We start from the raw sequence: 114,255 nt of genomic DNA on the forward strand, positions 1-114,255 counted from the left end.
ATTTTACTTGAATTTCGTTAACTTCGTGGAAGTATTTTATTTTATGAATTGTGGTAATAAATAAGCCGAATAAGCTCAGAATGACGACCAGATAGAGTAACCAGTGCTTAACCACAACTCTCCTGCAGTCACTCTCACTCCCGTTGAGGTTGAGTTAGCCCGATCTTTTCCTGAAGGCCATCTTGAGTCCCTCTTCCATCACCGTGCGGGTGGCCTTGCCATAGGCGTGCCCGGTCTCGAAGCCGGCGGCGATCAGCGCTTCCCAGATGTCGGGCAGCTCGTGCAGCTGCGCGCCGAACAGGTCGATGCGCTGGCCGCCGGTGATCTTCGTGTAGAGGTTGTACTTCTTGGCGATGGACGCGATGGCCAGCAATCCGTCCGGCGTGACTTCGCCGCCCGGGATGCGCGGCACCACCGAGTACGTGCCGTTCTTTTGCATGTTGGCCATGAAGGTGTCGTTCGTATCCTGCAGCGGCACCAGGCCGGGATCCTGGATGGGCCGGTTCCAGCAGGAGGCGAGGATGGAGGCGACGGCAGGCTTGCAGATGTCGCAGCCTATTTTGCCGCGCCCGTGGCGTGCCAGCAGCGCCTCGAAGCTTTCGATACCTTCGACGCGGACCATGCCGTAGAGCTCCTGCCGCGTGTATGCGAAGTGCTCGCACAGGCTTTTGTCGACCGCCACGCCACGGCGCGACAGTTCATGTTCGAAGACCTGCTTGAGCAAAGCGGCGCATCCGCCGCAGCCGGTGGATGCCTTGGTGCACGACTTGATGGATGCGAGGTCGGTACAGCCATCGTCGATGGCGGCGCAGACGGCGCTCTTGCTGACGTTGTGGCAGGAGCAGATGGTGGCCGTGGCCGGCAGGGCGTCCGGTCCCAGCGCAGGCGCGCCTTCGCCGGCCGGCAGGATCAGGCTGGCGGGATCGGCGGGTGGCGCGATGCCGTTTTGCGCGTATTGCAGCAAGGTGTCGTAGTAGCTGTTGTCGCCCACCAGTACCGCGCCCAGCACGCGTTTGCCATCGCCGGAAACGACCAGGCGGCGGTAGCTGGCGCCGGCTTCGTCGATGTAGCGATAGCTGACCGCGCCGGCGGTTTTGCCATGGGCATCGCCGATGGAGCCGACATCCACGCCCAGCAGCTTGAGCTTGGTCGACATATCGGCCCCGTTGAAGGGTTGCGCGTCGCCGCCGCACACATGGGCCGCGGCCGTGCGCGCCATCTGGTAGCCCGGTGCCACCAGGCCGAACACCATGCCGTTCCACAGCGCGCATTCGCCCACGGCATAGATATGTTCGTCGCTGGTGCGGCAATGGTCGTCGATGACGACGCCGCCGCGTTCGCCCACCGCGAGGCCGGCGGTGCGTCCCAATCCGTCGCGCGGCCGTATCCCCGCCGAGAACACGACCAGATCGGTTTCCAGCGGCTCGCCTTCCGCGAACCGCATGCTGTGGCGATAGCGCAAGCCGGGCTTGATCGCCTGCGTGGAGCGCGACAGGTGCACGCTGGCGCCCAGCGCCTGGATGCGGGACTTCAAAGCCGCGCCGCCGAAATCGTCCAGCTGCACCGGCATCAGGCGTGGCGCGAACTCCACCACATGCACTTCCAGGCCCAGGGTCTTGAGCGAGTTGGCGGCTTCCAGGCCCAGCAGGCCGCCGCCCACGACCACGCCGCGGCGGGCGCCGGCGGCCGCCGCGCGGATCAGGTCCAGGTCGTCCAGGGTGCGATACACCAATCCGGCCGTGCCTTCGGCGCCGGCCACGGGCGGTACGAAGGGAAAGGAGCCCGTGGCCAGCACCAGCTTGTCGTAGGGCTGGCGGCCTTCCTCCGTGACGATCTCGCGATTGCGGCGGTCGATTTCCTGCACGCGCGTACCCAGGCGCAAGGTCACGCCGGGACGCTCGTAGAAGGCCGCATCGCTCATCGCCATGGATTCCGCGTCGCGCCCGGCAAGGTACTCCGACAGATGCACGCGATCGTAGGCGCGGCGGCTTTCCTCGCCATAGACAAGGATGCGATAGCGGTCGAGTGCGCCCTGCTCGATCAGTTGTTCGATGAGATGATGGCCGACCATGCCATTGCCGATCACGACCAGGGTTTGGGCGGGATGCGTGGGATGCGCTGCGTTCATGGGTATCACCGGGGCGTAGCCATTGCGTTTTGGAAAGACAAAAAGGCGCCGACGACCGCGAGGTCGAAGGCGCCTTTGCCTGTGATGCTCAAGTTGTGATGCCGGGTCCGTTCCCGGCCCTGCAACTGAAGCAATATGCATGCCATGTACGGTGCGCCGTGCGGCATGGGCATCGCGGCCGTCATGCGCCATCGTGGTGCCGAATGGCGTGCATGGCGCACGGGTTTGGGGCGGGAGGGATCCGTCTCCACCCGCTACGGGATATCCCCGTCCAGGATGAACGGAGAAACGTCCGGGTGCAGCGCGCGGATATAGCGGCGGCAGGTGCGCAGGTCGCCGCTGTAGTCGCTGCCCTGGACGATATCGTCTTGCCCGACGCGCAGCCTGACGGTGCAGTGGGCCTGGACGATGACGGGCGTCTTGACGTCGATCCGCGCGCCGTAGTCCCTGTGTTTGTGGCCGTTGTACAGGCCCCCGGAGGCGGCGGTGGATTGCGTGACGTAATCGGTGCGTGTTTCGTTGATGGACCAGACGACCACCCGCATTCCCGCCACATTCTCCTCGCCTACCGGTATCCCGAGCCGCTGCATGGCCATCTCCAGATGCTGGCCGTGGAGGGTTTGCAGTCCCTGCTGGAATCGTTGCTGGGACGTCGTGCAGCCCGCCAGCAGGCAACTGCCCAATACCAGAACCCGGATGCCGTACTTCAATTTTTGTCGCCGCATGGAAGTCTTCCTGATCGGGACAGGCGTGGCGACAGCTGGGGGAATGCGCGCGCGCCTGCCGCAAAACCGGGTAGGCTAAGCGCGGCAGGCGGCCGGGTAAGCCGGCGCGGGCGCGAGGCGCGCGCGGTGCGCGCCGATATCGTCGTAGGAAACGGCCGGTTCAGTCCGGCAGCCGCGCCATGATGACGATGTCTTCGTAGCGCCCGTCCAGGCAGCGGGCCTGGCGCTTGATGCCTTCTTCGACGAAGCCGCAGGACTGGTACAGCGCGCGGGCCACCGTGTTGCCCGCGTAGACCTCGAGCTCGACACGCGTGAGTTCCAGCGTGGTGGCGGCGGCCAGGGTAGCGGTAAGCAGGGCCTTGCCGATGCCTTTGCCACGCCACTCCGGGTGCACGCCCATGCCGAGCACGCCGGTATGGGTGAAGCCCTGTTGGCTAAGCGGAACGATGTCGCACCAGCCTACGACCTCGCGTCCGACCAGTGCCACGAAGTGCGGATGGCGTGACGCGATGTTGTTCATCACGAAAGCGCGTGTCTGTTCCGACGGCGGCGCCTCCAGGAAGCTTAAATGCCGGCGTTCGCGCGCCACGGTGTCCAGTGCGCGCCGATAGCCGTCGATATGGGCGGGCGCGATGGGCAGGATGCTGTAGCGGGGCGGCGTGCTGTCCATGGACGCGGACTGCGCGCCGGATCTGAGTGGCAGGTGTTTCATTGTCGCGTGAGCGTTTGAGGGCGGGACCGGGCGCAAGGCTATTGGCGGGATAGTACGCCGGCCGGGAGCGCGCAAACGCCTGTGCAGTGCAAGCGGATGAGGCTTTTTTCGGATCGATGCAGAGACCCGTCCGCCCTTGCCTTGACAAGCGTCGAGGCGGCCCACTATAGTCCACTCAACGATAAGTAAGTTCGTTCAGCGGAACATCTCTGTTGCATCCCACGCGGGCTGTACGGACGCGCATGGACGGAGCATGCGGGGGCACTTCTTCCCGCCGGCAGGGGCAATCGGAAAAGCGCGGCATGACACGCGCAGGACACGGCATCGACCAGGCGCGCGGATCGATGCATCGCACAGGAGACAGCGCAATGCACGCAACGCTTCCGGCATCGGCCGGATCGCCGCCGGACGCGGCCCCGCCACAGGGCGGCACCGCCACCGTCGCCGAACAATGGGCGACCTTTCTTCACGACACGCGTTTTGGCGATTTGCCCGCGGATACCGTGACGCGCGCCAAGTCGCGGCTGCTGGATGCCCTGGCCACCGCCATTGCCGCGCGGGACCTGCCCGTGCCGGCCGTGGCGCGCCGCTTCGTGCAGGCCAATCGCGGCCCGGCCACGGTTATCGGGTACGCCGGTCAACTGCCGGCCATCGACGCCGCATTCGTCAACGCGACGCTGGTCAACGGCTGCACCCACGACGACTTCCTGGCGAAGTCGCACCCGGGCGCCGTCGCCATCCCCGCCGCGATGGCGCTGGGTGAAGCGCATGCCATGAGCGGCGCCGATCTGTTGACCGCCATCGTGCTGGGCTACGACATCGTGGCGCGTGCCTACATGGGAGCGCCCGGCATGTTGCCGGCGTTCCGCGGTACGGGCGTGGCTGGCGCCATCGGCGCGGCGGCCGCCGCCGGCAAGATGCTGGCGCTGGATGCGCCGCGCATGGTCAACGCGCTGGGATGCGCGGCCATGTTCGCGTCCGGTTTCGGCGAGGGCTTTCGCGCCGGCACGATGGACGTCAAGCTGAACGTCGGATGGGCGGCCCGTACCGGCGTATCGGCGGCGGAACTGGCCGCGGCCGGCGCCACGGCATCGCCGCTGGCGTTCGAGGGTGAGTCGGGCTATTTCCGCGCCTTCGGCCGCACGGCCGATCATGCCGCGCAGGCCACGCGCGACCTCGGCCGCCGGTTTCTGATCGACGATGTGGTCTACAAGGAACGGCCGGTGTGCATCTTCGTGCAGACGCCCGTGCACCTTGCGCTGACCCTGCGGGCGCGCCACCGTTTCGACCCGGCGCATATCGAACGCGTGACCGTACGCGCGCCGTGGCTGACCTTGACCAATCCCGGCTACACCAACGTGGCTCCGTACCAGACGCCGCTGAAGGCGCGCATCAGCGCGCGCTTCACGGTGGCTGCCGCGCTGCTGGGGCGGCCGGTGGACGAATACGCCTACTACGAAAACACCGCCGATGCCGAGGTGCTGGCGTTGTCGGACCGGATCGAATTGCTCGATCCCGCGACCGGCCAGGATGGCCGGGTCGATCTGGAAGTCGTCTGCGCCGGCGCGACACACGCGATTTCCGGGCTGGAAATGGACAGCCTGACGCCGACCACCGACAAGATCGTCGCCAAGTTCCGCCGCCTGACCGCGCCCCACTTGCCGGTGCGGCAAGGCGACGCGCTGTTGCGCATGGTGCAGGCGCTGGAAGATGTGCCGGACATCGGGGCGCTGACCGCGCTGCTGCGTCCCGCCGAATGACCCAGGTTCCCCGGTCACCGGGGACCATCCATAACTATCAGGAGACAGATTCATGAAACTGGCCAGCCTCTTGGCGGCGGGCGCCGCCGCGCTTGCCGTCGGCACCGCGGCGCACGCCGCCTATCCGGACCACCCCATCCATGTCATCGTGCCATTCCCGCCGGGCGGCTCCACCGACGTCGTTACGCGTATCGTCGTGGCCAAGGCGCAGGAGCTGCTGGGACAGAACATCATCGTGGAGAATCGCGGCGGCGCGGGCAGCATCATCGGCTCCGACTATGTCGCCAAGGCAGCGCCTGATGGCTATACGCTGCTGGTGGGCCAGACCGCCTTCGCGGTCAACGCCTCGCTGCGCGAGAAGCTTCCCTACGATACCGTCAAGGATTTCACTCCCATCGCGCTGATGGCCGATCACCCGGGCGTATTCCTGGCGCAGTACACCAAGCCGTACGACACCTTCAAGGAATTCATCGCCTATACCAAGGCCCATCCCGGCAAGGTCGTGTATTCGTCTGCCGGCACCGGCAGCTGGCCGCATCTGGCCATGGCCATGCTGGCCAAGGACGCGGGCCTGCAAATGGTGCACGTGCCGTACCAGGGCACGGGACCGGCCAAGGCCGACCTGATCGCCGGCCGGGTGGACGTCAAGATCGAGGCCTATGCCACGTCGATGGGCATGGTCAAGGACGGCAAGCTGAAGGTCCTGGCCGTGACCAGCGCGCAGCGCGATCCCATGTTGCCCGACGTGCCCACCATCGCCGAACTGGGCTATCCCGGCTACGAGACGTCCTACTGGATCGGCCTGCTGGGCCCGGCCGGGATGCCGCCCGATGTCACGGCCAAACTGGAAAAGGTCTTTATACAGGCGGTGAACGACCCCGAGGTCAAGCAGAAGCTGGATGCGCAGACCATCCATCCGCACGCGCTGCCGGCCAAGGGCCTGGAGGCGCTGATCCACAAGGAAATCGACAAGTGGGCGGCGGTGATCAAGGACAGCAACATCGACAAGCAATAAGGAATCCCGATGACCCGCATGCAGCAGCAGCGCGACGAGTCCGCGGCGATCCCCGCCGCCATGGGCCGGTTCGCGGACTACGCCGCGGCCCGCCGCGTTGCAGAACGCCTGGCCGTGGCGCCCGGCATCGACATCGCCTATGTGGTGGACGACTATACCGACGGCTGGCGCCATGCACCGGTGGTGATGCTGCTGCATGGCGTGGCGGAATCCGCGGAGGCCTTCCTGGGCTGGGTGCCGCAGCTGGCGCGGCGTTGCCGCGTCATCCGCGTGGACCTGCGCGGCCATGGGCTGTCCTCGCGGGTGGACGAGCACGACGTGCTGTCGATCGCCGACATGGCTGACGATATCGACGCCGTGGCGCGGCGCGTCGGCGCGCCGGTGCACGTGGTCGGCGCCAAGCTGGGCGCGCAGATCGGGCTGGAGCTGGCGCAACGCGCGGTGCCCTGGATGGCCTCGCTGACCCTGGCCGGCGTGCTGATTTCGCCGGGCGGAGCGTTGGGCAAATGGGTGGATGAATGGCTGGGCCTGATCGACCGCTCGGGCGTGGAAGGGTGGGCGCGCGCGACGATGCCCGGCCGCATGGGCACCGCGCTGGCGCCGGATGCCATGCAATGGTGGATCCGCTACATGGCCCTGGCCCCCACCGCGACCGTGAAGGCCTGCATCCGCATGTTTCCCCGCTTGGCCGAGCCCGCGCGGCTGGAGTCCATCGCCTGTCCCACCCAGGTTGTCGTGGCGGTGCAGCCGGAAAAGCCGGGCGCCTACGACCAGCGCCAACCCGTCGCGGAAGTACGTCGCTGGCAGACCCGTATTCCGGGATCGGAACTGGTGGAGCTTCAGGCCGATTCCTATCACATCGCCGCCACGCATCCCGACGCGTGCGCGGCCATCGCTCTACGTTTCATAGAAAGGATTTCATCATGATGGGATGGCGCGGCCGCATCGGCTTTCTGGTTCCTCCGGGCAATCCGACCGTGGAGCCGGAGATGCAGCAACTGGTGCCCAAGGGCGTGTCCCTGCACTTCACGCGCATGGTGGCCCACGGGCTGACCGGCGCGCACGCGGGACAGGAAGACCGCAATCGCACGCAGATTGCACACATCCCGGAGAACGTCGAACTGCTGGCCATGGTCAAGCCCGGCGTGATCGTCATGGCCCATACCGCCACCAGCTATACGCTGGGCAGGCAGGGCGAGGCCGATCTGGTCGCGCGCATGGAGAAGCAGTATGGCATCCCGTTCATTACCGCCTTCGGCAGCGTGCTGGCGGCGTTCAAACACCTGGGAATCGAGCGCGTGGCCTATGCCACGCCCTATAACGCGGAAACGACGCTGCAGGGCAAGGCGCACCTGGAGTCCTGCGGCATGAACGTGGTGGCCCACGGCATCCTGCCGGATGTGGTGAACATCTACGACGAAACGCCCGAGCGCGCATACGCCCTGGGCAGGCAGGTGGACCATGCCGACGCGCAGGCGCTGTTCCTGAGCGGTGTGGGCATGCCCACGGTGGATGCCATCAACCTATTGGAACGCGACCTGGGCAAGCCGGTGATCTCCAGCGCGACGGCGATGATGTGGAATGCGCTACGCGTCATCGGCGTACGCGATACGGCGCCCGATGGCGGCGCGCTGCTGGGCGCGGCAAGCGTCGCGGCCAAACGATCTTGACGGGCCTTGACGGGCTTTGACAGGCCTCTGACAGCCCGGTCTTGACAGGCCCGTCCTTGTGGCCTTAACTCGACCGGCCCGCTTTTCCCTTTTCTTCCCTCCGGCGCGAGCCGCTGCAAACAGGATACCGGCATGGTGCTCTACTTGAACGAGTCCGACGTGCGTCAACTGCTGACAATGTCCAGGGCGGTCGACGAAGTCGAACGCGCGTTTTCCGCGCATGGCCGCGGCCAGGCTTTCGATGTGCCGCGCCGCCGCACGCGCCAGCCCGGCGGCCATCTGCACATCCTGCAGGCAGCCGCGCCGGAGATCGGCTACATCGGCTACAAGGCCTACTACAACCGGCCCGGCAAGCCGCTGAATACCCTGCTGCACATGATGAACTACGAGCAGGGCAATACCGAGGCCATCATCGAATCAGACTGGCTGGGACGCATACGTACCGGGGCGGCGACGGGCGTGGCGGCACGCTACCTGGCGCGCCAGGATGCGCGCATCCTGGGTCTGTTCGGCTACGGCCGCCACGCGCGCACGCAGCTGGAAGCCGTGTGCGCCGTGCGGGATATCGCCGAAGTCAAGGTATTCGGCCGCAACCAAGACGGGGTGCGCGCCTTCTGCGAAGAAATGTCCCAGCGTGTCCCGGCCCGCGTGCGTCCGGCGCAATCGCGCGAGGAAGCGGTGCGTGGCTCGGACATCATCGTCACCATGACGCGCGCGTCCGAACCTTTGTTCGACGGACGCTGGCTGGAGCCCGGGCAGTTCGTGGCGGCGACGGGATCCAACGCCCTGGACCGGCGCGAGATCGATACGGAAACCGTGCGGCGCGCCGACCTGATCGTCGTCGATTCGCGCGAGGTCGCGCAAGGCGAATGCGGCGACCTGCTGCCTGCCTACGAAAACGGCCTGATCTATTGGGAGAACCTGGCCGATATGGGCGGTGTCGTCGCCGGCCGCTGGCCCGGCCGTACCTCGGATGCGCAAATCACATTGTTCGAGTCGCACGGCATGGCGGTGCAGGACCTGTACGCGGGCGCCGCGATATTGGCCGACGCGCGCGAACGCGGCATGGGTACTTCCTTGCCCATGGGGCCGTCCGGACCCTGACGCGGCGCGGTCGGGGAATGATGCGTTCTGCGCATCAATCAACCGAATATTTGCGCTTTACCGGATAAGCGCGCTTGCGCATCATGCTCGCCGTGCCGCCTGTACGAGGCGGCGCTTTTGCTTTGATTGGGACGAGATGAGCCATGACCGTGCAAGCACAAGATAAAACCCTCTTCACCGAGGCGGAACTGACGGACCTGGGAACCCGCGCCTTCGTCGGCCTGGGGCTGCCCGAAGCGGATGCCGCCGAGGTGGCCCGCATCCTGGTGCTGGCGGACCTGTTCGGCCTGTCCACGCACGGCCTGAGCCGCATCGAATCGTACGGCGACCGTCTGCAAGTGCAGGGCATCAATGCACGCGCCCGCGTGACCACGCAGGCCGTCGCGCCGGCCCTGCGCCTGGTGGACGGCGACAATGGCGTGGGGCCGCTGGTGGGCATGCACGCGCTGCGCGCCGCGATGGAGGCGGCCGAATCCTGCGGGGTAGGGGTGGCGTTCGCGCGCGGCAGCAACCATTTCGGCCCGATCTCGCCATACGGCCTGATCGCCGCGCAGGCCGGCTACGCCAGCATCATCGGCAGCAATGCCACCACCACCATCGCGCCATGGGGTGGCAGCGATGCCCGCCTGGGCAACAGCCCCCTGGGCTTCGGCGTGCCGAATCCGGGCGGCGATCCTTTCCTGCTGGACATGGCGATGAGCGTCGTGGCGCGCGCCAAGATCCGCAACGCGCTCAAGCGTGGCGAGTCCATACCGGACACCTGGGCCACCGATGCGGGCGGCCGTCCCCCCACCGACCCCAAGGCGGCCCTGGATGGCTTTCTGCTGCCCATCGGCGGCCACAAGGGCTACGGGCTGGCCTTGCTGGTGGACATGTTCGCCGGCGTGCTGTCCAACGCGGCCTACCTGACGCACGTGAAGTCCTGGGTGGACGCACCGGACGAGCCGCAGAACCTGGGGCATTTCTTCATTCTGATCGATACCCGCCGCCTGGGGTCCACCCAGTGGCTGACCGACCGGATGAACGACTTCGCCGCCATCCTGCACGACAGCCCGCCCACCGACCCGGGTCAGCCCGTCATCGTTCCCGGCGAGATCGAGCTGCGCCGGATGGCGCGCCAGCGCCGGGAAGGTATCGCGCTGGACGCCGCCACGGTGGCGCTGCTGCGCCAGCACGCCGCCAAGGCGCCGGCCTGATGGCGCCACGTCGGTAACCGTCAATACGCCGGCCTGAGACCGGCCGCGGCCGGGCTATGGCGGATTCCTCGTCCGCCGGCCCGTACCGCCACGAAAAGGAGAAGACACATGCGTAAAACCCTGGGACGCCTGGCCTTGTTCGCGCTTGCGCTGGTCAGTGCCGGCGCGCGCGCCGATAGCTACCCGAGCAAGCCCATCCGCGTCATCGTGCCCTATGTGGCGGGCGGCGCGGCCGACATTACCGCGCGCGTCATGGCGCAGAAAATGTCCATGAGCATGGGCGTCGCGCTGGTGGTCGAGAACAAGCCGGGCGCCAACGGCATGATAGGCACCGACTTTGTCGCCAAGGCCGCGCCGGACGGCTATACGCTGCTGCTCGACGCCAGCGGGCCGCTGGTGGTGAATCCTTCCTTGTATGCGCGCAAGACGCCCTACGACCCGCTGAAGGACTTCGCGCCCATATCGCAGATCGCCAGTTACCAGTATGTGCTGGTCGTTCCGCAGAAATCCACCATCCGCAGCCTGGACGACCTGGTCGCGCAGGCGCGCGCGCATCCGGGACAACTGAGCTACGGTTCCGCCGGCGTGGGCGCGGGCGGCCATCTGGCCGGCGAGCTGCTGGCCTTGATGACGCATACGCAGATGGTGCATGTGCCGTACAAGGGCAACGCGCAGGCGCTGACCGACGTGTTGAGCGGGCAGTTGTCCTTCACCTTCGATACCGTGGTGACCTCGGTGCCGCAGATCCAGGCCGGCAGGCTGCGTCCGTTCGCGGTATCGGGACCGCATCGCGCCGCTGTCCTGGCCGATATCCCCACCATGGAAGAGTTGGGCTATAAAGGCTTTTCGATCACACAGTTCCAGGGACTGCTGGCGCCGGCGGGTACCGATCCGCGGATCGTCGCCCGCCTGCACGACGAAGTCGTCAAGGCGTCGCGCGATCCCGATGTGGTGCGCAAGCTGGTCACCGAGGGCGGCAACGATATGGTGGCCGGCACGCCGGAGGAATTCGCCGCGCAGATCCGATCCGACCTGGAGCTCTATCGCAAGCTGATCCAGGAAGCCAACATACCCAAGCAATGACACGCCGGCACGGAGCGCATGACATGTACCGACTCGATGTCCTGATCAACGGCTATCCCGGGCGCAGCCTGTTCCACGGCAGCCTGGGCTGGAGCACCACCACGCTTTTGCGCGGCGAAGGCCGCAATATCCTCGTGGACGTAGGGGCTTTCGGCGCGCGCCATCTGCTGAAAAAGCAATTGACCGAACTGCGCATGAACGCCGCCGATATCACCGACGTGGTGTTGACGCATGCCCATTACGATCACTCGGTCAATTTCACCCTGTTTCCCAATGCCACGGTGTGGATCGGCGACCGCGAGCTGGAATGGGCCGCGGCGCAGCCGCCCGGCTTCGATCCGCTGCCGGAGCTCTACGTGCGCGAGCTCACGGTGTCGCCGCGGGTGCGGCGCATCGCCGACGGCGAACGGTTCCTGCCGGGCTTCACCGCCATCGTCGCGCCGGGCCACACGCCGGGCCATCTGCTGTTCACCGTGTCCGGCGCGACGCAGCCGCTGCTGTTCACCGGGGATGCCGCGAAGAACCGTGCCGAGCTTCTCAGCATGACGGTCAACGATACCTACGACATGCCGACCAGCCGCGCGACGCTGGAGCTGATCTGGGCGACCTGGCGGCGGCAGCCGGATACCTTGCTGATTCCCGGACACGATCTGTGCATGCGGCTGGACGACAAGGGCGAGCCCGTCTATGTCGGCGAGCGGCGCGCTGCCATGAATGCCTGGTTCGGCGAAAGCCTGGAACCGACCGTTATCGATCTATGCTGCGGCGGCGAGACGGCCCGCTACAGCGCCTGATCCTGATGCCCGCGCCCCCGCGCCGGCTTCCTACACGAGAGACTCGACATGTCGCTTGATCCGCAAGTCCTTGCCAAATTCATTCCCACCGGCCGCCTGCGTGCGTCCATCAACGTCGGCAATCCCATCCTGGCGCGCCGCGACGACGGCCCGGGCGGCGCGGCCGGCGTGTCCGTCGACCTGGCGCGTGCCTTCGCCAAGCGCCTGGGCGTGGAGCTGGAACTGGTGGTATTCGACAGCGCCGGCAAATCCGTCGACGCGGTGACGGCCGAGCAGGCGGACATCGGCTTCTTCGCCATCGATCCGGTGCGCGGCGCCGGTATCAATTTCACCGATGCGTATGTGCTTATCGAAGGTGCCTACCTGGTGCGCGAGGACTCGCCGCTGCGCGAGCGCGCTGAGGTAGACCATCCCGGTATCCGCGTCACTGTGGGCAAGGGCAGTGCGTATGACCTGTACCTGACGCGCGAACTGAAGCAGGCTGAAATCGTGCGCGCGCCGACGTCGCCGGCAGTGGTCGATTTCTTCGTCGCCGAAAAGACCGAGGTCGCGGCCGGCGTGAAGCAGCAGCTGGAAGCCGATATGCAGCGCGTCCCGGGGCTGCGCCTGCTGCCGGGCAGTTTTATGGTGATCCGCCAGGCGATGGGCATGCCCAAGGGCCGTGGCGATGCCGCGGCCGATGAACTGCGCGCCTTCGTCGAGGAAATGAAAGCCAGCGGTTTCGTGGCCGAGGCGCTGAAGCGCCACCGCATCGAAGGCGCCGCCGTGGCGCCCGCCGCGGCCTGAAGATCGCCGCCCGCGATGAACGGCCGGCGTTACGCCTTGCGCCGCGGCGCGGGCGCTTGCACTACCCGCGCGATGAAGGCATCCAGCGCCGGATTGTCGTGCCGCTCGCGCCACGCGAGGTACATCTCGGCATAAAGCTTATTGCGCGCCAGCGGCAGGAACGATACGCCGTCCAGGCGCAGTTCGCGCGCCGAGCCGGGCACCAGCCCGACGCCCAGCCCCGCGCGCACCAATCCCAGCAAGGTATGCGTCTGGCCGGCGTGCTGGACATAGTCCGGCTCGACGCCGGCCGCGCCCAGCGCGGCGGCAATCCGCTCGTAGAAATACTTGCCCTCGCTGGGCGCATACGCGACGAAAGGCTGGCGATGCAGGCTGCGCAGCGGCACGGCCTCGTACGCCAGCAGCGGCGAGTGGCGCGGGACCGCCAGCACCATGGGTTCGCGCTCGATCAGTCGATGCGCCAGGCCGTCCTGCCGGGGCAGATGGCGCGCCAGCATGGCGTCCAGTTCGCCGGCCACCAGTAGCCGGCCCAGGTCCGTGGAGACGCGCTCGCGCAGTTCGATGTCGACGTCGGGCAGCAGTTTGCGCGCTTTCATGACCCAGTCCGGCATCAGCCGGTAGGCCGCCACCGCGGTGAATCCCAGCGTGATATGCCCGGCTTCGCCGCCGGAGGCGCGGCGCGCGCTGGATGCCGCGCGCGCCGAATACGCCAGCAGATGGCGCGCGTCGCGCAGGAAGCGTTGCCCGGCGGAGGTCAGATTGACCACGCGGCTGCTGCGTTCCAGCAGCATCACGCCCAGCGCCTGTTCCAGTAGCCGGATCTGCCGGCTGAGCGGCGGCTGGGTCATGCACAGGCGCGCGGCGGCACGGCCGAAATGCAGCTCTTCCGCGACGGCGACGAAACACTCGAGTTGGCGCAGATCCATCGATATAAAAATTGTATTGATCTTTGCTATTTATAGCTTGATCGCGCGGATAGCGGAAATCGTCCCTATACTCCAGGCCTCGACCACGCATCGGCCCGCGGCCCTTCATCCGGAAGGCAGGCCTGGCGGGACGCACCGGCGCAGACCGGATGCCAGCCAGGTACGGCACGCCATGGGCGCCAGCCCCGGCGCGTTGCCCGCGTCGCCGTGCGCATCGACGAGGAGACGACAATGAAGACCCATCCCATGGCGCGCCTGCGCGCGCGCTTGCTGGCGGCCGCCGTCGCGCTGGCCGCGATCCTGCCGGGCGCCGGCCGGGCCGCCGACGATTTTCCGTCCCGTCCCATCAGTCTGATCGTGCCGTTTTCACCGGGCGGGGGCACGGATATTTCGGCGCGCCTGCTGGCCTCGGCATTGGGCCAGCACATGAATGCTTCCGTGGTGGTGGACAACCGGCCGGGCGCGGGCGGGCAGATCGCCGCCGACCTGGTGGCGCGCGCGGCGCCGGACGGCTACACGCTGCTGTTCGCCAATTCCGGCATGCTGGCGATCAATCCCTGGCTGTACAAGCTGCACAGCGATCCGGCCAAGGCCTTCGTCCCCGTCTCGCTGTTCTCCGATCTGCCCTTCGTCCTGGTGGTGCCGACCGCGCTGCCGGCCAAGTCCGTCGGGGAACTCGTCGCGATGGCCCGGTCGCAGCCCGGCGTGCATACCTTTGCCAGTTCGGGCACCGGCGGCGCGCCTCACCTGGCGGGAGAAATTTTCCAGCAGGCCACCGGTGTGCAGCTGACCCACGTCCCCTACAAGGGCGGCGGACCGGCCATGACGGATCTGATGGCCGGCCGCGTCGACATGCTGTTCGCATCGGTACTGGAGACGGTCACGTATGTGAATGCCGGCAAACTGCGCGCGCTGGCGGTGACCGGCCCGGCGCGATCGCCGGTCATGCCGAACGTCCCCACACTGGACGAAGCGGGCGTGCACAATGCGCAGACGGGTTCATGGACTGCCGTGCTGGCGCCCACGGGGACGCCGCAGGCCATCGTGGATAAACTCTCGCTGGCCATACGCCAGGTGGCTGCCTTGCCGGACGTCAAGGAAAAGCTGGTCTCGCAAGGCGCGGTGCCGCACGGCTCCACGCCCCAGGAACTGGCCGAGCTTGCCGCCCGCGAGCGCGCGCGCTATGGCGATATCATCAAACAACGCAATCTGCACGTCGATTAGCACCCTGCGAGGCCGGAGCCGATCCGCGGCAATGCTACACGGCACCATCCCTATGATGCACACCGATACCCACGACACCGAACTCCTGATGGCCGGCCCCTTGCTGCCGCAGCTCATGGCCCGCATCGAGGCGAAGTACCGCGTGCACCGCTGGTGGGAAATCGCCGATCGGGACGCTTTCCTGGCCCGGCACGGACCCGCCATACGGGGCATCGCCACCAGCGGCCGCTACGGCGCGACCGGCGAAATGATCCGCTCCTTGCCGGCCCTGGAGGTAATCGTCAGCTTCGGCGTGGGCGTGGACCCCATCGATATGGAGGCGGCACGCGAACGCGATGTCGTCGTGGCCAACACGCCCGGCGTGCTGGACGACTGTGTCGCCGATACGGCGCTGGCGCTGATGCTGGCCGTGTCGCGGCGCATCTGCGAACTGGACCGCTTCGTGCGTGCCGGCCGCTGGAAGAACGAAACCCCGCCACTGGGGCGCAAGCTGGGCGGCCGCCGTTGCGGCATCCTGGGACTGGGCAACATCGGCCTGCAGATCGCGCGGCGCGCCGAAGCCTTCGGGATGGACATCGCCTATCACAACCGGTCGCCGCGCGCCGACGTGCCGGCACATTACCGCTATTGCGCGGACGTGCATGCGCTGGCGCGGGAAAGCGACATCCTGGTGTTGTCGCTGCCCGGGGGCGGCGCGACGCGCGGCCTGATCGACGACGGCGTCATCGATGCCTTGGGCGCGCAGGGCATCCTGGTCAACGTGTCGCGCGGCAGCGTGGTGGACCAGGATGCCCTGGTCCGCGCTTTGCGCGAAGGCCGGCTGGCCGGCGCGGGGCTGGATGTCTTCGAAAACGAACCGGACGTGCCGGCAGAGCTCTGCGGCATGGAGCAGGTCGTGCTGTCGCCGCATATCGGCAGCAGCACGGTCGAAACGCGGCAGGCCATGGCCGACCTGGTCTTCTCCAACCTGGAAGGATGGTTCGAACAGCGCCGGGTGCTGACGCCTGTGGCCTGAGTCAGGCCGACGCGTTGCTGCGGGCTTCTCCCAGCATGGCATCCGCGATACGCGCCGCCGTGCTGACGGAGTCCGTCAGGCCCAGGTGGCCATGTCCCGTGGCCAGCCATAAGCCGGCCTGCCCCTGGACTTCGCCGATCACCGGCACGGAATCGGGCATGCATGGCCGATGCCCCATCCACTGAGTGGGGGATGCCTGGCCGATGCCTTCGAAGGTCTCGCGCGCGATGTGCTCCAGCATTTGCGCGCGCCGCGGGTCCGGCGCGCGCGACAGCCCGGCGATTTCCACCGTCCCGCCCACACGCAGCCCTTCCTCCATCGGCGTCACGAACACTTTGCGGTCCGCCAGGACCACCGTGCGCGAGACCGTTGCCGACGCTCCCTGGAATTGCACGTGGTAGCCGCGCTGGCTTTCCAGCTGTAGCGGCACGCCCAGGGGCCGCAGCAGCCGGGGCGTCCAGGCGCCGGCGGCGACGACGACGTGCCGGAAATCGCGGCGCGCGCCATCGACCGTCACGGCCCAGCCCGCGCCGGAGCGTTCCGGCGTGGCCGCTAGGCCGCGCAGCAGCTCGCCGCCGCGCGCGACATAGGCGCGCGCGACCGCTTGCACGTAGCGGAAGGGATTCAGGATCGTGGCGTGGTCGGCCAGGAACATGCCGATGCGGTAGCGCGCGCCGACCGCGGGTTCGAGGCCCAGGATGCCCTGGCGGTCCAGCCGTTCGAACCGGTAGCCGTACTGTTCGCGCAGGCGCCAGCCGCCGGCATCCTTTGCCAGCGCGGCCTCGTCGGGATAAAGATGCAGGTGGCCGCGCTGCAGCACGAGCTCCGGCACGCCGATCTCGCGCGCCAGCGCCAGATGGCGCTGCACCGCGTCCGCGTGCAGGGCGGCCAGCCGCCGCGCCGCGTCGGCGACGGCCTCGGCCCGCGAGGCGGCGACGAATCGCAGCAGCCAGGGCAGGGCGCGCGGAAGATAGGCCAACGACAGGCGCAGCGGGCTTTTGGGATCCAACAGCATGCCGGGCACCGTTTTCAGGATACCGGGCATGGCCAGCGGCGCCACCGAACCCGGGCTGATCGCGCCGGAATTGCCATAGCTGCATCCGCTGCCCGGTTCGGCGGGGTCGATCAACGTCACCTGGGCGCCGCGCCGCTGCAGCGTATACGCCGTGACGGCGCCCACCACGCCGGCGCCGATGACGGCGACCCGCATGCCGGCGCGTGCACCCCCGGCGTCGTCATAGATTCCACTCGTGTCGCGCATCGTGCAGGCCCTAGGCCTCTTCGTTGTCGATGACATAGCGGATGAAGCCGCTATGCGGGGTGTATTTGTCGTAGAGGCCGCGCGCGCGGTAATTGTTTTCCCGGGTCTGCCAGTACAGACGCGACCATTTGCGCGCCTTCATTTCGTCGACCAGCCAGTCGATCAGCTGCCGGCCCACGCCGCTGGCGCGCGCCTCCGGATCGACGAACAGGTCTTGCAGATAGCACACCGGGGCCAGCGTCGACGTGTTTTCGTGCAGCAGGTAATTCGCGATCCCGATGACCGCTCCGGTATCGTCCTCGGCAACGATGGCATGCACCGGCGAGTGCGGATCGAGGATGCGCGACCATGTATGGCGGGTAATGGCGGGGTCGGGTTCGCGTTCATAGAAACGCGTGTAGCCGTCCCACAGGATGCGCCAGCGCGCTTCGTCCCGGGGCTCGATGGGTCGGATGTGTGTCTTGGGCATGGCCGGCAACGGGTGGGGGCGCGCGCGGCCGCCGTGGCCGCCCTAGCGCGGGAACAGCTGATCGTACACGTCGCCGGCCAGGGCCTGCAATTCCGGCGCGGGCAGGTCGCCATTCAGGGCATAGCCATAGCCGTTCTCTACCCAGTAGAAAGCCGTGCCGCTGGCCGACTGGACGGAGCGGAAAGCGGTTTCCCGCGGCGCCACGCCATCGGGAAAGACGGCGACATACAGCGTCATCCGGCGGCCGCGGCCGTCCTCGTACATGAACTGCGCGCGCGCCAGCGCATTCGCCGCCGTGCCGCCGGCGGGAGCGGTGCCCGGCATGACGGAAGATGCGGCCGCCCGTGTCGCGCTTTGCGCCGCGGGCTCTCCGGGCAGCAGCCGGCCGCCCAGCAACCGAAAACCGCGGTCCTGCAGCGCCGGCGCCGCCAGCGGCCGGCCCAGGCGGCGGCTCAGCCATTGCACCAGATGCGCTTCTTCCTGCGCGCCGACTTCGACCGGATGGCGCACCTCCGGGGAATAGACCGCGTAGGCGGCCGTGGCATCGCGCACGAACTGCGGCGGCGCGGACGCGACGGCGGCGCCCGGCGCGCCGGGCAGGCGCTGCCATGCCTGCATGCCGGTGGCGCCCGCCGCGACCAGCAGGACGGCGGCGACCGCCCGGGTCCAGGGGTTCCAGCGACGACGCCGGTGGCGCAGTACCGTATCGGCCAGGGCCGCGGGCGTGGGGCCGGGATCGATCTCGCGGCCCAGGCGCCGCAGCGCGAAACGCTGGGCATGCCAATGCGCAACCCGCACTGCCGCGTCGGGGTGGCGCTGGAGATGCCGCAGGACGGCCGGCATGCGCGCCGCATCCAGCTGGCCGTCGACGAAGGCGTGCAGCTCGTCGTCGGAAACAAGGGCGTCGCTTTCCATCATCGCTTCACCAGGTGCAGGGGAGTGGGCGTGGCCGCATCGTCCGGGCCGGCCATGGCCACGCGCACGGCTTCGCGCGCGCGATGCAGCCGGGACATGACGGTGCCCGTGGGAATCTGCAGGATTTCCGCCGCCTCGGCGTAGGTGTATTCCTCCACGGTCACCAGCAACAGCACCGTGCGCAGGGTAGGGGTCAGGCGCGCCAGCGCGCGCTCCAGGTCCAGCATGTCCGGCGCATGGGCCATGGGCTCGTGCGCCAGATCGGGATGGTCGTCCCAGTTGTCGTGATTGTCGTCATGGCGCCAGTCGCGGACCCGGTTCAGATACAGGTTGTGCATCAGGGTCATCAGCCACGCGCGCAGCGCGGTGCCGGGCTTCCATAGCGACCACTTGGCGCAGGCGCGTTCCAGCGTATCCTGGACCAGGTCGTCCGCGCTGGCCGCATCGCCCGCCAACAGGCGGGCATAGCGGCGCAGCGACGGAATATGGCCGAGGATCTGCTCCACGCCGGGCGCCTGCGCCATGGCGGGTCAGGGCTTGGCCGCGTGCCAGACGCCGCCGACACCGTCGCCGGTCTTGTCGCCGGCGGCCTTGTCCTTGACCCAGTAGTACACGGGCTGGCCCTTGTACGCCCATTGCCTGGAGCCGTCGTCGCGAGTGATTACCGTCCACGCGCCGTCGGCCTTGGCGTCCGCCTGGGCTGCCAGGGGCGGCCAGTTGGTGGCGCAACCGCCGTTGCAGACGCTCTTGCCGGAATTGGGCGTGTCCTTGTCGAACGTGTACAGCGTCATGCCTTTGTCGCCGACCAGCACGCCATTGCTGGTCTTCGCGGGAGCGGCGGCGATCGCGGTGCCGGCGATCAGAAGGGCGGCGGCGCCCAGGGCGGAAAGCGTGAATTTGCGAACCATAAGACCTCCGAGTGGTGGGTTTGCATGGGAGTGAACACCGCGGGCGCCCGATTTATTCCATCGGCGCGTGCGTCAATCCCGCCACCACCTCCACCACCTGCTCCAGCGCTACCCGGATATGCGCTTGCAAGACCTTGACGGCGCCGGCGGCGTCGCCCTTTTCCGCGCGCTCGATCAAGGCCAGGTGCTCCGCATAGGCCTGCTCGCGCAGCGGCACGTTGACCACCTGGAAGCGCAGATAGCGGTCGCCGCGATCATGCAGTTGCCGCAGGACGGTCATCGCCAGGTCGCGTCGCGCCGGCAGGTACAGGGTTTCGTGCAGGCGCCAGTTGATACGCCCCCATTCCGCCGTGTCGGCGTGCCGGGAGGCCTCCAGCGCGCCCCGCGCCGCGTCCAGCGGCCCGCCGCCGCCGGCGCGGATGGCTTCGCCGAACAGCCAGGGTTCGATCTGCAGGCGCAATTCGAAGGTTTCGACGACGTCGGCCGCCGAGATGGCGCAGACATAGGCGCCGCGATGGGCGTGCACGGAAACCAGTCCTTCGGCTTCCAGCCGGCGGATCGCTTCGCGCACCGGGATGCGGCTGACGCCGAGTTCTTCGGCCAGGGCTTCCTGCCGCAAGGGCGCGCCGGGCCGCAGTTGCCCCGACAGGATGCGCTGCCGCAAGGCTTCCAGCACCAGGTCGACCGTGGTGCGCCGCACGAGCTTGCCGTCCCTTTCCGTTTGGGCTGGATTGATCATGAAATCCTCGTAAACCCTAGCTTCGATCTTGTTGACCATGGGGTGTCGGCAGTCTAGCATGAGCTCGTATCCAGGATATTGGATCCAATCAATGCATGCGTCGTCCCACGCGCCAGCCGCTGTGGGACGGCCCGCCAGGCGTGCGGCTCGCGCCATTCGTGCCCTTGGAGAGATCGTCCCATGAATCGCCGTCATTTCGTCGCCGCAGCCCTGGTCGCCGCCGTGGCCAGCAGTTTCACCCTGCCCACCGTGGCGCAGGCGTCCGACTTCGTCGTCGGCGCGCTCAGCCCGCTCACGGGTTCGGGGGCGCCTTACGGGCCCGGCATGGTCAAGGCCATCCAGCTGGCCGCCAAGGAGATCAATGCCGCGGGCGGCGCGCAGGGTGCGCAATTCCGCGTCGTGGTGGAGGATACCCAGACCGCACCGCAGGCCGCCGTGACCGGTGCCAAGAAAATGATCGAGGTCGATAAGGTCCACGCGATCCTGGGGTGCTGGAGTTCCGGCGAGTCGCTGGCCGTCATCCCGCTGACGAACGAGGCCGACATTCCGCTGATGCACGCCTCGGGCGCCCCCGCGCTGAGCGCGGAAGCCAATCCCAAACGGCTGGGTTTCCGTTTCCAGGCGACCAACGGGCGCTTCGGCCAGGCATTCGCCAAGATCGCCGAACGCCAGGGCTTCAAGCACCCCGCGACCATGGCATTCAACAATGCATCGGGCATCGGCAATACCGAAGGCTTTACGCAGGCATGGAAGGCCGCCGGCGGCAAGGTCGTGGCCAGCGTGGTCTACGAACCGAACCGGCCTTCCTATCGCTCGGAATTGCAGTCGGTGCTGCGCGCCAAGCCGGATGTGATCGTGACCGGATCCTATCTGGCCGACACCACCATCCTGCTGCGCGAGTGGTACCAGACCGGTATCGATACGCACTGGATCATTCCCGGCTGGGCAGCCAACCCGGACCTGATCAAGGCGCTGGGACCGAAGGTGACCGAAGGCATCATTTCGGTGGAATCGGTCAGCAATGAAAACGCCCCCAACTATGCCCACGTGCGCGACGCGCTGGGCAAGGAGGGGGTGGATGTCTCGGCCAATGTCTATGCGCCGATGGCCTACGACCAGGCCGTCATCCTGGCGTTGGCGGTACAGGCGCTGGGGCCGAAGGCGACGGGCCCGGAACTGGCCAAAAAGATGCATGAAATGGGCACGCCCGGCGGCGAAAAGGTGTACACCTTCGCGGACGGCAAGAAGCTGCTGGAGGCCGGCAAGCGCATCACCTATGTCGGCGCTTCCAGTGCGCTGAATTTCGACCAGTACAACGATGTCACCCCGGACTTCGCCGCTTCCTTCGTGGAGAACGGCAAACTGGTGCGCAAGTACGTCGTCAAGCTGTAAGGCGGCCGCGTGTCCTACGCCGATTACATCAACCTGGTCATCAACGGCCTGGTGGAAGGGCTGATCATCGCCTTGCCGGCCCTGGCGCTGACGCTGGTCTACGGGCTGGCCCGCTTTCCGAACGCGGCGACCGGCGACATCGTCGCCGTGGGCGGTTATGCGGGCCTGGCCGCCCACCACCTGACCGGGTCGCTGGTGGTGGCCGGCCTGGCGGGCGCGGCCGGCGGCGCGGTCGCGTCGGTGCTGGCCTTCGTCCTGGCGTTCCGGCCCGTCATCCGCCGCTCGGTCATTACGCTGCTTTTGACCTCCATCGGCGTGGGCTTCGTCATCCGCGCCGCGCTGGGCGTGGCGTTCGGCCACGATCCGCGCGCCTTCGATATGCCGCTGGAGCGCGCCTGGCGCTTCGGCGACGTGTCGATCGCGCCGGCCGACCTCAGTCTGGCAGCGCTGACGCTGCTGACACTGGCCGTGGTATTCATCATGCTCTATGCCACGCCGCTGGGCCGTTCGCTGCGTGCCATCGCCGACGATCCGGACCTGGCGCGGGTCAGCGGCATCCGGCGCGAGCGCTGCATGCTGGCCATGTGGGCGATCGCCGGGATGGTGTGCGGCATCGCCGGTACGGTCACCGGCATGCGCACGGTGGTCTATCCCGACGCGGGCTGGAACCTGCTGTTGCCTGCTTTCGCCGCGGCGGTGGTGGGAGGCCTGGGCAACCCCGTGGGGGCCGTCATGGGCGCGCTGCTGCTGGGCGTGCTGCAGGAACTGTCCACGCCCGCCGTCGGCTTCGTCTACAAGATCGCGCTGGGCTACGTCTTCATGATGCTCGTGCTGCTGCTGCGTCCGCAGGGGCTGTTCAACCGGCCGGTGGGGGTGCGCTGATGATGAGCTACATGCTGTCCATCCTGGTGATCATGGGCATCTACATGCTGCTGGCGCTGGCACTGGACCTGCAATACGGTTTTACCGGCCTGATCAATTTCGGGCTGGCCGGCTTCTTCGGCATCGGCGCCTATGCGTCGGCGCTGCTGACGATGAAAGCGGGATGGAGCCCGCTGCTGTCCTTTCCGGCGGCGATGATCGCCGCCGCCCTGTTGGCCTGGCCCCTGGGACGCGTGGCCTTGCGGCTGCGCGACGACTACCTGGCCATCGTCACATTGGGATTTTCCGAAATCGTGCGCCTGGTGCTGGTGCAGGAACAATGGCTGACCAACGGCGTGCAGGGGATTCCGGGCGTGCCGCGGCTGGGAGCCGGCTGGGGCGACGCGCGCTTCAGCGACACCCTGCTGCTGGCCGTGCTGGCGCTGTCCATCGCTGCCGCCGTGGCGGTACTGCGCCGGGTCACGCATAGTCCGTACGGGCGGACGATACAGGCGGTGCGCGACGACGAAACGGCCGTGCGCGTGCTGGGCAAGGAGCCCGCGCGCTTCAAGACCCAGGTATTGATGCTGGGCGCCGCGCTATCGGGCCTGGCGGGCGCCTACTTCGCGCACTACATGACCTACATCGTGCCCGACCAGTTCGTGCCGCTGATCACCTTCTACGTGTGGATGGCCATCATCATGGGCGGCGTGGCGCGCCTGTCGGGCAGCGTGGCGGGCGCCGTGCTGCTGGTGCTGTTCCTGGAAGGCGTGAGATTCACGCGCGGCATTATTCCCGGCGTGTCGGACGCCGACATGGGCAGCGTGCAATTGGGCGTGGTGGGGCTGGTCCTGATTCTCTTCATGCGTTGGCGGCCACAGGGCTTGTTCGGCGCGAGGGGCGCGCGATGACGCGCCTGGCGACGAACGGCATTTCGCTGTCCTACGGCGATTTCCAGGTGCTGGACGGCGTGACGCTGTCCATGAGCCTGGACGGGCTGCATGGGATGATCGGCCCCAACGGGGCCGGCAAAAGCACCTTGTTCGCGGTACTCAGCGGTTTTCTGCGGCCATCCGCCGGCGAGGTCAGCTTCGACGGCACGGTGCTGCGCAAGGCCGATCCCGCCGCGCGTGCCCGCATGGGGCTGGGGCGCACGTTCCAGATCCCGCGCGAGTTCACGCACCTGACGGTGCGGCAGAACCTGATGGTGGGCCCACGCGACCAGCCGGGGGAATCGCTGCTGCCGCTGTTCTTCGCCCCTGGCCGCGTGCGCCGCGCCGAGGCCGAGATCGCCGCCCGCGCGCAGCATATCCTGGACTTCCTCAGGTTGAACGCGGTGGCGGACAAGCCGGCCGGCGGCCTGTCCGGCGGCCAGAAGAAGTTGCTGGAGCTCGGCCGCGCGCTGATGTCGGAGCCGAAGTTCATCCTGCTCGACGAACCCTATGCGGGCGTAAACCCCGTCCTGATCGAAGAGATCTCGCAGCGCATACGCGAAATCAATGCCGAACGCGGCATCGGCTTTCTTATCATCGAACACAACCTGATGGCGCTGAACCGCCTGGTCGGCGACCTGTACGTCCTGGACGGCGGACGCCTGCTGGCGCATGGCGAGCCGGACCAGGTGCTGTCGGAGCCGCACGTGCGCGCAGCCTATATGGGAGCGGCGATATGAAGCCCGTCCTGCGCTTGTCGGATCTGCGCGGCGGTTACGGCGACGCCGATGTCCTGAAGGGCATATCGCTGCACGTGCTGCCCGGCGAAATCGTGACCATCGCCGGCACCAACGGCGCCGGCAAGTCCACCATCATCAAGGCCGTGATGGGGCTGTTGCCGCGCACCGCCGGCCAGGTCGTGCTGCGCGAGCGCGACGTCGCGGGCCTGAGCGTCGAATCGCGGCTGGAATGCGGCATCGGCTACGTGCCGCAGGTCGCCAACGTATTCGCCTCGCTGACCGTGCAGGAAAACCTGCTGGTGGTGCAGGGGGTGAAACGCCCGCGCGAACGCGCCGACGCGATGTACCAGATGTTTCCCGCGCTGGTGCGCCATCGCCGCCGCGCGGCCGGCACCCTGTCCGGCGGCGAGCGCCAGCAGCTGGCTTTCGCCCGCGCGCTGATGCGCGAGCCGGATATCCTGCTGCTGGACGAGCCCACGGCCGCGCTATCGCCCGCGCGTGTAGAGGAAATCTTCGCCTACGTGCGCGGTCTGCCGGCCGCGGGCACCACCGTCCTGATGGTGGAACAGCGCGCGCGCCAATCGCTGGCGGTCAGCCAGCGCGGATACATCATCGACCAGGGTGTAGTCGCGATGGAAGGCGCGGCAACGGAACTCTTGCACGACACCCGGGCGGCGGATCTTTTCCTGGGCAAACACGATGCGTAGCACGGATATAGCATGACGGAGCTTGTGGTGGTCGGCGCCGGGGTGGTCGGCCTGGCCTGCGCGCGGCGCGCGCAGCGGCTGGGTTGGCGTGTCACCCTGCTGGACAGGGACTTCGAAGGCGACCGCGCCTCGCATGGCAACGCGGGCGGCATCGCGGTCAGCGAATCGACCCCCATCGCCGTGTCCGGCTTCAGCCTGAAGGCCGCGCGCTGGCTGCTGGACCCCTTGGGACCGCTGGCCATCCGTTTGCGCCATGCGCCGCGCCTTTTGCCCTGGCTGCGGGTCTTCAACCAGGTCGGGCGCCCCGATCATTTCCGCCGCATCTCGCGGGCGCTGGCGGCGCTGAACGAACGCGCGATGGGCGACCTGCTGCCCATGCTCGACGACGTGGGCCTGTCGGGCCAACTGCATCGGCGTGGCGCGCTGACCGTCTACGAATCCGATGCCGCCTTCGCCGCCGACGCGCATGAGTGGGCCTGGAAGCGCGAATTGGGCGTGCGCTGGTCTGCCGTGTCCATGGATGCGCTGCGCCAACTGGAACCCGCGCTGGCGCCGGTGTTTCGCCATGCCATCATGCTGGAGGACTGGGCCCACGTGGACGACCCGCTGAATATCGTTCGCGCGCTGCGCGAGCGCATCCGCGGCGACGGTGGCAGGCTGGTCGCCGCCGACGTTACGGCGCTATCCCTCGACGATCCGCTGCGCCCCGCGGCCGTGGACCGTGACGGCAGGCGCCACGCGGGCGATCGCCTGCTGGTGGCGGCGGGCGCGTGGTCCGGCGCGCTGGCGCGTTCGGCCGGCGACCGCGTCCTGCTCGAAAGCGAGCGCGGGTACAACACCACACTGCCCGCTGCGGCCGGGATGCTGGACCGGGAAGTCATCTTCGCGGAACGCAAGTTCGTGGCGACACCGCTGGCGATCGGCCTGCGCATCGGCGGCGCTGCCGAATTCGCGGGGCTGCAGGCGCCGCCCAATTACCGCCGCAGCGACGCGCTGCTGGCCCTGGCGCGCAGGTATCTGCCGGGAATGGACGAGCGCGATGCGCGACGCTGGATGGGGCATCGGCCCGCCACGCCGGACTCGCTGCCCGTCATCGGGCCCTCGCGCGTCTCGGAGCGCCTGCTGTATGCCTTCGGCCATGGGCATCTGGGATTGACGCAGGCAGCGACCACGGGCGCCATTGTCGGCGCCCTGCTGGCCGGCGAGGATACCGGCGTCGACCTGCGGCCTTACTCGATTACCCGTTTCCAAAAGGCGAACCCGCTATGCTGATTCTGAAGAACGCCCGCGTACTGGACGCGCATCACAAGGACGACGACGGTCGCTACGATGTCGTGGTGGAGGGGGATCGCATCCGCGAGGTCTCGCCCCGGCCGGTACAGGCCGGCAGCGACGACCAGGTCATCGATGTCGCCGGCCGTACCCTGATGCCGGGCATGATCGATTGCCACGTCCACGTGGTGGCGTCGATGGCCAACCTGGGCACCAATGCACGCATGCCGGCTGCTTTCGCCACGTTGCGCGCCGTGCCCATCCTGGCGGCCATGTTGCGGCGTGGCTTCACCACCGTCCGCGATGCGGGGGGCGCCGATTACGCCTTGCGTCGCGCGGTGGAGGATGGCCTGATCGACGGCCCGCGCCTGTTCATCGCCGGCAAGGCGCTCTCGCAGACGGGCGGCCATGGCGACTTCCGCGAACGCATCGACCTGAGCGATCCGGACCCCTGTCCCTGCCACCGCAACCTGGGTGCCATCGCGCGGGTGGTCGATGGCGTGGACGCCGTGCGCAAGGCGGTACGCGAGGAGATGCGGGCGGGCGCCACGCATATCAAGATCATGGCGTCCGGCGGCGTGGCTTCGCCCACCGATCCCATCGGCAACCTGCAGTACTCGCGCGACGAGGTCGCCGCCATCGTGGAAGAAGCCGCCTCGCACCAGACCTACGTCATGGCGCACGCGTACACGGGCAAGGCGATCGCGCGCGCCGTCCAACTGGGCGTGCGGACCATCGAGCACGGCAACCTGGTCGACGACGACGCCGCGGCCGCGATGGCCGAACACGGCGCGTATGCGGTACCCACTCTGGTCACCTACGAGGCTTTGCACAAGGTGGGCGCGCAATATGGCGTGCCGCCGGAAGCCGTGGCCAAGATCGACGACGTGCGCCTGCAAGGCCTGCAATCCCTGGAGATTTTCAAGCGCCATGGCGTGCGCATGGGCCTGGGCTCGGACCTGCTGGGCGAAATGCATACCTTCCAGAGCGACGAACTGCGTATCCGATCGCAGGTATTGGGAAATTTCGAGGTGATCTGCCAGGCGACCGAAGTCGGGGCCGACATCGTCGGACAGAAGAACAAGCTGGGCATCGTTGCGCCGGATGCGTTCGCCGACCTGCTGATCGTCGATGGCGACCCGGTTGCCGATATTTCCCTGTTGTGCGGCCAGGGCGAGCACCTGGCCATGGTGATGAAAGCGGGCAAACCCGTGCACCTGCGCTAAGGCTTGGGTCCCGGCGTCCTGCGCGGGCATGGGCCGCGCGCGCCGCCGGGGTATCTTCATTCTTTTATCCTGGACTGAAATCATGAAAGTAAATTGGGCTGGTGTCTTTCCCGCCGTGACCACGAAGATGAAGGCGGATCAATCCCTGGACCATGACGCGATCGCGGCGGGCCTGGAACGGTTGATCGCCAACGGCGTGGGCGGCGTGGTGATGATGGGCATGGTGGGCGAGAACGCATCGCTGGCGCCCGAGGAAAAACTGACGGTCCTGCGCATCGCCATGGAAACCGTCAAGGGGCGCGTGCCCATCGTGTCGGGACTGGCCGAAACCACGACCGCGGCCGCCGCGCGCTATGCCAAAGAGGCCGAACGCATCGGCGTGGATGGCCTGATGGTTTTTCCGGCGCTGACGTACAAGTCGGATGCGGCCGAAACCATGGCGTTCTACCGCGGCGTCGCGCGCGCCAGCGGCCTGCCCATCATGATCTACAACAATCCGCGCGGCTATGGCGTCGACATGACGCCGCAATTGCTGGCGCAACTGGCCGACGAGCCGACGCTGGCCTGCGTCAAGGAAGAGACCTACGACACGACGCGCGTGACCGACATCTACGCGCAGCTGGGCGACCGCTACACGGTGTTCTGCGGCGTGGACGACCTGGTGCTCGAAAGCGTTGCGCTGGGTGTGAAGGGCTGGGTATCGGGCATGGCCAACGCGCTGCCCAAGGAGTCCGTGCAACTCCTCGATCTGGCGGTCAAGGGCGATTACGAGAATGCGCGTTTGCTGTATCGCAAGCTGATCAAGCTGTTCCACCTGGATACGCACGTCAAGCTGGTGCAGTACATCAAGCTGGCGGAAAACATCACCGCCGGGTATGCCGAAACCGTGCGCGAACCGCGCCTGCCCCTGACGGGCGCCGAACGCGAGGCCACGTTGGCGATCATCCACGAAACACTGGCGGCGCTGAAAGGGGCCTGAGCGGGACAGCGCGAAGTCTGGGCAGCGCGAAGGTAGGGCAGGGCAGGGCGAAGGCAGGGCGCCACCGAAGCCGGCGGCATGAAGCCCGGGTTGCGAAGGCCGGGGGCGCGCAAGCAAGCCCGGCCTGAAGTCATGGCACGGGGATCGCCTTCATTGACCTGCGTGCGCCCTTGAAACCCTGCTCCCGCCATGGCGGCGCATGGTGCGGCGCGGTATATATATTAATATATATAACTTATATAAGACTTCAACGCCGTCCCCATTTTGCGGCCTTGCCTTTCGCCGCCATCCTCCGTCGCAGCATCATGTCTACGCCTCCCGGCACCCTCGCTTCCGCTTCACCTCCCGCCTCTTCTACCTCCGCCAGCTTGACCCACCGCGAGATCATGCGCGTGATCGGCGGCATTGTGCTGTGCATCCTGCTGGCCGCCCTGGACCAGACGGTGGTGATCCCCGCCGTGCCCGCCATCGCGGCGGACCTGAACGGCTTCGGGCACTTGTCGTGGATCGTCGCGGCCTATCTGATCGCGGCCACGGTCACCACGCCCATCTACGGCAAGCTGTCCGACATTTACGGACGCCGGCAACTGCTGACGATTTCCATCGGCCTTTTCGTCGTCACCTCGGTGATGTGCGCGCTGGCGCAGACGCTGAACCAGTTGATCCTGTTCCGCACGCTGCAGGGGCTGGGCGGCGGCGGCCTGATGTCCCTGGCGCAGGCCGCCATCGCCGACGTCGTGGCGCCGCGCCAACGCGGCCGCTACCAGGGCTACCTGGCGGCGGTCTGGGGCGTGGCCTCGATCGCGGGACCGCTGGTGGGCGGCTATGTGTCCGAGCATCTGTCGTGGCGCTGGCTGTTCTGGCTGAACGTGCCGCTGGGCCTGTTCGCCATGTATTCCTGCAATCGCGGGCTGCGCATGCTGAAGCCGCGCGGCGGCAAGGTCCGCCTGGATCTCGTCGGTTCGCTGCTGCTGGCAGCCACCATTGTGTCCTGCCTGCTGGCGCTCAGTTGGGGGGGCAGCAGCTACGGCTGGTTCTCGCCGGAGATCATGGGACTGCTGGCGCTGAGCGCCCTTACGCTGGCCGCGCTGGTGTGGCAGGAGCGGCGCGCGGCCGATCCGCTGCTGCCGCCGCGCATGTTCCGCAATCGCACTTTCGTCTGCGGCATCGCGGCGTCTTCGCTGGGGGCGCTGGGGATTTTCCTGTGCATTTTCGCGCTGCCGCTGTACTTCCAGCTGGTGCGCGGCACCAGCGCATCGGAATCCGGCCTGTTCGTCACGCCGTTCCTGCTGTCCAACGTGCTGGGCAACATCATCAGCAGCAATCTGGCGCGGCGTACGGGCCGCATGCGCGGCATCTTGTCGGCCGGCTTCATCGGCGGCGCCATCGGCCTGTGCCTGTTGGCCTTCATGGGCGCGGGCGTGTCGCTGGTCTTCGTCCTGGCCGCCACGCTGTTGACCGGCGTGGGGCTGGGTTCCTGCATGGTGGGCACCATCATGGTGGTGCAGAACGCGCTGGATCCGCGCGATATCGGCGCGGGCACCGGCTCGGTGCTGGTGCTGCGCTCCATGGGCAGCGCCTTCGGCAGCGCATTGGCCGGCACCTTGCTGGGCCTGGGTTTCGCCGCGTCGCTGACGGCGGCGGGCATCACGCAGCAGATCGACCTGGGCGCGCTGCGCCATGGCAGCGACGTACTGTCGCAACTGCCGGAGGCGGCCCGGCGCGTGCTGATGGACGGCGTGGCGTCGACCTTCCGCGATATCTTCGCCTTTGGCGCGGCGATCGCGCTGCTGTCGCTGCTGGTGGTGCGGCGCATGCCGGATCTGGAACTGCGCGGCGGCCTGGCCGCGCATACGCCCGTCGGCGAGTAAACGGGGCGCCGTGCGATTCCCGGCTGCGAGGGGATCGCCGCGGCCTGCCGGCCTGCTTCAGGGCACGAGCGACAAACCGATGCCGATCTGCGAGCTTTGCCGCTGGTTATAGCCCAGCAAGGTGTCGCCGTAGCCGTTGAAGTACTGCAGGTGCAGATAGCCGTTCATGTTCAGGAAGGTGCGCTTCAGCGGCCATGCCAGATCCAGCTGCGCCGTGCGCCGCGCGCTGTCGCCCTGCCGATACATCAGCGATGCGACCAGGCCGTTGTCCTGCGCCCAGCGCAAGTGGTAATCCACCCAGCCCGTGTAGTCCGTGTAGTCGCGGTTCTGGTCGCCCAGCGCGAAATAACCCTTGATGCGCGGGGCGAACGTCAAGGTGCTGCCGCCCTCGAAGCGATAGTTCAGGGCCGGCTGTACGAAGGCATCGTTCACCGAACGCGAATCATCGCCGGCCTTGCCGTTGGAGGCGTGCTCCACGCCGCTGGCCATGCCCAGGCTCCAGTCGTTGTGCTTCGACTGCCACATCTTGTCCGACTGCCAGAACAGGCTGGGATTGAAGGTGGTATCGATGAAGGGGCGGGAGTCGCCCTGCAAATCCCAGACTGAGGTCTGCGTGTAGGCCAGGTAGAGGTGGTCGAGGAAGCCGGGCTGCTCGCCGCGGTCGGGCGTGAACAGCTTGTACTTGAAGCTGAACTGGAATTTCGCCGTGGTGCGGTCGCGCGTGCGCAGGTCGAAATACGTGGGTTCATACTCCGACAGGCCCGCGCGCAGGCGATCGAAGGCGGGATTTCCGGTGGAGGCCGGGCTTGCTGCGACCGCCACATCGGTGGGCGCCGGTCCCGCCTGCGGCGACACGCCGGTGGCCTGGACTTCCGCCGCGGGCAGGGCCTTGCCGGTACGCGCATCCACGACGGGCACATCGGCCGGCCTGCTGGCGATGGCGCCGATGCCGCTGGCATCCAAAGCCATCATCGCCGGTTCGCCCTCGATGGAAACGGCCTGCAGGCCGGTGGCGGTGGCCGGTACGACCGCGGTCCATGACATGCGGGCAAAGTTGTTGACCGGCACGTTGATGTCCAGTTCGGCGCTGTCGGCGTTGGCCAGGCTGCGCACCACGGCACCCGAGGCCGAGCGCCATTGCAGTACCAGCTTGGCGGGTGGCTTCCAGCGCCCTCCGGCATCGCCGTCGTTGAAATAGACGGCCTGGACATGGACGGTGGTTCCCGGGGCGGCGCTGGCGCGATCCAGCTTGTAGCTGATGCCGGCATGCGCGGTGCAGGCCGCGGCGGCAGACAGCATGGCGGCAAGCCCTCCCAATGGCCGCCCAAGGCGCTTGTGTACGGTAGTAGTGCGAGGCATGGTCGTGTAGGGCCGGATGCAGGACGTCGCACTCTAGCATCGCGCCCGCACGACGTTGAAACAGCTTGTAATGGAGGCGCGGCGCCTGCGACCTCAGCATGCGGTGTGGTGGCTCGCCCGCGCTGCCTCCAGGGGGCAGCCGCGAAGTACGACTTGGTTACTGGCCTCAGGCAATGGATTACACATATGGCCTGAGTGCCGCGGCTATTCGCGCGCCCGGACAAACGCGCGCGCGGACAAGGTAAAATTCGCCGCGCCGCCATCCTGGCAGCCTGTTCAGGAACCTGCCGGCCTTGCCGCCCTTAGCTCAGTTGGATAGAGCACTCGCCTTCTAAGCGAGCGGTCACACGTTCGAATCGTGTAGGGCGGGCCATTCGTTCTGGCCCGGCGGGCAAGCCGCAAGGCGATGGTTGGCCGTGCTACCACTGTCCATCCAGATCGCGGCGGTGCGGTTCGAAAGCCTCCATCAGAAAATCGACGAGGGCGCGGGTCTTCGCGGAAAGATGGCTGCGCGTGGGAAAAACCGCATAGATATCCGCGGGCGGCGGATCCCATTTGGGCAGGATGCGCCGCAGCCTGCCGGATCGCAGCAAAGGGGCGATCTCCCATAGCGAGCGCATCAGGATGCCGTGTCCGTCCAGCGCCCAGCCCACGACGCATTCCCCATCGTTGCAGGCGAGTGGGCCACGGACCTTTACGGTTTCCGCATGCGCGCCCGACCGCAGGTGCCAGGTACCGAAGGTCTCGTCGCTTTCCTGTATGAACAGGCAGGCGTGCCGCGCCAGCTCGCGCGGGCTGGCAGGCTGGCCGTGCCTGGCCAGGTAGGTCCTGGCCGCGCCCAGCACGCGGCGGTTATGGGCCAGTAGCCTGGCCGTCAACGTCGAATCGGGCAGCTCGCCGACGCGAACCTGCAGGTCGTAACCCTGTTCGATCATGTTCACGGGCCGGTCCGTCAGCGTCAGCTGGACTTCGACTTCGGGATAGCGCCGCGCGAAGGCCGACAGGGCAGGCGCGACGTGCCGGCGGCCGAATCCCAAGGTGCTCACCACGCGCAGGATTCCGCGCGGCATCGCCCGCGCGCCGGCGACCTTGCGCTCCAGCGCTTCCAGGTCCTCCAGCACCCTGGCGCCTTCGACCAGATAGGTTTCTCCTTCCGGCGTCAGGCTGGCGCGCCGGGTCGTGCGTTGCAGAAGGCGCACCCCCAGCCGCCGCTCCAGCGCCGCCAGGCGCTTGCTGACGGCGGGGGGTGTGATTCCCAGGTGCTGCGCGACTTCCCGCAGGTTGCTGTGTTTGGCGACGAGGGAGAAAAACTCCAGGTCCGAAAGCGCGCTCATTGTTAACTCAGAAGAAATGAACAACTAATCTGGATGACACTATAAGAGATTAATTCACTATTAACATTCAAGCACACAAGAAACCACAACGGGAGACAAACCATGTTCAGCCGTCGCTTTCTCGCCCTGATTTCCTCATTGTTCATCTGCGCATCGGCCGCGGCGCAATATCCGGAACGTCCGGTCAAGCTGATCGTCCCCTACGCCCCGGGCGGAAGCGTCGACATCGTCGCGCGCATGATCAGCGACGAATGGGCCAGGGCACTGGGCCGTCCCATCGTGATCGAAAACCGGGGCGGCGCCGGCGGCAATGTCGGCGTGGATGCCGTGTCGAAAGCCGCGGCCGACGGCTACACCATCGGCGTGCAGTCGGTCTCGCTGGCGATCAATCCCGCGTTGTTCTCCAGCATGCCCTACGACACATTGAAGGACCTCGCGCCCATCGGCATGGTGGCGTCGTCGCAGCACGTGCTCGTCGTCAACGACCAGGTACCGGCCAAGAGCGTCAGGGAACTGGTCGATCTGGCGAAGCGCGAACCGGGCAAGCTCAGCTACGCCTCCGCCGGTCCCGGCAGCACCTTCCATATGGCGGCGGCGCTGTTCACCTCCGTGGCCGGCGTGGATATCGTCCACATTCCCTATCGTGGCGGCGGACCGGCCCTGATCGATACGATCGGCGGACAGGTCCAGCTGTGTTTCCCGGTCCTGTCCGCCGCGCGCGGGCAGGTCGAGGCCGGCAAGGTGCGCGCGCTGGGCGTCACCGGAAGCAAGCGTTCGCCCCTGATGCCGGACGTACCCACCATCGCCGAAGCCGGATTGCCGGGCTATGCCTTCGAGACCTGGTTCATGGTGTTCGCCCCGGCGAATACGCCCAAGCCGGTCATCGACAAGCTGAACGAAACGCTGGTCCACGTGCTGGCATCGCCCGCGATGGTGGACCGCATGACACGCGAAGGCTTCGAGGCCACGCCGTCGTCGCCCGCCCAGGCGCGCACGCGCCTGGAAACCGAAATGCCCCAGTGGGCAAAACTCATCAAGGAAAGCGGCATCACGATGCAGTGAGCCCGCTTGCCGTCCTTCGTGTCCTTCCTACCCCTGGCTCACATGTCCCCACGAACGCTTTACCAGAAACTGCTGGATACCCACACGGTGGCGACGCTGGACGAACAGAACGTCCTGCTCTTCTGCGACCTGCACCTGATGAACGAGTACACCAGTCCCCAGGCTTTCGCGGGACTGCGCGAGGCGGGGCGCACCGTGGCCATGCCGGGGCAGAATGTGGCCACGGTCAGCCACATCATTCCCACCCATCCGGGCAAGGTAAGGGTGATTGCCGACGCCGCCTCGGCGCTTCAGGCCAGTAACCTGAAGAGAAACTGCGATGCCTTCGATATTCCGCTGTTCGACACCAACGACGCCTTGCAGGGCATCGAGCACGTGGTGGCCCCGGAACACGGCATGATCAGGCCCGGCATGGTGGTCATCTGCGGCGACAGCCATACGACGACGTACGGCGCGCTGGGGGCGCTGGGCTTTGGCATCGGTACGACCGAAGTGGAACATGTCCTTGCCACGCAAACGCTGGTCTATCGTGTGGCGCAGACCATGCAGATCCGTATCGACGGTCAGCTGCCGTTCGGCGTGACGAGCAAGGACCTGGTGCTGACCATCGTCGGGCGGATCGGCGCCCAGGGCGCGCGCGGGTACGTGGTCGAATACAGCGGCAGCGCGGTGGAAGCGCTTTCCATCGAGGCGCGCTTCACGCTGTGCAACATGCTCGTGGAGGCCGGCGCGCGCGGCGCGCTGGTCGCGCCCGACCGAAAGGCCATCGATTACGTCATGGCGCGCGCCCCGGATCTGGCCGGACCGCACAGGCAGGCCGCGCTGGAAGCGTGGCGCGACCTGCGTACCGACGAAGGAGCGCATTTCGATGCGGTCCACAGCATCGATGCCGCTACGATCGCGCCACAGGTTACCTGGGGTACCAGCCCCGACCAGGTCATCGCCATCGACGGCCGCGTGCCGCATTTGGACCAGCTGCAGGACGCGGTGGCGCGCGGCAGCGCCGCGCGGGCCATGGAATACACCCGCCTGCCCGCCGGCGCCGCCATTGCCGGAACGCCGGTGCAGCACGTCTTCATCGGCTCTTGCACCAACGGCCGCATCGAGGATCTTCGTGCCGCCGCCGCCGTCGCTCGTGGCCGTCGCGTCGCCCCGGGCGTGCGGGCGATGGTGGTGCCCGGGTCGGGGGCGGTGAAGGCGGCCGCGGAAGCCGAAGGGCTGGACAAGGTCTTCATCGAGGCAGGTTTCGAATGGCGCAATGCCGGTTGTTCGATGTGCCTCGCCATGAACGACGACGTGCTGGACGAGGGCGTGCGCTGCGCTTCGACGACGAACCGCAATTTCGAGGGCCGCCAGGGCAGGGGCGCCATTACCCATCTGATGAGCCCGGCGATGGCGGCGGCGGCCGCGACCGCCGGCCGCATCATGGACGTACGCGAATTGAAGGAGCAGGCGCAATGACCCACACCGCTCGCATCGAAGGCCGCGCGGCGGCCCTGCGCATCGAAAACCTGGACACCGACCAGATCATGCCCAAGCAGTTTCTGCGGGGCATCGATAAGTCAGGCTTGCAGGACGGATTGCTCTACGATCTGCGCTACGACCCGCAGGGCCGGCCCTGTCCGGATTTTGTGCTGAACCGGGATGCCTATGCCGGGGTTTCGGTCCTGATCGGGGGATCGAACTTCGGCTGCGGATCCAGCCGCGAGCATGCGGTGTGGGGCCTTCAGCAGTTCGGCATCCGGGCGGTGGTCGCCCCCAGCTTCGCGGAGATTTTCCACTCCAATGCGATGAACAACCGGTTGCTGCTGGTCGCCTTGCCGGCGGACGATATTGCGAGGCTGATGTCCGACGCGGACGATCCCGCGCATAACGCCGTCATGATCGATATCGCCACGCAGACGCTGCAAAGCCGGTCCGTGCGGACGGACTTCGAGCTGGTGCCGCGGCATAAGCGCATGTTCCTCGAGGGCCTGGATAGCATCGGCCTGTCCCTGACCTACCGCGAGCAGATCGATCGCTACGCCGCGGACCATTGGAACAGGCAACCGTGGCTGAAGGACATTGCGGCGCACACGCGCGCGCGCCTGTCCCGCGAAGGGCCGCGATGATTTCCATCGCTACTCATCCATGACACGCCGGCGCGACGGATCGCTGGAAAGGCCGCGCGCCCCCTGTCCACTGCCGGGCACGGTCTTTGCTGAACTGTGATCGTTGCGCCAATTTCGGCGTGTTTTGACAGGAGTACAGCGATGAACAAAGACCAAGCGAAGGGCGTGGGCGAACAGGTTAAGGGCAAGGTCAACGAGACGGTCGGCAAGGTGACCGGCAACAAGAGCCAGGAACTGAAGGGCGACGTCCAGCAGGGTGTGGGCAAGGCTCAGAAGGCCGTCGGCGACGCGCGCGAAGACATCAAGAAGAACGACCAGCCCTGACCTTCTGCCGTATAAGCGGCAATCCGCGGGGCGCCGTGCGGCCGGTACGGCGCCTTGCGGATACAAGGGCGGCGCGAGCCGCCCTTGTGCTGCCGGCATTACTTCGCCGGCGCCTCATCGTCCGTCATGGCTTCTTCCAGGTTCTCCAGCACCCGTCCCGTCTGTCCCTTGGTTTGCAGGGTGAACAGCAGCAGCGAACGCCCGGTGACCTGGTAGATATCGCCCGATCCATAGCTGGGCAGCTCCGTGCGCACAGGCGTGTTCGTATCGATCATGCATGTCCACTGATCGCTGCCGGGGATTTCCGGTACCTTGAACTCGACGATGTCGTGGTAGGCATTGAAGACCAGCATCAAGGTCGCGTCGGACGCGGGCCGGCGTATGCCGGTGGCCCGCGCGCGGCCGTCGATGATCAGGCCGAAGCAGCGCATGCCCGGATCGGCCCACTGCTCATCGGCGATGTCGACGCCCGCCGGGCTGATCCAGCGCACATCCGCCACGTCCAGCAGGTCGTCGTATTCCCCGGTCAGGAAACGCCCCCGCCGCAGTACCGGCAGCGTATGGCGCAGCGTAGTCAGCTTGCGCGTGAATTCGATCAGCGCCTGTCCTTCCTCGCCGATGTTCCAGTCCACCCAGCTGATTTCGTTGTCCTGGCAATAGGCATTGTTGTTGCCCTGCTGGGTGCGCCCGAATTCATCGCCGGCCAGCAGCATGGGCGTGCCCTGCGAGAACAGCAGCGTGGCCAGCAGATTGCGTTTCTGGCGTTCGCGCAGCGCGCGGATATCGGCGTCGTCGGTCGGTCCTTCCGCGCCGCAGTTCCACGAACGATTGTCGGAATGACCGTCGCGGTTCTCCTCGCCATTGGCCTCGTTGTGCTTGTCGTTGTACGAGACCAAATCGTGCAGGGTGAAACCGTCGTGGGCGGTGATGAAGTTGACGCTGGCCCAGGGCCGGCGCCCGTTGTGGTTGAACTTGTCGCCTGAAGCGGTAATGCGCGCCGCCAGTTCGGCCACGACGCCTTCGTCCCCTTTCCAGTAGCCGCGCACGCAGTCGCGGAACCGGTCGTTCCATTCCGCCCATCCCGGCGGAAAATTGCCCACCTGGTAGCCGCCGGGTCCGCAGTCCCAGGGCTCGGCGATCAGCTTGACGCTGGACAGGATGGGATCCTGCCGGCAGGCCTTCAGGAAGCCGCTTTCATAGTCGAAGCCGCCGGGTTCGCGGCCCAGGATGGTGGCCAGGTCGAAACGGAAGCCGTCGACGTTCATCTCGGTGACCCAGTAGCGCAGGCTGTCCATGACCATCTGCAGCACGCGCGGATGGGACAGATTCAGCGTATTGCCCGTGCCCGTATCGTTGATGTAGTACCGCTGCTGGTCCGGCAGCAGGCGGTAGTACGAGGCGTTGTCGATACCGCGGAACGATAACGTCGGCCCCAGTTCGCTGCCCTCCGCCGTATGGTTGTAGACCACGTCCAGGACGACTTCCAAGTTCGCCTCGTGGAAGCAGTCGATCATTTGCTTCAGTTCGGCGATCTCGCCGGAGCCCTTGGCGAAATAGCGCGGGTCCGGAGCGAAGAAACCGATGGTGTTGTAACCCCAATAATTCGTCAGCCCTTTGTCCAGCAGATGGCTGTCGTTGACGAAGGCATGGATGGGCAGCAGCTCCACCGAGGTCACGCCCAGGGACTTGATGTGGTCGATCACCGTCTTATGTCCCAGGCCCGCGAAGGTGCCGCGCAAGGATTCCGGCACCGCGGGGTGACGTTTGGTGTAGCCGCGCACGTGGGTCTCGTAGAAGATGGTCTGTTCCCAGGGGACGCGCACGCGCGTCGGGTGTTCCCAGATGAAGCGCTGGTCGACGACCTGGCATTTGGGCACGAAAGGGGCGCTGTCGCGTTCGTCGAAGGTCAGGTCGCCATCCTCGGCGCCCAGGGTATAGCCGAACACCGCGGGGTCCCATTTGAGTTCGCCGACGTAGGCCTTGGCGTAGGGATCCAGAAGCAGCTTGTGCGGATTGAAGCGATGGCCGTTCTCGGGATCGTAGGGACCGTGCACGCGGTAGCCGTAAACGGTGCCCGGTTGCAGGCCGCGCACGTGGACGTGCCAGACCTCGTCGGTAAATTCGGGCAGTTCGATGCATTCGATTTGTTTCTGGCCGGCGGGGTCGAACAGGCAGACCTCCACTCGGGTGGCGTGGGCGGAGAACAGGGCGAAGTTCACGCCTTCGCCGTCCCAGGTTGCGCCCAGGGGAAATGGCGAACCTTCGGTGATGCGTGGCTGGTCGGTCATGGTAGTGCTCCGGGGGTGGGCGCCGCCGCTACGGATGAGCAGATGGCGGGGCTAATAAGCAATCGGCATGCCCGCCTCGGGAATGCCGATTGCGGTCCTCTCCCGGGCTATTGGAGATGCGCGATGAACACCTTGAAAGACACGATGCGCGGCCTGGCGATGGAGCTGGGCGTCGAAACCCCCATGGACGCAAAGCAGCTGCGGGACGGATCGCCCGCGGCGCACCAGTTCGCCTTATCGGCGGCGGCAGGCCGGCTTTACATCCAGAATGCCGCGGGGAAAGTCGTCGAGGTGGGCGACCTGCTCGAAGAAGGCGGGCGCTACGGTTACCGTTTGGACCAGGGGGCCATCCAGGGACAGGATCTGCCGGACCTGGGCGCCGCGCTGCGTCATCTGGCCGCCCAACTGACTTTCCTGTACGTGGACGGCCTGTTCCGCGAACTGCCCGACAGCGCCGCGGAAGCTTCGGTGCATTCGATGTCGGCGCCGCCGCTGTTCGTCACCCTGGCGGACGGCACGGACGAACTGCGCGGTCCGGCGGGGACGGAAACGCTGGACCGGTGATTCCACCGGCAAGGCAGGGCGGCCGAGGCAACCCCGCCTTCGTCACGCTGCCGCGATCCGCCGCCTGTACGCCCGCGGGCGCTTAGCGGCTGGATGTGGGGCGTGCGGTTTCGGCGCGCCGCCGTTTGGCCGGCGTGGCGGCGCCCGCGGCCTCGCGTTCGGCGCTGACCAGCCGCGGATACACGGTACGGGCCCCGGCGAGGAAATTCTCTACCGCGTAACGCACCTTGTCGTCGAAGGAGACTTCCATCGGCGATTGGTAGATGGTCTCGCGGATCGCGGTGTAGAACAGGCCGTCGTGCAGCGTCCAATAGAACTCGATTTCCTGTTCGGAAATCGGCGTGTCGTCCGGAAGGCCGCAGTAGTGCCGCAATTCCTCGCAGCAGGGCGCGAGCAGTTCTTTCTTGATCAATTGCAGATAGCGCCGGTTCAGGCCGCTGCTTTCCAGGCCCGCGAACATATAGATGCGTATCCATTCCGGCTGGTAGGTCGCGCGGGCGTATTCGACGTAGAACCGCGCCAGCCTTTCCTGCAACGGTACGGAGCGGTCGCGCAGCAGCGTCACCCACTGCGGCTGCCAGCGCCCCATGAAAACGTGCAGATAGACTTTGTCGATCAGGTCCTGCTTGGATTTGAAGTAGCGGTAAAGCAGCGGCTGGGTAATGCCCAGTCGCTGCGAGAGCTCGCGCGTGTGGCCGGCGAAGCCCTTTTCCGAGAAATAGCGGATGGCGCCGTGCAGGATCTGCTGCTCGCGTTCGGCCGCCCGCAGGCGGGGTTTTTTCTCTGGCGAGGATGTCGCCGCTTTCGTGGGCTTGGTGGTCGACGCCATGGCGATTACAGCGGGTCCCCCGTATCGGGTACCAGGCCCGCCGCGCGCACCGCCGGGACCAGGCAGAGCTCGTCGTTATCCGAGGTATCGCCGGAAATGCCGATGGAGCCGATCACATGGCCCGCGGCATCGCGGATCAGCGCGCCGCCCGCCACGGGCGCCAGCCGGCCTTCGGAGATCGTGTTCAGGGCGGCGAAAAACGCCGGCGCGCCCTGGGCCCGGCGCGCCAGTTCACGGCCGCCCAATCCCATGCCCAGCACGCCCCAGGCCTTGGCCATGGCAAGCTGCGGCCGCATGATGCCCGAGTTGTCGGCGCGCTTGAGGACCACCAGGTGCCCGCCGGCATCCATGATGGCCACCGTCAAGGGCGCGAATCCGCGCTCGCGTCCCTGCTTGAGCGCCTCGTCGGCGATGCGGTCCGCCTGCTCCAGCTGCACATTGCTCATTGTGAGATTCTTCCCGTGTGCGGCGACGCGTTCAATCCACGCGTATGCCGTTGTCCTCGATGATTTTGGCGTACTTGCCGATCTCGGCGCGATTGAAGCGTACCAGTTCTTCGGGGCTGGTATGCATGGCGTCCACCCCCAGGTCATAGTAAAGCTTGACGAGCCCCGGATCGGACATGGCGCGGCCGATGGCCTCGCGGTAACTGGCCACCACGTCGGCGGGCGTGCGGGCAGGCAGGTAAACGCCCCATGAGTTCAAGGCCACCATGCCCGGCAATCCGCTTTCGGCTACCGTCGGCACATCGGGCAGTTGCGGGAAGCGCTGCGCGCTGGTGATGGCCAGCGGCCGCAGCTTGCCTGCCTTGATGTACTGCATCACGGCCTGCGTATCGGCGAAGATCATATCGATCTGGCCGCCCATCACGTCGTTGACCGCCGCGACACCGCCTTTGTAGGGGATGTGCTGCATCTTGATGCCGGCCGCCTCGTCCAGCATTTCTCCGCTCAGATGGGCCAGGGTGCCTGCGCCGCCCGAGCCGAAATTCAGCGCGCCCGGTTTCGCCTTGGCCGCCTGGATGATTTCCTGCAGCGTCCTGTAGGGCGATTTGGGGTTTACCACCAATACCACGGGGCCGGTGGCCACCAGCGATACGGGCATGAAGTCGCGCTCCATGTTGTAGGGCACTTTGCTCAGAAGGGGATTGACCAGCGTCGGCCCCATATTTCCCATCATGAAGGTGTAGCCGTCGGCCGGTTGGCGCGCGGCGTACTCGGTCCCCAGCGAGCCGGCCGCGCCGGGCTTGTTGTCGATAATCACCGGCTGCTTCCAGATATCGCCCAGGCGCTGGCCAAGGATGCGGGCCATCAGGTCGGACGCGCCGCCCGGCGGGAAAGTCACGACAAGGTGGACGGGACGATCGGGAAAGGCGGCCGTGGCGACGCTGGCCCATAGGGCGAGCAGCGCTGCCGCGGCCATGCGGGCCGTGGTTTGGGGGTACATTCCTTGTCTCCTGGTGGTATATGAGGGCGTCGTTCTATGCGGCGCCTTTACGGATATACTATCGATCGATAAATTAGAAAGCAATCACAGAATCCTCAGCGGGAAATTTCATGGCGAATTTCAGCAGTCCCAGCCAGGCCGGCCGTGCCGACCAGACCCTGGCCCACAATATGAAACTGTTGGCCCAACACGAGCTGGAAGGCTTTGGCGGGCTGGGCGAGGGCATCGCCATGCAGCAGACCGGCGACGGCCGCCGCATCCTGTGGATGGCGCACGAATCCGCGCCGAAGAATTTCACCGCCGTCGACGTGACCGATCCGCGCCAGCCCCGCATGGTGGTGCAGACCGAGCTTCCGCATATGAAAGTGCGGTCCAACTCCCTGGATGTGTGCGGCAACCTGATGGCGGTCGCCTACCAGGTGCAGTCCCCCGGCATGAAGCCCGCCGGTTTCGACCTGTTCGATATCTCCGTTCCCGAGCAGCCGCGCCTGCTGTCGCACTTCGATTGCTCCGGACCGTATTCGCGCGGCGTGCACGCGCTGTGGTTCGTCGACGGCAAGACCGTGCACATGGCGTCCGGCGCGGCGGATTTCCAGCCGCACGATCCCAAGGACGACCAGTTCTACCGCATCGTGGACGTCAGCGACCCCGCCAGGCCGGTCGAGGCCGGGCGCTGGTGGTATCCCGGAACCCGTGTCGGCGATAAGGAGCCGCGGCCGCAGCGCCTGCCGGAAAAATTCGATACGGGCTTTCGCGCGCACAACACCAACGTCTATCCCCAGCGTCCCGATCGCGCCTATGTCGGCTACATCGACGGCGGCGCCTTCGTCCTGGATATCTCCGACAAATCCAATATCAAGGTGGTCTCCAGCTGGAACCACTCGCCGCCCAACAACGGCTTCACGCATACGGTGCTGCCCCTGTTCGACCGCGATCTGTGGATCGTCAGCGACGAATGCGTCCAGGACGACGGCGCGGACTGGCCCAAGCTGGTCTGGGTGGTGAACGCCAAGTCCGAAACGCACCCGCTGCCCATCGGCACTTTCCCGATGCCGCCGGTGGAAGCCTTCGCCAAGCGCGGCGGCCGCTTCGGCGCGCACAACCTGCACGAAAACCTGCCGCTGCCGGTATCCTTCCAGTCGGATACCCTGATCGTCGGCACGTTCTTCAATGGCGGCGTGCGGGTCTACGACACGACCGATCCCTATCATGTGGAAGAAGTCGCCTACTATGTCCCGGGCGCGCCCAAGCTGTCGCCCGCCGGCGCCATCCAGTTGAACGACGTCTACGTCGACGATCGCCGCATCGTCTACACGATCGACCGCTTCGCCGGCGGCCTGTACATTCTCGAGATGACCCTCTGACCGGCGCGGCCGGACCTTCCCGCATGGCATATCAGCGCGATCCCCTGGCGGGCAAGTTGCCCGTCACGCTCATCACCGGCTTTCTGGGCAGCGGCAAGACCACGCTGATCCGTCGGCTGCTGACCCACCCGGACATGAACCGGGTGGCGGTGGTGATCAACGAGGTCGGCGAGATCGGCATCGACAACGACCTCGTTGTCATGTCGTCGGAAAACGTCAGCCTGCTGGCCAACGGCTGCCTGTGCTGCACCGTGCGTACCGATTTGCAGGAGACGCTGCGCGAATTGTTCGGCCAGCGCCGCGCCGGCCAGATCGCCGATTTCGACCGCGTGGTCATAGAAACCACCGGCCTGGCCGACCCCGCGCCGGTCATCCAGACGCTGGCCAGCGATACGATGCTGGGCGCCCAGTACCGGCTGGACGGCGTGGTGACGCTGGTCGACGCGGTAAACGGGCCCGAACAACTCACGAGTCAACCCGAGGCCGTCAAGCAGGCGGCGGTGGCGGACCTGCTGGTCATCACCAAGGAAGACCTGGCGCAGCCGGCCGGCGTGCGTGCGCTGATGGCCTCGTTGCGAGAGATCAACGGCAACGCGGCCGTGCGGCATACCAGCATGGGGCAGATCGAGCCGGCCGAACTGACGGGACTGGGCCTGACCAGCGCGCGTTCGCGGGAAGGCGCGCTGCGATTCCTGGGGACGGCATTCGACCAGGCGCCAGCCGATGGCGAGCAGGGCGGTTATCTGGGTGAACGCGTGCCTTCCCGGCACCCGGGCATCGATACGCTGGCGCTGCGCTTCGAAGTACCCTTTACGTGGGATGTCTTCGCGGCGGCGATGGATATGCTGATCAGCATGCGCGGCGTGGACCTGTTGCGCGTGAAGGGTATCGTCAACGTGGAAGGCAAGCCGGTGGTGGTGCAGGCCGTGCAGCACATCATGCATCCGCCCGTCACCCTGGACGAATGGCCCGGCGAGGACCATGGCTCGCGCCTGGTGTTCATCACCCGCAACATCAAGGCGGCGGCGATACGCGGCCTGTTCGAGGCAGTCGGCGCGATACGGTCCTAGCGGCCGGGCAGCCGGGGCGGTGCGCCGCCCCGGCGCTTGCATTGCGATCGCTATCGCGACAGCGCCGACATCTTTTCCAGCACGTCATAGACGGCCGCGGTGTCCGATTCGCCATGCCCCATCCCCATGGCGGCGTTGTAGACCGGTATGCAGGCACTGAACAGCGGCGCGGGTACATTGGCGTCGGCCAGCGCGGCCCCGATCAGCTTCATGTCCTTTTGCCAGGTCGAGACCTTCATGGTGGCTTCGTCCCAGGTGCCCGCGCTCATGGCGGGGCCGCGAACCTGCAGCATGCGCGAACCGCCCGCGCCATCGGACAACACCTTGACGGCGAGATCCAGGTCGATCCCCAGGCGCTGCCCCATCAGCAAGGCCTCGGCCGCGGATATATTGTGGATGGCCACCAGCAGATTCGCCATGAGCTTCATGCGCATGCCGTTGCCGAAGGCGCCGATGTTGTAGGTCACGCGCGCGAAGCCGTCGAAGACGTCCTGCATGGCCTCGATCGCCGCGGCATCGCCGCTGGCATAGACGGCGAGATCGCGGTTGACGGCCTGTGCCCCGGTGCCCGATAGCGGGCAGTCCAGCAGCGTAATGCCGCGGGCCGCGAGCAGGTCGGCGGCCTGCTGTTTGACCGGAATGGCCAGGGTGCTGGTTTCAGCAACCCGCAATCCTTCCACGCCCGTCGCCGCGATCTGCCGGGATACGTCGCAGAGTGCGGCGTCGTTGGGCAGGCACAGGATCAGGAATCGCGCCGCGGCAATCGCCTCCTCCGGTACGCTGGCCGCCGTCGCTCCGGCGGCTTGCAGGGTCGCCCGCGCCGCCGGCAAGGGGTCATAGCCCACCACCGGGAATCCCGCCTTGACGAGGTTCGCCGAGATCGCCGATCCCATGATGCCGATGCCCAGGACGCCCACGGTCGGGCGCTGTGCCGAAGATACGGATCGTGTGGAGGATGATGCGGAAGATGCGGTCACGGCCTGTCCTCGTGCGTGGCGTCTTGCCGGCGGAGGTCGATCCGCCGGCAATAGTTGATCTATCGATAACTTGCCGAGTATAGCGCCCGCCGCGCGCGGCGGGGCATTGCCCGCGTCCTTGCGCCGCCTCGTGCCGCCCCGTGATGTGGCCCCGCGCGGCGGGGCAGGGGCATCAGCCGCCCGCCGCGCCCTGCGTATTGACGTACAGCGAATAGATCGATGTGCAGGAAGCCATGAACAGCCGGTTGCGGTGCTTGCCGCCGAAGCATAGATTGGCGCAACGTTCCGGCAGGCCGATGTGGCCGATGGCTTCGCCCTGCGGGGAGAACACGCGCACGCCGTCCAGCTCCGGCGTACCCATGCCCCAGCCGCACCACAGGTTGCCGTGGACGTCGACACGGAAGCCGTCCGGCGTGCCGGGGCCGGCATCGACCAGCACCCGGCTGTTCGCCAGGCGCGTGCCCTGCGCGGTGACATCGAAGGCCCGTATCGCGCGCGGCCGCGCCCGCGATTCGATGACATACAGCATGGTTTCGTCGGGAGAAAACGCCAGGCCGTTCGGGCCATTGACGTCGTCGGCCACGACCTCCAGGCGGCCGGTGCCGGGATCCAGCCGGTAGATGTTGGCAGGCAGTTCCTGCTCTGCTTTCTCGCCCTGGTAATAGCCCAGGATGCCGAAGGGCGGATCCGTAAACCAGATCGAGCCGTCGGATTTCACGACGACATCATTGGGGGAGTTCAGCCGCTTGCCGTCGCAGGTATCCGCCAGGACCGTGATGCGGCCGTCGTATTCCGTTCGCGTGACGCGCCTGCCGCCGTGCTCGCAGGTGATCAGCCGGCCCTGGCGGTCGCGCGTGTTGCCGTTGGCATGATTGGATGGCTGCCGGAATACGCCGACCTGCCCGGTGGCTTCGTCCCAGCGCAGGATGCGGTCGTTCGGGATGTCGCTCCACAGCAGGTAGCGGCCATCGCCGAACCAGACCGGGCCTTCGGCCCAGCGGCTGCCGGTAGCGATGCGCTCGACCGCCGCCAGGGGCAGGTGCAGGGCGTTGAAGGCCGGTGTCAGGCTGCGCACGGCCGGATCCGGATAGCGTTGCGCGGGTTCCCACATGGTGATGGCTCCAGATGATGCGATGGACGACCGCGCCGCGTCAGGCGTACAGCCGCGCCGGGTTGCTTGTCAGCAGCGCGTGCGCGGTGGCGGCATCGCCGCAGGCTTGCCGCGCCAGGTCCAGCAGCGCGCCGTCGTCCGGCGCTGTGTATTTGACGTTGACGTGCGGCCAGTCGGTACCCCATAGCACGCGGTCCGGCGCGGCGGCGATCAGTGCCCGCATCAGGTCGACGGCCCGGTGCGGCTGGCCATCGGTGACGCGATCGGCGCCGGATACCTTGACCCACACATCGGGCGATTGCAGCCAGCGCAGCAGCGCCTGGCCCGCGTCGCTACGCAAGCCGCCATCGGCCGGCAGGCGCGCCATGTGGTCGACCACCACCGGTACGCCGCAGCCGTCCAGTGCCTGCAGCACGGCGATGGTGTCGGCCGGTCCGGCGTGGACCAGGGCATGCCAGCCATAGGGCGCCACTCTGGCGACGGTTGCCCGCATGCGCGCGGCATCGATGTGCGGCGCGCCACCGCTCAAATGCGCCAGCACATTGAAGCGGATGCCGCGCACGCCGGCATCGTGCATGGCGCGCAGCGTCTCTTCGGGAATGTCGGGATCGATGATGGCGATGCCGCGGTAGGCGCCACGGCCGGCGGCCAGCGCGCCCAGCATCGCCGAATGATCGGCCCCGTAGTTCGCGCCGTGGACAATGACGCCGCGCGTCACGCCCATGCGGGCATGCAGGGCGCGCGCCATGTCGAACGAGGCTTCGGCGGGGCGATAGGAAGGATTCGGCGGCAGGGGATAGGTATCCCATGGACCGAAGACATGGAAATGGCTGTCCCAGATGTCGTCCTGCCGCGCGCTTTCGCGCGCGGCCTGTTGCGACCCGGGTCGCGAGGACTGTTGTGCCATGGCGTCTGGTTTTCTCCAGGGTTCAGTCGCAGCGCACGCTCATGCCGCCGTCGACCACGATTTCCGCGCCCGTGATGAAGCGTGCCTCGTCCGATGCCAGGAAAAGCGCCGCGTTCGCCGTATCGCGCCCGTCGCCCATGAAGCTTAGCGGGATGCGCGACTGGCGCTGCTGCAACAGGGTGTCCACATCGCCGCCCGCGCGCTGCTTCGCCAGGCGCGCCTCAACCATGGGGGTATGCATCTGGCCCGGGATGACGGTGTTCACGCGGATGTTCTTCTTGGCGTACTCCACCGCCACGACGCGCGAAAACTGGATCACGCCGGCCTTGGCCGAGGCATAGCCGACCTGGGCCGAACCGGTCCAGCGGATGCCGGAGGTCGACGCGGTGTTGACGATGGCGCCGCCGCCCTGCGCTTCCATCAGCGGCAGCACGTGCTTGCACGTCAGGAACACGCTCTTCAGGTTGAAGGCGATCTGGGCGTCCCAGACTTCCTCCGACAGCGTCACCGGCCCGCCCTTGGCGGAGCCGCCCACGTTGTTGACCAGGATATCCACTCGGCCGTACTGCTTGCGGCAGGCTTGCACCATCGCGGCGACCTCGTCGTCGCGCGTGACGTCGCAGGTCCAGGGCGTGACGTCGCCCCCTGCGGCGCGGATGCGCTCCAGGGTTTCCGTCATCGCGCCGGCGTCCTTATCGACCGCGAAAATGCGCGCGCCCTCCTGGGCGAAGCGGACCGCGACGGCCCGTCCATTGCCCCAGCCCGGCCCGACGCATCCCGCGCCGATCACGATGGCTACCTTGTCTTGCAGTCTTCCGCTCATTGTGTGTCTCCAGTGTTTCCGGACCTTGTTATTCGATCGCCGACGGGGGGATCGAGCCCATCTCGCGCGGCTCGCCGTCAGGCGGCATGACCTCGAAGACATTCAGCGTCATCGACACCAGCGAGTAGTAGCCCGCGATGCCGACCAGGTCGATGATGCCCGCTTCGCCCAGGACCACGGTGGCTTTCTCGTAGAGCGCGTCCGGGATGCGGCGCTGCGCATGCAGCGTCGTCAGGAACTCGTGCACCAGGATCTCGTCATCGTTGACGTAGGGGATGGGCTTGCCGTCGCGCAGCGCGTCTATCATGGCTTCGGCCAGGCCTGCCTTCAGCGCCAGCTGCTTGTGCGCCCACCACTCGAATTCGGAGCGCCAGTGCCTGGCCAGGATCAGGATCGCCCATTCGGACAGGCGCGGGGACAGGCTGGTTTCATAGCGGCAGTAGCGTCCCAGCGCCTGAGCGGGTTCCGCCAGCCCGGGCCGATGCAGCCATACGGCCAGGGGACCGCGGACGCGGCCGCGCGGACCGCTCGCGATCAGATCATGAATGCGCTGTTGTTCGGCGTTCATCTGGCCGGGTTGCAGCGGTTGTATGCGTGCCATCGGGGTCTCCTTCGTTATCCTGTCCGTCGCGCGTCCACGCGGTGTCGGCTGAAATTCTGGCCGGCGGACTGCCTGCAGTCCAATATATTTTTTGGAAAGCTTTAATTCCAAAATAGAATTACAGACTTCGCGGGGGGCCGTGGCGCCGGGCGGCTGCCCCACCCGCGCAGGGTGTCAGCATACCTCCGCGTCGCAAAGGCACATCGATGGATCCCAAGTCCCTACGCTACTTTCTTGCGGTCGCCGAAGAACTGCATTACGGCAGGGCTGCGCAACGGCTGCATATTTCCCAGCCGCCGCTCACCAAGAGCATCCAGCAGCTGGAGGCCCGGCTGGGTGTGTCGCTGTTCGACCGCAACAAGCGCAGCGTGCGCCTGACGCCGGCCGGGCTGACGCTGATGGAAGAAGCCAGGCGCCTGTTGGCGCAGAGCGAGCTCTCCATGCGCGCCGTGCAGCGCAGCGCGCTCGGCGATACCGGAAGAGTGCGCATCGGTTTCGTCGCCGCGGTACTGTTCATGGGCGTGGAAGCGGTTTTCCGGCGCATCGATCGCGAGGCCCCCGGTATCGATAGCGTTTGGGAAGAGATGGGCTCGTCCGACCAGCTGGAAGCGCTAAGGCAGGATCGCATCGACCTGGGCTTCGGGCAAATTTCCAATGGACCGGCGGGCATGGGTTTTCATCGGGTCGCCAGCGACCCCTTGGTCGTCGCCATGCCGCAGTCCCATCCCCTGGCCTCGCGGCGGCGCGTGCCGCTGGGACGCCTGATCGGCGACCCGTTCATTCTCATACCGCGCCAGAGCGCGCCCACCTTTCACGATCTGGTCATCACGGCCTGCATGCAGGCCGGCTTCAGTCCCAATATCCGCCACTATGCGATGCACCTGGTATCGGTAGTCAGTCTCGTCGCGATGGGGCGCGGCGTCTCCCTGGTCCCGCGCGCCTTCGCGCGCGCCGGACTGCCGGGCGTCGTATTCCGACCCATCGAAGGCGTCAAGGCATATGCCGAATACTCCGTGGTGTGGAACCCGCGGAATAACCTGCCGATCCTGCCCCGGGTGTTGGGGTTGTTGGGGGTTCCGCCCGCCAGTCCGGGGTTGTGACGTCAAAGGCGCGACATCCTGCTCTACGGTGCGCGCGCGCGGAGGTGCTCATCCGTCCATGGCATGACGCTTGCGGACCTGGACAGGTGCCCATCGATACGCCGATGCGGCATGGCTACAAACCAAAGGCTATCCAGGGAGGCTGTCATGGCACTTATCGTTGCCGCACGGTTCACCACCTTCGAGCAGGCCCAGGGCGCCGCGAGAGCTTTGTTCGCCCAGGGATTCGCCGAAGACGACGTGCATGTTTTCTACGTCAATATGGCGGGTGCGCACGCCACATATCCCATAGGCGGGGACCGCCAGGCCGATCCGGACGCCGGCGGTGCGCAATATGGCGCGCTGCTGGGTGGCGCGGGACTGGCCCTGGTCGGCGCCGTCGCTGGCGGGCTGATCGGGGGCGCCCTGGGTTTGGCGCCGCTGGGCGTGCTGGCCGTCGCGGCGGTAGGCGCGTATATCGGATCGTTGATGGGCGCGCTGTGGGTGACGGGTCGCCGCAAGCCGGGTGTGTCGCGCAACCGCGGGGCGCCAGCCGAGCACCCGGAAGCCCGGCATGCCGGCGTGCTGCTGGCATTGCATACCGACCAGAGCCGAGAGGAACAGGCCTGCAGGGTGCTGCGGGACGCCGGGGGCGTGGATGTGGAACGCGCGCAGGGCCGCTGGCAGGACGGACGCTGGGTGGACTTCGATCCCTTGCGCCCACCCGAGCGGGAACCTGAGTCGATGGGCCGCGCGACGTCGGCCGGCGTGCCGCGCAACGGCCAGGTCAGCCCCCGATAGAAGAGGAGTACGCCATGGTGGATTACCGCGGTTTCGATATCGAGATGACTATCGTCCCGGATGCGGCGGGCCAGTACGAGGCGGCCTTCGTCATCCACGAAGCGCCCGGCGGCCAGCATCGCGGTAAAGGCGGGGAGGCGCGCGGCAGCCAGAAACAGGCCGGTGACGCCGGGGCGGGGCGCTATGCCTTCCCGCCCGTGGGCAGCTATCCGACCCCGGACGACGCCCGCGAGCAGACCGGCGCCTGGGTGCGCAAATGGATAGACCTGAACTTTCCGAAATAGAGAGCCGGCGCGCGTAGGGGTGGCGCACTGCCCGGCGTCCTCTCCAATGGCAAACGGCCCGTTCTGGACGGGCCGTTTGCCTGCGGGACGCCTACGCGCGGACGCCGGTGCGACGGCGCTTATGCGTCGGCGAGTTGCGGTTCGGGCGGACGTGCATACCCGTGCTGATAGTGGTGGCTGAACGTCTTGAGCGCCTGCAGCGCCTTGACGGGGTCGTGCCCGGGCTTGACCGCGAAGCTGTCGAATCCGCATCGGGCCTGGTAGTGAATCGTATCGATCAGGACGTCTCCCACCGCGCGCAGCTCGCCCTGCCAGCCGTGATGCGTGCGCAGGATCTGCGCGATCGAATAGCCGCGTCCGTCCGTGTACATGGGGAAATTCACGGCGATAAAGGCAATGCCGCGGGGATCGATGGTGCGCGCGCCGTTCTCCAGTAAATCCGCCGGTTCGGCGTCCGGTCCCAGCAGGATGGCGACGGGATGGCGGCGCGCGCGCAATATGTCGCGCCCCTTCAGCCAGGTGGACAAGGGGACGACCCAGTCCGGCTCGTCGGGTGGGCCCGCGGCTGCATCATCCGCGTCCGCCGGTTCATAGTGGCGCGACGTATCGGCCTGGAGGCGGCCGTAACGGATCAGGGTGTGGGGGAAAGTCTGGTCAGGCATGAACGGGCTCTCCGGTCTTCTGGCGATCGGTGTCGCCATAGACATCGTGCTTGAAGGGGTCGATCCCCACGCGGGCCACCACATCGACAAAGCGTTCTTCGTCGCTGTCGCGCAGGCGCAGGTAGGTGCGGATCAGGGTTTCGACGACATCGGGAATTTCGTCGCGGGCGAAAGACGGACCGATGATGCGACCGATCGCCGCGCCGCCCGCCCGCAGCGGGTCGACATCGTTCAGGTTGTCGCCGGCGCCGTTCTGCCGGCCGCCTATCGTGACCTGGTACCACTCCTCGCCGGCCTTGTCGACGCCCAGGATGCCGATGTGGCCGACGTGGTGATGCCCACAGGCATTGATGCAGCCGGAGATGTTCAGGTCGAGTTCGCCGATCTCGTACAGGTAGTCCAGGTTATCGAAGCGTCGCTGGATGGCGTCGGCCACGGGGATGGAGACCGCATTGGCCAGCGCGCAGAAATCGCCGCCCGGACAGGCGATGATGTTGGTCAGCAGGCCGATATTGGGCGTGGCGAGGTTCAGCGGCTTGAGCGCGGTCCATAGTTCGTAGAGGCGGCTGCGCCGCACGTCCGCCAGGATCAGGTTCTGCTCATGCGAGACACGCATTTCGCCGAATGAATAGTCGTCGGCCAGCGCGGCGATGGCGTCCATCTGGTCGGCGGTCACATCGCCGGGCGGGGTGCCGGTCGGCTTGAGGGACAGCGTGACCGAGGCATAGCCGGCCACCCGGTGCGGGCGGACGTTCTTGCGCAGCCAGCGGCCGAAGGCGGGGTCCGCCGCCGCCAGCGTATCGGTGGGATCGTGTTCCTGCCCGGCGGCCGCGTCGTACGCCGGCCACGTGAAGCGGCTGGCGATCTGGTCCAGCTCGGCCTGCTTGAGCTTGTTCGGGCCGTCCTTCAGGTAGGCCCATTCCTGTTCGACCTGCTCGGCGAACACTTCGGGCGTCAGGTCCTTCACCAGGATCTTGATGCGGGCCTTGTACTTGTTGTCGCGGCGCCCGTGCAGGTTGTACACGCGCAGGATGGCCTGCAGGTAGGTCAGCAGGTCTTCCCATGCGACGAACGGGCGGATCAGCTTGCCGACGATGGGCGTGCGGCCCATGCCGCCGCCGACCCAGACGCGAAAGCCGACGTGGCCATCCTGTTCCAGCGCCTGCAGGCCGATGTCGTGCACGCCGACCGCGGCGCGGTCTTCGTGGGCGCCGCTGACCGCGATCTTGAACTTGCGGGGCAGGAAGGCAAATTCCGGATGCAGCATCGACCATTGGCGGATGATTTCGCACCACACCAGGGGATTGGTCACCTCGTCCGGCGCCACGCCGGCGAAGTGGTCGGTGGTGGTGTTGCGTATGCAATTGCCGCTGGTCTGGATCGCGTGCATCTGCACGGTGGCCAGATCGGCCAGGATATCCGGCACGTCTTCCAGCTTGGGCCAATTGAACTGCATATTCTGGCGCGTGCTGAAATGGCCATATCCGCGATCGTACTTGCGTGCGACGTGTCCCAGCATGCGCAGCTGGCGGGACGTCAGCATGCCATATGGAATCGCCACGCGCAGCATGGGAGCGTGCCGCTGTATATACAGGCCGTTCTGCAAGCGCAGGGTGCGGAAGTCGTCTTCGGACAAGTCGCCGGCCAGGAAACGTTGCGTCTGGTCGCGGAACTGGGCCACGCGTTCTTCGACCAGTTGCTGGTCTATGGGGTCATACACGTACATGTCTATGCGCCTCGAAACGCACGCCGGAAGCGCGTGCGGCAGCCCTGGAAACGGACCGGAAACCGCAATCGTAGCGTGGAAGAAGGCAGCGTGTCCCGGCTATTGACCGCAGGTTATTTGCTTAGACGGCGGGCTTATTTGGTGGCAAAACGCCGCCAAAGAAAAACCCGCCTTGCGGCGGGTTTTCCAACGTGACGCTCGCTTCGAAAGCACGCTGCCTTTAATGCATGCTTTTAAAGCAGGCTTCTGAAGCTGCCTTCAGAACTTGCGCGCGTTACTGCGCGGCGTCCTTCAGTTTCTTCAGCGGGCGGACCTTCACCTTGACCGAAGCGGGCTTGGCGGGGAACCAGCGCTCTTCACCGGAGAACGGATCCTTGCCGAAACGCTTGGGCTTGGCGGGGACTTTCTGTACCGAGACCTTGAACAGGCCGGGCAGCGTGAATTCGCCGGAGCCCTTCTTGTTCACGGAAGCCAGCACGGCACCTTCCAGGCTTGCCAGGACGGCCTTGACCGACTTGGCTTCCACGCCGCTCTGTTCGACCACGTGGGCGACCAGTTGGCTTTTGTTCAGTGCGCTCTTCAGCGCGGTTACGGGCGCGGCGGCTTTCTTGGCCGGCGCGGTCTTGGTTACAGCGGCCTTCTTGGCAACGGCTTTTTTGGCCGGGGCTTTCTTGGCAGCAGTCGTGGAGGCTTTCTTTGCAGGAGCTTTAGCTTTAGTGGCCATGGTCGAAAGAATGGTTAGGTTGAAATAGCAGAAGGCTCAAGCCGTACGCCTGGCGACGGCTGAACGCGATAATACTTAAGCCGCGCAGTTATGTACATTATTTGGCGTGTATTGCACGCGAAAAAGCCCTGTAGAGGCGCTACAACAACGGTTGCGCCTCCACAGAGCCCTAAAAAAAGGGGGTTTTCGCGGCTTTTGCGTTATCGGGCCGTTGAAAGCCTCAGGCCACCATGGCGAAGGCGGCTGATTGGGCGGCCGCGTCGATCAGCGATACCGCCGGTCCGATCACGATGACGGCGGGGCTGGACAGGCCTGCCTGAACGATATCCGCGGCCATGCGATCCAGGCGGGTCACGATATGGCGCTGCTCCGGGCACGATACGCGGTGCGCCACGGCGACCGGCGTATCCGCCGCGAAACCCGCTTCCCGCAGCTCGCGTGCCAGCGTGTCCGCGTCGCGCATGCCCATGTAGCACACCAGCGTCAGGCCGCTGGCCGCCAGCACGCGCCAGTCGGGCCGGGTCTCGTCCATGGTGTGCGCGGTGACCAGCGCCACGCCGCGACTCAGCCCGCGATGCGTCAGCGGCAGCCCCAGCGCGGCGCCCGCCGCCAGGCCCGCGGTGATGCCGGCTACCGCTTCGGCGTCGATGCCGTGGGCCGCCAGCCACTGCAGTTCTTCGCCGCCGCGCCCGAAAATGAAGGGGTCGCCGCCTTTTACGCGTGCCACGCTGCGGCCCTGGCGGGCGTAGCGTGCCATCAGGCGCAGAATGAAATCCTGTGGCGTGGAGCGGCAGCCGCCGCGCTTGCCGACCTTGACAATGCGCGTGCCCGGCGCCGCCAGGGCATGGATGTCCGCGCCGACAAGGTCGTCGACGAGCCAGACATCCGCCTGCCGCAGAATGCGCGCGGCTTTCACGGTGAGCAGGTCGGGATCGCCCGGCCCGGCGCCGACCAGCCACACTTTGCCGCGCCGCAGAGGCACGTCTGCCGGGGAAGCCGCCGTGGCGCGCGCCGTTTCGGGGGTGGGTTTCATCCTAGGCTCCTTCGTGGCTATGCGCGCGCGCCACCATGCGCGCGACTTCCGGACCGCAGGATCCGCAGCCGGTCCCGCAGCGCAGGGTGCGCCGCAGGCCGTCCAGGTCCAGGCCGGCGGCGATTCCGGCCTGGATGGCGCGGTCGGTGACGCCGTGGCATACGCATACGGTGCGGGCGCGGACGACGGGGCGGGTGCGGCCCATCAGCAGTTGTGCGAGGCTGGCGGGCGGCGGCCCACCGTCCGCCCAGGCCTCCAGGGTGTCCACGACGCGTGTGTCTCCGGCCAGCAGGAAGGCCGCCGGCGATGTGCCGGTCAGGGCGATGCGCCGCACGATGCCGCGATGCGGATCGTCATAGGCCGCCTGCGGCTGCGTCAGGTCCAGTTCCGCGCACAAGGCATCCAGGGTGTCGATGTTCGGCGCCTGCGCCGCCGCCAGGGCGATACGCGCGCCGCCCGCGCCCAGCGCCGTCGGCAGCACCGCCGCATAAGGAAAGCGGCGCAGCCATGGAGCCAGGCGTTGCCGCAACAGCGCGGCATCGCCGCGGATCCAGCCTGCCGCCTGCCACGGCAGCGCGGCGCGCTCCACCGAGATCGCGCAGTGCTTCAGTTCGGGCTGGTGCGATAGCGGATCGCGGGCCGGATTGGTCAACGCGTTCACGCCGTCCCCGGCAATGAAGGCGCTGCCCCAATGCATGGGCAGGAAAGCCTGGCCGGCGCGCAGGCTGTCGTCCGCGCGCACGGCGATATACAACTGGCCGCGCCGCGACCTGACCTTGGCCAGCGCGCCGTCGGCCAGCCCGGCGGCTGCCAGGTCGCGCGGGTGCAGCGACATCCACGGTTGCTCGACATGCCGCGTCAGCGCCGGCGACAGGGCGGTGCGCGCCATGGTGTGCCAGTGGTCCCGCAGGCGGCCGGTGGTCAGCCGCAGCGGGTAGTCCGCGCAGACCGGTTCGGCAACGGGGGTGTAGCCGATGTCGGCGAAACGTGCGCGGCCGCCGGGCGTGGCGAAGCGGCCATCGGCGTACAGGCGCCGCACGCCGCCTTGCGCGTCGCGGCGATACGGCCATTGCTGGGGGCCATCCCGTTCCAGGATGGCATAGCTCAGCGCGCTGTAGTCCAGGTCGCGGCCGGCGGTCGTGCGCGCATGTTCGGCGAAGACTTCGCTTTCGTCGGCATAGTCGAACCGCGCGGCCCTGGCGGGCGCGATGCGCCGCGCCAGCCGCGTGGCCACGCCGGCGGCCAGGCGCCAGTCGGGCCGGGCGTCGCCGGGCGGCTCGATCGCCGCGCGCACGCGGCTGATGCGCCTTTCGGAATTTGTCGTGGTGCCTTCTTTTTCCGGCCACGTGGCGGCGGGCAGAATCAGGTCGGCGTAGGCCAGCGTTTCCGTGCCGGCATAGGCGTCCTGCACGATGACCAGTTCAGCCTTCTCCAGCGCGGCCCGCACGCGCGCCTGGTCGGGCAGGGATTGCGCCGGATTGGTCGCCACGATCCACAGCGCCTTGATACGGCCGTCCAGCACCGCGTCGAACATCTCCAGCGCGGGCAGCCCGGGCGCGGAGGGGATATCGTCCACTTCCCACAGCGCCGCGACTTCGGCCCGATCGGCCGCGCTGCCGGGATCGCGATGGCCGGGCAGCAGCGTCGCCATGCCGCCCGCTTCGCGGCCGCCCATGGCATTGGGCTGGCCGGTCAGGGAAAACGGTCCGCTGCCCGGCTTGCCGATTTTGCCGGTGGCCAGGTGCAGATGGATCAGCGCCGCGTTCTTGGCGGTGCCGCTGCTGGACTGGTTCAGGCCCATCGTGTACAGCGACAAAGTCGCGGGCGCCTGGGCGAACCAGCGTGCCGCCTGGACGATATCCGCGGCCGGCACGCCGCAGATCGCCTGCGCGGCCTCCGGCGTGAATTCGCGGATCCGGCGTTCCAGGGGCTCGAAGCCCTCGGTGTGGCGTTCGATGTAGGCCCTGTCGATGGACGACTCCGCTACCATGACGTGCAGCATGGCGTGGAATAGCGCGACGTCCGTGCCGGGCAGGATGGGCAGGTGCAGGTCCGCGGCGGCCGCGGTGTCGGTGCGGCGCGGATCCACCACGATGACGCGCATATGCGGGCGCGCCTGACGCGCGGCTTCCAGCCGGCGGAACAGCACCGGATGGGCGTAGGCGACATTGGCTCCGGCGATGAACACCGTATCCGCCAGTTCCAGGTCGTCGTAGCATGCCGGCGGCGCGTCGGCGCCCAGCGTCTGCTTGTAGCCCGCGACGGCGCTGGACATGCACAGCCGCGAATTGGTGTCGACGTTGTTGGTGCCCACCAGCCCGCGCGCCAGTTTATTGAAGACGCTGTAGTCTTCGGTCAGCAATTGGCCGGACAGGTAGAAACCCACGGCATCCGGGCCGTGGCGGCCGATGATGTCGGCCAGCCTGTCCGCCGCGATGTCCAACGCACGGTCCAGCGCGATGTCGGTACGCGCTTCGCCGCGCCCCGCGCGCCATTGCGCCCGCAGCACCCGCGCGGCATCGGCGCGGACGGTATCGGCCAGCTGCAGGCCTTTGCTGCAGAGGCGTCCAAGGTTGGACGGGTGGCTGTCATCGCCGGCGATGGCGATCACGCGGTTGCCCTGGGCCTGCACGCGCACGCCGCAGCCCGTCCCGCAGTAACAGCAAACCGAGGACACGGTGCGCGAGGCGCTCGGATTCGCCGCATCGGCGGCGTGTTCCAGGAAATACGGTGCATCCATCGTCAGGACTCCACTGCGGGGATCGCGCCTCGGTCCGATGAGCCGGCCGGGCGGTGGTCGTGTGCGTTCAAGATTCCCCCGTGGCGGCCGATTCGCCCAGCATCAGGCGGTCGCGCAGGCCGGCCAGTGCCGTGCCCTCGCGGATCAGCCGGAAATACCAGGCGCCGTCGGCGATGTCGCCGTACAGGCAGGCTCCCACCAGCCTGTCGCCCTTGATGACCAGTTTCTTGTAGATGCCGTCCACGGCATCGGTCAGCGTGATCGCTTGCGTGCCGTCTGCGCCGATGAAATCGCCGGCGGAGAACACATCGATGCCGGTGACTTTCAGCTTGGTCGAGGTGATGCTGCCGGCGTAGCGGCCGGTGCCGCGCAGGGCGAGGTGGTTGGCCGCGACCCTGGCCTGCTCGAACAGCGGGGCGACCAGGCCATAGGCGATGCCGCGATGGCTGACGCATTCGCCCACCGCATAGATCAACGGGTCGTAGGTCTGCATGGTGTCGCTGACGACGATGCCGCGATTGACGTACAGGCCGGCGCGTTCGGCCAGCGCCGTATGCGGCCGGATGCCGACCGCCATGATGACCAGGTCGGCGGCGATTTCCTCGCCGTCGGCGAATCGCAATGCGCGCACGCGGCCGTCGTCGTCGCCCAGGATGGCGGTGGTCTGGCGGGCCATCAGGAACTTCAATCCGCGCGCCTGCAGGCTGTTTTGCAGCAGGCCGGCCGCGTGGGCATCCAGCTGGCGGTCCAGCAGGCTCGTGCCCAGGTGGACGACGGATACGTCCATGCCCCGGGTGGCCAGGCCGTTCGCGGCTTCCAGGCCCAACAGGCCGCCGCCGATGACGACGGCGCGCCGGTGCGTGGCGGCCGCTTCGATCATGCGGTTGACGTCCTGGATGTCCCGGAACGTGAGCACGCCGCGCAGATCCTTGCCGGGCACGGGCAGGACGAATGGCGTCGAGCCGGTCGCCAGCAGCAGCTTGTCGTACGGCACGACGGTGCCGTCCGCCGCATGGACCTGCCGGCGCGCGCGATCGATCCTGGTTACGGAGCGGTTCAGCAGCAGCCGGATGCCATGACCGGCATACCATTGCTCATCGTTCAGGACGATATCCCGCAGGCTTTGCTCGCCGGTCAGCACCGGAGACAACAGGATGCGGTTGTAGTTGGGATGGGGCTCCGCGCCGAATACCGTGATGTCGTACAGGCCGGGGTCGAGCGCCAGAAGTTCTTCCAGCGTGCGCGTTCCCGCCATTCCGTTGCCGACCACGACCAGCTTCTGCTTTTCCATGTCTGTCTCCGGGAAGCCCGCGTGCCGGCGTGTCAGGCGGCGTTCCGCGCCCGTGCCGGTTCCAGCTGCGCGGCATGGACGAAGGGCGCCGCGGCGGCGGGCGCAGGCGCGGCGGTACCGGCGCGCGAGCCGGATTGGGCCGGGTTCCCGTAGCGGCGGTGCAGGAAATCCACCACCGCGGCGCGGCAGGCCAGGTAGCGGGGGTCTTCCGCCAGCGCGACGCGGTCGCGCGGGCGCGGCAGGGGGACCTCCTGGATCTGGCCGATGGTGGCCGCCGGGCCGTTGGTCAGCATGACGACGCGGTCGGACAGCAGCACGGCTTCGTCCACGTCGTGGGTCACCATCATCGTCGTGGTGCGCGTCTTGGCGACGATCTTCAGCAATTCGTCCTGCAGATGGGCACGCGTCAAGGCGTCCAGGGCACCGAAAGGTTCGTCCATCAACAGCACCTTGGGCTCGATCGCCAGGGCGCGGGCGATGCCGACGCGCTGCTTCATGCCGCCGGATATCTCGCGTGGCAGCTTGGCCTGCGCGTGGCCCAGTCCCACGAGCTCCAGCGCGGCATGCGCGCGCTCCGCCAGGCGGGCCTTGCTTTCCTGCGTCCCGAACACCCGTTCGACGGCCAGGTGCACATTCTGGAAGCAGCTCAGCCAAGGCAGCAGGGAATGGTTCTGGAACACGACGGCGCGTTCCGGGCCAGGCCCGGTGATTTCCTTCTCCGCGCACAGCAGCACGCCGGAGGTGGGCCGGGTCAGTCCCGCCACCAGGTTCAGCAGCGTGGACTTGCCACAGCCGGAATGGCCGATGAGGGTGATGAATTCGCCTTGGGCGACGGTCAGGTCGATATCGCGCAGCGCGACGAACGGCCCCTTGCGCGTGTCGAAGACCTGGCCCACGCTTTCGATGCGTACGAACTTTTCCATCGCCTTACTCCTCGTAGGTGTAGCGTTTGGCCAGTTGCATCAGCAGCACGTCGAGTGTCAGCCCGACTATGCCGATCACGAATATCGCGATCACGATGTGTTCGACCTTCAGGTTGTTCCACTCGTCCCATAGCCAGAAGCCGATGCCGGTGCCGCCAGTCAGCATCTCGGCCGCGACGATGACCAGCCATGCGGTGCCGATGGACAGCCGCACGCCGGTCAGCACGTGCGGCAGCGCGGCCGGCAGCAGCACGCGCGTCATGACCTTCCATTCGGACAGGTCCAGCACGCGGGCCACATTCAGGTAGTCCTGCGGCACGCGTTGCACGCCGGCTGCGGTGTTCAGGATCATCGGCCATATCGAACAGATCAGGATGGTCCAGATCGCCGCCGGATTGGCCGCCTTGAACAGCAGCAGCCCCAGGGGAAGCCAGGCCAGCGGGGAGACCGGGCGCAGCAGGCTGACGATGGGCGACACCATCGCGTTCAAGGCCTTGAAGCGGCCGATGGCAAAGCCCAGCGGAATGCCGATCAGCGCCGCCAGCCCGAAGCCCGCCGCCACGCGCGCCAACGAGGCGAGCACGTTCCAGCCTATGCCCTGGTCGTTCGGACCGTTGTCGTAGAAGGGGTGGGCGAACAGCACGACCGCCTCGTCCCAGGTCCTGGCGGGCGTGGGGATGGCGGGCACCAGCAGGGCAATGGTCTGCCACACCAGCACAAAGACGGCGAAGCCGGCGGCCGGGCCGACGACGGCGCGCAACGTGCCCTCGAAGTATTCGCGCCACGGCCAGGAAGGGCGTGCGCCGGATAGGGAAAGGGAGCGGTCCATGGCGAAGTCCTCAGGTCTTGATCTTGAAGCCGTCGGCATACGCCGCCGGGTTGCTGCCGTCCCACGCCACGCCGTCGATCAGCGTGGACGCGCGCATTTCTTTCGGCGGCAGCGGCGCGCCGACGATGGCGGCGGCCTGCTTATAGATATCGATGCGGTTGATCTGCGTGGCGACCGCCAGGTAGTCCGGATGTTCCTTCAGCAGGCCCCAGCGCTTGTGCTGGGTAAGGAACCACATGCCGTCGCTCAGATAGGGGAAATTGACCGCGCCATCGCCGTAGAAGCGCATGGGGTGCTCGTCGTCCCAGGTCTTGCCCAGACCGTTCTCGTAGCGGCCCAGCATGCGGTCGACGATCACGGCCTTGTCGGTGTTGATGTACGACTTGGCCGCCACGGTTTCGGCCGTCTTGCGGCGGTTCTCCGGCGACGCATCGATCCACTTGCCGGCCTCCAGTACGGCGGCCGTCGCGGCACGGGCCGTATTGGGGTAACGGGTGGCGAATTCCGCCGTGCCGCCGAGGACTTTCTCGGGATGGTCGGGCCAGATCTGCTGCGTCGTGACCGCCGTGAATCCCACCTTGTCCAGGATGGCGCGGGCATTCCAGGGCTCGCCCACGCAGAAGCCGTCCATGTTGCCGATGCGCATATTGGCGACCATCTGGGGCGGCGGTACGGTGATGACCTTGGCGTCGCGCATGGGATTGATGCCGTTGGCCGCCAGCCAGTAGTACAGCCACATCGCGTGCGTGCCGGTGGGGAAGGTTTGGGCGAAGGTGAACTCGCGCTTTTTCTCGGCCATCAGGCGCGCCAGCGCCGCACCGTCGGTGACGCCGGCGTCCTTCAACTGCTGCGACAAGGAAATGGCCTGCCCGTTCTGATTGATCCCCATCAGTACGGCCATGTCTTTCTTCGGCCCGCCTATCCCCAGGTGCACCCCATAGATCAGTCCGTACAGGACATGCGCCAGATCGAGTTCACCGTTGATCAGCTTGTCCCGTACGCCGGCCCACGAGGCTTCCTTGGACAGCACGAATTTCACGCCGTGTTTCTTGTCCAGGCCCAGCACCGAGGCCATTACCACGGACGAACAATCGGTCAGCGGAATAAAGCCGATCTTCACCTCGGTCTTTTCCGGCGTGTCGGTGCCCGCTGCCCAGGCGCCGGCACGTACGCGCGGATCGACCACGCCGAGGATGCTGGCACCGGCCAGCGTCCGGGTCGCCCATCTCATGACGCGGCGCCGTTGGAAATCGGCCGGCGCGGCGGCGAGGGTCGGATGCTGCGGAAAAGTCTTGAGCTTCATTCGATCGTCCCAGAAAGAGGTCTTGCTCGCGGCCGGCCAAAAAAAAACGTTCCGCACGCGCAGGGCTATCCCTGCGCGTGCGGAACGTCGTTGTTCCGGTCGCCGCTTGGCGGCGTATGACGGCCCTCGTTGGCCGTCCGTGGTTCAGAAGCAATACCTATGCCAAATTCAATGTCGTCCGGACAGCAAAAAAATGGGATTAATAATCAACGGGTTGGCGGGGTAATCGAAGAGGATTGCCGCTTTTCGGGCCGGCGCTGCCCCAACCGGCACCCCCGGGCGTGCGGCCTGATGGTGCGGCGCGGCGGCGTTGTGCGCCATGACGGTGCGCGCGGTCCGGGTATGGTGCACGCGCCTGCCGCATTGACCGGACGGCGGCTATTGCGGGGCAGGGCCGGTGTCCGGAATGGCATGCATCTTGCATTGCACAAGGACGTGGCGTGCGGAGGGCACATGCTTAGGGTGATGTTGATCAAGGACGGCGAAGGACGCGTGGCGGAGCTGCGGAGCACCCTGGAACAAGGGGGCGTTAGCATCGTCGCGGAGGTCATGCCGGCCGCCGATCTGTCCGCCCTGATTGCCCGCCATGCGCCGGACGTGGTGCTGATCGATGCCGATGCGCCGTCGCGCGACACGCTGGAAGGGGTCTGCGTGGCCAGCGCGCACGGCGACCGCCCCGTCGTCATGTTCACCGAAAGCAACGACCGCCAGGCCATGCGCGCCGCCTTGCAGGCCGGGGTGGCCGCGTATGTCGTCGGCGAGGTGCCGGCGTCCCGCATCCGCAGCCTGCTCGACGTCGCCATCGAGCGCTACGCCGTCGATCGCGCGCGTCGCGAAGAGCTGACCGAGGCGCGCCAGCGCCTGGCCGAGCGGCAGTGGGTCGACAAGGCCAAGGGCCTGCTGATGTCGCTGCGCGGCGTCTCGGAGGACGAGGCCTACCGCATGTTGCGCGACCATGCCATGAAAAGCCAGCAGCGCATCGGCGAGGTGGCCCGCGCCATGGTGGAAGCCGCCGGCTGGCTGAAGGGCTGACGCCCGCGTATCGTCCGCGGGCCTGCTTTCCAGGCCGGGACCGCCCGCCCCGCGTGGCGGAAACCGGGAAATCGCTTGTCCTTTGCAGACGGACTGCGATTCAATAGGCTCCCGCAAGATCCATGGTCATCGATGACAGGGTGCCCGCAGCCCTGCGTCCCGGCCAGACGAAAATTGACGATATCGCGATGAGCCAGCCTGCAACTTCATTGTTCGTTCCCCAACGTTTCGTACCCACGCGAGAGCAGTGCGATATCCAGTTGTCGCGTCATCGAGTCACCCTTATCGAAGCCAATGCGGGGGCGGCCAAGACCACTACTTTGGCGCTTCGCATAGGCGAAGCCCTCGCGCGCGGGCTTGCGCCGGAGCGCATCCTGGCGCTTACGTTCACGCCCGAGGCGCGGGACGTGATGCGTGCACGGTTGATCGAGGTCGGCATTGCTTCCGGCATCGCCTCGCGTATCTGGGTGACGACCATGGAGGATCTGGCGCACGACGTGTTGAAAGGGATCGAGGATGCCGTACCGCCGCAGCGCCCTTCGAGCCGGCAACTGCGAGAGATCGCGCTGGAGGCGCTGGAGAACGTCAGCGTGGCCTATCAGGACCTGGAGGCCTCGCTCGATATTCGGACGCATAACGTAGCGGTAAGCCAGTTTCTCGATGCATTGCTGCGGCTGAAGGCCAGGATGGCATTCGAAAGCGTCGACGATACGCTGGGCCTGGAGTTCGTTGCCGAGGATCTGGGCGTAACGCTGACGACTTATCTATGGTCGCTGGAATACGAAAAGCTGCGGCGGGGTGTATTCGATGAGGTGAGCTTTCGCGGTCCGTTCGACGCCACCTATGACCTGGCGAAGATGCTGCGGGAAGAACCGGAATCCTCGGCGCACCTGCCGGACGTCGCCCTGGTAACGGCGGATGAGCTGCACGACCTGAATGAAGCTTCCTTCAGTGTCCTGGAAGCGCTGTATCGGCGGGCCGACGTCTATTTCGTGGGTGCCGGCGACCGGGACCAGGTCATTCATACCCAGGTCGGCGCCGACGCGCAATTCCTGATGCAGCGCTTCGCATACGCCGCGCGCTTCCCGTTGACGCTGACCTACCGCCATGGCCCGCACCTGGCCTATGCGATGCGCGAGCTGAAGAATAAACCCGTCGACTCCGCGCTTTCTTCGCGTACCGATATCGAGTTGCTGACCTATCCCGATGCTCAGGCGAGCGAATGCGCGAACCGGGTGGTGCAGGCCGTACAGGCGTGGCAGTCCAGGAAAAAGCCGCTGGATGGCTGCGCGATCCTGCTGCGGGAAAGGCACCAGTCCGTGGAGATCGAGAACGCGCTGATGCAGGCCAATATCGGCTACCGGACCGGCAGTATGACAAGCTATCTGCTGCGCGAGGAAATCCTGTTCCTTCGCGGCATGCTCGCCATCGCATTGGATAAGCTCGAGGCGGTGCGTTCCGCGTCGGTTCGCGGCGCCATCGTCGAGGCGCTGGCGGTGTTCGGCGAGGTGCCGCTGGAACCGAAGGAAATAGACGACGCGAAACAAACCATCGCGCGTCATCCCGAGATGCTGCGGGACTTTTTTGTCGGGCAGATCACCCGGGTAGGGAACCCGGCGGTCAGCGCCCGCATCATCGCCGCCGTACAGTCGGTGCGCTCGGCCCCGCCGGAGACGCCGGCATACGAGACGCTGCGGGCGGTGTGCAAGCTCCTGGACGTGGAGGCGCTTGCCCACCGCGTTTATATCGATCCGCATGAGGCGGCGATTATTACGTATTCCATCGACGGTTTCGTCGCCATGGCGCAGCGCTCGGCCATGAGCCTGCGGGACTTCCACGACTGGCTGGGTGCCGCCGATGAGTTCGTCTCGTCGCGGCGTAGCAGGAATCTGGTGTTGATCGAATACGCGGCGCATTCCAAGGGCAAGGAATACGATCATGTGTTGATTCCGTTCCTGGCCGCCGGGGAGTTTCCCAGCGCGATCCACGATCCGCGCGACGAGGAAAACCTTTTCTATGTGGCCGCTACGCGTGCGCGATCTCGCCTGACCTTAATCGCGCCGGCCGGGGAAGATCGTCGCAGTCCGTTCATCGCGCGGATGCGCTTGACGCAGACGGAAGCGTATGCGGACGCCGTCCTCCGGCAGGAGCCGCGGCGCGAGGCGGTATCCCGGGCGCGCCGCGATCTATCCGTTCCCTATGCGGACAAGGACATCGCCAAGGCGCTCGGCGCGAAATGGGATGCCGTGCGCAAGGTATGGTATGTGCTCCCGGATCAGGATATCGGGCCGTTCGCGCCCTGGCTGCCCAAGCAGTAAGCCCGGGCCGGATCGGCGGCGTCCCGCTCCCTGGGGACCTGCGGCCGCTGGCGCGCGGCTTCGTCCCTTGCGGCGCATGCCTACAGATAAGGCGTGGCCAGCCAGATCACCTTGTTGCGCAGGCGCTTGAGGAAAGGCGCCGTGCGCAGCGTTTCCAGCGTTTGCGGGATGGCGGTCGCGATGGTGGCGTCGATGCGCGCCCCGATGGCACGCGCCGTGGCGCGGTCGTAGATTTCGGTATCCAGCTCGAAGTTCAGCCGCAGGCTGCGCGGGTCGAGATTGGACGACCCCGTATAGGACCACGCATCGTCCACGGTCATCAGCTTGGAATGGTCGAACATGCCGGTCGTGCGCCACACCTTGCAGCCCCAACGGATGACCTGGTCCAGCTGCGCCGTCATCGCGTAGTCCACCAGCCGCAGATTGTTCTTTCCCGGGATCACGATGTCCACCCGCACGCCGCGCCGCGCTGCCGTCGCGAGGGCGCCGATCAGGGTCTGGTCCGGCAGGAAATAGGGGGACTGGATACGCACATGCTGCTGGGCCACGGCCAGCGCGCCCAGCAGCATATTGTGGGTACTGCCCAACGAGCGGTCCGGACCCGAGGGTACGCAGCGCACCGCCGCGCTGCCTGGCGCGCCGGCAGCCCCTGCCGGGATACCGTTCACCGTGCCTGCCGCGTGATTGAACCAAAGGCTGCCGGCCAGGGACTCGCCCGTAGTGAAGTCCCAGTCATGCGCGAACACCGACAGCAGCTGCGTGACGACGGGGCCTTCGTAGCGGAAGTGCGTATCCCGGTTGGTGTCGTCCCGAGCCAGCGCGCTGACGAAGGCCGCGCGGATGTTCATGCCCCCGGAGAACCCGATCCGGCCGTCCACCACCAGGATCTTGCGGTGGCTGCGCAGGTTGGCGTAGGGCATGCGCAGCACGCCCAGCGGGTTGGTCATGAAGCGCGCCGTCGGCACGCCGCCTTTCTTCAGCATCCGGATGATGGGCGGGCGGGAGTAGTGCGAACCGATCGCATCGATCAGGACGCGCACCTGGACGCCGCGCGCCTGGGCCTCGATCAGGGCCTGGGCCATTTCACGGCCGATCGGGTCGTTGTCGAAGATATAGCTTTGCAGCGCGATCGTGTAGCGCGCCTGGCGGATTGCCTGGATCATCGCCGGATACGCTTCGTCGCCGCCATCCAGCAGTTGTACCGAGTTGCCGCCCAGCAGCTGGAAATGGCTGACCTTGTCCGCCAGTGTTTTCAGCGAGGCGAACTGCGGGGCGGACAGCGGCACCACGTCCGGGTCGGGTGCCGAGGGTTCGCGCGCATAGGCGACCATGGCATCGTCGCGCTGCTGCGATACGCGCGTGATGCGGATACGGTTGACCCCAGCCACGAAGTAGGCCGCGGCGCCCAGCAGAGGCGAAAAAAGGGTGATACCCACCCAGCCTATGGCGGCGCGCACATCGTTCTTGGTCATCGCGGCATGGACGGCGGCGCCCGCGCCGGCCACCAGGCTGACGGTGAAAACGATATGCGGCCAGTAAGTTTCCAGAATCTGATGCAGTTCGCGCATGGTTGTTGGTATTCGTTTGCCCAGCGAGTCGCAAAAGCGGTGCGCCGGCCCCCTGCGAACCGGCTAGCTCAGGAGGATACCAAGCCCCGGCCCGCAACTGTGGCGGTATGGACACAAACGACACGGCCGGCGCCGGCCCGGTCCGGCATTCAGAAGGTACGCGAGGGGCCTGAAGACGGCCGCCGGCCGGCGACCGCCCCCGATGCCCGGGACTTGAAAAGACCCCTATAAAGCATGCTAGAATCTCGCTTCTTTGCTGCGGTGGCTGTAGCTCAGTTGGTAGAGTCCCGGATTGTGATTCCGGTTGTCGTGGGTTCGAGTCCCATCAGCCACCCCAAAAAACTCATGCAAAATCAGGCGCTTACCGTTACCGGGGCGCCTTTTTTTATGCTGCGGGATTTTCCGCGCGATGCTCGAACCGCGGCCAGGTACGTCGACATGGCCGCGCAGCCGAGCCTTCAGTGCGACGGGAAATAATCTCCGGCCGTCGTGGTATCGACCTTCCTCCACCGCTCGTTCCCCTGGGACGGGTTCCAGGCGTCCGCCGGAGGATCCGGCATCGGAAAGCGCGCCTTCAGATATTCGTCCTGCGCGTCGACGTACCGATGCAGTCTTTCCACCTGGGTCTTGCCGTACTCGAATGCCTTGTTCCCGTCGATAGGCGTCGTGTAGGTCAGCCGGCGGGGTTGCGAGTAGCCCGCTTCCTTCAGGATGCGCTGCGCCAGGTATTCGACGGCGCCGCGGTCCCAGGTCTCGGCCGGATCGTCCTTCAGGGTCAGGAAGTGCATGAACTCATGGACGATGCACGAGGGAGCCTGTTGCGGCGCGTGTTTTCCACCATCGACGATGATGCCCAGCGTGACCTTTCTTTCCTGGTTCAGCACCTGGCCGGTACTGAAGAACGGCGGCGATTTGACCTCGGGCACGACGATCTTCTTTACCCCGGTATCGATGGAACCCGGGATCATCGCGCCTGCGACCAGCGGCTCGTCGGCAAGGATCGCTTTTCCGTTCTTCAGCGCGGCAGGCAAGGAGATATGGATGGTCCATGCGCGGTCTTTCTTCAATATCCCCTTGGCCTTGGCCTTGTTGACCAGGCCGCGGAACGTTTCGGATCTGGCATAAAGGTCCGTCAGGAAGGTTCGCATGTCCTCTTCGATCTCGCGCTTGAAGCGCCCGGCGTCCGCCGCGTCGGCCAGGCGGGGATCGACCTTGGCGTAGGCGGATTTCTCCAGATCGAGCACCATGATGCCCAGATAGTCGTCGAATTCTTCTTCCCACCAGGGATAGCGGGTCAGGTCCGTGGCTTCACGCAGCACTCTTTCCGATTCGTGGACGGTCTCCGTATTCTTCAGGCGTATCGGGATGAGGCCCACGCCGCCGTCGTGCTGCATCACGATGCGTTCGGCCATACTCTTCATGGTGTCGTCATCGACAATGACGCGCTTGATCGGATTGGCGTTCGCGCCGGCGGGCGCGCTGTGCAGTGCCCCGCCGCCGCGAAGGGCGGGAATGCGGCGCGGTTCGCGCCAGACACCCAGGTCCTTGTCCCAGGCGAGCCTGGGCGTGCCGTTGCGGGTGCCGCTCAGGGGCGCGCCGGCAATGCGCCAGACTGGCCGTTCCGGCGTGCTGGCCGCATGGTCGGCCGCCAGTTCCAGATAGTCGCCATGGATCGGTGCGTAGCGCCTGGCGCCCAGCATGATGGTGCCGTCCCCGGACACCCGGGCCCTTGCAAGCGCTTCCCGTAAGCCGGCATCCGCGACCCGGTAGCGGTCCAGAACGCCAGGGGGCAATGCCACGTCACGCGCGCGATGGGCCAGGTCGATCCAGCCCCCTTGGCCTGGATGATAGGTCAACAGCGTTGGCATGTCCTCGGCCGCATCGCTCGCCGCGCGTGCAACGGCGGGGACCGGGTACCACGCCGGTGGTTCGCCCGCCGGCGTGGGCGTACGCGGCGCGATTTCGATATAGGCGCCGGCGATGGGCGCGAAGATCCTGTTGTCGAGCGTGACCGTACCCTGGTCGGATACCCGCGCGCGCGCCAGCATGCTGAGCGTGGCGGGGTCGGAAACCGCGTGGTGCGCCAGTTCGGTTACGTGGAGCGAGGGGGTGAGCGCGCCCTTGCGTCCGCGTACCAGAACAGGTCCTACCGGGTGCAGGCGGTGCGGGTCGAATTGGGCATAGGCGCTGCCGACGCGGCGCAGCCATCGCGTGCCACCCTCCGCGTCCGCGGCCTTGACGAACGGCGGCTGCGCGTTGCCGGCGATGGGGATGCCCTGTACGCCAGGCGCGGCGGGCACCGGCGGCCGCGCGCCGGTCCCGGGCAGCAGCGTGAAGGTCGTGGGAGACGCCGTGGGCGGCGCGATCGTGCGGGTGCGGCCGGAGAATAGCTGCCCGGGCGCGTCGGCGATCCGGCGCAGCGTCGTCGGCTTCAACTGCCGGTAAGCGCGGGCGAACAGCTCGCCGAACGAGCGTGTGCCGACAGGCACCGGGCACAGCGTGTCGAGTAGCGTTCCGGCGGTATGCATGGCATGCAGCCCCATCGAAGGCAGATGGGCGCCGGCGTGCCTGAAACCCAACCCCGCGCTGTTGACGGGGCCGTGTCCCGCGAGCGAGCCGAGTGCGACCCGAATCCCCCCGACCAGGGCTTTCCTGCTGATGCCGACCAGTTTGCTGGCGGCAAAGGCCGTGGGTATCAAGGCGAATACCCCGGTCACCAACGAGAGATACGCTGACGCATACTCGCCGCGCTTCATGGATGTGTAGGTGCCGTAGAACGGTACGATCGTCTCCAGCACGCGGTCCGCTTTGCTGATGCCGTCCTGGATGGGCGCGCTTTGTTTTTTGAGCTCCAGCAAGCCGGGCCGGAAATGCGCATCGATGGCATCGCCGATGCGGCCGGCTTCGCCGGAGAACGTCTGCTCCAGCACGCAGGAGAACGCCATGTCCGAACCGGAGGCGCGCTTTATCCCGTTCAGGTCCTCCTGCGTCAACGCGCTATGGCGGTTCTGGACCAGCCAATCCTGAGGGTCCATCCGGTCCGGGATTTTTTCGATGGTTCCGCCGGGCGAGACAAAGTATCGGTAGGGGCGCTGGGCATCCGTGCAGGTGACGAAGAAGCCGTGGGCCTGCGCGCCGGGGTGCGACGTGATGCGGGCGCGGTGGATGGAAACGGACGCCCCACTGTCGCCGGGCTGGAAGCCATCCCTGGCCGCCGTGTCCAGCATAAGGCCCAGCATTTTCTTGTGGGCGTCCAGGTAATCGGCGATATAGGCATCGAATTTCCGCTCGTAGAGATCCTTGTACAGGGGCGCGTCGCGGCTCGTTTTTGCGATCAGCTTGCGGTTGAACCGGTTGGGTTCGATCTCCGCCAGGTCGTTGAACTTCACATAGAACTCATGCAGCTTATGGCTCTCGCGCCTGCCCTTGGAGGAGATGGGCTCTTCGATGACGATGGCCATGGGATCCAGGCCCTGGTCCCTGAGCGCGTCCTCCGCGATGCTGCGTGCGCTGGGCGGGGGATCCAGGGCCAGCAGGCGGTCGATGGCCTCGCCCAGCGCAAGTTCGGTGCGGAACTCGTCGGCGGCAAAGGCTTGGACTTTTTCAGCGATTGCGGCCTGGTCGCCTTCGCGCAGCTGCATCAGATCCACCTGGCCGGCGGCGTGCGCCATCAGTAGCAGGCCGATCTGGGATGGCAGCGGGACGGGGTGCACCGCCTCCCCCTGCGGGAGCGGGGGGCGCTGCCCTGTTTCCGCCTGATCCTGCGCCAGCGGGGGAGGCGCCGTGTTGCGGTGGTTCTGCCGGGCTGCGCCGATATCGATGGCCTGGCCGAATGCGCTGACCTGCGCGGCCGTCATGGCGGTGGCGTCCACGCCGGCTGCCGCGCATGCCTGGATGCCGATCCACAGCTTTACCCAGTCGCGGCTACCGTAGCGCGGCGATGGCGACAGCGGTTCGAAGTTCAGCGTCGGATCGTCGATCAGGGCGACGCGCAGCTGCGCAACAATGGGCGCGAACCCCCGCGTGGCGGCGGAGGCGTCCAGCGTCTTTCCGATGCGGGCTTCGATCGCCGCTGCTGCGTCCTCGATGGATAGCTTGTTGGCATTGCGCAGGGTAAGGCCGTCGTAAAACACGGCGGCGCCGTCCGCGGCATCCGCGTTCAACGCCGCCGGCCAGTCGATGGAGTCGGTCAGCGCGAGCGCCAGACCGTTGGCCAGCAGGCGCCGCTGGCCGGGGCCGATGTCCGCGGCTACAGGCTCGTGCGCGAAAAGCCGGCATGCGCGGGCCAGGCAAAGCATCAAGTCCGCGTCGTGTTCCAGCCATCTTCCGGCGACGGGGGTATCGGGCTTGGGGTAAGCGGCGAAAAAGGCGGCGATGACACGGGCCGCGTCGTCTTCGGCGGCCAGGCCCAGCCTGACGCGTGCGTGTTCGACGAAAGCGGCGGTCAGGCGGGCCGCCATTTCCCGGCGGGCGTCGGTGTTGGCTGGCGTATCGCCGGATCGCGCGTCTGCCTTGGCAAACCGGTCAACCATCGCCGCCGCCGGGCGGCCCAGGGCCAGCGCCTCTTTTGCCGTCGCGGCGGCGATCCCGGTCAGGGCGAGATCGGGCGCCTTTGGCGATCGTGGGTAGATTGGAGGAGACGAAAGATGATTCCTGGCCAAGGCCAGGGCATACGCAACGGACAAGACGGCTGCTCCCGATTCGAGCCCCTTCCCAGGGATCGAAAAATAGCCGTTGTGACACAGGCGCTATTGGCCGGTTCCCTGCCACTCTTCCGGGCCATCTCCGCTTTGTCGCTGTACGGAGCCAAGGTGGGCAGCAACCATGTCCAGAAGGGCATGCCGGAACCTGGGAAAGCCGGGAGCGAGGCGGCGGAAGGCGATGTCCTGAAATGCCGTTTCTTTGTCAGAAGCGGGTTCCGGCTTGTCGGCACAATGGTCGCCTCTCTATTCATCCTGGAAAGTATTCAACATGGCCGTACAGACTGCCCTGATCACCGGCGCCTCTTCGGGTATAGGTGCCGTTTACGCCGATCGCCTGGCGCGGCGCGGCTATGACCTCGTCCTGGTCGCCCGCAATATGGACCGGCTGGCCGCCGTCGCCGAGCGTATCCGCACGGGCACCGGCCGAAGTGTCTCGCTGCTCCAGGCCGACCTGGCCGACAAAGGCGATTCCGCGCAGGTCGAGGCAGTGTTGGCGAAGGGTGGGATCCATATGCTGGTGAACAATGCCGGCTTCGGCGCCGTCAAGCCGCTGCTCGACAGCGATGTCGCGACGATGACCGGGATGATCGACATCAACGTGACAGCGCTGACGCGCCTGACCTACGCGGCCGTACCCGCTTTCATCAGGCAGGGCGGCGGGACCATCGTCAATATCGCCTCGATCGTCGCCATCGGGCCGGAGATCCTGAACGGCGTCTATGGTGGCACCAAGGCCTTCGTACTGGCCTTGACGCAATCGCTGCAGTACGAACTCGGCGCGAAGGGCCTGCGCGTGCAGGCCGTCCTGCCGGGGGCCACGGCCACGGATTTCTGGGGCAATGCGGGCCTGCCGCATAGCGAGCTGCCGAACGAAATCGTGATGTCGACGGAAAGCATGGTCGACGCCGCGCTGGCGGGTCTGGATGCCGGGGAAGTGGTCACCATCCCGCCGCTGCAGGACGGCGCGGCATGGGATGCCTACGAGGCCATGCGCAAACAGCTGTCGCAACAGTTCGGCCATCGTACGCCCGGGCCGCGCTATCTGCCGCGCGCCGCTTGACAGTCAGCGGGGTCCTGGTCATCCGGCATGTGCCGGTCGACAACCGAAAGGTGGCGAAGCCTGCGTTGTTCCTGGGCACCTTGACCTTGGTCAAGCGGCCGTGAAGGGGAAGATCAGTACGCCGGCGCGGCGGCGTCCAGTTCACGCCGGATGATGCCCGCCACCTGTTTCTGGCGCGATGACGACATCCTGTCCACGGTGCTGGAAACGCTTACCGCAAGCACAGGATAGCCACGCGCATCGAGCAAGGCGGCGCCCACGCCCACGACGCCCGGCACCGCGGCATTGCCCACCACCGACCAGCCGCGCCCGCGGGTGTTGGCCACCAGCCGCTGCATCTGGGTCGGCGACATACCGCCATACGCCGGCAGGGCATTGCGGTTGTCATGGATGATGGCCTTGGATTCCTGCTCGGGCAACGCGGCCAGCAGCGCCAGGCCGGCCGCGCCCACGCCCAGGGGCTGGCGGTGCCCTACCGTGACCACCAGAACCTGTACGGGATAGCTGCCGACCTCGCGGTGCAGGCATAGCGAATCGCCGCCGGAGCGGCATACGAGAAACGCGGCGTCTCCCGTTTCGTCGCTGATGCGGCGCAGGGCGGGCTTGAGCCGCGCCATGGCCGCGGCATGCGTATCCACGGGGGCCGCCCAGGTCTGCGCCACGCTGTAGCGCCGCGTATCCGCGCAGCGCGATGCGCAGCCTTCTTCGACCAGCACATCCAGGAACCGATAGACGGTAGGGCGCTGGATGCCCGTGGCCCGCGCGACCTCCATGATGGACAGGCCGCCGGGACCGGCCCGGCGCAGGGTATCCAGCACACGCAGGCCACGGCGCAGCGTGCGGGGGCCGGCTGCGGAAGTGGATTCCGGTTTGTTCATTTCTTGGACACATTCGTTTGTCAGAGGGCGAATATATCCGGAATATGCGCCTGCGTCAGAACAAATAGATGTCCAAAATTTGGACAAAAGATAAAACCAGGAGACAACCATGCATACCGTTTCGTCCCGCTTCCTGCGGGGCCTGGCTGCCGCCACTACGCTGGCGGCAGCCCTCGGCCCGGCCGGCAACGCCAACGCCGCCCCCAGTGGCGGCGCCAACACGAATGCAAATGCCGATGCCTACCCCGAACGACCCGTGACGCTGGTCGTCGGCTATGCCGCCGGCGGCGCCACCGATATCGTCGCCAGGCTGATTGCCAAGTCGCTGTCCGAGGAATTGGGCCGGTCTTTTGTCGTCGAGAACAAGACCGGCGCCAGCAGCAACATCGGCGCGGAAGTCGTGGCGCGCGCCGCGCCGGATGGCTACACCCTGTATGTCGGCTCCATCGCCAACACCATCAACACCACGCTTTTCCGCAAGCTGAACTACGACTTCGTCAGGGATTTCGCACCGATCGGGATGCTGGCGACGGTACCCAATATCCTGGTCGTCAATCCCAGGCTTCCCGTGACGTCCGTGCAGCAATACATCGCCTATGCGAAAGCGCATCCCGGCAAACTGAGCTGCGCCTCGTCCGGGGCCGGCTCGTCGATTCATCTGTCCTGCGAGCTGTTCAAGCAGCAAACGGGAACGGACATCCTGCACGTGCCGTACCGCGGCAGCGGACCGGCCGTGGCGGACCTGCTCGGCGGGCAGGTGGATTCCATGTTCGACAACCTGCCTTCGTCGCTGCCGCAGGTGCGTGCCGGCAAGCTGCGGGCGCTCGGCGTCACCTCGCCGGACCGTGTATCGCTGGCGCCGGACGTGCCCACGCTGGCGGAGGCCGGGTTGAAGGGCTTCTCCGTACAGTCGTGGTTCGGGCTGATGGCGCCGGCAGGCACGCCGCGACCCATCGTCGACAAACTGAATGCCGCGATCAATCGCGCCCTGGCTGGTCCCGCCATGCGCCAGGCCTACGAGCACAGCGGCTTCGTCGCGCCGCCGCAGCCCAATACCCCCCGGACCTACGCCATGTGGATAGACAGCGAGATCGCCAAGTGGGCCAAGGTCATCAAGGCGGCCGACCTGAAGGCGGATTGAACCCGCCCCCAGGGGCCTTGCGCGCCGCGGCCATGGCGCCGGACGCGGCGCGTTTACCGCATCAATCGCGCTTAGGGAGAAGGTGTGTACCCGATCGATTTTTTCTACCGCGCCGCGCGTCGGCATCCCGACCGTATCGCCCTGGACAGCCCGGGCGCTACCTATCGCTATTCCCGCCTGCGTGCCGAGGTGGACGCCCTGGCATGCGCCCTGCAGGCGGCCGACCCGCGTCCCTCCAGCCGCGTCTGCATCGGCGCGGGCAACACCGCCGGGCACATCGTGGCCCTGTTGGCGGTGCTCGCCGCCGGCAAGACCTGGGTACCCCTGAACACCCTCAGCACCGCGCCAGAGCTGGCCCGCATCGTCCAGGCCACCGAGCCCGGCATCCTGATCATGGACGATACCGGCGTGCCGCTGCTGGAGCCCGCGCTGGCCGCCCACGATGCCGTCGGCATCCGGTTGGACGGCAGCGGCCCGGGCACGCTGGCGGATCTGCTGGCGCGCCACGCGGGCGGCGTTCCGGTACGTCACGATCTGTCGCGCGACGACACGCAGGCCATCAAGTTCACCGGCGGAACCACCGGCATGCCGAAGGGTGTCATGCAGCCCTATCGCGCGTGGAACGTCTTGATCGTGAACCAGATCGCCAATTGGGAGCTGAACCAGGACGATCGCTATGTCGTCGCCGCGCCGGTTACCCACGGCACGTCGACCTACCTGCTGCCGGTGCTCGCGCAGGGCGGGACGCACCTGCTGCTGGACACCATTAACCCGGACACCATCACGCAGGCCTTTCGCGAGCGCGGCGGCACGCTGTCGTTCATGCCGCCCACGCTGATCTACATGCTGATGGCGCAGGAAGGCGTCAGCCGTGCCGATTTCCCGGCCTTGCGCGCCTTGATCTACGGCGGCGCACCCATGCCGGTGGACAAGCTGGCCGAGGTCCAGGCTTTCTTCGGGCCCGTCGTCGGTACGACCTACGGGCAGACGGAAGCGCCGCAGATCGTCACCGCCATGCGGCCGCGCGACTTCGATGGGCCGCACCGGCGCGGCGCGGTGGGACGCGTGACCTGGTTCTCGGAGCTGGCCATCATGGCGCCGGACGGTACGCTGCTGCCCGATGGACAGACGGGCGAGATCGTCGTGCGCGGCGACCTCGTCATGAGCGGCTATTGGCGGCTGCCGGAGAAGACGGCCGAGACCATCGTGGACGGATGGCTGCATACCGGCGACGTGGGCATGGTCGATCCGGAGGGCTTCCTGCACATCAAGGACCGGCTGCGCGACGTCATCATCACCGGCGGCTTCAATGTCTATCCCATCGACGTGGAGAACGCGCTGGCCAATCATCCGGCCGTCTACGAAAGCGCGGTGTTCGGCCTGCCCCACGAAAAATGGGGCGAGGCGGTGCATGCCGCCGTGCAGTTGCATGCCGGCCGCGCGGCCAGCGCCGACGCGCTGAAGGCGCACGTGCGCGCTCTGCTCGGGCCGGTCCAGACCCCCAAGTACGTCCATTTCCACGACAGCCTGCCGCGTTCGCCGGTAGGCAAGGTGCTGAAAACCGCCGTGCGCGAGCAAGTGTCGCGCGAGACCTCCGCCGTTGCCGCTACCGGACACTGAAGCGGTTGGCGATGCAACCCGACTGCCACATAGAGGAAACGAACCATGAATGCTCCCGTCACCCGCCTGTGCACCCATTCCCTGACCGGTATGCATTATCGCGATGCCGATCTGGTCGAGGAACTGATCGGCCACAAGACCTTTACCGAAGTCATGTTCATGCAGATCATGGGACGCGCGGCGCGCCCGACGGACCTGCGGGTGGTCGACGCCGTGCTGATCACCCTGATGGAGCATGGCCTGACCCCCAGCGCGATCGCCACGCGGCTGGTCTACATGAGCGCGCCGGAGAACCTGCAAGGCGCCGTGTCCGCGGGCTTGCTTGCCGTGGGCAGCCAGTTCGTCGGCACCATGGAAAACTGCGCCGGCCTGCTGGGGCGCCTGGTCGATGCCGCCGATCCGGAGGCCGAGGCGCGCGATATCGTCCTCGGGTATCGCGAATCCCGCGCCCATCTGCCCGGCTTCGGCCATCACCTGCACAAGCCGGACGATCCCCGGGCGTTGAAACTGCTGGCCTTGGGCGAGGCCGAGGCAGAGCTGCCGGGGCACTGGCTGCGCGCGCTGCGGCTGCTGGCGCGCGTCGTCGACGACATCCACGGGCGGCACATCACCATCAACGCGACGGGCGCCGTGGCGGCATTGCTGGGCGAAATCGGCGTACCGACCGCACTGATGCGGGGCTTCGCCGTCATATCGCGTGCGGCGGGGCTGGTTTCGCATATCGCCGAAGAACAGCAGGAGCCCTCCGGCCGCTTCATCTGGGACACCATCGATCACGCCATTCCCTATGTGGGGAAAGGCCGCTGATCGTATGATGCTTGCCTGGATTCCGATGTGGCGATCGGTGTCAGGCAGTCCCCGATCGCCGGCCGGATAGCCCCGCCGCCGGGACGTCTGTGGTGGAATACGACATCGTATTGAATCGGGTCGCGAGGGGGGGGCGGTGTGAAAGCATTTATCTACAACAGCCAGCCGGGCAGGGTGGTTTTCGGCAGCGGGGCGCTTGGATCCCTGGAGCAGGAGGTCGAACTTCTGGGGGCGGAACGCGTCGTGGTGCTATCGACGCCGGGCCAGCAGGGCCCGGCGCAGGCCGTCGCGCAACGCCTGGACCGGCGCGCCGCGGGCATATTCCCGCGCGCGGTCATGCATGTGCCGATGGCGCTCGTGTCGGAGGCGCGCGCAGAGGCGCGCCGGCTGGGCGCGGACTGCCTCGTCGCCATGGGCGGCGGCTCCACCGTGGGCCTGGCCAAGGCGATCGCGCTGGAGCTGGACCTGCCCATCCTGGCCATCCCCACCACATACGCCGGCAGCGAGATGACGCCCATCTACGGCATGACGGAAGGGGGCCTCAAGAAAACGGGCAAGGATCCGCGCGCGCTCCCACGCACGGTCATCTACGACCCCGACCTGACGCTGCGCCTGCCTGTCGCGCTAAGCATCACCAGCGGCATGAACGCCATCGCGCACGCCGCGGAAGGACTGTACGCGAAGGACGGCAATCCCATCATGGCGATGATGGCCGAAGAAGGCATACGGGCGCTGGCCGGGGCGATGCCCGTCCTGCGGCGCCAGCCCGCGGATGCCGATGCGCGCGCCGACGCGCTGTACGGCGCCTGGCTGTGCGGCACCGTATTGGGCAATGTCGGCATGGCGCTGCACCACAAGCTGTGCCACACCCTGGGCGGGACGTTCAATCTGCCGCACGCGGAAGTCCATACCGTGATCCTTCCGCAGGCCATCGCATTCAATGCGCCCTTCGCCCGGCCGGCCATGGCGCGCATCGAACGCGCGCTGGGCACGCAAGGGGGATCCAGTGCCGCCGCCGCCTTGTTCGATCTGGCGCGCGACAACGGCGCGCCGGTGGCCTTGAGGACCTTGGGCGGCATAACGGAAGCCGACCTGGGGCACGCGGCGGATTTGGCCGTGCAGGCGCCTTACTGGAATCCGCGCCAGATCGACGCGGGGCAGCGGGACGCCATCCACCAACTGCTGCTGGCGGCGTATCACGGGGTCAGGCCGGACTGACGGCACCCCAGGCTCGCGTCGCCGGCGCCTTCCCGTCGGCTACGCCACGTTCAGCGACATCGAGTACTTCATCTTGTCGTGGGGAAAGGTGGTGATGGTGGCCAGCAGCAGCACCCCGCCGCTGCCGTAGTAGCGACGGGTAATGACGAAGCCCGCCGTCCGCGGTTCCACGTGCAGTTGCCGGGCGATGGGCGCGGCGATGGGCGTGGCCGAGAACTCCTGGTTGACCTCGTGGATGCGGTGGCCGAAGTGGTCCTCGATCAGCCGAAGCAGCGAGATGCGCGGCTGGATGTCGGCGCGCAGGTCGGAGTGCGCCGGATCGGCGTAGATCAGGGTGCACGCGACCGGCGTGTCCTGGTCGTCCAGCGTCTTGATGGAGTTGATGTGCAGCCACGACTGGCCGGGTTCGGCGCCCAGGGTCTCGGCCAGCCGCTTGGCGAGCTTGACCGTGCGCACATCCTGGACCAGCAGCGCGGCGTTGCGCGCGTATTGCAGCAGGTCGGGGAACTGCGAGATGCGCTGCGTGAACCGGGTGCTGGCGCGGGCGGTCTCGATGCGCGTGCCCACGCCCGGGCGGCGCGACACCATGCCCGCCACCGTCAACATGCGGATGGCCTCGCGGATGGTGTGGCGGCTGGCGCCGAATTGTTCGCATAGTTCATGTTCGGTCGGCAGCAGCGTCATGACCGGATAGCGGCCGCTGCCGATGTCGCGCGCCAGCTGCTGGTAGATGCTTTTGTAGCGCGGACCGCCAGCCTCGTCGTCCGGCCCCGCGGCGTGGCCACGGGCCTCGCGCGCCCCGGCCGGTTCGAGCGCGCCTTCGGAGGTTCGGGTCATGGGTGGTTCCTTTTCGCGTGCTATCGGGGTTTGTCCGGACAATAACCGATTGACAAGGCTGTCTCCGTGCATTCATTATTTGTCCGGACATTCATGTACGGACAAATTGTACGGCGGACATGAGGTCGCGGGGCAAGCGGGTCCGCAATTTTTTTGCGGAGAGTCCATCCCCGGATTCAGGCGGCATCGGCAGTTCTTGCAGTTCTCTTCCAATAAACGGGGGTTTTCATGGGCAAGGTACTCGCAGTCCTGACGGCGGCCACGGTGGCCGTCGGTGTGTGCGCCAACGCGCAGGCGCAGCAGAAACTGGTGGTCGCCGGCTACGGCGGCTCGTTCGAAGACATCATGCGCCAGGACATATTTCCACCCTTCGCCAAGCAGCATGGCGTCGAGCTGGACTACGTGGCCGGCAACTCCACCAACACGGTGGCGCGGCTGCAGGCGCAGAAAAGCAATCAGCAGATCGACGTCGCCATCATCGACGACGGCCCGATGTACCAGGCCATCGCGCTCGGCTTCTGCGCGCCGATCCAGGGCCTGCCGGTCAACGACCTCTACAGCACCGCGCGCTACAAGGACGACAAGGCCGTGGCCATCGGCATCGTCGCCACCGGCATCATGTACAACAAGAAAGTCTTCGACGAGCGCAAATGGGCCGCGCCCACCTCGTGGAAGGATCTGAAGGATCCCAAGTACAAGAAGCAGCTGGTGGTGCCGCCGCTGAACAACACTTACGGCCTGCACGCGCTGGTGGAATACGCCCGCGAAGGCGGCGGCGGCGAAAAGAACATCGATCCCGGCTTCAAGACCTTCAAGGACGAGATCGGCCCCAACGTGCTGGTGTACGAACCCTCGCCAGGCAAGATGACCGAGCTGTTCTCCAGCGGCCAGGCCAACATCGCGGTGTGGGGCAGCGGCCGCGTCAAATCCTTCGCCGACACCGGCTTCCCGGTGGGCTTCGTCTATCCGCGGGAGGGAGCCTATGCCCTGCTGTCGTCGGTGTGCCCGGTGGCCAAGCCCAACGCCAGTCCGCTGGCGCAGGCCTTCGTCAACTACCTGGTCAGCCCGAAGGTGCAGGAGCGACTGGCCAATGCCTATGGCTACGGCCCGGTGAACAAGCAGGCCAAGGCGGTCGACGATCCGCGCGTGCCGCTGCCGATCGGCAAGCGCGCCGCCGACCTGATCGTGATCGACTGGGACACCGTCAACCAGAACCGCGAAGACTGGAACAAGCGCTGGACGCGTGAAATCGAGCGATGAGGCAACGGCGGCGCGGCGCGCCGCCAGCGGGAGTATCCATGAGCTATCTCGTATTGAACCGCCTGTCCAAGCGCTACGGCGACCTGACGGCGGTCGAGGACCTGAGCTTGTCGGTCGAACGCGGCGAGTTCGTCTCGCTGCTGGGACCATCGGGCTGCGGCAAGACCACGACCCTGCAGATGATCGCCGGGTTCGTCGAACCCAGCGGCGGCAGCATCGTGCTGGACGGCAAGGACGTCAGCCGCATCCCGGCGAACAAGCGCGGCCTGGGCATGGTGTTCCAGAACTACGCGCTGTTTCCGCATATGACGGCGGCGGAAAACGTGTCGTTCGGCCTGGAGATGCAGCGCGTCGGCAAGGGGGAGCGGCAGGCGCGGGTGGCCGAGGCGCTCAAGCTGGTTGGCCTGTCGCACCTGGCCGACCGCCATCCGGCGCGCATGTCGGGCGGCCAGCAGCAGCGCGTGGCGCTGGCGCGCGCGCTGGTCATCCGCCCCAGCGTGCTGCTGCTGGACGAACCGCTGTCGAACCTGGACGCCAAGCTGCGCGAGGAAATGCAACTGGAGCTGCGCAGTATCCAGCGCACCGTCGGCACCACCACCATCCTGGTCACTCACGATCAGTCCGAGGCACTGGCGCTATCCGACCGTATCGTGGTGATGAACCAGGGCCGGGTCGAGCAGGTAGCAGAGCCTTTCGCGGCCTATGAGGCACCGTCGAGCCGCTTTGTCGGCGGATTCCTGGGCAAGGCCAACGTATTCACACCCACGGCGCAGCCCTATGCGGGCGAGATGCGGGCGCGCATCGGCGAGGCCCATATCGCCATGGAAGGCCGGCCGGTTCCGCCGGGCGCGGTGATCGTGCGGCCGGAAAAGATCCTGTTCGCCGAGGCCGGGGCGTGTGCGCTGCCCGGCCGCATGAAGACGCGCGTGTTCCAGGGCAACCACTGGCTATGCCAGGTGGACACCTCCGTTGGCGAGGTGCTGGTGATCCGCCAGAACGACGGCGTGCCGGTGCCCGCCGAGGGCGAGACGGTGCATCTGCGGTGGCGCGCGCAGGACATGTGCGCGGTGGCCGGGCAGGAGGCCGCTCAATGAGCGCGCGCACCAACCCCTGGCTGCTGAGCGGGCCGGCGCTGGCGCTCTACGCCACCTTCCTGGTGGTGCCGATGGCGCTGGTAATCCTTATCAGCTTCTTCGACTTCCAGTTCTACGGCGGCATACAGGCCACCTTCACCTGGAAGAACTACATCGATATCCTGGGCGACGGCTATTACTACGAAATCTATGCCCGTACCTTCGGCGTGGCGGCGCTGGTGACGCTGGCCTGCCTGGTGCTGGGCACGGCCGAAGCCTATGTACTGTCGCGCATGGCCAATCCGTGGAAGGGCCTGTTCCTGATGGTGGTGCTGGGACCGCTGCTGATTTCGGTGGTGGTGCGCACGCTGGGCTGGGCCCTGCTGTTCGGGTCCACCGGCCTCATCAACAAGACGCTGATGGGCATCGGCCTGGTCTCGACGCCGATCGACCTGATGTACAGCAATCTGGGCGTGGGCATCGCGCTCACGCATGTGCTGGTGCCGTTCATGGTGATCTCGGTGTGGGCGTCCCTGCAGCGGATCAATCCGTCGACCGAGGCCGCCGCGCTGTCGCTGGGCGCGAGCCAGTTCACCGTAATTCGGCGCGTGATCGTACCGCAGGTCATGCCTGGCATCCTGTCGGGCTCGATCATGGTGTTCGCGCTGGCCGCCAGTTCCTTCGCCACGCCCGCCATCATCGGCGGCCGGCGCCTGAAGAATGTGGCCACCGCCGCCTACGACGAGTTCCTGAATACGCTGAACTGGCCGCTCGGCGCGGCGCTGGCGGTGGTGCTGCTGGTGGCGACCGTGGTGGTGCTGTTGTCGGCCAACCGGTTGATCGAGCGCCGCTATGGCGCCGTCTTCAATCCGTCGGGAGCCTGACATGAACTTCCGCAACGGCCCCATCGGCCTGCTGTTCCATACGATTTTCATCCTGTTCATCCTGGCGCCCATCGTGATGGTGTGCGCGGTAGCGTTCACCTCCGAAGGCTTCATCTCGTTGCCCAGCGGCGGGCTGTCGCTGCGCTGGTTCCGCGCCATCCTCGATAACCCGCGCTTCATCGAGGCGTTCTGGTTCAGCCTGGGGCTGGGCACGCTGTCGGCCACGCTGGCGATCGGGTTGGCGGTCCCCAGCGCGCTGGCGCTGGCGCGCAACCGCTTCCGTGGCCGCGAAGCCTTGCTGGCGTTCTTCCTGTCGCCGCTGATGATTCCGCACGTGGTGCTGGGACTGGCCTTCCTGAAGTTCTTCACCACCGTGGACCTGGCCGGTACCTATGTCGGGCTGGTCGTGGCGCATGTGATCCTGGTGATGCCCTATGCACTGCGGCTGGTGCTGGCGTCGGCCACGGGCATAGACCCTGCGCTGGAGCGCGCGGCGCAGTCGCTGGGCGCGTCGAACTGGACCGCTTTCCGCCGCGTGGTGCTGCCGCTGCTGCTGCCGGGCGTGGTAAGCGGCTGGGTGATCGCCTTCATCACCAGCTTCGACGAGCTGACCATGTCCATCTTCATCGCCTCGCCGTCCACCACCACGCTGCCGGTGCGCATCTTCCTGCATATCGAGGACACCATCGATCCCTTGGTGACGGCCGTGTCGGCGGTGCTGATCTACGTGACCATCATCGCCATCTTCATCCTGGACCGCGCGGTGGGCCTGGAAAAGCTGTTTGTCGGAAAGGGACGTTAATGACGGACGAAACGCAACAAAGCGCGCCCCGCGCGCCGGCGCATCGCGGCATCTACGACGCCGCGGTGATCGGCGGCGGCCTGGTCGGCTCGGCCATGGCCTACGGACTGCGGCGTGAACTCGACCACGTCGCGGTGCTGGACGAGGGCGACGTGGCCTACCGTGCCTCGCGCGGCAACTTCGGCCTGGTATGGGTACAGAGCAAGGGCATGGGGTTGCCGCGCTACGGCGTGTGGACCATGACGTCGGTCACCGCCTGGCCGCAACTGGCGGCCGAGCTGCAAGACCAGACCGGCGTGGACTTGCACCTGGAGCAGCGCGGCGGCCTGCACGTGCTCTTGAGCGACGAGGAAATGGAAGCGCGCGCCACCTTCATGCGCACGCTGCTGGCGCAGCCCGGGATGGCGCAGTACGACTGGAAGCTGCTGGATCGCCACGAGTTGGCCGACATGATGCCCGGCATCGGTCCGGAGGTGCGCGGCGCCAGCTGGACGCCGGTGGACGGCATCGCCAATCCGCTCAAGCTGCTGCGCGCGCTGCACATGAGTTTTGCCCAGCGGGCCGTGGATTATTTGCCGTGCCGGCCGGCGCAGCAGATTCGGCAGCGCGACGGCGTGTTCGAGATCGCCACGCCATCCGGCACGGTGCGCGCGCGCAAGCTGGTGCTGGCCAGCGGCCTGTCGAACAAGGCGCTGGGCGAGCAGGTCGGCCTGACGGTGCCGGTGCGGCCGCAGCGCGGCCAGATCGTGGTGCTGGAGCGCACCCGCCGCTTGCTGGAAATGCCGCTTTCCACGTTGCGCCAGACCGATGAGGGCACCTGGCTGATCGGCGATTCGCAGGAAGAGGCCGGCTATGTGGACAACCAGGTAGGCCTGCCGATCCTGGGCACGCTGGCCGACCGCGCCGTGCGCACGCTGCCCGCCTTGCGCGAGGTGCGGGTGGTGCGCAGCTGGGCCGCGCTGCGGGTAATGTCCAAGGACGGTTTCCCCATCTATCAACAATCCGAGACGTGCCCCGGCGCTTTCGTCGCCACCTGTCACAGCGGCGTCACCCTGGCCGCCGCGCACGCGCTCAAACTGGCGCCCATGATCGCCGCCGGCCAGCTGGACGACGACATGGCGCCCTTCTCGACCCGGAGGTTTCATGTTCAAGAGGCTTGACGAAGCGCAGCGCCAGGCGCAAGGCGCGCCGGTGCGGGTGACGGTCAATGGCGCCGAGTTGCAATGCCGCGCCGGCGACAGCGTGGCCGCGGCATTGTTCGCCGGCGGCGTGCAGGCCTGTCGCGATACCGCGGTGGGCGAGGTGCCGCGCGGGCCCTATTGCATGATGGGCGTGTGCTACGACTGCCTGGTCACCATCGATGGCCAGGCCAACCAGCAGGGCTGCATGACGGCCGTGCGCGAAGGCATGAAGATCGAGCGCCAGCTGGGCGCGCGCAAGGTGCCGGCATGATCGAGACGACGCAATGCGATTTGCTGGTGGTGGGCGCCGGTCCCGCCGGGCTGGCCGCGGCCACGGCGGCCGCGCGGCTGGGCGTGGACACGGTACTGCTGGATGAACAGCCCGCGCCGGGCGGGCAGATCTACCGCGCCATCACCACCACGCCGGTCACCGACCGCGCCGTGCTGGGTCCGGACTACTGGCACGGCGCCTCGCTGGTCGAGCCCTTCAAGCAGTCGGGGGCGCGCTATGTGCCCGGCGCGACCGTGTGGGCGGTGGCCGAGCGTACCGCGCCCGAGCCGGGGCTGGGCTTCGAGGTGGCGTATTCGGTGGCGGGCGAGGCGCGCATCGTGCATGCGCGGCGCCTGCTGCTGGCCACCGGCGCGCAGGAACGTCCCTTCCCGATTCCGGGCTGGACGTTGCCGGGCGTCATCACCGCCGGCGCGGCGCAGATCCTGTTGAAGTCGGCGGGTGTGGTGCCGGCCGACCGTACCGTGCTGGCTGGATGTGGCCCGCTGCTGTACCTGGTGGCGTGGCAGTACCTGAACGCCGGCGTGAAAGTCGACGCCCTGCTCGAAACCACGCCGCCCGGCCGCCTGCGCCAGGCCTTGCCGAAGGTGTGGGACTTCCTGCGTTCGCCCTACCTGGGCAAGGGGCTGTCGCTGCTGCGCGCGGTCAAGGCGGAGATACCCATCGTCAAGGGCGTGACGGCGCTGGAAGCGCTGGGCCAGGACAAGCTGGAAAGCGTGCGCTACACCGCCGCGGCGGGAGAAACCAGGACGCTGCCCGCGCAGCAACTAATGCTGCACCAGGGCGTTGTGCCGAACGTCAACCTGTCGCGCGCCATCGGCGCCGAGCACCGCTGGAACACGGCGCTGGACTGCTGGGAGCCGGACGTGGATGAGTGGGGCCTGACCTCGGTGGACGGCGTCGGCATGGCGGGCGACGGTGCCGGCATTGCCGGCGCGCTGGCGGCCGAGCAGCGCGGCCGGCTGGCGGCGTTGCAGGCGGCGCATCTGCTCGGCCGCATCGACACGGCGCGGCGCGACAGCGAAGCCGCCGCGCCGCGCGCCGCGCTGACGCGGGCGGTGCGCGGACGCGAGTTCTTCGACGTCCTGTACAAGGCCCCGGAAACCTTCCGTCGTCCCACCGGCGACACCATCGTCTGCCGCTGCGAGGAAGTGACGGCGGCGCAGGTGCGCGACACCGTCAAGCTCGGTTGCAGCGGTCCGAACCAGATGAAAGCCTTCCTGCGCTGCGGCATGGGGCCATGCCAGGGCCGCTTCTGCGGCCTGACGGTATCGGAGATCCTCGCCGAGGAACGCGGCGTGCCGGTGCCGGAAGTAGGCTATTACCGCCTGCGCTTCCCGACCAAGCCGCTGACGCTGGGCGAGTTGGCGTCGCTGCCGCAGACCGACGAGTCCCGCCAGGCGGTGGTGCGTCTGAAGAAGTAGGAGGCCGCCATGACGGATGCTTCGCGTTCGGCCGCCGTCATTATCATCGGCGGCGGCCTGCACGGCAGTTCGGCGGCGCTGCACCTGGCGCGTGCCGGCGTGCCGGCGCTGGTGATCGAGAAGAACTACGTCGGCCGCCATGCCTCGGGCGTGAATGCGGGCGGCGTGCGCACGCTGGCGCGGCATCTGGCCGAGGTGCCGCTGGCGCTGGCCTCGCGCAAGCTTTGGTATCGCATCGGCGAGCTGGTCGATGACGACTGCGGCTTCGAGCAGCACGGGCAGGTGCGCGTGGCCGAGAACGAGGCCGACGCGGCAGCGCTGCGCGAGCGCCTGGCGACAATGCAGGCGCATGGCTACACGCATGAACAATGGATAGACCGCGACGAATTGCTGGCGATGATCCCCGCGCTGGCGCCCACGGTGCATGGCGGACTGATCGCGCGCGAGGACGCGGCCGCCGATCCCTATCGCACCGCCCTGGCGTTCCGCCGCAAGGCCGCCAGCCTGGGCGCGCGTTTCCTGGAAGGCGTGCGCGTGCTGCGTACCGCCCACGAGCAGGGACAGTGGCGGATCGAGACCGACGCCGGCGTGTACACCGCGCCGCGGGTGCTCAACTGCGCCGGCGCCTGGGCTGACCGCATCGCCGCCGAATGGGGCGAGCCGGTGCCGCTGACCGCCATCAGCCCGATGATGCTGGTCACGCTGCGCATGGACCATTTCCTGGACGCGGTGGTGCTGGGCACCGGTCGGCCGTTGTCATTCAAGCAGCGCGCCAACGGCACCGTGCTGATCGGCGGCGGCCGCCGCGCCTGGGTCGACCGCGACGCCGAATGGACCGAACTGGATTTTCATTCGCTGGCCGAGGGCGCGCGCACCGTGTGCGACCTGTTTCCGCACATGCGCCACGCGGTGGTGAATCGCGGCTGGGCCGGCATCGAGGCCGCCATGCCTGACGAGATCCCCGTGATCGGGCGCAGCCGCCGTTACGACAGCGCCTTTCATGCCTTCGGCTTCTCCGCGCATGGCTTCGAGCTGGGTCCGATCGTCGGCCGCATCATGGCCGACCTGATCACCACCGGTGCGACCGCGCTGCCGATCGCACCGTTCGCCATCGATCGTTTCGCCGGCGCCACGGGCGCGCCGGTTTCCATTCCCAAGGAGCAGCACCCATGACTGATATCGTGCGCAAGGATTCCAATGAGCGCCTGAGCCGCATCGTGATTCACGGCGACACCGTGTACGTGGCGGGCGTGACATCTTCGGTGGAGGGCGGCATCGTCGCGCAGACGCGCGACGCGCTGGCCAGGATCGACGGCTATCTGGCGCGGGCCGATACGGACAAAACGCGCCTGCTGTCGGTACAGATCTGGCTCAAGGACATCGAGCGCGATTTCGCCGGCATGAACCAGGTATGGGCCGAATGGGCGCCGGCCAATGCGTTGCCGACGCGCGCGACGTGCGAGGCCAGGCTGGCCTCGCCCGATCTGCTGGTCGAGATCATCGTCACGGCCGCCAAGCGTCCGGGCTGAGCCGGCCGGCCGGTGGCGGAATCACAGGTGCCTCAGCCCTCCTTGCGCAGGGTGATGGGCACCGACTTGGCTGCCGGCACCTTGCTTTCCCTGGCGTAGTGCCATAGCGGGATCAGCGGATTGCATTCCGGGAAATACGACCACGCGCAGCCGGCGGGGATGTCGTAGGGATGGACAGCCAGACCGTTCACCTCGCGTTTGAATCCGTCATCCGCCACGGTACTGGCCACCACGGTGTCGCCTTCCCGCAGGCCCAGCCGCGCCATGTCGTGCGAATTCATCATGAGGACCTTGCGCGTGCCGTGCACGCCGCGGAAGCGGTCATCCAGTGTATACACCGTGGTATTGAACTGGCTATCGCCGCGCGTAGTCATGAGGCGGAGGACGTCGCCGCCGCGCTCGGGCATGTCGGGATCGGCGCTCAGCGTTTCCGGTACAAAGAAGTTGGCCTTGCCGGTTGCCGTTTCCCATTTGCGTTGGGCCGCGCCCAGCGGACGGTGGAAGCCGCCGGGATTCCACATGCGCTGGTTGAAGTCCTTGAAGATCTTCGGATAGGTGGCTTCGATGGCATCGCGTACCAGGGAATAGTCGCCGACCCAGCGGTCCCAATCCACGCCGGGATTCGGCGGCAGGGTGGCTTTGGCGATGCTGGCGACGATGGCCGGCTCGGAAAGCAGCTTGCCATGCGCGGGCTCGTGGATGCCGCGCGACCCGTGAAAGCAGCCCGTGCTGTCTTCCATCGACACGGCCTGTTCGCCGCTGGCCTGCCGGTCCACCTCGATGCGGCTCAGGCAAGGCAGCAGGTAGGCTTGCCTGCCGTGCAGCAAGTGGCTGCGGTTCAGCCGCGTGGTGATGCCCACGGTCAGGTCCAGGCGGCGCCACGCCGGTTCCATGCGGTAGTGATCCGGAGTGGCGCGGGCGAAATTCCCGCCCAGGCCGATAAAGGCGGTGACCCGTCCGTCCAGCATCGCCTCGCAGGCTTCCACGGTATTCATGCCTTTTTTGGCCGGCGGATCGAAATGGTAGAGCTCGCGCAGCTTGTCGGCGGGAACGTGGTCGGGTTTTTCCGTGATACCGACCGTGCGTTGTCCCTGTACGTTGGAGTGTCCGCGTATCGGGCAGACACCCGCGCCCGGTTTGCCGATATTGCCTCGCAGCAGCAGCAGGTTGGTCACCATCTGCACGCTCTGCACGCCGTTGCGATGCTGGGTCAGCCCCATGCCGTACAGCAGCATGGCGGCCTTGGCACGGGCATAGGTCGCGGCCGCTTCGGCCAGCTGGGACCGGCTCAATCCGGATTCGTTTTCGATGTCCGTCCAGGCCGTCTGGCGCATCGCTTCGGCGAAGTCCTCGAAGCCATGTGTGTGCTCGGCGATGAACGCATGATCCAGCACCGGCTCGGTACCGTCCAGGCGGGCGGCATCGTCGGCTTCGATCAGCCATTTGCACAAGCCGGCCAGCGCGGCGGTATCGCCGCCGAGCTTCAACTGCAGGTACTGGGTGCTGATCTGCGTTTCCTTGCCGGTCAGCATCTCGACCGGCGATTGCGGGTTGGTGAAACCGACAAGGCCCGGCTCGCGCAAGGGGTTGAAGGTGATGATGGGGACGCCGCGCTTGCGCGCGTCCTGCAGAGGATGCAGCATGCGCGGCGCGTTGGTGCCGGTGTTGTGGCCGAAGAACAGCATGCAGTCGGCGTGTTCGAAGTCTTCCAGCGTGACCGTGCCCACCGCTACGCCTATGGTCTTGGGCAAGCCCACGGAGGTGCTTTCGTGGCACATGTTCGAGCTGTCGGGCAGGTTGTTGGTGCCGTACATGCGGGCGAACAGGGCATACATGTAGGAGGTTTCCAGCGACGCGCGGCCGGAGGTATAAAACACCGCCGAATCGGGATCGCGTCCGCGCAGCAGCGCGCCGATCTCTTCGAACGCCTGTTGCCAGCCGATCTCCACATACTTGTCGGTGGCGGCGTTCCAGCGCATGGGGACCGTCAAGCGGCCGATCGCCTCCAGTTCGTGATCGGACCAGGATTCCAGTTCGGTGCAGGTGTGCGAGTCGAAGAAGCTGGCCGGTACCTGCTTGCTCGTGATGTCCCAGGCGGTGGCCTTGGCGCCGTTCTCGCAGAATTCGAATGGATGGGGATGGGCCGGCTTGGCCCAGGAACAGCTGACGCACATGAAGCCGTCGGGTTTGTTCTGGTGCATCAGCACTTTCGTGCCGTGCATCAGGCGATGTTCCTTGACCAGGATGGATCCGACGGCGCGCGCCGATCCCCAACCGCCGGCCGAATCGGTGTGCGGTCCGGAAGAAGTGTGTTCTTTCGTCATTTGCTCGTACCCTCGTCGCCGGGTGGCCCCCATGCGCGATCGTTGTCGGCATGGGCCGTCCGGCAGGGCCGGAGGCAGTCTGGGACACCCTTTTTGTGTGCATGCGCGCGTGCCGCGGTGCGGCGGCAGGTGCGCGGGTGTGCGCTCATCGCAGGAACCATGCCCGTGCGGGCGGCGCGGCGGCGGTCCAGGGCCGGCCGGGGTAATATCTGTACATTCATCCAGTAGTCGCGTGGCTGCTGGAGGCAACAGCATGCCCCGTGCAGATACAGCCTCTTCCATGTCGAGCCAGCCTCCCATCGCGGTCCCGCCGCCGTCCGCCGCGCGCCCCGACGAAGCCGCCACCTACGTCGTGGCCGTGCGCGCGCTGTGCGAGTTCACCGCGCGGCGCGGCGATCTGGATTTGCGCTTCACGCCTTCGCCGTCCGCGCAGGAGGGCGTCGCGGGACATGGTCTGGTCGCGGCGCGGCGGGGCGCCGGCTACGAAGCCGAAATCGCACTGGCCGGCCGGTACGGCCCGCTGCGCGTGCGCGGCCGCGCGGACGGCTACGATGCCGGCCGCAATCGCCTGGAAGAGATCAAAACCCATCGCGGCGATGTCGAGCGCATTCCCGCCACCCACCGCGCCTTGCATTGGGCGCAGGCCAAGGTCTACGGCCATCTTCTTTGCGAGGCCAGGAACCTGTCCGGACTCGATATCGCGCTGGTGTACCTGGACGTGGGCAGTCAACAGGAAACCGTGCTCGTCCATGCGCACAGCGCGGGCGAGCTGCGCGATTTTTTCGTCGAGCAGTGCGACAGGTTCCTGGCCTGGGCGCGCCAGGAAATCGCCCACCGGCAGGCCCGCGACGCGGCGATGAGCCGCCTGGAATTCCCGCTGGGTCCGTTCCGCGCGGGGCAGCGCGACCTGGCCAAATCGGTTTTCCGCGCGGCGCGCGATGCGCACTGCGTGCTCGCGCAGGCGCCGACCGGCATCGGAAAAACCATGGCGACGCTGTTTCCCATGCTGAAGGCCTGCGCGGATACGCTGGACAAGGTCTTTTTCCTTTGCGCCAAGACGGCGGGCCGGCGGTCCGCCCTCGATGCGCTGGACTGCTTGCGGCAGGATACGCCGGGCCTGCCGCTGCGCGCGCTGGAACTGGTGGCGCGCGAGCAGGCCTGCGAGCATCCGGACAAGGCCTGCCATGGCGAATCATGCCCGCTGGCGCGGGGCTTCCACGATCGCCTGCCGGCGGCCCGCGCCGCGGCCCTGGCCGCGTATTCCATGGACCGGGGCAGCGTTCGCGCCGCCGCCCTGGCGCACGGCATCTGCCCGTATTTCCTCGGCCAGGAACTGGCGCGCTGGAGCGACGTGGTGGTGGGCGACTACAACTACTACTTCGATTCCAGCGCGATGCTGTATGGCCTGACCATGGCCAACCAATGGCGCGCCGGCCTGCTGGTGGACGAAGCCCACAACATGCTCGAACGCGCGCGCCGCATGTATTCCAGCTCCCTCGGGCTGGACGACATAAGGCTGGCGCGCCGCGCCGCGCCGGCCGGCCTGCGTCGGCCACTGGATGCGCTGCGGCGCGTGTGCCGCGGCCTGTTGACCGAACAGCCGGGCGCGTATGCGGCGCACGAATGTGTCCCGCCGGCGCTCCTCGCGCAATTGCAGCGGACGGCGACCGCGCTGGCCGGACATTTCGCCGAGCAGGGCGGCGATGCGTCCGAGCCGCTGCTGCGCCTGTACTTCGACGTCCTGGCCTTCGTGCGGCTGGCGGAAACTTTCGGCGAACACGCCATTTTCGATATCTCGCGCGACGAAGGCGCAACGGGACGGCACGTACAGGGAACGCTGTGCATCCGCAATGTCGTGCCGGCGCCTTTCCTCGCGCCGCGGTGGGCGGCCGCGCATGGCGCCGTGCTGTTTTCCGCGACCCTGCACCCCATGAGCTTCCATCGCGATACGTTGGGCCTGCCGCGAGGCTGCCATTGGCTGGACGTGCCGGGTCCGTTCCGGGCGGAACAGCTGGCGGTGCATGTGGTGGGCGATGTTTCGACGCGCTACCGCGACAGGGATGCCTCCGGGCCGGCCATCGTGGACATCATGGCGCGAGAGTATGCGGAACGGCCGGGCAATTACCTATGCTTTGCCAGCAGCTTCGATTACGCAGGCCGCCTGGCGGCCCATATGCGCGCGCGTTTTCCCCAGGTGCCTGTATGGGAGCAGGCCGCGGGAATGCAGGCGGCAAACCGCGATGCGTTTTTGGCGCGCTTTGCGCCCGGCGGCGCGGGCGTCGGCTTCGCCGTGCTGGGCGGTGTTTTCGGCGAAGGGGTGGACCTGCCCGGCGATCGGCTGATCGGCGCCTTCATCGTTACGCTGGGACTGCCGCAGGTCAACCCGGTCAATGAGCAAATGATGCGGCGCATGCAGGCACGCTTCGGCAACGGTTTCGACTACACCTACCTGTTCCCCGGCCTGCAAAAGGTCGTGCAGGCGGCGGGGCGCGTGATCCGGACGGAAACCGACCGGGGCAGCGTATACCTGATCGATGACCGGTTCGGCCGCGCCAAGGTGCGCGCGCTATTGCCGGCCTGGTGGCGGCCGCGCCTGCTCCAGCAGGGGCCGGGCGGAGCCGGCGCGGCCGGCCGGTGCGGCGGGCAGGGCGCCACCACTGCCCTGGGTACCCTCGCATTGCGTCAGGAAAACTGACAAATGCGCAGGATAAATCGATGTTCCGCGGCAGCGGCGCCGCGTAGGATAGGCAACGTCATTGAACACCCATTGCGGGAACCGCTATGAACGCCGAAACCTGGAGCGCCCTGGATTCCTTCCTCGAAGACGTACTGTTGCTGCGGGAGGCCCGCCTGGACGCGGCGCTGGCCCGTTCGGAGCAGGCGGGCCTGCCGCCGCATGGCGTGGCCCTGAACCAGGGCAGGATGCTGCAGATTTTTGCACGAATGGTCCGCGCGCGCCGCATCCTGGAGATCGGCACGCTGGGCGGCTATAGCGCCATCTGCATGGCGGATGCCCTGCCGGAGGGCGGCAAGCTCGTCTCCCTGGAGCGCGATGCGCGCTACGCACGGGTCGCGCGCGAGAACATACGCGCGGCTGGCCTGGAGCGGATGGTGGACGTGGTGGTCGGCGATGCCGTCACGACCCTGGACCGCATGGTGGCGGAAAAGGTCGCGCCTTTCGACCTGATCTTCATCGACGCGGACAAGAAGGACAACCCGCATTATCTGGCGGCTGCGCTGCGGCTTGCGCGCGACGGCACCGTTATCGTCGGCGACAACATCATACGCGGCGGCCGCCTGCACGCCGGGGATGCGCAGGATGATCCGGACGTGCGCGGCGCGCGCACCTTCCTGGCCGATATGGCGCGGGATCTGCGCCTGAACTGCACGGCCTTGCAGACCGTCGGCGCCAAGGGATGGGATGGTTTTTCGCTGGCGATCGTCTCCATGTAGCGCAATGATGCCCGGGGAACGCCGGCCAGGGCGCGACAGGCGCCCCGGGCGTTCAGACCTTCGCCTTGGCTCCCGGCATCTGGGCCAGTTCCAGGAAACGCCGCGCGACGCTTGCCATGTTGTGTTCCAGCCAATCCGCCATGGCTTGCTCCTGCGGCAGGATGCGTTCGCATACCGTCATCGTCTCGCGGTCGCCCAGCAGGCGCGCGGCCTCGATCAGGTTCCGGTACGAGGCGATTTCGAAATGCTCGAACGCATAGCTCAGCATGCTGCCCTTGACGATTTCGTCGCTGGCAAACATCCCCACAGCGCCCTGCATGCCCGCCATCGCCTTGCCCGCCAGGTCCTTCACCGCCGAGGTGTCGCCGCCGTGCCGTTCGATGCAGGCCGCGACCCGCCTGGCCTGGTCGCGCGTCTCTTCGATATGCTGTTCGATCCTGCGTTTCAGGTCGGGGTAGTTTTCGATGCGCCTGGCCATGGCCGCCAACATCGTTTCCGCCTGCTGTTCCATGGCGTGCGCATCGCGCAGCCAATCCATGAAATGCGATTCCAGGACGTCGCGGTCCATGGTGATCCTTGCGTTTTCCATCGTCGTCTCCTCGGGTATCGGGAACGCGGCGTTCAGGCCTTCGGGTCGAAGCCCAGCTGCTTCATCGCGGGCCCGATGGATTGCGGCCGATAATCGCGCCAGGGGTCGTTGCCGACATCCAGGCGCGTGTGCGCGGTGGCGATCGTCCACTGCGCACCGCTTTTGATTCGCGCCAGTTCGTCCCAGCCGATCGGCACCGAGATGCCCAGCCCCGGCCGCGCGCGCGCCGACCAGGCGGCGACGGTGGTCGCGCCGAAGCCGTTGCGCAGGTAATCCGGAAAGATCTTTCCGACGCGGTTCTTCGGGCCGCTTTTCGCCACGAAGAGCTGCGGCAGGGTCCGGGCCAGATGCCGCACGATGGCTTCCGAGAACCCCTTGACGGCGTCCCACCCGTACTGCTTGCGCAGGGGGACGACCACATGCAGGCCCTTGCCGCCACTGGTTTTCAGCCAGCATTGCAGCCCGATTTCCTCCAGCAGCACGCGGACCAGCCCGGCCGCCTGCCGCAGGGTTGCCCACTTCACGCCATCGCCGGGGTCCAGGTCGAACAGCATGCGATCAGGCTTGTCGATCGCTGTCTTGACGGCGTTCCATGTGTGGAACTCGATCACGTTCATCTGTGCGGCGGACATGATCGCCTCGCCCGAGGGCACCTCCAGTAGCGATGGGTGGTCGGGGTCCAGGCGTTCCGGCAGCGCCTTGACCCCGGGCATGGCCGCTTCCAGGTGCTTCTGGAAGAACAGCGGCTCCTGTATCCCGCCCGGCGCGCGTACCAGGGATACCGGCCTGCCTTTCAGGTGCGGCAGCAGCAGCGGCGCCACCAGGCCGTAATAGCGCGCCAGATCCAGCTTGGTCAATCCGGTGGAGGGATCGATGACGCGATCCGGATTGGACAGGCGCCCGGGCTTCGCCGTTTTCGCAGCCTTCGTCGTTTTCGCCGTCTTCACCGTCTTGGCCGTCTTCGCCGTCTTCACCGTCCCGGCCGCCTTCACCGCCTTGGCCGGGACTGCCTTCTCGCGCGTTATCGCGCGCGCCGGCTTGTCCGTGCGCAGGCCGCGGAATACCGAATGGCGTATATGGCCGGATTTCGTCCATTCGCCGAACGACACCTCCGCCACGAGTTCGGGCTTGATCCAGTGTGCGCGACGCGGCATGCCGGCCTGCTGGGGCAGGGGGCGTTCCGCGACCGCCAGGGCCCGCATCTTGCGCGCCAATTCGTCCAGTCCCCGCGTATCGAAGCCCGTACCCACCTTGCCGGCATAGCGCAGGCCGCCTTTTTCGTCATGCACCGCCACCAGCAACGCCCCGAAGCCGGTGCGGCTGCCGGCGGGATCGGTATAGCCGACGATAACGAATTCCTGCCGCTGGGCGCATTTGATCTTTACCCAGGTGTCGGATCGCCGCGAGACATAAGTCGCGTTGCGGCGTTTCGCGATAATGCCTTCCAGGCCCATTTTGCACGCCGACTGCACCAGGTCCTCGGGCGGCGCGTCGAAGGCCGCGCTGAAGCGCACGGGGCCTTCCTTGGCTGCTCCCAGCAGTTGTTCCAGCAAGGCCCGGCGGGTGGTAAGCGGCTCCTCGCGCACGTCGCGGCCCGCGACGAAGGGCAGGTCGAAGGCATAGAAGACGATATCGCCCGTCCGCTCGCTTTCGAAGGCGTTCTGCAATGCCTGGAAGCTGGGCGTCCCGTTGTCCGTCAGGACCACGATTTCGCCGTCGATCCACGTCCCCGGTATCTTCAGCTTGCCCAGCGCCTTCACCAGATGCGGCATCCTGGCGCTCCAGTCGTGGCCATTGCGGGTGTAAAGCCGCGCGCCTTTTTCGTCCAGGCGGGCCAGCAGACGATAGCCGTCGAACTTCAGCTCGTAGACCCAATCGGCCGCGTTCGGCGGCACGCCGTCCACCAGCGTGGCCAGTTGCGGTTTCAGGCTACTGGGCACCGCGCGCGCCACGCCGGGCAATTTTGGTTCCGGACTTTCCTGTTCCGCCTTTGCCGCTGTCCGCTTTTCGCCGCCCGCGGCCCGGGCCAGTGCCTTTTTGCGCTGCGCGCGCAACGGCACCACGCTGTCGGGCATTTCGTCCACCACGCTGAACGCCTGCTCGGCGCGGGCGAACTCGTCGCGGTCCTTGATCAGCAGCCAGGGCGGCTGTCGTTCGTTTTCCTTGCCGTGCAATCGCACGAGCGCCCAGCGCCCCTGCATCTTGGCACCCATCAGGTCGAACTTCAGATGGCCTTCCCGATATCCCTTGCGCGGATCGCCCACCGGCTGCCAGGTGCCTTCATCCCAGATGATGACCTTGCCGGCGCCGTATTGGCCTTTGGGGATTTCGCCTTCGAACTGGTTGTAGGCGATGGGGTGGTCCTCCACCTGCACGGCCATGCGCTTGACGGCGGGATCGTAGCTGGGCCCTTTGGGGACCGCCCAGCTCTTCATGGCGCCGTCGAGCTCCAGCCGGAAATCGTAGTGCAGGCGCGTGGCCCAGTGCTTCTGGATCACGAAGGCGCGTGCCGCCGCGTTGGGTTTGCCGCCGCCGGCAGGTTCCGACGTGACCTCGAAGTCGCGCTTCTGCCGGTACTTGGCAAGGGTATCCGCCATGGTCAGGCCGCCTTACGCGCACGGCCGCCGGATTTCGAGGCGGACTTCGCGGACTTCGTCTTGGTGGCCGATTTGCGCGCCGGACTTTTTTTGGCGCCGCCCGCATGTCCGGCCGATGCCGTCTTGCCGCCCGCATGCCGGCCTTTCAAGCTGCGTTGCAGCAGCTCGGTCAGGTCGATGACGTTGCTCGAAGACACCTCCGGCGCTTCTTCCTGCGGTTCGATTACGGTCTCGGTCTTGCCGGCTTTTACCTTCTGTTCCACCAGCGCCATGATGGCCTGGCGGAATTCGTCCTTGAAGTCCTCCGGATCCCAATCGCCGGACATGTCGTCCACCAGCATCTTGGCCATTTTCTGTTCCTGCGCGCTGGCAGCCAATGCCTTGGCGCCGACCGCCGGCAGGTCCAGTCCCTCCAGGGACTTCACCTCGTCACCCCAGCGCATCAGGTTCAACACCAGTGCGTCGCCGGACGGCACCAGCGCGGCCAGGTGCTGCTTGGTCTGGATCACGACCTTGGCGATGCCGATCTTGCCGGTCTTGGCCAGGGTGTCGCGCAGCAGCGCATACACCTTCTGGCCCTTGTTGATCGGGGCGACGTAGTAAGGCCGCTCCAGGTAGACAAAAGAGAGTTGCCCGGCGGGAACGAAGCGCTGTATCTCTATGGTCTGCGTGGTGCGCGGATAGGCTTCGGCGATTTCTTCCGGCGAGATGATCACGTACTGGCCGTCCTCGTACTCGACACCCTTGACGATGTTTTCCCTATCTATCTCGCGGCCGGTGCGCTTGTTGATGCGCTTGTAGCCCACCGGGTCCATGGTGCGCTTGTCGAGCCAGTCGAAATCGATGCCGGATTCCACGGCGGCGGTATGCAGCCCGACCGGTATGTTGACCAGCCCGAACGAGATGGCGCCTTTCCAGATCGTTCTTGTGGACGAGGCCATGGCAACTCCTGTTTTTCAAGGGCGCATGCGCCAGCCCGCCTGCGCCGATCGCTCGTGCGCAGCAACTTCCATGCCGGATTCGTCCGAAGGCGTGCGCCGCGGGGCCGCGGCGAGCCGGTATTGCCGTCAGAAGGCGACCGCGCCGGCGCCTTTCAGCCCCAGCATGGCGCGGGCCTCGTCGGGGGTGGCGATGTCCAGCGAGAGCTCTTCCAGGATGCGGCGGATCTTCCGCACCTGTTCCGCGCAGGACTTCGCCAATTGCCCTTTCCCCAGGTAAAGGCTGTCTTCCAGCCCGACGCGCACGTTGCCGCCCAGGATGGCGCCCATGGTCACCAGCGGCATCTGGTGCCGGCCGGCGCCGAGCACCGAGAAGCGGTAGCCGTCGCGGCCGAACAGCCGGTCCGCGGTGGTCTTCATGGTGGCCAGGTTCTCCGGATCCGGACCCATGCCGCCCAGGATGCCGAAGATGCTCTGGATGAACAACGGCCCTTTCACCAATCCCTCGTCGACGAAATGCGCCAGGTTGTACAGGTGTCCCATGTCATAGCATTCGAATTCGAAGCGGGTGCCGCAGTCCTCGCCCAGCACCTTCAGGATGTGCCGGATGTCGCGGAAGGTATTGCGGAAGATCAGGTCTTCCATGCCCTCGATGTAGGGCTTCTCCCAGTCGTGCTTCCATTGTGCGATGCGCCGCGCCGCGGGGTGGATGGAGAAGTTCATCGATCCCATGTTCAGCGAGCACATTTCCGGCTTGGCGCGCAGCGGATAGGCCAGCCGTTCCTCCAGTGTCATGCGCGTGCTGCCGCCGGTGGTGATGTTGATCACCGCGTCGGTGGCGTCGCGGATGACCGGGACGAAGGCATCGAATACGGAGGGATCCGCGGTCGGCCTGCCGTCGCCCGGGTCGCGTGCATGCAGATGCAGGATGGCCGCGCCGGCCTGTGCCGCCTCGATGGCCTGCGCGGCGATATCTTCCGGCGTGAGTGCCAGATGCGGCGACATGGTGGGTGTATGGACGGACCCGGTGACCGCGCAGGAAATGATGACTTTTTGCTGGCTGGTTTTCATGGCGAATGGTGGCTCGGAGTGGAAAAGCGGCGGCTCATACGGCCAGCCATTGCGAAACGACGGCCTGGTTGGCGCCCAGTTCGGCGGGGCTGCCTTCGAAGACGATACGGCCATGCCCCATGACGCAAACGCGCGTCGAGACCTTCAGCGCGATGGTCAGTTTCTGTTCGACCAGCAGCACCGATACGCCTTTGCGATGCATGTCCCGGATGCACTCGCCGACCTGGCTGACGATCCTGGGCGCGAGGCCTTCGGTGGGTTCGTCGATCAGGATCACCAGCGGATTGCCGAGCAGCGAGCGGCATATCGTCAGCATTTGCTGCTCGCCGCCCGACATGCTGCCGGCCTTGGTATTGCGCCTTTCCTTTAGCCGGGGGAAATAGTCGAACATCTGCGCCATCGTCCAGCGGTGCGCGCCGGCCACCGGCGGCTGCTCGCCCATGCGCAGGTTCTCCTCGACGGTCAGGTTGGCGAAGATCTCGCGCTCTTCCGGCACGTAGGCGATACCGGCCCGGCAGATGGCGTAGGGACGCGCGCCCGCCAGGTCGCGTCCGCGCAGACGGATGTGGCCGGCCGTCGGCGCGACCAGGCCCATGATCGTCTTCATGGTGGTCGATCGCCCCGATCCGTTGCGGCCCACCAGGCTGACGACTTCGTCGGCGGGCACGCGCAGGCTGACGCCGTGCAGCACGTGGCTTTTGCCGTAATGCGCGTGCACGTTGTCGACTTCCAGCAGGGGTGTGGGCTTCGTGTTCATGCCGCCACCTCGTCGCCCAGATAGGCCTCGCGCACACGTGCGTCCGCGCGTATGGCCTCGGGCGTGCCGGTGGCGATGACCTCGCCATAGACCAGCACGCTGATGCGATCGCTCAGCGCGAAGACCACGTCCATGTCGTGCTCCACGATGACCAGCGTGCGTCCCGCCGTGGCTTCGCGGATCAATTGGGCGGTGTACGCCGTTTCTTCGTTGGACATGCCGGCCATGGGTTCGTCCAGCAGGACGAGCAGGGGATCCGACGCCAGCGTCATGGCGATTTCCAGCGATCTTTGCTCCGAGTAAGCCATCTCGCCCGCGATGACGGATGCCTTGGCCGTCAGGCGCACGAGCGCCAGCAGCCGTTCGGTCTCGTCGCGGATGCGGCGGTCCCGGTCGATGAAGCGCCAGAACACGTATTGCGAGCCGTGCGCGCGCATCACCGCCAGGCGCACGTTCTCGTAGGTGCTCAGGCGGGGAAAAATATTGGTGATCTGGAACGACCGCGCCAGGCCCAGCCGGTTGATGGCCTGCGGCGAACGGCCGCCGATTTCCTTTCCCTCGAAGCGGATGCTGCCCGAGCTGGGCGCGAGCTGGCCGGATATCAGGTGAAACACGGTGGATTTGCCCGCGCCGTTGGGACCGATCAGCGCATGCCGTTCGCCCTGCCGCACGTCCAGGTCCACGCCGCGGATGATTTCGGTCATCCCGAAGGATTTGCGTAGCGCGCGCAGGCTCAGTATGGGTTCGCTCATGCCATTTCCTTGTCGGCGGGGCGCTCCGCCGGCGTGGCCAGCGGCCGCCGCACGCGCCGTATCAGACCGGCCAGGCCGGTGGGCATGAACATCATGACCAGCACGAAGAGGACGCCCTGGTATAGCAGCCAGGAGCGGGTCAGGTCCGAGACCGCGTAGCCGAAGAATGTCATCAGCGAGGCGCCGAAGGCCGGTCCGAGGAAAACCTGGACGCCGCCGATATAGGTGTTCAGGACCGCCGCGGCCGACAGGGCGGGGTCGAACAAAACGTAGTTGGCCGATTCGTTCGAAATAACGAGCAACCCGCCGGCCAGGCCGGAGAACATCGCGGAGATGGCGAATACCAGCGTGCCGAGTCCGTGGACGTTGTAGCCCAGGAACTGCAGGCGATGGCTGTTTTCACGCAGGCCCAGCGTCAGCCGGCCCAGTGGCGTGCGGGTATACAGGTAAAGCAGGGCCAGGGCCAGCAGCACCCAGGCCAGCGTCAGGTAATACACCTGCGTGGTCGAGCCGAAGTCCAGGCCCCAGGCCGGCATGCGCATGGTCGAAATGCCCGCCTCGCCGCCGAACAGTCCCTTCAGGTGCGGGGCCAGCGCGTGGACCAGTTCGGCGATCGCCAGCGTGATCATGGCGAAATAGGTGCCGCTGCGCTGCGTGGCGAACCAACCCGCGATACCGCCGAATACCAGTCCGCCGGCCGCGCCCGCCAAGGGCATCAAGGGGGTGGGCAGCAGGCCCGCGCCCCCCAGGGCATTCATGGCATGGACCGTGGCGAAGGCGCCGACGCCGAAGTAGGCGGCATGCCCGAAGGACAGCATCCCGGCCTGGCCGCACAGCAGGTTGTAGGCGCTGGCGAAGAGGGCGGCGATCAGCATCTGGACGGCTGCGTTGAGCAGCCCCTGGGACAGCAGAAAAGGCAGCGCGGCGAGCGCCGCGGCGCCGGCCACGCATGCGGGCAGGAGGGTCTTCATGGCCTTACTCCTTCTCGCCCATGAGGCCACCGGGCCTGACCAGCAGGATCAGCAGCATGATGGCGAAAGGCAGCGTGCCTGCCAGGCTGGACAGGCTCAGTGTCATCAGGCCGCCGATCCCGCGCGCCCAGTCTCCCAGGCCGAACCAGGCGAAGAGGTCCGCCAGGCTGGCATCCACGGCCACCGCCAGCGACGTGACGATGCCGATCAGCAGCGAGGCCAGCATCGCGCCGACCAGCGATCCCAGGCCGCCGACGACGACCACTACGAACACCATGACGCCCAGCTCCAGCGCCATATTGGGATTGGTGGTGTAGAAGGCGCCCGCCACCGCGCCCGCCAGTCCGGCCAGCGCGGCACCCGCGCCGAAGACGCCCATGAAGACCAGTGGAACGTTATGCCCCAGCGCTTCCGCCATGCGCGGCTTGTGGATCGCCGAGCGCACCACGATGCCTACCCGCGTGCGGGTCAGGACCAGGTAGATGGCGACGAACATCAGGATCGCGATGCCGCCCATCAGCACGCGGTAGGCCGGATACTGCGTGCCGCCGATGCTGAAAGCGGAAAAATCCAGCGACGCGGGCACGCGGTAATCGACCGGATAGTTGCCGAAGACCAGCTTGATCGATTCCGCGATGATGAACGACAGGCCGAAGGTCAGCAGCAACTCGTGCGCGTGGCCGTGATGATGCACGCGGCGCAGGAAATAGCGTTCCACCACGACGCCCACCAGCCCGACCAGCAGGGGCGATGCGATCACGGCGGGCCAGAAGCCGATCGCGCCCTGCAGTGCATAGGCGAAGTAGGCGCCCAGCATGTAGAAGGACGCGTGAGCGAAGTTCAGCACGCCCATCATGCCGAAGATCAGCGTCAGGCCGGCGGACACCATGAACAGCAATAGTCCATAGATGACGCCGTTCAGCAGCGAAAACAGGATTTGTTCCATGGCGGCGGCCGCGCGTCGGTTCAGGCCGGCCGCTTCATCTTGCAGGTGGCCTGCGCCGGCGTGGATGCTTGCTGCGCCGTAAGCAGCAGGACCGGCTTGAACCCCATGTCGGTGCCGTCCACCTTGTACCGGGCATCGCGCGTCACCGTCGAAACCACCATGGGGAGCTGCGCCTGGTGGTCCGACGCGCGCATGCTGATCTCGCCCATGGGGGTCGGGATCCGAGCCGTTTCCAGCGCCTTGGCGAATTCGTTGACGTTCAGCGCGCCGTTGACGGGCGGCGTGCGCTTGAGCGCGTCGGCGACCATCTTCATGCCGTAGAACGTCTGCGGTTCGACGAACACCGGGATGTGGCCGGTCTTGGCCTTGTAATCGTCGACGAATTGCGCGGCGTCGTCGCCTCCGGCCTCGGCATTGAAGGTATGGACCACGAAATTGCCCACGGCCAGTTCGCCCGCATTGGCCAGGTTGCCCGGCTGGTCCAGGTACACGGTGCCGTAGCGCGCTTTCAGGCCGGCCGCCTTCGATGCCTTCATCAACAGGAGCAGGTCGTTGGACCAGTTGCCGGTGATCACCGTATCGGCGCCGGAGGCGGCGATCTTCGCGACGTAGGGAGAGAAATCCTGGATCCTGTTGACGTCGTGCAGCGTCTTTTCCACCACCGTGTAGCCGCCCAGCTTCTGGTCGGCGACGATGGCCTTCTCCATGTCCTGGCCCCAGGAATAATTCTGGTTGATCGAGTAGACCTTGGTGCCCAGCGCGTTGGCCTTGCGCATGCCTTCGATCAGCGACTTGGTGCGGACCTCCGCATTGCCGGCGAAACGGAAGTGGTAGAAGTTGCACTTTTCGCCAGTAAGCTCCAGCGCTTCGGCGCCCACGTTGATGTAGACCATCTCCTTGCCGGGGTTGCGCAGGTTGTACTTGCGCACGTCCTCGGTGATCTGCCCGCCGATGGCCGAGGATGCGCCTTGCACGACGATCTGCACGCCGTCGGCGGCGGCCGCCTTGAGCTTGTCGGCCGCGCCGGCCGGGCCGCCCTGGTTATCGTATTCCAGCAGTTGCACCGGTTCGCCGTTCCATCCGCCGGCCGCGTTGATCTGGTCGATGGCGTAGCGCACCGCCGTCCGGTATGCCTGGCCGGAGGATGCCTGCGGGCCGGACAGGGTTTCCACCAGGCCGATCTTCACCGGCGCCGCCGATGCGGGCGTGGCGCTGAAGATACCCAAGGCGGAAACGACGGCGATGGCCGGTAGGTCGAGCTTGTTCATGGTTGTCTCCTGATTTTTTTGAATGGAACTGAGGTGGTGGCGGGACCTCGGCCCGAGGCGGTCACAGATATTCCACGTTGCCGTCCACGCTGATCGCTTGCCCGGTCACGTTGCGGGCGGCCGGCGAGCAGAGGAACAGCGCCATCGCGGCGACATCCTCGGCCGTTACCATGCGGCGCAGCGAGATTTTCCGCAGATATTCCTGTCGCATGGCTTGCACCGGCACGCCGGCCGCCGCCGCGCGCGCGCCTATCACGCTGTCCATGCGGTCGCCTTCCACCGTTCCGGGCAGGATGGCATTGGCGCGCACGCCATGCGGACCCAGCTCGATCGCCAGCGATTTCATCAGGCCTACGATGGCCCACTTGGTCGAGGCATAGGGGGTACGCAGCGGGTAGCCGAGCCGTCCCGCCACGGAGCTCATGGCGATCAGGCAGGGGTGGTGGGGCGAGTCCTTCAGCAGCGGTACCGCGCGGGACGCGAAATAGAAGTGGCTGTTCAGGTTCACGTCGACGGTGCGGTCCCAGTCGCCACGCGCCAGCTGTTCCACCGGGCCGGTCGGTCCGGCGATGCCGACGTTATTGACCAGAACGTCCAGGCCGCCCAGGGCGTTCCTGACGTCATCGAAGACGGTGTCCACGTCGCGCGCGACGGATGCATCGGCCGTGCTGGTCGTGATTTCCGGCGCCTCGGCCGTCAGCCGGTCCAGCGCGGCGCGGTCGATATCGCACACGTGGACGCGGGCGCGGGCTTCCCGGAAAGCCCGCGCCACGGCGGCCCCGATGCCGGCGCCGCCGGCGGTGACGAGGACGCGCAGGCCCGGCATGGGTCGCAGCGAGTCGATGACGCTCATGGACACGTGTTTGTCTCCCGATTTCCAGCAAATACGGGGAGTGTCCCGGAAACGGGCGGTCCCGCCTATGTGCGATCCTCACACTTATCAGCCCCTCTTGATATGATGTTCACACTGCAGAGGTGTTCGCTCCGGTTCCGGCGGGCTGTTCGGCAAACGGTGCCGAAGCCCGGTCTTCTCCTTCCGTCGCGGCAGTCCATGGAACGCAAAAGACAAACAGGCACTATGCCGCTGGCCGCGGCGGAACCCGGTATCGACGCCATCGCCGCCGATCTCCTCGGCCTGCTGCACGCCAATGCGCCGGCGGACGACTTCGCCGCCCGGCTGGCGTCCCTGGAGACCCTGCCGGACGGCTTGCCGCGCAAGAGCGGCCTGGTTGAACTCGCCCGCATGGCGATGGGCCTGCGTCACCGGCTGGAACAGCACGAGCAACGCGAGCGGGGCATGCTGGCGGTGATCGACTCGGCTCAGGATCTGGCCAGCCGCCTCGATCTGCCCGAACTGCTGCAGGCGATCGTCGCGCGGGCGAGGGATCTGCTGCGGGCGCACCTGTGCTGGCTGACCATCTATGACGCGGAGGCCGGCGAATTCAAGGTCGTGGTGGCCGACGGCGCCATTGCCCAGCGCACCGGCAGGATGACGGCCAAGCGCAAGCTCGGTGTCGCGGGCGTGGTCATGTCCACGCGACTGCCTTTCTCCACGCCGGATTACCTGCACGACAACCGCTTTACCCACGACCCGGACCTGGACGACATTTTCCGCGACGAAGGCGTGGCGGCGCTGGTGGGCGCGCCGCTGATCTGGGAAGACAACGTTATCGGACTGCTGTTCGTGGCCGATCGCTATCACCGGACCCACACGGCGCTGAATGTCTCCATCCTCTGCACGCTGGCGACACACGCCGCCGTGGCGATCAACAACGCCAAGGCCTTCGCGGACGCGCGTGCGGCGCTGGAGAAAGCCGGCCAGGCGCGCGCCGAACTGGAGCGGCACGCGCGCGATGTCCAGGATGCCGTGGAAGCGCACGAGCGCCTGACCTCGCTGCTGGCCCGGGGCGAATCGCTGGGGGAACTGTGCCAGGCCATCGCCCAGCTGCTGCAGGGCAGTATCCTGGTGCTGGACGAAGCGCACCACGTCATCGGACGCGCCGTGGCGCCGGGCTACGCGGGCCGTGCGGCCGATGCCTACGAGCCCTACGGGCCGTATGGCGGCGCGCTCGCGCAAGCCCTGAAGGACAGCCGCCGGGCCGGCCGCTCCACCATCGCCTACGAAAGCGACGGCGAGATTTGCCGCGCGATCGCGGTAATCGGCGGCGATGGCGTGCTGGGCGCCGTCCTGCTGTTCCGTCACGAGGACATGCGCGATATCTCCATCCGGACGTTCGAGCGAAGTTCGAGCGTCATCGGCATCGTGCTGCTGTCGCAGGAGCGCATGGAGGCAAGCCGGAACCGCGACGTTTCCGAGTTCCTGCGGTCCCTGGTGTCGCCCCGCCAGGGCGAACCCGCGCTGGCGCGCGACCGGGCCGATCGCTTCGGCCTGGACCTGTCGCGGCCCTTGTCGCTGATGCTGGTCGAGTCGGATCTGCCCAAACCCCACTTTCTGGCGCGGCGCCTGCGCGATGGCCTGGCGCTGCCCTGGCTGGCGGTGGATGAAGTCGACGGCGTCCTGGTGCTGGTGTGCGCGGCGGAAAAAACGGCGGCGGTACTGCGGGCCTTCGGCGATTTCGCGCGCCGTGAACTCGGCGAGGCCTATCGCGGAGTCGTGTCGCGCCCGGTCCGCAGCCCGGCGGAAATGCCGTCCCTGTACGCGGCGCTACGGCGTGCGCTGGCCGTCGTCGGGCGGCTGGGCATGCGCGGCCGCATCGTCGACCAGAACGAGATGGCGTTGTATTCGGTCCTGTTCGAAAGCCAGGATCGCGCCGGCCTGGATGCTTTCCTGGCGGCGACCATCGGCGCCGTGACGGAGTACGACGCCCAGCGCGGGACGGAACTGGCGGCTACGCTGCTGGCTTATTTCGATCATGGGCAGAACGCCACGACGACCGCAGCCGCGCTGTCGATTCATGTCAACACGGCGCGCCAGAGGCTGGCCAGCGCCGAAGCGCTGCTGGGCGATTGGCGCGATGGCGGCCGCGCCCTGGAAATCCACGTGGCCCTGCGTTTGTGGCGCATCGGTGTGGCCGGCCGGCCGCCCGCGCCGGACGCCGCATAGGGACCGCCCGCCGCGCCTGACGGCAGGCCGTCATTCCATCTGCTGCAGCGTATCGAGGGCGCGCGCCAGGTCCTCCGGCGTATAGGGCTTGAGCAAATGCAGCGCGCCGGCCAGCGTGCCGTCGCGCGCGTCCGCGTCCGCATCCAGGCCGGAAGCGAAGACAATCCGCAGGCCGGGAAGCTGGCGGCGCGCCTGGGCCGCCAGCTCCACGCCCGAGACGCCCGGCAGGGCGATATCCGTCATGAGGACGTCGACGTTGCCCTGGTCCAGCGCGGCCAGCGCGGCCGTCGCATGACCGGCCGGCACCACGGTGTGTCCCATGGCTTCCAGCATTTCCGCCGTGCTGGAGCGTATCAGGCCGTCGTCTTCCACCAGCAGGACGCGCAGGGCGGCGGCCGCGGTGCCGTCGCGCGCGGACGCCGGCAGCGGCAGGTTGCGCTGGCGGGCCGCCTGCGCGGCGTTGCGCTGTTGCTGGTTGCGCAGGACGTGGCGGATCTTGCGCGCCAGCGCCTCGCGCGTGTAGGGCTTGCTGAGCAGATCGATGCCTTCGTCGAGCCGGCCGCCATGCACGATGGCATTCTCCGTATAGCCGGACGTGAACAGTACCGCCACATTCGGCAGGCGCTCGCGCGTCTTGCGCGCCAGCTCGGGGCTGCGCAATGGGCCCGGCATGACGACGTCGGTGAACAGCAGGTCGATGGGCACACCGCTCTCCACGATGGCCAGGGCGCTTTGCGCGTCCTTGGCCTTGAGCACGCTGTAGCCCAGTTCGGCCAGCATTTCCACGACGGTGGCGCGGACGTCTTCGTCGTCCTCGACGGCAAGGATAGTCTCGCTGCCGCCGGCGATGGGCCCGGTATCGGTTTCGGTCGCCAGGTCTTCTTCCTGCCGTTCGCGCGGCAGGTACAGGCGCACGGTGGTCCCTTGTCCGGGTTCGCTGTAGATCTTGATGTGGCCGTTGGATTGCTTGATGAAGCCGTACACCATGCTCAGGCCCAGGCCGGTCCCGCGTCCTTCCGGCTTGGTGGTGAAGAACGGCTCGAAAACGTGCTCCAGCACTTCCGGGGTCATGCCGGCGCCGGTATCCGTCACCGCGACCATGACGTACTGCCCCGGTTTCACGTCGGCATTGCGCAGGGCATAGTCGTCGTCCAGCAGTGCGTTGCCGGCTTCGATGGTGAGCTTGCCGTGGCCCTGCATGGCGTCGCGGGCGTTGATGGCCAGATTCAGCAGGGCGTTCTCCACCTGCGAGGGATCCACCAGGGTATTCCAGAGTCCGCCGGAGACGATGGTTTCGATTTCGATGCCATCGCCCAGGGCGCGCCGCAGCATGTCGTCCAGCCCGCGGACGAAGCGGCCCAGGTTGACGACCTTGGGCGCCAGCGGCTGGCGGCGGCCGAAGGCCAGCAATTGCGAAGCGAGCTTGGCCCCGCGCGCGACGCTGGTCAGCGCGTTGCGGACGCGCTTGCCGGCGCGCTCGTCGCCCGCGACATCCATGGCGAGCAGTTGCAGATTGCCGCCGATGACCTGCAGCAGATTGTTGAAATCGTGCGCGACGCCGCCGGTCAGCTTGCCCACGGCTTCCATCTTCTGCGCCATCCTCAGGGCTTCCTCGGCCTGGCGCAAAGCCTCGGCGGCTTCCTTGTCCGCCGTGACGTCGCGGCCCACGCCGTGCACGACGTCATGTTCCGGGTCGGGCGACAGCGTCCACGAAATCCAGCGCCAGAGCCCGGCCTCGGTGCGCATGCGGCATTCGAAAGCGGCCGGGCGCACGTGCTCGCGCAGGGTGCGCAAGGCGGCCGCGGCGGCCGCGTGGTCGTCCGGGTGCAGCAGATCCTTGTAATGGTGCGTGGCAAGGGTGTCGCGGCTGTGGCCGAGCACGCGGGTCCACGACGGACTGGCGCGCAGGAGCCTGCCGTTGTAATCGCCGATCGCCAGCAGGTCTTCACTGAGCTCCCACAGGCGCTCGCGTTCGGCCACGGCTTCGGTCACGCGCAGTTCCAGGGTTTCGTTGAGCTGCCGCAACGCCTGTTCGGCGTGGGCCCGCCGGGCGATCTCGTTCTGCGCGGCCTGGTAAAGGCTGGCGTTGTCGATCGCAATGGCTGCCTGGGAAGCGATACCGGCGGCCAGTCGTTCCGCCGCCTCGTCGAACACGGCGCGTTCCGAATGACCGAAGAACAGCCCGCCGAGCACCTCGCCGGTGCGCGATACGACGGGCACCGCCAGGTAGCTGCGCACCGGCAGATGGCCGGGCGGCATGCCGCGACGCGGTGCGTTTTTCCCGTAGCGGGGATCCTGCGTGATGTCGTCGGAGCGAACGATGCCCTCGCCCCTGAACGTCGGCCCGAAGACAGCGGTACTGCGCGGCATCGGAAATCCCGCGAAGGCTTCTTTAGGCGCGCCCGACAGCGTGTACAAGGTATAGCGCGCGCCGGCATCGTCCAGTACGTTGTAGAAAAAAGCGCCGAAGGCCGCGCCCGTCAATTCCGTCGCCGCGTCGGTGACGGCCTGCACCGCGCGGTCCAGGTCCAGTTCGGCCGCGATCGTGGTGCCGACGCGGTTCAGGACTTCCAGGATGCGGGCATCCTCGGTCAGCTGGCGGGCCGTCTCCTGCCGCAGGCGGTACATCTTGACGTTGCTGGCCACGCGCGCCATCAGCTCGCGCGCGGAAAAAGGCTTGGTCAGGTAGTCATCCGCGCCCGCGCCCAGGCCTTCGACGCGTGCTTCTTCGCCCGCGCGCGCGGACATCAGCAGTATGGGGATCTCGCGCAACTGCGCGTCGGCGCGCACCGCCGCCAGTAGCCCGTAGCCATCCAGGCCCGGCATCATGATGTCGGAAAGAATCAGGCTGGGCGGCTGGCGCCGGGCCGCCGCCAGGGCATCGTGGCCATCCACGCAGGTTTCCACGCGATAGCCGGCCGAAGCCAGCATGCCGCCGACGTAGTCGCGCAGGTCCGCGTTATCGTCGACCACCAGCACGCGATCCGAGCGGCCCGTGCTGTCGGCAATGCCCGCATCCAGCACGGACGATAGCATCGGCGCCCGCGCGGGCAGCGTTTCGCCTTCCGGTACCCAGCGCAGGGCGTCGGCCACGTAGGCCTGGGCGTTGACGCTGGTACCGCGGCCCGGACCGTCTTCCTGTGTCGCCGGGGCCGGCAGATGGGCCTTGCCCAGCGGCAGCGTGACGGTGAAAGTGGTGCCGACGCCCGGCTCGCTCTCGACCGTGATCGTGCCGCCGTGCAGGCGCACCAGTTCCTGTACCAGCGCCAGGCCGATACCGCTGCCCTCGATACTGCGGCCGACCGCTCCGGTGACGCGGTGGAAGCGGTCGAATACGTGCGGCAATTCGTGGGCCGGGATACCGATGCCGCTGTCGCGCACCCGCATCTGGACCGCCTCCCCATCCGCAGTGGGTTGCAGCCCGACATGGATGCCGCCGTCGAACGTGAACTTGAACGCGTTGGACAACAGGTTCAGGACAATCTTTTCCCACATTTCCCGGTCGACGTAGGCCGCCTGCGGCAGGGGCGTGCAATCCACCGTCAACGCCAGGCCGGCCTTCTGGGTCGCCGCCCGGAACAGCGATGCCAGTTCCACCGTCAGCGCGGGTAGGTCGGTCGGCTGGAATTTGGCCTGGACACGCCCGGCCTCGATGCGGGAAAAATCGAGCAGGCTATTGACGAGCTTGAGCAGGCGCAGGCCGTTGCGATAGGTCAGGTCCACCAGTGCACGCTGGCCGTCGCCTTCCTCCGAGCGATGCAGCAGTTCCTCCAGCGGGCCCAGCATCAGCGTCAGAGGAGTGCGGAATTCGTGGCTGATGTTGGAAAAGAAAGTTGTCTTGACGCGATCGATCTCTTCCAGCGCATGCGCGCGGCGTCGTTCTTCCTCGTAGGCATAAGCATACGCGAGGGCGGCGCTGATCTGGCCGGCCATCAGGTTGAGAAAGCCGCGATAGCTATCGTCGACGAGACGATACGGGTTCAATCCGACAATGAGGACCCCCGCCCGGCTGGTATCGGCGGTGGGTGCGATGGGCAGCAACGCCGCCCGCGACGGCGTATGCCGCCAAGGGCCGGAGGGCAGCGCCGTATCGAAACGGCCCGGCGGGATTTCCACGATGGCCAGCCCCTGGCGGCGCAGCGCCTCATGGACGGGCCATGCCGCGCCGGGACCCGCCTGCATGGTGTGCGGCGCGGCGGCGTGTCCGTCCTCGATGCCGCTGCTGCCCATCAGCGTGACCGTATCGCTGCCGGGTTCAGCGACGTACAGCATCGCGAAGGGAACGTCATAGGGATTCAGGCCCAGCGCGCGCGCGCCGAGCCGGCAGGCCTCGTCCCAGCTATGGGCCAGGGTGGTCACCGTGGCCAGTTCGCGCAGCAGCCGGACCTGTCTTTCCCCGATCACGCGCGCGGTGTCGTCGCTATTGGCGCAGATGATGCCGCCCGCGTTGCCGTCATCCAGCGGAATGGGGCTGTACGAGAAGGTGTAGTAGGTTTCTTCCGGATAGCCGTTACGCTCCATGAGAAGAAACTTTTCCTCGACATAGGTGCCCTCCATCCCGCCCATGGCGGTGCGCAGCAGCGGCTCGATGTCGTCGGCGATCTCTCGCCAGACTTCCAGGGTCGGACGTCCGAGGGCGGCCGGATGCTTGCCGCCGATGATGCTTTTGTAGGGATCGTTGTAGAAGAAGATCAGGCTTTCAGCCCAGCCGATCCAGATCGGCTGGCGGGACGCAAGCATGATGCGCAGGGCGGTCCGGAGGCTTTGCGGCCATTCCCGCGGCGGTCCGAGGGGAGTGGAGTTCCAGTCATGAGCGCGGATCAGCGCGCCCATTTCGCCGCCCCCGGCGAGGAACGACGGGGCCGCGTCGCGTTGCACGGAAGCCGGGTCCAGGGGCTGCTCCATCTTCCTTTCCACTCCTTGCCGCATCGTGGGAATTGTTATGGCAGAGCAGGGCCCTTGAACGGCCGCTGCCGACAGCGGAGGACTATACCATCGCGCGTACGCGCGCAGCCCTCTCCGATAGGCGGCGTGCCGCGTCCATGGAAACGCCGCGGCGCGAATCCCGCTGTCAGTTTCCCTTCAGGCCCAGGCGCTTGATCGTCGACGACCAGCGCTCGTACTCGCTGGCGATATATGCCCGGCATTGCGACGGGTCCTTGCCCATCGGCTCGGCGCCCTGGAAGCGCAGACTTTTCATGACTTCCGGATCCTTCAATGCCGCCTGCAAAGCCGTATCCAGTTTCTTCAGGATGGGTTCCGGTGTCCCGCGGGGCGCGGCCAGTATCTGCCAGGTTCCAGCGTCGAAGCCTTGCAGGCCCTTGACGCTTTCGCTCAAGGTGGGCACCTGGGGCAGCGCTTCCGAACGCTTGCCGGAAGTGACGGCGAGCGCTTTGACCTGGCCGTTCTGGATGAACGGCAGGGCGCTGTTGAAGGACCCCGAATACATAAAGCCGGTATTGCCGGCGACAAGATCGGTCAGGGCCGGGCCATTGCCCTTGTACGGCACATGCTGGAATTCGAGTCCCAGGCGGTTGGCGATGTCCATGCCGACCAGGTGGTCGATGGAGCCGTTGCCCGAAGAACCCATGAAGTATCGGCCCGGGTTCGCCTTGAGCCTGGCATAGAAGTCCTCTGCGCTGGCGATATTCGTTTTGGCCGGCGTCAGCAGGATCAAGGGGACTTTCACGGAGCAACTGGCGGCGACAAACGCCTTGCGGGGATCCAGATCGTCGCGGCCGAACAGCGGCGGCGCCGTCGTGACGGAGGACGTGCCGTACATCAATGTGTAGCCGTCTGGCTTGGCGCGCATCAATTCCTGCGTGCCGATGTTGCCGCCGGCTCCCGCTTTGTTCTCGATGATGATCGGGGTATTGAGAAGTTGCGACACCTTCTTGAACACTACCCGCCCGATCGCATCGGTCGGCCCGCCCGGGGCGAAGCCGATGATCAGCGTGATGGGCTTGGCCGGATAAGCGTCGGCGGCGTGCGCGGGTGCGTCCGCCAGGCATAGCGCCAGAGCGGCGCAAAAGGCGGCGATACCTTTTCGATAGGTCATTTTCCTTGTCTCCTCGAACATGTTCTCGTTGATATGGGATGGCGACGGGAAGCCGCGCGCCGGATCAGGCAGGCAGCCAGTCCGGCGCATGGGCGCCGTTGGGCGCCGGGGGCAGCGTCCAACGCGCGGGCGTGCGCGAGAACTGCGCCACCGGCGGCAGCTGTTGCAGCGCACCGTAGGCGGACGGGCGCGTCTCCAGCACCGGCGTCAGCGTTTCGGCGAAGTGGCGGCGTGGCCGTTCGGCGTCGAAGCCCGCATCCAGGCCCAGTTCCTGTACCCACATGGACGTCCGCGCCAGCGATACCCGGACGTGATAGCTGCCGCCTTCGCGCGCCCGCCGGATCAGGGCCATCATCACGCCCGCCGCGCCCAGGTAGCCCGTCAGGTAGTCGTTCAACAGGTACGTCGGGACGATGCGCGGACGATCGCCTCCGCCTTCGGCAACGGATACACCGCTGACGGCCTGGCCCAGCTGTTCGAAGCCGCCGCGCTCGCCCCACGGCCCCGTATCGCCGAAGCAACTGACGCTGACGTAGATGACGCCCGGGCGGATATGCGCCGCTTCTTCCGCACCCAGGCCCCGGCGCGCCATGCTTTGAGGCCGCCAGGATTGCACGACCACGTCGGCCCCGCCGATCAGCGCCCGCGCTCGTTGAAGGTCCACCGGCCGGTCCAGGTCCAGGAAGGCCGAGCGTTTACCGATGTTGGTATCGACGGTCTGGCGGAAGGGATCCTGCATGGTGGGCGAGGTCACGCGCAGGACGTCGGCGCCATGTTCGGCCAGCGATCGCGCGACGACGGGCCCGGCGATCACGTGTCCGAGGTCCAGCACGCGCACGCCCTGCAGGGCGCGCTCGCCATGATGGGGGGCACCGGCGCCCGCCGCTTCGGGTTCGCTGTCGGCGATCTTATCCACCTGGATGACGGGCAACCGCGCCAGTGTCGCACCTTGCGGATGCGCCAGCCATTCCTCGCGGGACCGCGCATGGATGCCCGGCAGCTTGCGCTGCGCGAAGGCCTCTTCGAGTTCGCCGCTTTTGCGGCGCCCGATTGCAGCACCCAGCGCCGCGCCGGTATTCGCGCATTGGAGCAGCTCCAGCACACCGTCGCGCAGGTGCGGATACGATCCGATCGGGAAGAACCAGCGGCCGTCGGCGGTCCTGTAGAAATCGGCCTTCAGCTCGGTCAGCAGGGACAGCGCCGGCAGGGAATAGCCGCTCTGGGTCTGGAAGTGGCCGGGATTGAGCGCGCATGCCGCCTGCATCCAGTCGATGCCGATGGTCTGGTGCTGGCCGCGCGCCATGCGCCACCATTGTTCGACACCCAGCGCGTAAACGCCGATGGCGCTGGCGGCGGCGAGGGTCAGCTTATGCGGTGTATCGAAGGCCGGCGCCGTGCCGAAGAAGCGCAGGCGGTCGGCCGGCCCGGCGTCCAATGCGCGATGCGGCGCGGATAGGGCTGAAATGGCCTGGCAGGCCTCCTCGGCCAGCGGGGATGTCGTCGGCATCATGACTCTCGCAGGGAAGGGGAGGCAAAGTCTAGAATGCGTCCTTTCTATGCGTCCAATATATAATTCGGGAGTCTGTAAGACATGATATGTCTTAGTTCCGCTGCTCACCCCTATGCTGAACGCCAAGCTATTGCGGCAATTCATCGCCGTTGCGGAAGAACTCCACTATGGCCGCGCGGCGCTGCGCGTCGGCATCGCGCAGTCGCCGCTCAGCCAGGCCATCCAGCGGTTGGAAGACTATGTCGGCACGCCGCTGTTCCTGCGCAACAAGCGGTCGGTCGCGCTGACGCCGGCCGGTCGCGTGTTCCTGGAAGAAGCGCGGCAATGGCTGCGGCACGAGCGCATCGCCGTGGAGCGC

Annotated in this window: 95 protein-coding genes, 2 tRNA genes and 3 pseudogenes (1 of these 100 only partly in view); 52 read left to right on the forward strand and 48 right to left on the reverse strand. The window is 66.9% G+C overall.

All coding sequences use genetic code 11. From position 1 onward, the window contains the following. Window positions 1–199 precede the first annotated feature (199 nt). The 3 genes and pseudogenes from nirB to ACO1P8_RS01220 form a co-directional block, all read right to left on the reverse strand. Window positions 200–2,128: pseudogene (gene nirB / locus ACO1P8_RS01210) on the reverse strand (nitrite reductase large subunit NirB); the annotation flags it as partial. 254 nt (window positions 2,129–2,382) lie between these two features. After that, on the reverse strand, window positions 2,383–2,853 hold the full coding sequence (locus tag ACO1P8_RS01215) for a hypothetical protein (protein WP_486294116.1): 471 nt from the start codon (window positions 2,851–2,853) through the stop codon (window positions 2,383–2,385). Between the two features lie 160 nt (window positions 2,854–3,013). Beyond that, the gene (locus ACO1P8_RS01220; RefSeq protein WP_486294117.1) at window positions 3,014–3,523 is read right to left on the reverse strand and encodes a GNAT family N-acetyltransferase; all 510 of its coding nucleotides are present in this window, start codon (window positions 3,521–3,523) and stop codon (window positions 3,014–3,016) included. Window positions 3,524–3,933: 410 nt separating this feature from the next. On the opposite strand from ACO1P8_RS01220, the gene ACO1P8_RS01225 reads away from it, so the two are divergent. From ACO1P8_RS01225 to ACO1P8_RS01265, 9 genes are all read left to right on the forward strand, one after another. After that, window positions 3,934–5,325, forward strand: coding sequence for an MmgE/PrpD family protein (locus tag ACO1P8_RS01225; protein WP_486294118.1), 1,392 nt, complete (start codon window positions 3,934–3,936; stop codon window positions 5,323–5,325). Window positions 5,326–5,377: 52 nt separating this feature from the next. Beyond that, a complete protein-coding gene (locus ACO1P8_RS01230) occupies window positions 5,378–6,340 on the forward strand; it encodes a Bug family tripartite tricarboxylate transporter substrate binding protein (protein ID WP_486294119.1) in 963 nt (320 codons plus the stop codon). Window positions 6,341–6,349: 9 nt separating this feature from the next. Next, on the forward strand, window positions 6,350–7,267 hold the full coding sequence (locus ACO1P8_RS01235) for an alpha/beta fold hydrolase (RefSeq protein WP_486294120.1): 918 nt from the start codon (window positions 6,350–6,352) through the stop codon (window positions 7,265–7,267). Then, window positions 7,264–8,010, forward strand: a complete 747-nt coding sequence (locus ACO1P8_RS01240; protein WP_486294121.1) for a maleate cis-trans isomerase family protein — start codon at window positions 7,264–7,266, stop codon at window positions 8,008–8,010. Before ACO1P8_RS01235 ends, ACO1P8_RS01240 begins: the two co-directional genes overlap by 4 nt. 132 nt (window positions 8,011–8,142) lie before the next feature. Then, a complete protein-coding gene (locus tag ACO1P8_RS01245) occupies window positions 8,143–9,114 on the forward strand; it encodes an ornithine cyclodeaminase family protein (protein ID WP_486294122.1) in 972 nt (323 codons plus the stop codon). A 143-nt stretch (window positions 9,115–9,257) separates the two neighbouring features. Further along, complete coding sequence (locus ACO1P8_RS01250) at window positions 9,258–10,310, forward strand: Ldh family oxidoreductase (RefSeq protein WP_486294123.1); 1,053 nt, start codon at window positions 9,258–9,260, stop codon at window positions 10,308–10,310. 108 nt (window positions 10,311–10,418) lie between these two features. After that, window positions 10,419–11,393 carry a Bug family tripartite tricarboxylate transporter substrate binding protein gene (locus ACO1P8_RS01255; RefSeq protein ID WP_486294124.1) on the forward strand — a complete coding sequence of 325 codons (975 nt, stop codon included), beginning with the start codon at window positions 10,419–10,421 and terminating at the stop codon, window positions 11,391–11,393. Between the two features lie 23 nt (window positions 11,394–11,416). Then, window positions 11,417–12,187 carry an MBL fold metallo-hydrolase gene (locus ACO1P8_RS01260; RefSeq protein WP_486294125.1) on the forward strand — a complete coding sequence of 257 codons (771 nt, stop codon included), beginning with the start codon at window positions 11,417–11,419 and terminating at the stop codon, window positions 12,185–12,187. 48 nt (window positions 12,188–12,235) lie between these two features. Beyond that, window positions 12,236–12,973, forward strand: a complete 738-nt coding sequence (locus ACO1P8_RS01265; RefSeq protein WP_486294126.1) for an ABC transporter substrate-binding protein — start codon at window positions 12,236–12,238, stop codon at window positions 12,971–12,973. Between the two features lie 29 nt (window positions 12,974–13,002). Here ACO1P8_RS01265 and ACO1P8_RS01270 read toward each other — a convergent pair whose 3' ends face one another. Then, on the reverse strand, window positions 13,003–13,899 hold the full coding sequence (locus ACO1P8_RS01270) for a LysR family transcriptional regulator (RefSeq protein ID WP_486294127.1): 897 nt from the start codon (window positions 13,897–13,899) through the stop codon (window positions 13,003–13,005). Window positions 13,900–14,130: 231 nt separating this feature from the next. On the opposite strand from ACO1P8_RS01270, the gene ACO1P8_RS01275 reads away from it, so the two are divergent. Next, window positions 14,131–15,123: a Bug family tripartite tricarboxylate transporter substrate binding protein gene (locus tag ACO1P8_RS01275; protein ID WP_486294128.1), complete on the forward strand. Its 993-nt coding sequence runs from the start codon at window positions 14,131–14,133 to the stop codon at window positions 15,121–15,123. A 52-nt stretch (window positions 15,124–15,175) separates the two neighbouring features. Further along, window positions 15,176–16,138, forward strand: a complete 963-nt coding sequence (locus ACO1P8_RS01280; protein ID WP_486294129.1) for a 2-hydroxyacid dehydrogenase — start codon at window positions 15,176–15,178, stop codon at window positions 16,136–16,138. Window position 16,139: 1 nt separating this feature from the next. Here the strand turns inward: ACO1P8_RS01280 and ACO1P8_RS01285 are convergent, their stop codons facing one another. Genes ACO1P8_RS01285 through ACO1P8_RS01310 form a run of 6 tightly spaced genes read right to left on the reverse strand, consistent with a single transcriptional unit; the run spans window position 16,140 to window position 20,490 of the window. Then, window positions 16,140–17,399 carry an NAD(P)/FAD-dependent oxidoreductase gene (locus ACO1P8_RS01285; RefSeq protein WP_486294130.1) on the reverse strand — a complete coding sequence of 420 codons (1,260 nt, stop codon included), beginning with the start codon at window positions 17,397–17,399 and terminating at the stop codon, window positions 16,140–16,142. Between the two features lie 10 nt (window positions 17,400–17,409). Next, a complete protein-coding gene (locus ACO1P8_RS01290) occupies window positions 17,410–17,868 on the reverse strand; it encodes a GNAT family N-acetyltransferase (protein ID WP_486294131.1) in 459 nt (152 codons plus the stop codon). Window positions 17,869–17,910: 42 nt separating this feature from the next. Continuing rightward, on the reverse strand, window positions 17,911–18,786 hold the full coding sequence (locus ACO1P8_RS01295; protein WP_486294132.1) for an anti-sigma factor family protein: 876 nt from the start codon (window positions 18,784–18,786) through the stop codon (window positions 17,911–17,913). Beyond that, entirely contained in the window at window positions 18,783–19,307 is a 525-nt protein-coding gene (locus ACO1P8_RS01300) for an RNA polymerase sigma factor (RefSeq protein WP_486294133.1), read from the reverse strand. The genes ACO1P8_RS01295 and ACO1P8_RS01300 overlap by 4 nt, the downstream gene beginning before the upstream one ends. Window positions 19,308–19,313: 6 nt before the next feature. Continuing rightward, on the reverse strand, window positions 19,314–19,691 hold the full coding sequence (locus tag ACO1P8_RS01305; protein WP_094840801.1) for a COG4315 family predicted lipoprotein: 378 nt from the start codon (window positions 19,689–19,691) through the stop codon (window positions 19,314–19,316). Between the two features lie 52 nt (window positions 19,692–19,743). Then, window positions 19,744–20,490 carry a GntR family transcriptional regulator gene (locus tag ACO1P8_RS01310; protein ID WP_486294134.1) on the reverse strand — a complete coding sequence of 249 codons (747 nt, stop codon included), beginning with the start codon at window positions 20,488–20,490 and terminating at the stop codon, window positions 19,744–19,746. Window positions 20,491–20,610: 120 nt separating this feature from the next. On the opposite strand from ACO1P8_RS01310, the gene ACO1P8_RS01315 reads away from it, so the two are divergent. The 9 genes from ACO1P8_RS01315 to ACO1P8_RS01355 all read left to right on the forward strand — a co-directional run bounded on the left by ACO1P8_RS01315 (window position 20,611) and on the right by ACO1P8_RS01355 (window position 30,410). Continuing rightward, entirely contained in the window at window positions 20,611–21,822 is a 1,212-nt protein-coding gene (locus ACO1P8_RS01315) for an ABC transporter substrate-binding protein (protein ID WP_486294135.1), read from the forward strand. Between the two features lie 9 nt (window positions 21,823–21,831). Beyond that, a complete protein-coding gene (locus ACO1P8_RS01320) occupies window positions 21,832–22,704 on the forward strand; it encodes a branched-chain amino acid ABC transporter permease (protein ID WP_486294136.1) in 873 nt (290 codons plus the stop codon). Next, window positions 22,704–23,594, forward strand: coding sequence for a branched-chain amino acid ABC transporter permease (locus ACO1P8_RS01325; protein ID WP_486294137.1), 891 nt, complete (start codon window positions 22,704–22,706; stop codon window positions 23,592–23,594). Before ACO1P8_RS01320 ends, ACO1P8_RS01325 begins: the two co-directional genes overlap by 1 nt. After that, complete coding sequence (locus ACO1P8_RS01330; RefSeq protein WP_486294138.1) at window positions 23,591–24,355, forward strand: ABC transporter ATP-binding protein; 765 nt, start codon at window positions 23,591–23,593, stop codon at window positions 24,353–24,355. Before ACO1P8_RS01325 ends, ACO1P8_RS01330 begins: the two co-directional genes overlap by 4 nt. After that, on the forward strand, window positions 24,352–25,062 hold the full coding sequence (locus tag ACO1P8_RS01335; protein ID WP_486294139.1) for an ABC transporter ATP-binding protein: 711 nt from the start codon (window positions 24,352–24,354) through the stop codon (window positions 25,060–25,062). Before ACO1P8_RS01330 ends, ACO1P8_RS01335 begins: the two co-directional genes overlap by 4 nt. 12 nt (window positions 25,063–25,074) lie before the next feature. After that, window positions 25,075–26,334: an NAD(P)/FAD-dependent oxidoreductase gene (locus ACO1P8_RS01340; RefSeq protein ID WP_486294140.1), complete on the forward strand. Its 1,260-nt coding sequence runs from the start codon at window positions 25,075–25,077 to the stop codon at window positions 26,332–26,334. Next, window positions 26,328–27,560 (forward strand): metal-dependent hydrolase family protein, encoded by a 1,233-nt coding sequence (locus tag ACO1P8_RS01345; protein WP_486294141.1) that lies wholly within the window; start codon window positions 26,328–26,330, stop codon window positions 27,558–27,560. The genes ACO1P8_RS01340 and ACO1P8_RS01345 overlap by 7 nt, the downstream gene beginning before the upstream one ends. Before the next feature lie 82 nt (window positions 27,561–27,642). Continuing rightward, window positions 27,643–28,539, forward strand: a complete 897-nt coding sequence (locus tag ACO1P8_RS01350; RefSeq protein ID WP_486294142.1) for a dihydrodipicolinate synthase family protein — start codon at window positions 27,643–27,645, stop codon at window positions 28,537–28,539. A 386-nt stretch (window positions 28,540–28,925) separates the two neighbouring features. Further along, window positions 28,926–30,410: an MDR family MFS transporter gene (locus ACO1P8_RS01355; RefSeq protein ID WP_486294338.1), complete on the forward strand. Its 1,485-nt coding sequence runs from the start codon at window positions 28,926–28,928 to the stop codon at window positions 30,408–30,410. Window positions 30,411–30,467: 57 nt separating this feature from the next. On the opposite strand, the gene ACO1P8_RS01360 is transcribed toward ACO1P8_RS01355, so the two are convergent. Next, window positions 30,468–31,769: a phospholipase A gene (locus ACO1P8_RS01360; protein WP_486294143.1), complete on the reverse strand. Its 1,302-nt coding sequence runs from the start codon at window positions 31,767–31,769 to the stop codon at window positions 30,468–30,470. A 296-nt stretch (window positions 31,770–32,065) separates the two neighbouring features. Between ACO1P8_RS01360 and ACO1P8_RS01365 the strand changes: the two genes are divergently transcribed. Beyond that, window positions 32,066–32,142: transfer RNA gene (locus ACO1P8_RS01365), tRNA-Arg, on the forward strand. A gap of 46 nt (window positions 32,143–32,188) precedes the next feature. On the opposite strand, the gene ACO1P8_RS01370 is transcribed toward ACO1P8_RS01365, so the two are convergent. Further along, on the reverse strand, window positions 32,189–33,103 hold the full coding sequence (locus tag ACO1P8_RS01370; RefSeq protein ID WP_486294144.1) for a LysR family transcriptional regulator: 915 nt from the start codon (window positions 33,101–33,103) through the stop codon (window positions 32,189–32,191). Between the two features lie 102 nt (window positions 33,104–33,205). Here ACO1P8_RS01370 and ACO1P8_RS01375 point away from each other — a divergent pair, with 102 nt between their 5' ends. The 4 genes from ACO1P8_RS01375 to ACO1P8_RS01390 all read left to right on the forward strand — a co-directional run bounded on the left by ACO1P8_RS01375 (window position 33,206) and on the right by ACO1P8_RS01390 (window position 36,600). Continuing rightward, window positions 33,206–34,165, forward strand: a complete 960-nt coding sequence (locus tag ACO1P8_RS01375) for a tripartite tricarboxylate transporter substrate binding protein (protein WP_486294145.1) — start codon at window positions 33,206–33,208, stop codon at window positions 34,163–34,165. Between the two features lie 42 nt (window positions 34,166–34,207). Continuing rightward, entirely contained in the window at window positions 34,208–35,626 is a 1,419-nt protein-coding gene (gene leuC / locus ACO1P8_RS01380; RefSeq protein ID WP_486294146.1) for a 3-isopropylmalate dehydratase large subunit, read from the forward strand. Then, the gene (leuD, locus tag ACO1P8_RS01385; protein ID WP_486294147.1) at window positions 35,623–36,276 is read left to right on the forward strand and encodes a 3-isopropylmalate dehydratase small subunit; all 654 of its coding nucleotides are present in this window, start codon (window positions 35,623–35,625) and stop codon (window positions 36,274–36,276) included. Before leuC ends, leuD begins: the two co-directional genes overlap by 4 nt. Window positions 36,277–36,417: 141 nt before the next feature. Then, complete coding sequence (locus tag ACO1P8_RS01390; RefSeq protein ID WP_486294148.1) at window positions 36,418–36,600, forward strand: CsbD family protein; 183 nt, start codon at window positions 36,418–36,420, stop codon at window positions 36,598–36,600. Between the two features lie 98 nt (window positions 36,601–36,698). Here the strand turns inward: ACO1P8_RS01390 and glgX are convergent, their stop codons facing one another. After that, entirely contained in the window at window positions 36,699–38,888 is a 2,190-nt protein-coding gene (gene glgX, locus ACO1P8_RS01395) for a glycogen debranching protein GlgX (RefSeq protein WP_486294149.1), read from the reverse strand. 123 nt (window positions 38,889–39,011) lie between these two features. Between glgX and ACO1P8_RS01400 the strand changes: the two genes are divergently transcribed. Further along, the gene (locus tag ACO1P8_RS01400; protein WP_486294150.1) at window positions 39,012–39,452 is read left to right on the forward strand and encodes a hypothetical protein; all 441 of its coding nucleotides are present in this window, start codon (window positions 39,012–39,014) and stop codon (window positions 39,450–39,452) included. A gap of 82 nt (window positions 39,453–39,534) precedes the next feature. Here the strand turns inward: ACO1P8_RS01400 and ACO1P8_RS01405 are convergent, their stop codons facing one another. From ACO1P8_RS01405 to ACO1P8_RS01415, 3 genes are read right to left on the reverse strand one after another with little or no spacing between them, the layout of a single operon-like run. Continuing rightward, complete coding sequence (locus tag ACO1P8_RS01405) at window positions 39,535–40,281, reverse strand: TetR/AcrR family transcriptional regulator (RefSeq protein ID WP_486294151.1); 747 nt, start codon at window positions 40,279–40,281, stop codon at window positions 39,535–39,537. A gap of 5 nt (window positions 40,282–40,286) precedes the next feature. Next, window positions 40,287–40,727, reverse strand: coding sequence for a GlcG/HbpS family heme-binding protein (locus ACO1P8_RS01410; protein ID WP_486294152.1), 441 nt, complete (start codon window positions 40,725–40,727; stop codon window positions 40,287–40,289). Between the two features lie 31 nt (window positions 40,728–40,758). Next, a complete protein-coding gene (locus ACO1P8_RS01415; protein ID WP_486294153.1) occupies window positions 40,759–41,727 on the reverse strand; it encodes a Bug family tripartite tricarboxylate transporter substrate binding protein in 969 nt (322 codons plus the stop codon). Between the two features lie 110 nt (window positions 41,728–41,837). Here ACO1P8_RS01415 and ACO1P8_RS01420 point away from each other — a divergent pair, with 110 nt between their 5' ends. Continuing rightward, entirely contained in the window at window positions 41,838–43,091 is a 1,254-nt protein-coding gene (locus ACO1P8_RS01420; protein WP_486294154.1) for an LVIVD repeat-containing protein, read from the forward strand. 23 nt (window positions 43,092–43,114) lie between these two features. After that, complete coding sequence (locus ACO1P8_RS01425; RefSeq protein ID WP_486294155.1) at window positions 43,115–44,161, forward strand: CobW family GTP-binding protein; 1,047 nt, start codon at window positions 43,115–43,117, stop codon at window positions 44,159–44,161. 50 nt (window positions 44,162–44,211) lie between these two features. Here the strand turns inward: ACO1P8_RS01425 and ACO1P8_RS01430 are convergent, their stop codons facing one another. The 5 genes from ACO1P8_RS01430 to ACO1P8_RS01450 form a co-directional block, all read right to left on the reverse strand. Next, the gene (locus ACO1P8_RS01430; protein WP_486294156.1) at window positions 44,212–45,138 is read right to left on the reverse strand and encodes an NAD(P)-dependent oxidoreductase; all 927 of its coding nucleotides are present in this window, start codon (window positions 45,136–45,138) and stop codon (window positions 44,212–44,214) included. Between the two features lie 172 nt (window positions 45,139–45,310). Further along, complete coding sequence (locus ACO1P8_RS01435; RefSeq protein ID WP_486294157.1) at window positions 45,311–46,249, reverse strand: SMP-30/gluconolactonase/LRE family protein; 939 nt, start codon at window positions 46,247–46,249, stop codon at window positions 45,311–45,313. Window positions 46,250–46,289: 40 nt separating this feature from the next. Then, a complete protein-coding gene (locus tag ACO1P8_RS01440; protein WP_486294158.1) occupies window positions 46,290–47,156 on the reverse strand; it encodes an amidohydrolase family protein in 867 nt (288 codons plus the stop codon). Between the two features lie 22 nt (window positions 47,157–47,178). Continuing rightward, window positions 47,179–47,979, reverse strand: a complete 801-nt coding sequence (locus ACO1P8_RS01445) for an SDR family NAD(P)-dependent oxidoreductase (protein ID WP_486294159.1) — start codon at window positions 47,977–47,979, stop codon at window positions 47,179–47,181. 28 nt (window positions 47,980–48,007) lie between these two features. Continuing rightward, complete coding sequence (locus tag ACO1P8_RS01450; RefSeq protein ID WP_486294160.1) at window positions 48,008–48,580, reverse strand: carboxymuconolactone decarboxylase family protein; 573 nt, start codon at window positions 48,578–48,580, stop codon at window positions 48,008–48,010. Window positions 48,581–48,786: 206 nt separating this feature from the next. Here ACO1P8_RS01450 and ACO1P8_RS01455 point away from each other — a divergent pair, with 206 nt between their 5' ends. From ACO1P8_RS01455 to ACO1P8_RS01465, 3 genes are all read left to right on the forward strand, one after another. Further along, complete coding sequence (locus tag ACO1P8_RS01455; RefSeq protein WP_486294161.1) at window positions 48,787–49,680, forward strand: LysR substrate-binding domain-containing protein; 894 nt, start codon at window positions 48,787–48,789, stop codon at window positions 49,678–49,680. A 147-nt stretch (window positions 49,681–49,827) separates the two neighbouring features. Further along, complete coding sequence (locus ACO1P8_RS01460) at window positions 49,828–50,460, forward strand: hypothetical protein (RefSeq protein WP_486294162.1); 633 nt, start codon at window positions 49,828–49,830, stop codon at window positions 50,458–50,460. 14 nt (window positions 50,461–50,474) lie between these two features. Further along, window positions 50,475–50,744 (forward strand): hypothetical protein, encoded by a 270-nt coding sequence (locus ACO1P8_RS01465; RefSeq protein ID WP_486294163.1) that lies wholly within the window; start codon window positions 50,475–50,477, stop codon window positions 50,742–50,744. Between the two features lie 119 nt (window positions 50,745–50,863). Here ACO1P8_RS01465 and ACO1P8_RS01470 read toward each other — a convergent pair whose 3' ends face one another. The 9 genes and pseudogenes from ACO1P8_RS01470 to ACO1P8_RS01510 all read right to left on the reverse strand — a co-directional run bounded on the left by ACO1P8_RS01470 (window position 50,864) and on the right by ACO1P8_RS01510 (window position 61,903). Then, window positions 50,864–51,406, reverse strand: coding sequence for a DUF934 domain-containing protein (locus tag ACO1P8_RS01470; RefSeq protein ID WP_486294164.1), 543 nt, complete (start codon window positions 51,404–51,406; stop codon window positions 50,864–50,866). Then, window positions 51,399–53,132 (reverse strand): nitrite/sulfite reductase, encoded by a 1,734-nt coding sequence (locus ACO1P8_RS01475; RefSeq protein ID WP_486294165.1) that lies wholly within the window; start codon window positions 53,130–53,132, stop codon window positions 51,399–51,401. The genes ACO1P8_RS01470 and ACO1P8_RS01475 overlap by 8 nt, the downstream gene beginning before the upstream one ends. Window positions 53,133–53,406: 274 nt before the next feature. Beyond that, window positions 53,407–53,856 (reverse strand): HU family DNA-binding protein, encoded by a 450-nt coding sequence (locus tag ACO1P8_RS01480; protein ID WP_094840876.1) that lies wholly within the window; start codon window positions 53,854–53,856, stop codon window positions 53,407–53,409. Between the two features lie 220 nt (window positions 53,857–54,076). Beyond that, entirely contained in the window at window positions 54,077–54,889 is an 813-nt protein-coding gene (cobA, locus tag ACO1P8_RS01485; protein ID WP_486294166.1) for a uroporphyrinogen-III C-methyltransferase, read from the reverse strand. A gap of 1 nt (window position 54,890) precedes the next feature. Beyond that, on the reverse strand, window positions 54,891–57,635 hold the full coding sequence (locus tag ACO1P8_RS01490; protein WP_486294339.1) for a nitrate reductase: 2,745 nt from the start codon (window positions 57,633–57,635) through the stop codon (window positions 54,891–54,893). 64 nt (window positions 57,636–57,699) lie between these two features. Continuing rightward, window positions 57,700–58,920 (reverse strand): annotated as a pseudogene (locus ACO1P8_RS01495) (NAD(P)/FAD-dependent oxidoreductase); the annotation flags it as partial. Between the two features lie 32 nt (window positions 58,921–58,952). Continuing rightward, window positions 58,953–59,843, reverse strand: a complete 891-nt coding sequence (locus ACO1P8_RS01500; protein ID WP_486294167.1) for an ABC transporter ATP-binding protein — start codon at window positions 59,841–59,843, stop codon at window positions 58,953–58,955. Window positions 59,844–59,847: 4 nt separating this feature from the next. Further along, the gene (ntrB, locus tag ACO1P8_RS01505) at window positions 59,848–60,672 is read right to left on the reverse strand and encodes a nitrate ABC transporter permease (RefSeq protein ID WP_486294168.1); all 825 of its coding nucleotides are present in this window, start codon (window positions 60,670–60,672) and stop codon (window positions 59,848–59,850) included. Between the two features lie 10 nt (window positions 60,673–60,682). Continuing rightward, a complete protein-coding gene (locus ACO1P8_RS01510) occupies window positions 60,683–61,903 on the reverse strand; it encodes a CmpA/NrtA family ABC transporter substrate-binding protein (RefSeq protein ID WP_486294340.1) in 1,221 nt (406 codons plus the stop codon). Window positions 61,904–62,428: 525 nt separating this feature from the next. On the opposite strand from ACO1P8_RS01510, the gene ACO1P8_RS01515 reads away from it, so the two are divergent. Next, the gene (locus tag ACO1P8_RS01515; protein ID WP_486294169.1) at window positions 62,429–63,007 is read left to right on the forward strand and encodes an ANTAR domain-containing response regulator; all 579 of its coding nucleotides are present in this window, start codon (window positions 62,429–62,431) and stop codon (window positions 63,005–63,007) included. Window positions 63,008–63,195: 188 nt separating this feature from the next. After that, a complete protein-coding gene (locus ACO1P8_RS01520; protein ID WP_486294170.1) occupies window positions 63,196–65,325 on the forward strand; it encodes a 3'-5' exonuclease in 2,130 nt (709 codons plus the stop codon). Window positions 65,326–65,405: 80 nt separating this feature from the next. Here ACO1P8_RS01520 and ACO1P8_RS01525 read toward each other — a convergent pair whose 3' ends face one another. Next, entirely contained in the window at window positions 65,406–66,893 is a 1,488-nt protein-coding gene (locus tag ACO1P8_RS01525) for a phospholipase D-like domain-containing protein (protein WP_486294171.1), read from the reverse strand. Between the two features lie 261 nt (window positions 66,894–67,154). On the opposite strand from ACO1P8_RS01525, the gene ACO1P8_RS01530 reads away from it, so the two are divergent. Further along, window positions 67,155–67,230 (forward strand) — tRNA-His (locus ACO1P8_RS01530). Between the two features lie 121 nt (window positions 67,231–67,351). On the opposite strand, the gene ACO1P8_RS01535 is transcribed toward ACO1P8_RS01530, so the two are convergent. Next, window positions 67,352–71,425 carry a hypothetical protein gene (locus ACO1P8_RS01535; RefSeq protein WP_486294172.1) on the reverse strand — a complete coding sequence of 1,358 codons (4,074 nt, stop codon included), beginning with the start codon at window positions 71,423–71,425 and terminating at the stop codon, window positions 67,352–67,354. A gap of 439 nt (window positions 71,426–71,864) precedes the next feature. Here ACO1P8_RS01535 and ACO1P8_RS01540 point away from each other — a divergent pair, with 439 nt between their 5' ends. After that, window positions 71,865–72,656 carry an SDR family NAD(P)-dependent oxidoreductase gene (locus ACO1P8_RS01540; protein WP_486294173.1) on the forward strand — a complete coding sequence of 264 codons (792 nt, stop codon included), beginning with the start codon at window positions 71,865–71,867 and terminating at the stop codon, window positions 72,654–72,656. 113 nt (window positions 72,657–72,769) lie between these two features. Here ACO1P8_RS01540 and ACO1P8_RS01545 read toward each other — a convergent pair whose 3' ends face one another. Then, window positions 72,770–73,534 carry an IclR family transcriptional regulator gene (locus ACO1P8_RS01545; RefSeq protein WP_486294174.1) on the reverse strand — a complete coding sequence of 255 codons (765 nt, stop codon included), beginning with the start codon at window positions 73,532–73,534 and terminating at the stop codon, window positions 72,770–72,772. Between the two features lie 109 nt (window positions 73,535–73,643). Here ACO1P8_RS01545 and ACO1P8_RS01550 point away from each other — a divergent pair, with 109 nt between their 5' ends. The 4 genes from ACO1P8_RS01550 (at window position 73,644) to ACO1P8_RS01565 (ending at window position 78,320) form a co-directional block, all read left to right on the forward strand. After that, on the forward strand, window positions 73,644–74,675 hold the full coding sequence (locus ACO1P8_RS01550; protein ID WP_486294175.1) for a tripartite tricarboxylate transporter substrate binding protein: 1,032 nt from the start codon (window positions 73,644–73,646) through the stop codon (window positions 74,673–74,675). A gap of 84 nt (window positions 74,676–74,759) precedes the next feature. After that, window positions 74,760–76,295 (forward strand): class I adenylate-forming enzyme family protein, encoded by a 1,536-nt coding sequence (locus tag ACO1P8_RS01555; RefSeq protein WP_486294176.1) that lies wholly within the window; start codon window positions 74,760–74,762, stop codon window positions 76,293–76,295. Window positions 76,296–76,340: 45 nt separating this feature from the next. Continuing rightward, the gene (locus ACO1P8_RS01560) at window positions 76,341–77,102 is read left to right on the forward strand and encodes a citryl-CoA lyase (protein ID WP_094840893.1); all 762 of its coding nucleotides are present in this window, start codon (window positions 76,341–76,343) and stop codon (window positions 77,100–77,102) included. Window positions 77,103–77,240: 138 nt separating this feature from the next. Next, window positions 77,241–78,320, forward strand: coding sequence for a maleylacetate reductase (locus ACO1P8_RS01565; RefSeq protein WP_486294177.1), 1,080 nt, complete (start codon window positions 77,241–77,243; stop codon window positions 78,318–78,320). Window positions 78,321–78,359: 39 nt separating this feature from the next. On the opposite strand, the gene ACO1P8_RS01570 is transcribed toward ACO1P8_RS01565, so the two are convergent. Continuing rightward, a complete protein-coding gene (locus tag ACO1P8_RS01570) occupies window positions 78,360–79,157 on the reverse strand; it encodes a GntR family transcriptional regulator (RefSeq protein WP_486294178.1) in 798 nt (265 codons plus the stop codon). Between the two features lie 228 nt (window positions 79,158–79,385). Here ACO1P8_RS01570 and ACO1P8_RS01575 point away from each other — a divergent pair, with 228 nt between their 5' ends. From ACO1P8_RS01575 to ACO1P8_RS01615, 9 genes are read left to right on the forward strand one after another with little or no spacing between them, the layout of a single operon-like run. Continuing rightward, window positions 79,386–80,417: an ABC transporter substrate-binding protein gene (locus tag ACO1P8_RS01575; protein ID WP_486294179.1), complete on the forward strand. Its 1,032-nt coding sequence runs from the start codon at window positions 79,386–79,388 to the stop codon at window positions 80,415–80,417. Window positions 80,418–80,455: 38 nt separating this feature from the next. Then, complete coding sequence (locus tag ACO1P8_RS01580) at window positions 80,456–81,511, forward strand: ABC transporter ATP-binding protein (protein ID WP_486294180.1); 1,056 nt, start codon at window positions 80,456–80,458, stop codon at window positions 81,509–81,511. After that, the gene (locus ACO1P8_RS01585; protein ID WP_486294181.1) at window positions 81,508–82,374 is read left to right on the forward strand and encodes an ABC transporter permease; all 867 of its coding nucleotides are present in this window, start codon (window positions 81,508–81,510) and stop codon (window positions 82,372–82,374) included. The genes ACO1P8_RS01580 and ACO1P8_RS01585 overlap by 4 nt, the downstream gene beginning before the upstream one ends. A 1-nt stretch (window position 82,375) precedes the next feature. Beyond that, window positions 82,376–83,176, forward strand: a complete 801-nt coding sequence (locus tag ACO1P8_RS01590) for an ABC transporter permease (RefSeq protein WP_486294182.1) — start codon at window positions 82,376–82,378, stop codon at window positions 83,174–83,176. Continuing rightward, window positions 83,176–84,336, forward strand: a complete 1,161-nt coding sequence (locus ACO1P8_RS01595; protein ID WP_486294183.1) for an NAD(P)/FAD-dependent oxidoreductase — start codon at window positions 83,176–83,178, stop codon at window positions 84,334–84,336. Before ACO1P8_RS01590 ends, ACO1P8_RS01595 begins: the two co-directional genes overlap by 1 nt. After that, window positions 84,320–84,628 (forward strand): (2Fe-2S)-binding protein, encoded by a 309-nt coding sequence (locus tag ACO1P8_RS01600; RefSeq protein WP_486294184.1) that lies wholly within the window; start codon window positions 84,320–84,322, stop codon window positions 84,626–84,628. The genes ACO1P8_RS01595 and ACO1P8_RS01600 overlap by 17 nt, the downstream gene beginning before the upstream one ends. Beyond that, window positions 84,625–86,070, forward strand: a complete 1,446-nt coding sequence (locus ACO1P8_RS01605; RefSeq protein ID WP_486294185.1) for an FAD/NAD(P)-dependent oxidoreductase — start codon at window positions 84,625–84,627, stop codon at window positions 86,068–86,070. Before ACO1P8_RS01600 ends, ACO1P8_RS01605 begins: the two co-directional genes overlap by 4 nt. 9 nt (window positions 86,071–86,079) lie before the next feature. Continuing rightward, window positions 86,080–87,243 (forward strand): NAD(P)/FAD-dependent oxidoreductase, encoded by a 1,164-nt coding sequence (locus ACO1P8_RS01610; RefSeq protein ID WP_486294186.1) that lies wholly within the window; start codon window positions 86,080–86,082, stop codon window positions 87,241–87,243. Beyond that, the gene (locus tag ACO1P8_RS01615) at window positions 87,240–87,599 is read left to right on the forward strand and encodes a RidA family protein (protein WP_486294187.1); all 360 of its coding nucleotides are present in this window, start codon (window positions 87,240–87,242) and stop codon (window positions 87,597–87,599) included. Before ACO1P8_RS01610 ends, ACO1P8_RS01615 begins: the two co-directional genes overlap by 4 nt. 32 nt (window positions 87,600–87,631) lie before the next feature. Here the strand turns inward: ACO1P8_RS01615 and ACO1P8_RS01620 are convergent, their stop codons facing one another. Next, entirely contained in the window at window positions 87,632–89,923 is a 2,292-nt protein-coding gene (locus ACO1P8_RS01620) for an FdhF/YdeP family oxidoreductase (RefSeq protein ID WP_486294188.1), read from the reverse strand. 253 nt (window positions 89,924–90,176) lie between these two features. Here ACO1P8_RS01620 and ACO1P8_RS01625 point away from each other — a divergent pair, with 253 nt between their 5' ends. Next, entirely contained in the window at window positions 90,177–92,618 is a 2,442-nt protein-coding gene (locus ACO1P8_RS01625) for an ATP-dependent DNA helicase (RefSeq protein ID WP_486294189.1), read from the forward strand. A gap of 86 nt (window positions 92,619–92,704) precedes the next feature. Beyond that, a complete protein-coding gene (locus tag ACO1P8_RS01630) occupies window positions 92,705–93,376 on the forward strand; it encodes an O-methyltransferase (protein WP_486294190.1) in 672 nt (223 codons plus the stop codon). Window positions 93,377–93,428: 52 nt separating this feature from the next. On the opposite strand, the gene ACO1P8_RS01635 is transcribed toward ACO1P8_RS01630, so the two are convergent. From ACO1P8_RS01635 to ACO1P8_RS01680, 10 genes and pseudogenes are all read right to left on the reverse strand, one after another. Then, window positions 93,429–93,965 carry a ferritin-like domain-containing protein gene (locus tag ACO1P8_RS01635; protein WP_486294191.1) on the reverse strand — a complete coding sequence of 179 codons (537 nt, stop codon included), beginning with the start codon at window positions 93,963–93,965 and terminating at the stop codon, window positions 93,429–93,431. A gap of 32 nt (window positions 93,966–93,997) precedes the next feature. Then, window positions 93,998–96,562 carry a DNA ligase D gene (gene ligD / locus ACO1P8_RS01640; RefSeq protein ID WP_486294192.1) on the reverse strand — a complete coding sequence of 855 codons (2,565 nt, stop codon included), beginning with the start codon at window positions 96,560–96,562 and terminating at the stop codon, window positions 93,998–94,000. Between the two features lie 2 nt (window positions 96,563–96,564). After that, window positions 96,565–97,503 (reverse strand): non-homologous end joining protein Ku, encoded by a 939-nt coding sequence (gene ku, locus ACO1P8_RS01645; protein ID WP_486294193.1) that lies wholly within the window; start codon window positions 97,501–97,503, stop codon window positions 96,565–96,567. 126 nt (window positions 97,504–97,629) lie between these two features. Then, a complete protein-coding gene (gene kce / locus ACO1P8_RS01650) occupies window positions 97,630–98,571 on the reverse strand; it encodes a 3,5-dioxohexanoate:acetyl-CoA acetone transferase (RefSeq protein ID WP_486294194.1) in 942 nt (313 codons plus the stop codon). A gap of 34 nt (window positions 98,572–98,605) precedes the next feature. After that, a complete protein-coding gene (locus ACO1P8_RS01655) occupies window positions 98,606–99,328 on the reverse strand; it encodes an ABC transporter ATP-binding protein (RefSeq protein ID WP_486294195.1) in 723 nt (240 codons plus the stop codon). Further along, window positions 99,325–100,080, reverse strand: coding sequence for an ABC transporter ATP-binding protein (locus ACO1P8_RS01660; RefSeq protein WP_486294196.1), 756 nt, complete (start codon window positions 100,078–100,080; stop codon window positions 99,325–99,327). The genes ACO1P8_RS01655 and ACO1P8_RS01660 overlap by 4 nt, the downstream gene beginning before the upstream one ends. Before the next feature lie 44 nt (window positions 100,081–100,124). Next, a pseudogene (locus ACO1P8_RS01665) lies at window positions 100,125–101,051 on the reverse strand (branched-chain amino acid ABC transporter permease); the annotation flags it as partial. 4 nt (window positions 101,052–101,055) lie between these two features. Further along, on the reverse strand, window positions 101,056–101,997 hold the full coding sequence (locus ACO1P8_RS01670; protein ID WP_486294197.1) for a branched-chain amino acid ABC transporter permease: 942 nt from the start codon (window positions 101,995–101,997) through the stop codon (window positions 101,056–101,058). Between the two features lie 20 nt (window positions 101,998–102,017). Continuing rightward, entirely contained in the window at window positions 102,018–103,265 is a 1,248-nt protein-coding gene (locus ACO1P8_RS01675; protein WP_486294198.1) for a branched-chain amino acid ABC transporter substrate-binding protein, read from the reverse strand. Window positions 103,266–103,326: 61 nt separating this feature from the next. Beyond that, window positions 103,327–104,118, reverse strand: coding sequence for an SDR family oxidoreductase (locus ACO1P8_RS01680; protein WP_486294199.1), 792 nt, complete (start codon window positions 104,116–104,118; stop codon window positions 103,327–103,329). Window positions 104,119–104,316: 198 nt separating this feature from the next. Between ACO1P8_RS01680 and ACO1P8_RS01685 the strand changes: the two genes are divergently transcribed. Next, window positions 104,317–106,329: a helix-turn-helix domain-containing protein gene (locus tag ACO1P8_RS01685; protein WP_486294200.1), complete on the forward strand. Its 2,013-nt coding sequence runs from the start codon at window positions 104,317–104,319 to the stop codon at window positions 106,327–106,329. A 30-nt stretch (window positions 106,330–106,359) separates the two neighbouring features. Here ACO1P8_RS01685 and ACO1P8_RS01690 read toward each other — a convergent pair whose 3' ends face one another. The 3 genes from ACO1P8_RS01690 to ACO1P8_RS01700 all read right to left on the reverse strand — a co-directional run bounded on the left by ACO1P8_RS01690 (window position 106,360) and on the right by ACO1P8_RS01700 (window position 113,897). After that, the gene (locus ACO1P8_RS01690; protein ID WP_486294201.1) at window positions 106,360–111,234 is read right to left on the reverse strand and encodes a response regulator; all 4,875 of its coding nucleotides are present in this window, start codon (window positions 111,232–111,234) and stop codon (window positions 106,360–106,362) included. A gap of 166 nt (window positions 111,235–111,400) precedes the next feature. Further along, the gene (locus ACO1P8_RS01695; protein WP_486294202.1) at window positions 111,401–112,387 is read right to left on the reverse strand and encodes a Bug family tripartite tricarboxylate transporter substrate binding protein; all 987 of its coding nucleotides are present in this window, start codon (window positions 112,385–112,387) and stop codon (window positions 111,401–111,403) included. Window positions 112,388–112,451: 64 nt separating this feature from the next. Then, window positions 112,452–113,897: a CoA transferase gene (locus ACO1P8_RS01700; RefSeq protein ID WP_486294203.1), complete on the reverse strand. Its 1,446-nt coding sequence runs from the start codon at window positions 113,895–113,897 to the stop codon at window positions 112,452–112,454. Between the two features lie 112 nt (window positions 113,898–114,009). Here ACO1P8_RS01700 and ACO1P8_RS01705 point away from each other — a divergent pair, with 112 nt between their 5' ends. Beyond that, on the forward strand, window positions 114,010–114,255 hold the start of the coding sequence (locus tag ACO1P8_RS01705) for a LysR family transcriptional regulator (protein WP_486294204.1). Its footprint extends 660 nt past the window's final position; the window shows 246 of its 906 coding nt (coding positions 1–246); the start codon lies at window positions 114,010–114,012; its stop codon lies beyond the right edge, outside the window.

This window comes from Bordetella sp., from assembly GCF_057362025.1.

Coding starts and splice junctions, on each gene's coding strand:
- ACO1P8_RS01215 (WP_486294116.1), bottom strand. CDS start 2,853: ATGCGGCGACAAAAATTGAAGTACGGCATCCGGGTTCTGGTATTGGGC.
- ACO1P8_RS01220 (WP_486294117.1), bottom strand. CDS start 3,523: ATGGACAGCACGCCGCCCCGCTACAGCATCCTGCCCATCGCGCCCGCC.
- ACO1P8_RS01225 (WP_486294118.1), top strand. CDS start 3,934: ATGCACGCAACGCTTCCGGCATCGGCCGGATCGCCGCCGGACGCGGCC.
- ACO1P8_RS01230 (WP_486294119.1), top strand. CDS start 5,378: ATGAAACTGGCCAGCCTCTTGGCGGCGGGCGCCGCCGCGCTTGCCGTC.
- ACO1P8_RS01235 (WP_486294120.1), top strand. CDS start 6,350: ATGACCCGCATGCAGCAGCAGCGCGACGAGTCCGCGGCGATCCCCGCC.
- ACO1P8_RS01240 (WP_486294121.1), top strand. CDS start 7,264: ATGATGGGATGGCGCGGCCGCATCGGCTTTCTGGTTCCTCCGGGCAAT.
- ACO1P8_RS01245 (WP_486294122.1), top strand. CDS start 8,143: ATGGTGCTCTACTTGAACGAGTCCGACGTGCGTCAACTGCTGACAATG.
- ACO1P8_RS01250 (WP_486294123.1), top strand. CDS start 9,258: ATGACCGTGCAAGCACAAGATAAAACCCTCTTCACCGAGGCGGAACTG.
- ACO1P8_RS01255 (WP_486294124.1), top strand. CDS start 10,419: ATGCGTAAAACCCTGGGACGCCTGGCCTTGTTCGCGCTTGCGCTGGTC.
- ACO1P8_RS01260 (WP_486294125.1), top strand. CDS start 11,417: ATGTACCGACTCGATGTCCTGATCAACGGCTATCCCGGGCGCAGCCTG.
- ACO1P8_RS01265 (WP_486294126.1), top strand. CDS start 12,236: ATGTCGCTTGATCCGCAAGTCCTTGCCAAATTCATTCCCACCGGCCGC.
- ACO1P8_RS01270 (WP_486294127.1), bottom strand. CDS start 13,899: ATGGATCTGCGCCAACTCGAGTGTTTCGTCGCCGTCGCGGAAGAGCTG.
- ACO1P8_RS01275 (WP_486294128.1), top strand. CDS start 14,131: ATGAAGACCCATCCCATGGCGCGCCTGCGCGCGCGCTTGCTGGCGGCC.
- ACO1P8_RS01280 (WP_486294129.1), top strand. CDS start 15,176: ATGATGCACACCGATACCCACGACACCGAACTCCTGATGGCCGGCCCC.
- ACO1P8_RS01285 (WP_486294130.1), bottom strand. CDS start 17,399: ATGCGCGACACGAGTGGAATCTATGACGACGCCGGGGGTGCACGCGCC.
- ACO1P8_RS01290 (WP_486294131.1), bottom strand. CDS start 17,868: ATGCCCAAGACACACATCCGACCCATCGAGCCCCGGGACGAAGCGCGC.
- ACO1P8_RS01295 (WP_486294132.1), bottom strand. CDS start 18,786: ATGATGGAAAGCGACGCCCTTGTTTCCGACGACGAGCTGCACGCCTTC.
- ACO1P8_RS01300 (WP_486294133.1), bottom strand. CDS start 19,307: ATGGCGCAGGCGCCCGGCGTGGAGCAGATCCTCGGCCATATTCCGTCG.
- ACO1P8_RS01305 (WP_094840801.1), bottom strand. CDS start 19,691: ATGGTTCGCAAATTCACGCTTTCCGCCCTGGGCGCCGCCGCCCTTCTG.
- ACO1P8_RS01310 (WP_486294134.1), bottom strand. CDS start 20,490: ATGCTAGACTGCCGACACCCCATGGTCAACAAGATCGAAGCTAGGGTT.
- ACO1P8_RS01315 (WP_486294135.1), top strand. CDS start 20,611: ATGAATCGCCGTCATTTCGTCGCCGCAGCCCTGGTCGCCGCCGTGGCC.
- ACO1P8_RS01325 (WP_486294137.1), top strand. CDS start 22,704: ATGATGAGCTACATGCTGTCCATCCTGGTGATCATGGGCATCTACATG.
- ACO1P8_RS01330 (WP_486294138.1), top strand. CDS start 23,591: ATGACGCGCCTGGCGACGAACGGCATTTCGCTGTCCTACGGCGATTTC.
- ACO1P8_RS01335 (WP_486294139.1), top strand. CDS start 24,352: ATGAAGCCCGTCCTGCGCTTGTCGGATCTGCGCGGCGGTTACGGCGAC.
- ACO1P8_RS01340 (WP_486294140.1), top strand. CDS start 25,075: ATGACGGAGCTTGTGGTGGTCGGCGCCGGGGTGGTCGGCCTGGCCTGC.
- ACO1P8_RS01345 (WP_486294141.1), top strand. CDS start 26,328: ATGCTGATTCTGAAGAACGCCCGCGTACTGGACGCGCATCACAAGGAC.
- ACO1P8_RS01350 (WP_486294142.1), top strand. CDS start 27,643: ATGAAAGTAAATTGGGCTGGTGTCTTTCCCGCCGTGACCACGAAGATG.
- ACO1P8_RS01355 (WP_486294338.1), top strand. CDS start 28,926: ATGCGCGTGATCGGCGGCATTGTGCTGTGCATCCTGCTGGCCGCCCTG.
- ACO1P8_RS01360 (WP_486294143.1), bottom strand. CDS start 31,769: ATGCCTCGCACTACTACCGTACACAAGCGCCTTGGGCGGCCATTGGGA.
- ACO1P8_RS01370 (WP_486294144.1), bottom strand. CDS start 33,103: ATGAGCGCGCTTTCGGACCTGGAGTTTTTCTCCCTCGTCGCCAAACAC.
- ACO1P8_RS01375 (WP_486294145.1), top strand. CDS start 33,206: ATGTTCAGCCGTCGCTTTCTCGCCCTGATTTCCTCATTGTTCATCTGC.
- leuC (WP_486294146.1), top strand. CDS start 34,208: ATGTCCCCACGAACGCTTTACCAGAAACTGCTGGATACCCACACGGTG.
- leuD (WP_486294147.1), top strand. CDS start 35,623: ATGACCCACACCGCTCGCATCGAAGGCCGCGCGGCGGCCCTGCGCATC.
- ACO1P8_RS01390 (WP_486294148.1), top strand. CDS start 36,418: ATGAACAAAGACCAAGCGAAGGGCGTGGGCGAACAGGTTAAGGGCAAG.
- glgX (WP_486294149.1), bottom strand. CDS start 38,888: ATGACCGACCAGCCACGCATCACCGAAGGTTCGCCATTTCCCCTGGGC.
- ACO1P8_RS01400 (WP_486294150.1), top strand. CDS start 39,012: ATGAACACCTTGAAAGACACGATGCGCGGCCTGGCGATGGAGCTGGGC.
- ACO1P8_RS01405 (WP_486294151.1), bottom strand. CDS start 40,281: ATGGCGTCGACCACCAAGCCCACGAAAGCGGCGACATCCTCGCCAGAG.
- ACO1P8_RS01410 (WP_486294152.1), bottom strand. CDS start 40,727: ATGAGCAATGTGCAGCTGGAGCAGGCGGACCGCATCGCCGACGAGGCG.
- ACO1P8_RS01415 (WP_486294153.1), bottom strand. CDS start 41,727: ATGTACCCCCAAACCACGGCCCGCATGGCCGCGGCAGCGCTGCTCGCC.
- ACO1P8_RS01420 (WP_486294154.1), top strand. CDS start 41,838: ATGGCGAATTTCAGCAGTCCCAGCCAGGCCGGCCGTGCCGACCAGACC.
- ACO1P8_RS01425 (WP_486294155.1), top strand. CDS start 43,115: ATGGCATATCAGCGCGATCCCCTGGCGGGCAAGTTGCCCGTCACGCTC.
- ACO1P8_RS01435 (WP_486294157.1), bottom strand. CDS start 46,249: ATGTGGGAACCCGCGCAACGCTATCCGGATCCGGCCGTGCGCAGCCTG.
- ACO1P8_RS01440 (WP_486294158.1), bottom strand. CDS start 47,156: ATGGCACAACAGTCCTCGCGACCCGGGTCGCAACAGGCCGCGCGCGAA.
- ACO1P8_RS01445 (WP_486294159.1), bottom strand. CDS start 47,979: ATGAGCGGAAGACTGCAAGACAAGGTAGCCATCGTGATCGGCGCGGGA.
- ACO1P8_RS01450 (WP_486294160.1), bottom strand. CDS start 48,580: ATGGCACGCATACAACCGCTGCAACCCGGCCAGATGAACGCCGAACAA.
- ACO1P8_RS01455 (WP_486294161.1), top strand. CDS start 48,787: ATGGATCCCAAGTCCCTACGCTACTTTCTTGCGGTCGCCGAAGAACTG.
- ACO1P8_RS01460 (WP_486294162.1), top strand. CDS start 49,828: ATGGCACTTATCGTTGCCGCACGGTTCACCACCTTCGAGCAGGCCCAG.
- ACO1P8_RS01465 (WP_486294163.1), top strand. CDS start 50,475: ATGGTGGATTACCGCGGTTTCGATATCGAGATGACTATCGTCCCGGAT.
- ACO1P8_RS01470 (WP_486294164.1), bottom strand. CDS start 51,406: ATGCCTGACCAGACTTTCCCCCACACCCTGATCCGTTACGGCCGCCTC.
- ACO1P8_RS01475 (WP_486294165.1), bottom strand. CDS start 53,132: ATGTACGTGTATGACCCCATAGACCAGCAACTGGTCGAAGAACGCGTG.
- ACO1P8_RS01480 (WP_094840876.1), bottom strand. CDS start 53,856: ATGGCCACTAAAGCTAAAGCTCCTGCAAAGAAAGCCTCCACGACTGCT.
- cobA (WP_486294166.1), bottom strand. CDS start 54,889: ATGAAACCCACCCCCGAAACGGCGCGCGCCACGGCGGCTTCCCCGGCA.
- ACO1P8_RS01500 (WP_486294167.1), bottom strand. CDS start 59,843: ATGGAAAAGTTCGTACGCATCGAAAGCGTGGGCCAGGTCTTCGACACG.
- ntrB (WP_486294168.1), bottom strand. CDS start 60,672: ATGGACCGCTCCCTTTCCCTATCCGGCGCACGCCCTTCCTGGCCGTGG.
- ACO1P8_RS01510 (WP_486294340.1), bottom strand. CDS start 61,903: ATGAGATGGGCGACCCGGACGCTGGCCGGTGCCAGCATCCTCGGCGTG.
- ACO1P8_RS01515 (WP_486294169.1), top strand. CDS start 62,429: ATGCTTAGGGTGATGTTGATCAAGGACGGCGAAGGACGCGTGGCGGAG.
- ACO1P8_RS01520 (WP_486294170.1), top strand. CDS start 63,196: ATGAGCCAGCCTGCAACTTCATTGTTCGTTCCCCAACGTTTCGTACCC.
- ACO1P8_RS01525 (WP_486294171.1), bottom strand. CDS start 66,893: ATGCGCGAACTGCATCAGATTCTGGAAACTTACTGGCCGCATATCGTT.
- ACO1P8_RS01535 (WP_486294172.1), bottom strand. CDS start 71,425: ATGGTTGACCGGTTTGCCAAGGCAGACGCGCGATCCGGCGATACGCCA.
- ACO1P8_RS01540 (WP_486294173.1), top strand. CDS start 71,865: ATGGCCGTACAGACTGCCCTGATCACCGGCGCCTCTTCGGGTATAGGT.
- ACO1P8_RS01545 (WP_486294174.1), bottom strand. CDS start 73,534: ATGAACAAACCGGAATCCACTTCCGCAGCCGGCCCCCGCACGCTGCGC.
- ACO1P8_RS01550 (WP_486294175.1), top strand. CDS start 73,644: ATGCATACCGTTTCGTCCCGCTTCCTGCGGGGCCTGGCTGCCGCCACT.
- ACO1P8_RS01560 (WP_094840893.1), top strand. CDS start 76,341: ATGAATGCTCCCGTCACCCGCCTGTGCACCCATTCCCTGACCGGTATG.
- ACO1P8_RS01570 (WP_486294178.1), bottom strand. CDS start 79,157: ATGACCCGAACCTCCGAAGGCGCGCTCGAACCGGCCGGGGCGCGCGAG.
- ACO1P8_RS01575 (WP_486294179.1), top strand. CDS start 79,386: ATGGGCAAGGTACTCGCAGTCCTGACGGCGGCCACGGTGGCCGTCGGT.
- ACO1P8_RS01580 (WP_486294180.1), top strand. CDS start 80,456: ATGAGCTATCTCGTATTGAACCGCCTGTCCAAGCGCTACGGCGACCTG.
- ACO1P8_RS01585 (WP_486294181.1), top strand. CDS start 81,508: ATGAGCGCGCGCACCAACCCCTGGCTGCTGAGCGGGCCGGCGCTGGCG.
- ACO1P8_RS01590 (WP_486294182.1), top strand. CDS start 82,376: ATGAACTTCCGCAACGGCCCCATCGGCCTGCTGTTCCATACGATTTTC.
- ACO1P8_RS01595 (WP_486294183.1), top strand. CDS start 83,176: ATGACGGACGAAACGCAACAAAGCGCGCCCCGCGCGCCGGCGCATCGC.
- ACO1P8_RS01600 (WP_486294184.1), top strand. CDS start 84,320: ATGTTCAAGAGGCTTGACGAAGCGCAGCGCCAGGCGCAAGGCGCGCCG.
- ACO1P8_RS01605 (WP_486294185.1), top strand. CDS start 84,625: ATGATCGAGACGACGCAATGCGATTTGCTGGTGGTGGGCGCCGGTCCC.
- ACO1P8_RS01610 (WP_486294186.1), top strand. CDS start 86,080: ATGACGGATGCTTCGCGTTCGGCCGCCGTCATTATCATCGGCGGCGGC.
- ACO1P8_RS01615 (WP_486294187.1), top strand. CDS start 87,240: ATGACTGATATCGTGCGCAAGGATTCCAATGAGCGCCTGAGCCGCATC.
- ACO1P8_RS01620 (WP_486294188.1), bottom strand. CDS start 89,923: ATGACGAAAGAACACACTTCTTCCGGACCGCACACCGATTCGGCCGGC.
- ACO1P8_RS01625 (WP_486294189.1), top strand. CDS start 90,177: ATGCCCCGTGCAGATACAGCCTCTTCCATGTCGAGCCAGCCTCCCATC.
- ACO1P8_RS01630 (WP_486294190.1), top strand. CDS start 92,705: ATGAACGCCGAAACCTGGAGCGCCCTGGATTCCTTCCTCGAAGACGTA.
- ACO1P8_RS01635 (WP_486294191.1), bottom strand. CDS start 93,965: ATGGAAAACGCAAGGATCACCATGGACCGCGACGTCCTGGAATCGCAT.
- ligD (WP_486294192.1), bottom strand. CDS start 96,562: ATGGCGGATACCCTTGCCAAGTACCGGCAGAAGCGCGACTTCGAGGTC.
- ku (WP_486294193.1), bottom strand. CDS start 97,503: ATGGCCTCGTCCACAAGAACGATCTGGAAAGGCGCCATCTCGTTCGGG.
- kce (WP_486294194.1), bottom strand. CDS start 98,571: ATGAAAACCAGCCAGCAAAAAGTCATCATTTCCTGCGCGGTCACCGGG.
- ACO1P8_RS01655 (WP_486294195.1), bottom strand. CDS start 99,328: ATGAACACGAAGCCCACACCCCTGCTGGAAGTCGACAACGTGCACGCG.
- ACO1P8_RS01660 (WP_486294196.1), bottom strand. CDS start 100,080: ATGAGCGAACCCATACTGAGCCTGCGCGCGCTACGCAAATCCTTCGGG.
- ACO1P8_RS01670 (WP_486294197.1), bottom strand. CDS start 101,997: ATGGAACAAATCCTGTTTTCGCTGCTGAACGGCGTCATCTATGGACTA.
- ACO1P8_RS01675 (WP_486294198.1), bottom strand. CDS start 103,265: ATGAACAAGCTCGACCTACCGGCCATCGCCGTCGTTTCCGCCTTGGGT.
- ACO1P8_RS01680 (WP_486294199.1), bottom strand. CDS start 104,118: ATGAGCGTCATCGACTCGCTGCGACCCATGCCGGGCCTGCGCGTCCTC.
- ACO1P8_RS01685 (WP_486294200.1), top strand. CDS start 104,317: ATGGAACGCAAAAGACAAACAGGCACTATGCCGCTGGCCGCGGCGGAA.
- ACO1P8_RS01690 (WP_486294201.1), bottom strand. CDS start 111,234: ATGGAGCAGCCCCTGGACCCGGCTTCCGTGCAACGCGACGCGGCCCCG.
- ACO1P8_RS01695 (WP_486294202.1), bottom strand. CDS start 112,387: ATGACCTATCGAAAAGGTATCGCCGCCTTTTGCGCCGCTCTGGCGCTA.
- ACO1P8_RS01700 (WP_486294203.1), bottom strand. CDS start 113,897: ATGATGCCGACGACATCCCCGCTGGCCGAGGAGGCCTGCCAGGCCATT.